Genomic DNA, 98,287 nt, shown 5'->3' with positions numbered 1-98,287 from the left:
GCGATGGGACGAACTCATGCCCTGGAACTGGTCCGCGCAAACCGCAGAGCGAGTGGCGCAAGCCGCGTAATCTGCGGCCTGCCGGCCACGCTTACCACTGCCGAGGCACTGACAATCTTGCATCTGCTACCGTCAAACTAATCGAGGAGCGGCGTTCCTTGCGACTAAGGCAGCAACAATCGCTAGGAAGTTGATTTACTAATAAATCAACGATAACACATGCGGCGGGGGGTCTATTCCTTACCAAAACAGCAACGTCGCGTCGCCTTCACAGCGCGAAACCGAACCTGACAAGGCTCATGATCATGACAGAATGCATATCGTGCTGGCGGCTGAAGGATTTCGTTCCAGGCGGTGGTAAAAGGGCATACGCTGCTTTAGGTGCTGGCGAGGGCTGGATTGCAGACGAAGCGCCGAGCGATACATATCTGGCGTTGGTCGCAGCCGGTCGCTTAGTCCACCCCTTTGTAGGGCGTCACGAGGCAGCAGCAGCCTGGGTGCGCGACCGTGAATGGTGGTGGTACGTCGAGATCGAATTGGCCGCGGCGGCCCCGCATGAGACTGTCGAGCTTGTCTTCGACGGTCTCGACACCTTCGCTGACATCTGGCTCGATGGCGAAGTGCTGGGTCGCGCGGACAACATGTTTCGCAGTTGGCGTTTCGACGTCGGAAGCGTCGCGACGGGGCGACATCACCTCGCGGTCTGTTTTCACCCGCCCTCGATCATGACGGGCAGCCAGCCGCTACCGAACTGGAGCGTCGCCACCGATCGGATCACCCGTTCGCGTCGCACAGCGATGCGCAAGGCGCAGTTCGGCTGGGGCTGGGACTGGGGTCCTGATCTTCCGACAGTCGGGATCTGGAAGCCGGTGCGGATCGAACGGCGGCGATCACCCGTCGTCCGTAGCATCAACTTCTCTACGCTCGCGGTCGACGACGGCGTGGCGCGTATTGCCATCGATATCGACCTGACCGAGGCTACCGACGTGGCGATTGATCTCGTTTCACCCAGCGGCGCCATGGTTGCTCGAACTTCGCGGCACGGATCTGGCGGTCTCGAGATGACCGTTCCCGACGCGCAGTTGTGGTGGACCAGCGACCTCGGCGACCAGCCGCTTTACACCCTCGTAGTTCGTATCGACGGTGCGGACGACTATCGTAGACGGGTCGGCATCCGGACCATCGTCATCGATCGGTCGCCCGACCCCGACGAACCCGGCACCACCTTCTTCCGCTTCGTTCTCAACGGCGTGTCGATCTTTGCCAAGGGCGTGAACTGGGTTCCAGCTGGTTCCTTCGTCGGAGCGGTCGCGGCAGGCACTTATCGCGATCTACTCGAGCGCGCGGTCGGCGCGAACATGAACATGGTCCGTATCTGGGGCGGCGGCATCTACGAGCCCGACGGCTTCTACGACGCGTGCGACCGGCTCGGCCTGCTCGTCTGGCAGGATTTCATGTTCGCGAACGGCCCCGATCCCGACGACGATCCGGCGTTTCTCGAGAACGTCCGTGCCGAGGTGCGTGAACAAGTGGCACGACTGCGGCACCATCCGTGCCTTGCGGTTTGGTGCGGAAATAACGAGAGCCATGGGATTCACTGGCTGCAGCAGGAGTTGACCGGGGTCTCGGAGCGACATGTCGGGCTCGTCATCTACGACGAAATCATTCCTGCGGCGTTGGGCGAGCTTGATCCGGTCACTCCATGGTGGCCGAGTAGCCCTTGGGGCGGTCCCAGTCCGAACAGCATGCGCGGAGGCGACGTGCACAACTGGACGGTCTGGCACGGCTTCCCGCCCGTCCCTGACGTCGAGCTCGAAGGCGGCTATGAGACAGTGTCAGAAGGCGTCGCGTTTACGCGTTATCAGGAGGACAAGGCCCGCTTCGTCAGCGAATTCGGTCTTCAGGCAGCGCCCGCCCTAGCCACGCTCAAGCGGTGGATGGCGCCCGAGGATCTGGCGCTTGGCTGCGCCGGCTTTCTCGAACGTATCAAGGACGAAGCCGATAAGGCCAAGGCCATGATGATCCCGGTCACCGGCCTGCCTCAAACAGTCGTCGACTATGTCGACTACACGATGCTTGCACAGTCCGAAGGCCTGAAGTTCGGCATCGAACATTATCGCCGCCGAAAGCCGCACTGCTCGGGTGCGTTGATCTGGCAGCACAACGACTGTTGGCCCTGCGTGAGTTGGAGCCTCATAGACTATGATGGCGTCGCGAAGGCGGGCTGGTATGCCGTGCGCCGCGCCTTTGCCCCCGTACTCGCCTCGTTTCGGCGCGACGGTGATGCTGTCGAGCTATGGATTACCAACGATACGCTTGCACCCGTGAATGACGTCGCGACGGTCACCTCGACACGATTCGACGGCGGCGAAAGCGAGTGGCGGCATCAGGTACAGATCCATCTCGCCGCGAATTGCAGCGTGTGCGTCTGGCGCGGTTTGGCAGCGGATGCCGTCGACCGCCTCATTACGGTACGTAGCCGTTATGACGTTTTTCCAGCCAATCGACTGCTGCTGTCTCCGGTGAAGGACTTGGCGCTCGCTAGCGATCCTGGTTTGGCTGCGACATGCTCGAGCAATGCGGTCGCACTGCATGTGACCCTGTCAACCGATCGTTATGCGCTTGCCGTGCAACTGACTGCCGAAGATCCGGCGCTGCGCTTCACGGACAATCATTTCGATCTTGCCACCGGTGAAGAGCAAATCGTGACGGTCACGAATGCTAACGGCGCGCCAATACACCCGAGCCATATCGCTTTCGCCTGTTGGAACCAGCGCGAGCCGAAACCACTCCCAGATGCGTAAGCAAGGATTCTATATCATGACCAGATGCCCCGTCCTCGTACGCCGGATATTCTTTCGGTCGCTTGTGGCGATCATGGCGACGATGCCCGTCATGGCCGCCCAGGCGGAGAAGCCGTCCGCGCCGCCACCGGTCGCACCAGACTATCAGGGCGACGATGCATGGCTGGCATTCCCAGGTCGCAATGGGCTTGAGCGCTCGACGCCGCCCGGTCACAAGGCGGTGGATGAGAAAAGTGCGTCGGCCGACGTATTCTTCATTCACCCCACCACCTATCGCGGGAACGATGTCGAGAACGCACCCTACACTCAGTCCGAAAAGGTGGAAGAGTTGAACGGTGCGGTGCTGCTGGGACAGGTCAGCGCATTCAACGGATGTTGTCGCCTCTACGCGCCTCGCTATCGCCAGACGTCCGTCGCCGCTCTCAATCGGCCCGCAGCGTCCGACCTTGCATATTCCGACGTCTCGGCAGCCTTCCGCTACTACCTAAAGCACCATAACAAAGGGCGACCTTTCATCATTGCGTCGCACAGTCAGGGCACGCAACACGCCGCGACCCTGCTTCAGCGCGAAGTTTTGGGCAGACCGGTGCAATCGCGATTGATCGCCGCCTATCTGATCGGCGGCTATGTGCCTGACAGCTTTGCCGAAATAGGTTTGCCGATCTGCGAAACCTCGCGTCAGACCGGATGCGTGATCTCTTACAATGCCGGCAAGCAAGGTTCGCGGCTCGCGCGTCTGGTGATTGAAAACAAGCGCTACTGGTGGCAGGGCAAGATGATTGACCACGACCAGGCCCCGGCGGTCTGCGTCGATCCGCTCGGCTCAGGTCCGGGAGGCTCTTCGCCGGCAACGGCCAACTTGGGCAGCCTACCCTTCCCCAAAATGCCATATCCCGAAAAGGCGGCTCCGCTACCTGCACTGGTGCCGAACCTGACCGGCGCGACGTGCCGGGCCGGCATGCTCGAGGTCAAGCTGCGATCGCCGCAACCCACCGGATTCAGCGACAAGCTGACCTTCTTGGCCGGGAGTTACCACCGTAACGATTACGGCTTGTTCTACGCCAACCTGCGCGGCGATGCGATCGGGCGGGTCGATGCGTGGAGAGCGACGCAGGGTCGTCGCTGACATGATCATCGCCAGAATCCTTGAAGAGGCTGGCGCGCATCGCCAAAAGGCGCTGCATATGCGAACATGTCGACGATGAGCGCCATCTTTGCGCGCGCTGGGAAAACATATGCCTACTAAGGTCAAGCCACGCCGCACGAAGGCCGAACAGCGGGAGGAAACGCTAGGTCATATCCTCGATGCCGCCGAGTATCTGTTCGGCCTTCGCGGTCTCTATGGCGTAACGCTCAAGGAGGTTGCGGCACAGGCGAATACCCATACGTCCCTGCTGCACTATTATTTCGCGGACAAGAAGGCGATGTTCGACGCGGTCTTCGCGCGACGTGCCGGCGTGACGGCAGATCGGCGATCGGTCGCGCTTGACGAGTACATGAAGGGCCGCGTCGATCCGCCTTCGGTGGAGGGCATCTTGCGCGCGTATCTCGACACCGATCTTGACCTCTACATGACTGGGGGTGAGGGGTGGCGCAATTATGCTGCGCTTGGTGCCCAAGTCGCAATGGCGCCGGAGTGGGGCGCCAAGCTGTTCGATACGCATTTTGACCCTGTAGTGCGCAAGATGATCGGCCTGCTTAAATTGGCGCTGCCGAATTGCCCGGAAGAGGACCTCTTCTGGGGATATCACTTCGTAAGCGGCGTTCTGGTGCATTCGCTTGCTAGAACGGGCCGCATCGACGTCCTGTCGGACGGGCTTTGCCAATCCTCGGATTTTGACGCTATCAAGGCACGCATGGCCCGCTTTCTTGCATTCGGCTTCGAGGGTATCTGTCGAGACCGTGCGGAGGAACGGTCCCAAAGATCGACCAAGTAATCAAGCAGCATCGACGTAGTTGGGCGGATGTTACAACCTAGTCCATCTTTTATCGTTGTGGATTGCTCTGGACGAACGTGTCTAGCTGTTGAATAGACGAAACTATTAAGCAACGCCACGATATTAGTGTAATGTAAATACTGAAAGCTTGGCTGGAGCCAGTTCGATGCTACGACGAAGTCTGTGACTTAGCGTTCTCTAAAATTACCATCATTCAAGAATAATATGTCGCGCTGCGCAATTATTGGGCCCATCGCGCGGATGGAGATTTGTATTTCCACAAAACCGTTTCATGTTTCAAAACCATAATTGGCAGACGGAGTTACGGAACGCTGGGACTGTTAAAAAAGCGTTTTCCCTGAGTTAGCATGCGCTTAGCAACACAAATCCCGTTCGAACAGGGTCGGTAACAGCGAGATTGAACACCTCGTCTAGGAGGTCAGACTCTGGTTGGACCCCATTAGTGATTGGTCTGGCTTACCCGCGTGGATCGCTGAGTGAACCTCTGCCTTTAGAGGGCAATCACGGTATTCGTGGTGAGGGTCCCCCGGTTTCTCATCCAGCCTAAAGGTGAGTTTCCGGCGTTCATTCGGCCGCTTTAATGGCCGCGGCAGCGGCATATTCGACTGGCGTCATCCAGCCAAGCGATGTGTGAGGACGCCTTCCGTTATAGTCCCGTTGCCAGGCCTCGATCTTGGCTCGGGCGTCGGCGATGGAGAGGAACCAATACGCGTTCAGGCATTCGTCGCGAAGGCGATCGTTGAACGACTCTACGAAGGCATTGTCCGTCGGTTTGCCCGGTCGGCTGTCAGCCTTTTCGACGAACTGGGTGACCACAAACTTACTCGTGCGGTCAATGCCGACGAAAAGGTAGAGTTTGCCTTTGGCTGTCTGAACCTCGGCGATATCCATTGAAAGAAGCCGATCGGGTAGCGCTTGAAGCGCTGTCGCTTTGGCTTGTCGCCCTCGATATCTGGCAGACGGGATATGCCGTGCCGCTGCAGGCAGCGGTGCAGCGCTGACCGTGTCAGATGCAGGATCGACGGCTGCAACGCATATAGGCAGTCATTCAGCGGCAGCAACGTATGACGTCGGAACGCGACGACGGCCGCCTCCTCGGCTTCTGTCAGGGTCGTGAAATGAGGGGCCTTCGGCCCGGTCTTCAAATCCTCGACCGTCGCCCGCTTCCGCCATTTCGCCACCGTCTTTGGGTTGATCCCAAGCTCCCGGCTCAGCGTCGAGAGCGAAGCTTGCGATCGCTGTATTGCTGCTCGGACGGCGTGCGTGGTCGTGGCGCACCCGTGACGTACTTGTCCCATACGGCTTCCTTCCATTCCGACGAAAGGATCGCACCATCAAACCGTGGGATCAAACAGTGACGAATAGCGCGCTCGCCTTCCCAATCAGCCTCCTCAGCGCAGAATGCCTAATCCGCCATATTCGTTAGTCCGATCGAAATTGATAAAAACTATCGATTTGCCGTATGATTAAAGCGCATTCATTGAGCATCGATAAACTAGCAACGCGTCAGATATCGCGTGCGGAGAGGTGTAGCGTGACGGCTTCGTCAATCGATCAGATTCTGTTCAAGCCGTGCTCGGGCGATTTTGGGCCTGCCGATGAGTCGAACAAGGCACCGCCTGCGATTGCAGTGAACAGACCGAATTTTACGATACTCCCACAGGACTTTGTATAAATGATAAAGCGCGGTGTCAGCCTGTACTCGTTTCAGGAGGAATTATTCCAGGGCCGGATGAGCGTGGAGGACTGTATCGCGTTCGCCGCCTCCATCGGCGCACGTGGCATAGAAATCCTGCCCGAGCAGAACATGCCCGGGTTTCCCCATATCTCCGATCGCGAGATCGGCGAGTGGAAGGACATTGCGGCGCGGCATGACTGCGAGTTCACATGCTACGACATGTTCCTAGATACCAAGCTTCGCTCAGACCGCTTTATGACTGATGACGAGCAAGTCGTGTCGATACGACGTGACCTTGATCTGTGTCATCGGCTGGGCATACGCAACATGCGCGTGCTGGTGTTCGTGCGCCCCGACATTCTGGAGCGTTGCGTGCCGTACGCCGAGGAGGCCGATGTCCATATGGGTGTGGAGGTCCACGCCCCTTGGCACATGGAGCATGCCTGGATCCTGCGTACCGTGGAAGTCGCCGATCGGCTCGGCACGCGGCACCTAGGCCTACTGCCGGACATGGGCATCTTTATGAAGCACTATCCGCCCGTCTGGCGCGCTCGGTTCGAGCGCGAGGGTGCGCGGCCGGAGGTCGCTCAGTTCATCGTTGATCAGCATGAAGCCAAGATCATGGCTGAATACACGATCTACGAAGTCGCTGTCCGCATGAAGGGTAATCCTGCCGAAGTCAGGATGGCTGAGACGCTGCGGCATTCGCCTTATTCGAACCCGAAACGCATCGCCGACTACATCCCCTACTTCCGGCACATTCAGGCGAAGTTCTACGAGATGACGCCGGACTGCAGCGATCCGTCCCTCGCGTACGACGAGGTGGTTTCCGAACTCGTAAAGGCAGGATGGGACGGCTACCTTTCCAGCGAATACGAAGGGAACCGCTGGGTTCAGGATTTCGAGGAGGTCGATAGCCGAGAGCAGGTCCGCCGTCAGCACTTGATGTTCAAGCGGCTACTCACCGATGCCGGACAGGAGGCAGCATAATGTTCGACAAGTATCTCATCAGTCCCGGCAGCCTTCGCAACACGGGACCGAACAATTCACCGGACGGCTTCGCGTTCAAGGCGAAGCTTGGCTACTACCGTGGTTTGGGGCTGTCCATGATCGAGGAGCTGAACGTCTCAATCGACGGGGAGGCCATAGCCCGGGAGGCCGTTCGCTTTGACGAGGGCGCTGGCGCCCTTACGCTCGACGAGATGACCAGCGCCTACGACCGCCGCTGGCCGTTCGGTGCCGAGGCGACGATCCTGGTCGCATTTCCGGGGGGCTTTCCAAGTGGCGAGCACGAGTTGTCGCTCCAGCAGAAGCTGCGCGTATCTTACCTCCCGTTCCCGTCATTCAACTCGGATCGCAAGACGGTAAGCCTGTGATCAAAGGTCGTTCGGGCCGGTTTCGCGCACGCGCTCAGAGTGTGGACGGTCGCCTACGATGAACCGCCGGATCCGTATGGGAATGGTCGGTGGTGGGCCAGGCTCCTTCATCGGTCCCATTCATCGCATCGCGGCCGAACTCGATCGCGAGATCGAATTGGTCGCGGGCGCGTTTGCCACCGACGTCGAACGTTCCGTCGCAGGCGGAGCATCTTATTCGATTCCCCGCGAACGGTCTTATGCCTCGCTTGATGACATGCTTGCGAGCGAGGCAAACCGGGCGGACGGCATCGAGATGCTTGCGATCGCGACGCCCAACCACAACCACTTCGCGTCCGCCTGCGCAGCGCTTAGCGCTGGCGTAGCCGTCATGTCGGACAAGCCGCTGACCGCTACTCTAGCCGAAGCTCGTGAATTGGCGGAGCTGGTCACTCAGGCCAGCGTGCCGTTTGGCGTGAGCTACACTTATTCAGGCTATCCGCTGGTACGGGAAGCCAAGGCGCTTATTGCCGCCGGAGGAATAGGGACGATCCGCAAGATCGTTGTCGAATATTCACAAGGCTGGTTGGCCGGTGTCGCCGAGGGCAAGCAGGCGGAATGGCGGGGGGACCCCTCGCGAGCGGGCGGCGGCGGCTGCATTGCGGACATCGGCGTTCATGCCTTCCATCTGGCCGAGTTCGTCTCGGGGCTTCAAGCAACGCACGTCCTCGCGGATCTCGGGACAGTTGTACCTGGCCGGTTGCTCGACGATGACTGCGCGTTGCTGCTTCGGTTCGGGCAGGGGGTACGAGGCGTGCTCATTGCCAGCCAGATCGCGATCGGCGAGCGCAATGGGCTTCGCCTACGCGTCTATGGCGATCAGGGCGGCATCGATTGGCGACAGGAAGACCCTAACCGGTTGTGGCTCAAACTTGCTAATGGCCGAACCGAACTGATCCAAGCCGGCGACGCCGCACTTGGTGCGGATGCGGCTGCAGCCAGCCGTACGCCGGGCGGGCACCCCGAGGGCTACCTCGAGGCTTTCGCCAACATCTATCGCGACTTTGCCCGCGCCATGCGCGGCGAACCCGCCCCGTTGCTACCTGGCGTGGCTGCCGGACTGCGCGGCATGATGCTGATCGACACCGCGGTCCGCGCCAGTCGTGACGGGTCGGGCTGGGTGGCATTGACCCTGTGAGGACGACGCTATGAAGACGATCAAAGGACCGGCTATCTTCCTCGCGCAATTTGCGAGCGATGCGGCACCGTTCCACAGCCTTGCAGACATCGCGCGTTGGGCAGCGGGTCTGGGCTACCGGGGCGTGCAGATTCCCACTTGGGACTCGCGCTTTCTCGATCTCGATCTCGCAGCCGAGAGCCAAGACTACTGCGATGAGGTCGCAGGAACGCTGGCGGCGCACGGTATCCAAATTACGGAGCTCTCAACCCATCTGCAGGGACAGCTGGTTGCCGTGCACCCGGCATACGACGCACAATTCGACGGCTTCGCTCCTACCCAGGTGCATGGCGACCCGGCAGCGAGGCAACGTTGGGCTGTAAGCCAGCTGGAGAAGGCCGCGATTGCCTCTAGGCACCTTGGCCTTTCGGCGCACGCGACCTTCTCCGGCGCGCTGGCGTGGCCCTACCTCTATCCGTGGCCGCAGCGTCCCGCCGGACTGGTAGACGATGCATTCGATGAACTTGCGCGACGTTGGCGACCCATTCTCGACAAATTCGAGGACAACGGCGTGGACGTGGCCTTCGAGATCCATCCCGGAGAGGATTTGCATGACGGGATCACGTTCGAGATGTTTCTGGAACGCGTTCATAATCATCCACGCGCGAACATCCTGTACGATCCGTCGCATCTTCTGCTGCAGCAGCTCGACTATCTGGCGTTCTTGGACATCTATCATCAGCGGGTGAAGTGCTTCCACGTCAAAGACGCGGAGTTCCGGCCGAGCGGCCGGTCCGGAGTATATGGTGGTTATCAGAACTGGATAGATCGTCCCGGGCGGTTTCGATCACTGGGCGATGGACAGGTGGATTTCGCGCAGATCTTCTCCAAGCTAGCGCAGTACGATTTTGATGGTTGGGCGGTGTTGGAATGGGAATGCGCCTTAAAGCATCCCGAACGTGGCGCGGCCGAAGGCGCGCCGTTCATTGATCGACACATCGTCCGCGTGACCGATCGGACCTTTGACGATTTTGCTGCGGGGGGTAGCGATCGTGCGCTCAACCGCCGCCTAATGGGGATTTGAGCATGGCGGGTATGGATACGGCGGGGCGTGGTACGACCGCGAAGGGCCTGACCCTCATCTACGCCCAGGTGCTGCCGGTGATGGCGATCGTCTCGCTGTTTCCGGCGATACCCAAGCTTTTCGCGCAGTTCGGCAACCTGCCCAACGCTGGTTTTCTCATTCCTGCAGTGGTCACGGTGCCGTCGCTGTGCGCTGCCCTGTTTGCGCCGCTCGCCGGGATCATCGCCGATCGCTGGGGGCGGCGACGCAGTTTCATAGGTGGAATGGCCCTGTACGTCCTTGCCGGACTCGTACCGTTGTTCGCCACCAATCTTGGGATCGTCATAGCGAGCCGGGCGGTACTCGGCATCGCTGAGGCGTTCGCGATTACCATATCTAGCGCCCTCATCGGCGACTACTTTGGTGAGAAGCGCTACCGGTGGGTGGCCTGGGTAGGGGTTGCGACCTCGCTTGCCGGGACCCTGCTGATCGCGGGCGGCGGCATTCTTGCGGACATCAGTTGGCGGGGGCCGTTCGCAATTTACCTGCTCGCTATCCCCGGTCTAATCATGGCGGTGCTGTTCATCGATGAACCCTTGAGGGATCACGCACTCTCGTCGTCGGCGAAACCGCGTCTGCGCTATCCGTGGCGCGAGGCGGGGATCATCGGTGCAGTCACCTTGATCGCCTCGGTCCTGTACTACGTCGAACCTCTCAACGTTGCGAGGGTCCTCGACGCACGCGGCGCCGGTTCGGCGACCCGCATCGGTCTGATCCAAGCAGCCACGAGCATCGCGTACATCGGCGGCGCGTTCTTTTATCGTCGCATTCACGATCGTCCGATCGGACAGCTGCTGGGTATTGCAGGGCTGCTGGTCGGAGCCGGACAATTGGTCATCGGTGCTGGTTCAACCTGGCAGATAGTCGCGCTCGGTGCGACCATCCAACAGGTCGGCGGCGGGATGATCATTCCCACGCTACTCGCTTGGGGGCAGTCGATACTGCCGCTTGAGCAGCGCGCCCGGGGCATGGGCATATGGGCGACCGCCTTCTTCAGCGGAACCTTCCTCTGCGGCCCCATTGTGACGCTCGTCGTCGGCGCATCCGGGGGGCTCGAGGCCGCGATGTCCGTACTCGGAGTCGTGACGCTGGTCCTGGCTGTTATCGCCATCCTAATCAAATCGGGCGGTTCGCGCCCGCAACTCACAGGTTCTCCCGTATGACCACGATCGCAGACAGTTTCGACTACATCATCGTGGGCGCCGGATCGTCGGGTTGCGTGCTGGCCGATCGCCTGAGCGCGGACGGAAGGTCCACCGTGCTGCTTATCGAAGCAGGTGGCGACAACGAGACCGAACTAGTCAATATGCCGCGCGCGTTCATGAAGATGTTCGGCAACCCTACGCACTTCTGGCACTTCCCCGTTACCGATCAGGAAGGACGCCCCGCCGGCGAAGTCTGGCCCTATGGCCGCGGTCTCGGGGGATCGAGCTCGACCAACGGCACCTGGTATCTGCGCGGAGCCCCGGCCGATTTCGACTCTTGGGCCGCGGCCGGCAACAAGGAATGGCGGTGGAGCGAAATCCAGCGCTGCTATCAGGCGATGGAGGACTACCGCGGTGAGGGTGCCGACCGGTCGCGCGGCCACGGTGGCCCTTTGCAGGTGACCCAGCTCCCGTATCGGTCGCCTGCCATCGCGGCGACCGTTGAGGCGGGCGTCGAGATGGGGCTCCCGAGATTGGCCGACATCAACACGCCCGGAACGACCGGCGTCGGTTACACCCAGGCCACCGTTACGCGCAGCGGACGCCGGGCCTCCAGCTATCAGGCGTTTCTGAAGCCCGCGATGAAGCGTCCCAATCTGACCGTCGCGACCGATACGTTGGTCGAACGGGTCGTGGTGGAAAATGGTCGTGTGACCGGTCTAGTCATCCGGGGGCCGGTTGGGAACCGTATGATCGGCGTCCGTGGCGAGGCGATCCTGTCGGCAGGAGCCCTGCAGAGTCCGCGGCTGCTGCAGTTGTCGGGCATCGGCCCGGCCGACGTGCTTGCACGCGCAGGCGTTCCGCTGATCCATGAGCTCCCTCAGGTCGGCCGGAATCTTGCCGACCACACGATGTTCTCGATGTCTTGGCGACTCAAGAACGAGGCCGGCTTCAATCGCGAGTTTTCGGGCTGGCGAATGATGACGCATGTGCTGCGTTACTATCTGACGCGTAAGGGGCTCATGGCCTACACCTCACCGGAGGTGACGATGCTGCATGCGATGGAGTCGAGTTCCGATTGGCCGGACGTGCAGTTCGGCGTCGGGCCCTTCTCGATGCGTTCGTCGGCGGACATCAAGGCCGACCCGGGCCGGGGCGCATTGGAGGACAAGCCCGGCATTACCGTAAACGCCATCTCGCTGAGGCCGAAGAGCCGCGGTGCAGTGGCGATACGTTCGGCGGAAGTGACAGACGCGCTTCAGCTCGACGCGAACTGGTGGGGGGATCCAGCCGACAAGGCTTTCATGGTGAAGATGGTACGCCTTGTCCGGAGGTACATGCGTCAGCCCGCGCTCAAGCGTTTCGTCGGCGAGGAGGTGTCCCCGGGCGCCAGCCACGAGTCCGATGCCGAGATCGGAACGGTGTTGGAATGGATGGCGAGTCCAGGCGTTCACGCGACGGGAACTTGCCGGATGGGAACGCCCGATACTGGCGTCGTCGATGGGCGGCTGCGTGTTCACGGGATCGCTGGCCTTCGCGTCGTGGACTGTTCGATCATGCCGCTCACGCCCGCTGGTAATACAAACGGCCCGGCCATGGTTATCGGTTGGCGGGCTGCGGAGTTGATCCTGGAGGACCGTTAACTCCATGCTAGCCGAACTGAGACTTGCATCCATCTGCTGATTGGGTAACCCCGGTTTTCAATCAGGAGACGGATCGATGCGCTACCGCGGGCTGGACCTTAATCTGCTCAGCGCGTTCGACGTGCTGATGCAGGAGCGCAGTGTTTCGCGCGCAGCGCGGCATCTGAACCTCAGCCAGCCCGCGATGAGTGCCGCGCTCGCGCGGCTACGAGAATTCTTCGGCGACGAACTGCTCGTGAACCAAGGCAAGCGTATGTATCCGACGGCTTTCGCGGAAGCGCTGGTGCCACAGGTTCGCGGATGCCTTCATGGCCTCGATGCGATGCTTACCACCAGCGCGCGGTTTGACCCCGCGACATCGCAGCGAACGTTCAGGTTGATCGCATCAGACTACATCATCGCGGCAGTGATCGTCCCCGTAGTAGAGCATCTGGCGCGTGACGCTCCCGGCGTCAGACTGGAACTTGCTGCGCCTTCCGAGACTGGCGAGGCCGAGATCGCTGAGGGGAGGGCCGACATCCTCATCTCCCCGGATGCGTATGTCCGTGGCGATCACCCTGCCGAACTGCTCTTTGAGGAGCCCCACGTCGTTGTCGGGTGGGCCGAGAACCCGCTAATGCGACAAAAGCTTAGCGAAGCCGATTTCATGGCGGCCGGACACGTTGGCGTCCGGATAGGTACGGACAGAGCTCCTGCGTTCGCCGATCGGCAGATGAGTACGATGGGCAAGGTCCGTCGGATCGAAGTCGAGACCTCCTCGTTCCTCACGATACCTCTGCTGCTTTGCGGAACCCCGCGGCTGGCCGTGATGCAGGCGAGACTGGCGCATCGGATGTGCAGGACGTACCCGCTGCGGAGTCAGGCTCCGCCGTTTGATTTTCCGCCAATGCGTGAGATGATCCAATACCACGCGAGCCGAAGCACTGATGAAGGTCTCAATTGGTTAAAATCCCTCATCCACTTCGAAGCCGATCACTCAAGTATCGACGGAATGGATCGATCGGCATCCAAACAATAAGCTTTTTAGTAGTGCCAATACTGCGTTAGGTCCAACTCAACAGCCAGCATAATGGCTGCGGAGGGGACCTTGAAGCAACAGCACATCCTTGTGATCGGTGGCGGTATCGGCGGGCTGACGGCCGCCATAGCGCTGCGTCGCGACGGTCATGCCGTCGACGTCATCGAGCGTGATCCGAGTTGGACAGTCTACGGCGTAGGCATCATCCAGCAGGGCAACGTCGTGCGTGCGATGAAGCAGCTCGATTTGCTCGACGACTATCTCGGAGCCGCGTTCGGCTACGATCACGTCGAGGTCTTCATACCGACAGGGCAGCGTGTCGCCCGGATCCCGACACCGACACTGGTCGAGGGATATCCGGCCAACGTGGGAATCGGTCGACCTGCATTGCACAAGGTGCTCGGCGACCGGACGATCGCGGCAGGTGCGACCGTGCGGCTCGGCGTCACCGCCGAAGTGCTCGATGACGACGGCGACGGTGTTACCGCAACGTTTAGTGACGGCACGACCGGCCGCTATGACATGGTGGTCGGCGCTGATGGCCTATACTCCGCAACCAGGGCGCAGATCCTGCCCGATGCGCCCGGCCCCGAATATACCGGTCAGGCGGTGTGGCGGCACAATTTTGCGCGGTCCGAGGACGTCACCGGTCTTTGCGCTTACGAAGGACCAATCGGTTTGGGGCTGGTCCCCTTGTCGGACGAGGCGATGTACATCTTCGTCACGACACCCGAGCCCGACAATCCTTGGCGAGAACGCAAAGGACTGGCGAAGGCAATGCGGGAAACTCTCGCGCGCGTACCGGCCCCGGCGATCCGCACGCTGGCCGAGCAGATCATCGACGACGAAGCGGTCGTGTACAAGCCGCTTGAGTGGCTCTTCCTGACCGGCGACTGGCATCGTGGGCGGATCGTCCTGATTGGAGATGCGGTTCACGCCACGACGCCCCACCTCGGGCAGGGTGCGGGTATGGCGATCGAGGATTCGATCGTGCTGGCCGAGGAGATTGCTGCCGCAGACACCCCGGAAGCCGCTTTCAACGCCTTCCGCGAGCGCCGTTACGATCGCTGCCGATACATCGTGGATTCCTCGCTCGCGATATGTCTGGGCCAGCTGGGCAAGGGGCCGATGATCGAGAACGCGACGGCCACGCGCGCGATGTTCACCAAAGTTGCCGAACCGATCTGATGGAGACGGACATGAGCAGAGTTACTGACATTCGTTATGTGGGCTACGGCGTTGCAGATCTTGCAGCCGAACGCGCGTTCTACCGCGACGACTGGAAGCTGGTCGATGCCGGTGAGAAGGACGGCATGTTCCACTTCGCCGCCGAAGGGCACGGCGAGGGATACGTCGTGCGGTTGCGGGAGGACTCCGCCAACCGGGTCGACGTGATCGCATTTGCGGCTGATACTCGCGCAGACGTCGATGCTCTGCACGGCAAGGTCGTCGCAGCGGGTTGCCGGGTAGTCTTCGAGCCAAAATCGCTGACAACGCTGGGCGGCGGGTACGGTTTTCGCTTCTTCTCGCCGGACGGTCTGCCGTTCGAAGTCTCGAGCGATGTCGAAGTCCGCACACCGCGGCAGTTGGATCGTTGGGAGGGCATTCCCCAAAACATCAGCCACATCGTGCTGCATTCGCCGGACCATCGTGCGATGGTGGCGTTCTTCGTCGATGTCCTGGGCTTCCGCGTGTCGGATTGGCTGGGCGACTTTATGTGCTTCCTGCGCTGCAACACCGCGCACCACCGGCTGGCTATCCTTCCTGGGCCTCCATGCCTGAACCACGTGGCCTACGACATGCTCACGGTTGATGACATGATGACCGGCATCCGCCGGCTGAAGCTGGCCGGCACGGATATCCGCTGGGGCCCGGGTCGCCATACTGCGGGCAACAACACCTTCAGCTACTTCACGACGCCAAATGGGTTCGCCGTCGAGTACACTTCCGAACTCGAACACGTCGACTTCGAAACGCATGTCGATCAGATACATCAGCCCGGGCCGACGACCATGGATCAATGGGGTACCGGCGTTGGCGGTCCGCAGACTATGCCGCATCCAAAACCCGATCCCTGCCTGTTCGTCGCGGCCGAGGCCTGACGCATGGCCTTGCTGGAAATCTTTCCCAACTACATCTGGAACCTCTCCGTCGCGATCGCGATGGAGAGCGGCGCGCAGCTTGGCGAGATCGTCGACATGTGTCAGCCGATCCGCGATGCCGCGGCGAACGGCGCCGATGCCGGGACGCCCCAGTTCATGGAGCAGTGGGTGGCGATGGCCGACAAGCTCATCGCGCTCGCGGATGAGGACGAGGCTCGCGGGCGCTCCATCTCCGCGTCGAACAAGCTGGAGCGCGCGTCGCTCTACCTCATCACGGCCGAACGCATGCAGGGTCGCGGACATCCAGGTCGACGCGAAACCTATGCCAAGGCGCTCGACGCCTTCGAACGCTCGACGAACCTCGGTGGACTGAACCGCGAACGCGTCGATATCGCGCTGTCGAGCGGCACTATGCCTGCTCTTTACACGCGAGCCGCCGGCGACGGGCCGCATCCGGTGGTCGTCTACTGCAACGGACTCGATAGCTGCAAGGAGCTGCTCTACTGGTCGCGACTTCCCGAGGCGCTCGCGCGACGAGGCATATCGACTCTATGCGTCGATCAGCCAGGGTCGGGTGAGACGCTGCGTTTGCAGGGTTTGCCGGTTGATCCTCACAGCGAGCATTGGGCGAGCGCCGCGGTGGACTGGCTCGAGACGCGAGCGGACGTAGATCGTACGCGGATCGGTATGACCGGCATCTCGCTCGGGGGCCATTTCGCGCCTCGTGCGGTCGCGTTCGAGCCGCGCTTCGCCAGCGGTGCGGTATGGGGCGCTAATCACGACTGGGCTGAGGTCCAGCAGAAGCGGTTGCGGCGCGAAGGCGAGAATCCCGTTCCGCATTACTGGGCGCACGTGATGTGGGCGTTCGGCGCGCAGGACATAGATGAGTTCCACCGGCGGTCGGAAGCGATGACGCTCGACGGTGTAATGCATCGAATCACCGTGCCGTTCCTGATTACCCACGGCGAAAAGGACCGCCAGATCGCGCTCGATTATGCGCATCGCAGCTTCGGCCAGTTGACAGCCAGCGCGCGGCCGGAACTGAAGATATTTACCTCACGCGAAGGCGGCATCGAGCATGTTGGCGCCGACAACATGGCGTTTGGCCGCGACTACATCGCCGACTGGTTCGCCGATACGCTCGGCGGTCGCGTCGCATGACGCGTCGCATCCTCGACCTCTCGATCGCGATCGATCCCGACGTGGTGACTGACCCGCCGTTCATGCGTCCGACGATAACTCGACAGACGCATCGCGAGACGGTCGCCGAAGCAGCGATGTTCTTTCCAGGCATCACCGCCGAGGCGATGGCCGGCGGCGAGGGTTTCGCCGCATCCGAGATGCTCACGCTCAGCACGCATAACGGCACACATCTCGATGCGCCGTGGCATTACCATCCGACGATGGACGGCGGAAAGCCGGCGCTTACAATCGACGAGGTCCCACTGGACTGGTGTCTGCAACCGGGTGTTAAGCTCGATTTCCGACACCTTTCCGACGGTCACGTGGTCACCGCAGCCGAGGTCGAGGAGGAACTGGCGCGGATCGGCCATACGCTGGCGCCGCTAGAGATCGTACTAGTTAACACAGCGGCCGGTGCCGCTTTGGGAGGACCGGACTTTCTCAGCCGTGGCTGCGGCATGGGCTACGACGCGACCATGTATTTGACGAGCCGTGGGATCCGGGTGACGGGCACCGATGCCTGGAGTTGGGACGCACCTTTCAGCCATACCGCGGCGCGGGTCGCCAAAACCGGCGACTATTCTCTTGTCTGGGAAGGTCACAAAGCGGGGCGCGAGATCGGCTTCTGCCACATGGAGAAGCTGACCAACCTCGACGCGCTGCCAGCGAACGGTTTCATGGTGAGCTGCTTTCCCGCCAAAGTTAAGGGCGGATCCGCCGGCTGGACGCGCGCCGTCGCGATCTTCGAGGAAGCGGCATGAGGCTCGCGACCTTCGTCAACGGAAGTCGCGACGGCGCGCTCGCAGTCGTCTCTGCTACCGGGCTGCGCGGCATGTCAGCCGTCGAGATCGCACCCACGCTGCAGGCGGCATTGGACGATTGGACCCGGGTCGAGCCCGCCTTGCGAGCGTTGACGGCCCGCGTCGATGCCGGCCAGGGCTTTGAGCTCGATCCGGAACGGGCCATGGCACCATTGCCGCGCGCATGGCAATGGCTCGACGGATCGGCATTCCCCACTCACGGCGAACTGATGCAGAAGGCGTTCGCCCTGCCGCCGATCGAGACCGATCGCCCCTTGATGTATCAGGGCATGTCACACCTGTTCCTCTCCGCGACCGACGACGTGATCCTTCCGTCGGAAGCCGACGGGATTGATTTCGAGGGCGAATTCGGAATCATCACGGGAGACGTTCCCATGGGATGCGCCGCAGCCGATGCGTTGGCGCACGTTCGGCTGATCGTCCTCATCAACGATTGGTCGTTGCGCGCGATTGCACCCATCGAGATGAAGACGGGCTTCGGTTGGGTGCAGGCGAAGCCAGCGTGCAGCATGGCGCCGTTTGCGGTGACTCCGGATGCGCTGGGAGAGTTCTGGCGTGAGGGAAGGGTCTGCCTTCCACTTCGTGTCGAGGTCAACGGCAGCTGGTTCGGCAGTCCCGTGGGCGATGCCATGGCGGTCGGTTTCCACGACCTCATCGCGCACGCCGCCCGAAGCCGGGTTCTGCCCGCTGGCACCATAATCGGATCCGGCACGGTATCGAACCCCGACCACGCCACCGTCGGTTCGACGTGCATCTCGGAGCGTCGCGCGATCGAGATGATCGAACATGGGGTGCCAAAGACCGATTTCCTGTCGTTCGACGACGAGGTGACGATGTCGGTCGACGGCCGTTCCGCTTACGACCTGTTCGGTCGCATCCGGCAGCACGTCAGACGGGCGAACGAGCCGCACTCAACCCATCAATGACCAATCCGGCGACGATAACAATCGTGTCGATAACAGAAACTTCGGAGAGGATATCATGAACCACAAGGCCCTGCTGTCGACGATGACGGCCCTCACTCTTGTCGCTGCCGCCCCCGCCTTCGCGCAGGTCGCCAATCCGGGCGGCCAGCCCGCGGTTGACACGACGGCGTCCGCTGCTGAGCAACCAGCGCCCCAGGGCGCGGACAGTGTTCCGGAAGGCGATATCGTCGTCACGGCGCAGCGGCGCTCCGAACGTCTTCAGGACGTTCCGGTCAGCGTACAGGCGGTGTCGGCCAACGATCTGCGCGCCGCCGGCGTGAACGATCTTCGCCAGCTGTCCATCATCGCGCCGAGTCTGCAGGTCCAGCAGGACAACAACTACGCAGTCCGCGGCATCGGCACGCAGACGTTCGCGAACACCATCGAGTCGAGCGTCGGCACTGCGGTTGATGACGTTGTACTGGGCAACCGAGTGCTCAACGGCAATCCGTTCTTGGACATCGCCCAGATCGAGGTGCTCAACGGTCCGCAGGGCTTGCTGTTCGGTAAGAACGCATCGGCCGGGCTCGTCAACATAACGAGCGCCCGTCCCGTGCTTGGAAGTTACACCGCAGCGTTTGACATGGAAGCCGTGGCTCGCGACCGGCCGGGATCCGATGGGAACGGTGCACTAGCTCGCACCACGCTGAACATCCCTATCGGCGAGAACTCGGCGCTGCGTCTGAACGGAATTTATCGCTTCGACGACGCGCTGGTTCTGAACGTCCGTCAGAACGCCTACGGTCGCTATGATCCGAACTACAAACAGTTCGGGGGTCGTGCAAAATACTTGTTTGAGCCGAACAGCAACCTGTCGATCTATCTCTTGGGTGAGTACTTCGAACAACATGGTGCCGGTACGGTTTTCGACGGCTCCTATCGTTCTTTGGGCGCGAACAGCGTGAACACGCCGTTTCTGAATGCCGCTGGCGTCAGTGTTGGGCCAACGAATCTGGTGCAGGCGACGGACGCGCCGATCTTTCGTGATCTGACGACGGGAGGCGCGCAGGCCAGCATGTCGTACACCTTCGACAATGGCTGGGGGCTCAGCAACATCTTCGGTTGGAAAACGTATTCGCTCGACCAGCAAGTCGACGGAGACGTGGTCCCTGCCAATGGCGCGAACGTCAATGCGCAGGTTGCCAAGTACGACCAGTACAGCAACGAGCTGCGGCTTTCGCTGCCAGCGGGCGATCGCCTGACGGGTCAGGTCGGAATATACTACTTCAGATCGACCCTGGATCAGCAGAGTCAGATCGCCGGCAACAACCTCTTCCCGTCGTTCCTGCTGCCATCGTTCCCGTTCTGCGTGGGTGCAGTCGTTTCGCGACCGTCGCCCCCGGGATGCCCTGTCAGCAACAGCTACTTCCTTGGTCAAGACAAGGACTACAAGCTGGACAACACGAGCTACGCGGCATTCGGTCAGTTCACTTGGAAGGTGGTCGACCGGCTCAAGCTGATCGCTGGCGCCCGCGTCACGCGGGATAAGGTCGGGATAAACCTCTTGCAGAACAGGGATGCGTACTTCGTCGTTCTCGGAGTTCCCAACTCGGCATACGACCAGGACTACAGCGCCACCACGCTCAGCTATCGCGGCGGGATCCAGTACAGCGTGAACCGCGACATCATGTTCTACGGAACCTATGGTCGCGGCTGGAAGGGCCCGGGAATGAACGACACAGGCGCCACAGCAGATGCGGTGCTGCGTGTTTTGCCTGAGCGAGCCGACACTGCGGAATTGGGCTTCAAGACGACTTTCTTCGACCGCCTCCTCACGTTCAACGCGTCGATCTTCCATACCAAGTTCAGCAATCTCCAAGCGCAGACGTTCGACACGGACCTCCGCGCGTTCGTGATCGGCAATGCCGCCAAGGCGACGAGCAAGGGCTTCGAGGCGAACGCCATCCTTCGGCCGCTCCGTCACCTGTCGATCAACGGCAACGTCGCCTATGTCGATGCGACGTACGACACGTTCACGTCTGCACAGTGCTACACTGGGCAGGCCCTCCCCAGCTGCATTGCGAACGGCACGTTCGACGCATCCGGCAATACGCTGACATTCGCTCCGAAGTTCACCTCAACGCTCGGCGCGTCCTACGAAATCCCGCTTGTCGCCGATACCTCGTTGGTGCTGGACGGCAGCTACTATCATCGTAGCCGCGTCCAGTCGCTGGTGAGTGCCGCGCCTGGATCGGCGATCGACGCCATCGACATCCTGAACGCCAGCATCGGCTTTCGTTCGGACCGGTTCTCGGCTGCCGTGTTCTGCAAAAACTGCACGAACAAGGTATATGCGCTGACCACCGGCATCGAGCCTGGAGACAGTAACGCCGGCGTGCTGAGCTATACGCAACGCATCGGGATCGATTCCGTCCGTTCGATCGGAATGCGGTTCGGCTTTAATTTCTGACCCCACAGATAATTGAGATCGAAAGCATACGCATGAGGAGCAGGCAATTGGCGTTCAGATCGCGTCGGTATCGACTGACCGGCATTTGTCTCTCCTTGGTGATCCCGTGGACCGCATGCGCCGGCGCGAATTCGGCTGCAGAGACCGGTTCTGGCCAGCAGGATCAGAATGATCGCTCCGCTCCGGTCCTGCATCGTAAGGTTCGGGCTTACCGCGACCTCAACCACAACGGGAAACTTGATCCCTACGAGGACGCCCGTTTGCCGGCACGTGTTCGTGCAATTGATCTCTTGAAGCGCATGACCCTTGCCGAAAAAGCCGGGATCATGGTGATCCCGGTGCTCACCGCCAACGCACCGTTCGGACAGACCGCGACGGGCTACGACATGACCGTCGTGCGAGACCTCGTCGAAACGAAACACGTCTCGGCGTTCAGTGCCATGACGGCGATGAGCGTTCGCAATCTCGCGCGGTCAGCCAATACCCTGCAACAGGAGACGAAGCGCACTCGACTGGGCATTCCCGCACTCATTGTCACCGATCCTCGTCACGGGTTCCAGAAGACCTTTGGTGCGAGTGTCGACACCGGCGGGTTCAGCCAGTGGCCGGACTTCACCGGTCTCGCAGCAATCGGCGACCCCTCGCTCGTGCGTCGCTATGGTGACATCGTCAGACACGACTACCGAGCGGTGGGCTTCTCGGTCGCACTGTCCCCACAGGCCGATCTGGCTACTGAACCGCGCTGGCCGCGCATCAACGGTACGTTCGGTGAAGATCCTGCAACGGTCTCCGCAATGGTGTCGGCCTATATCGAAGGCGTTCAGGGTGGAGCGTCCGGCGTGTCGCCGACAGGCGTGGCCAGCGTCGTGAAGCATTGGGTCGGGTACGGCGCAGCCGCGAACGGACTGGATTCGCACAATAGATACGGTCGCTATTCGTCACTGAAAGCAGCGCAGTTGCCGCTTCATCTCCGCCCCTTTGAGGCTGCGTTTAGAGCTCATGTCTCGGCGGTCATGCCCGCCTATTCGATCTTCTCCGATCTGCGCCTTCAGAACCGACCGCCGGAACAGGTCGGTGGGGGATACAACGGCGCATTGGTAAACGGTCTGCTGCGGGGAACGTTCGGCTTCAATGGCGTCGTACTTTCGGATTGGGCCATTACGGCGGACTGCAACGCGTTCTGCAGGAACGGCTATCCCGCCGGTCAGCGCCCTGGCATCGAAAGCATCTCCGCGGCATGGGGCGTCGAGACCCTTTCCCGGCCGGAACGCTTCGCCAAGACCATTCTAGCCGGCGTGGATCAGATCGGAGGCGAACCCGACCCAACACCGATAGTCGAGGCGGTGAAGCGCGGCCTCGTCAAGATCGACCGTATTGATCAAGCCGTTACCCGCATTCTCGTGCAGCGTTTCGAACTCGGATTGTTCGACCATCCGTTCGTCGACGTCGAGGCGGCACAACGGACCGTCGGGGCGGACGCGGACGTGGCGACCGGCAGATCGGCGCAGGCGCGGTCGATCGTCATGTTGCAGGATCCGAACGGCGTGCGACTGGTGCCGGGCCGGACACGTCTCTTCGTTCACGGACTGGCAGCACACGCTGCACAGACTGCGGGTTTCGTCGTCGTAGAACGCATCGAGGACGCCGACGTGGCTGTCTTCCGCCTCCAGGCGCCGTACCAGATGCTGCATCCGGGTTATTTCTTCGGCAGCATGCAGCGTGAGGGCAGCTTGGCGTTTCCGAAGGACTCTCCCGAACTCGCTGCAGTCCGGAATGCCGTCGCGAAGAAGCCGACTATCGTCGACGTCTATCTCGACCGGCCTGCGATCCTCACCCCTCTACGGGATGCCGGCGTCACGCTCATGGCCAGTTTCGGAACATCCGACGCCGCACTGCTCGACGTCATGAGTGGCCGCGTTCAGCCCGAAGGGCGGCTGCCGTTCGAACTCCCGTCGAGCATGACAGCCGTCGAGGCACAGGATTCCGGCGTCCCGGCAGACTCCAAGGCTCCCCTGTATCCGCTTCACTACAAGTTCGAAGGCTCGCGATGATCCGGCGTGTCTCGGCGTCCGATGCGGCAACTCAGGGGGCACATCGTGCGATCTCGCCGGCATTCGCTACGCGGCGAACCTCGAACGCTAGAATAGGCTAGAGTGCTCATGACGACCCGCCGTGAAATACTGGGAATAAGTTTGGCAGGAGCGGCAAGTCTCGCACCTACGAAAAAGATGCCGAACTTTTCGGCGCGAGGTGGTTTGGAGGGGCAACGTCAGGCCGATCTGGGTGACGGAAAATTCCTGAATCCGATCCTGTCGGGCGATCGTCCGGATCCTACCGTCCTGCGCGACGGCGACGACTACTACATGACGCATTCATCTTTCGATGCGTCTCCCGGACTGCTGATCTGGCATTCACGCGACCTGGTCAATTGGACGCCGATCGGGCCTGCGTTGGCGCGTCCGCTCGGCACCGTTTTCGCGGTCGACCTCGTCAAGCATGGCAACCAGTACATCATCTACATACCGTTCATGAAAGCACCATGGGCGAAGGAGCTTAGCGACTTCGCCAACATCTACGCGATCCATGCTCCGTCGATGAAAGGACCATGGAGCGAACCCGTCGATCTCAAGATTGGTGGTCTCATCGATCCTTGTCACGTCGTCGGCGAAGACGGGCAACGCTACCTGTTCCTTTCGGGCGTCAACCGCGTGCGATTGAGCGCCGATGGCTTGTCGGCCATTGGACCGATTGAGAAGGTGTATGACGGCTGGCACTATCCAGACGACTGGATCACCGAAGCGTATGCGCTTGAAGGACCGAAGCTGTTCCGTCGCGGCGAATATTTCTACCTCGTCTCGGCATTGGGCGGCACGGGCGGTCCGGCAACCGGCCATATGGTGATCGCGGCCCGGTCAAAGACGATCAACGGACCTTGGGAGAATTGTCCGCACAACCCGATCGTCCGGACCCGTGACGCTGGAGAAGCATGGTGGTCGCGCGGTCATGCGACGTGCTTCGAGGGTCCGGGCGGGGCGTGGTACATGGTCTATCATGGGTACGAGAACGGCTTTCGGACGCTCGGCCGGCAGACGTTGTTGGAACCGATCGTCTGGACCGCGGACGGATGGTTCCGGGCCACCGGGGGCGATCTGTCGCGCCCTCTGCCGATTCCGCGCGGACTTTCCGGTATCCACGGTCTTGCCAAATCGGACGATTTCGGCGCTCCGGCGTTCGGTACGCGCTGGTCGTTCTACGGCGAACCGCCGACCGAACTTGGTCGCGCAGCCGTGTCCGGCGGTACGCTACGCATCGCGGCGAAGGGCACGGGGCCGCAGGATAGTGCCCCTCTTACCCAGGTTGTGGGTGACCAAGCCTATGAGGTGACCGTCGAGTGCGAAGTCGAGGACGGAGCCCAAGGCGGCCTTCTATTATTCTTCAACAACGGACTGTTCCTCGGGATGGGCATCGATGGCAAGCGGATGGTGAGCTATCGCGGCGGTAAAGCGACCTATTGGCAGGAGCCCGCGCCAGCGGTTCGAAAGCTGCATCTGCGGATCGTCAACGATCGCCACATCGCCACCTTCTTCTACAGTGCCGATGGCCTAAAATGGACACGGCACGGCGTCCGGAGCGAGACGTCGGGCTACAACGCCAACACCGTCGACGAACTCGTATCCCTGCGGCCGGCACTCTTCGCCAGTGGCAACGGTGCGGTACGCTACCGCAGGTTTCGCTATCGGGCGCTTGCCTGATGCGCGTTATTGAAGAGGCCCTATAGTGATCGATAGACGTCAGATTCTCGCCGGATCCCTAGCAACGCTAACGATGCCCAAAGCGGCCGGGGCAGGGGGGCTAGCCACATCGCGAACTTTCCCGAACGGTTTTCTGTGGGGCAGCGCGACGGCGGGCCATCAGGTCGAAGGAAACAACGTCAACGCCGATCAATGGCTCCTGGAAACCGTGACGCCCGCTCTGCCGCTGTCGCCTTCCGGCGACGCGTGCAACAGTTTCGAGCTGTGGCGAACCGATCTCGATCTGGTCGCAGGACTGAACCTTAATTGCTATCGGTTCTCGATCGAATGGTCGCGGATCGAGCCAGAGGCCGGACTTTTCTCAATCGCAATGCTCGATCACTACAAAGCGATCATCGAGACATGCCGAAAAAGGGGCATTCGTCCGATCGTGACGCTGTGCCATTTCACCACACCGCGATGGTTTGCAGCTCGCGGCGGATGGACCCATGACGGATCGCCTGAACTGTTCGCCCGCTACTGCGATCACGTCATCCGTCATCTGGGTGCGGGCATCGATCACGTTGCTACTTTTAACGAACCAAACAACGCCAACTTGCTCCAGTCGGTGCTGCCGCCTCCGTTCTTCACCGCGCTGCGCGCCACGCTGGCGGCTTGCGCCAAGGCCAGCGGCAGCACCCGCTTCACGGTTGGCAACACCGTGCTTCCGGAGGACGCCGCCGCCATCACGCGCAACATGCTGGCTGCGCATCGGTTGGGAAAAGCGGCGATCAAAGCGGTGCGTGCGAACCTGCCGGTCGGCGTCACGCTTGCGATCGTCGATGATCAGGCGGTAGGTGCAGACAGCGTTCGGGATGCCCGTCGCGAGACCTACTATGGGGCATGGCTGCGCGTCGCCCGGAAGGACGATTACGTCGGTGTGCAGAATTACGAACGCGCGGTCTGGGACAGCAAGGGACGGCTGCCAACGCCGGCTGACGTGCCGACGAACTTCGCTGGAACGGAGATTTATCCCGCGTCGCTCGCGAATGCGGTGCGCTATGTTCATGCACAGACCAAGGTGCCTATCCTAGTCACCGAGCACGGCGTCGCGACGAACGACGATCGTCTTCGTGCCGAACTAATTCCGACAGCGCTTGGACATCTCAAGGCGGCCATCGACGACGGCATTCCAGTCAAGGGCTACATTCACTGGTCGCTACTAGACAATTACGAATGGGGTGGTGACGAAAAGGCTAAGTTCGGACTGTGTACCGTCGACCGAGCGACGTTCCGTCGCGCGCCCAAGCCCAGTGCGAACGTGCTTGCGGGCGTCGCCAAACGCAATCGAGTTTAGCGATGTTAGGCGTTCAAAGAAAACGAACGCCGTTTGTGTCGAACGAACTCGAAGCTCCAGTCGACTGCCTAAAAATATTGTCATAGTTTGATAAAGCGTATTGTTAAGGAAATGCTGTGATCTCTCGCCAATCATCCAGTCGTGTTCGCAAGCCGTTTGCCATCTATAATGTCATCGTATCGTGTGCGGCTATTGCTGGCGCGGTCATGTTGCCTACCGCTTCAGTCGCGGAACAATTGCCGGAGGTTCGCAAGCAGGGAAAGGCTGTGCAACTCATGGTAGACGGTAAGCCGTGGACGGCCTTGGCAGGAGAAGTGCACAATTCCGTCGCATCCAACGCCGCCTACATGACGCCCATCTGGGATCGACTGGCGTTGCTGAACCTAAATACGGTGATCACCCCGGCATATTGGGAATTGGTAGAACCGGAAGAAGGTCGGTTCGACTTTGCGCTGATCGACACTCAGCTACGTGAGGCTAGGCAGCGCAAGATGCGGATCGTCTTGCTTTGGTTCGGCTCGTTGAAGAACGCTAAATCGAGCTACGCGCCCGAATGGGTACTGGCCAACCGCGGGCGGTTTCCCCGTGCAGTGACTCGGCCGTCCTCGCTTCCCTTCGCCAAAGGGGAGCCTCAGATAAGTGTGTTCGACAATGCGGTGGTCAATGCGGACGCCAAAGCGTTTGCAGCAGTAATGGCCCATCTTGCGGAAGTGGATCCACAGCATACCGTGATCGCCGTGCAGGTCGAGAATGAGACTGGGATCCTCGGAGATAGCCGAGACCGTTCTAGGACTGCCAATCGTGCCTGGAATGCTCAAGTTCCTGCAGCATTGATGTCCCACCTGGAACGTCAAAAGGGACGCCTCGTACCATCGGTGGAGGCGCTATGGGCTAAAACGGGATATCGAAAGTCTGGAACTTGGGCGCAGGTGTTTGGCGAAAGCTGGGAGGCCGAAGAGCTGTTCATGGCGTGGGGTACGAGTCACTTGGTTGGGCGCGTTGCAGCGGCGGGCAAGGCCGCTCTCGCGCTTCCCATGTATGCAAATGCCTGGGTAGGGCCCCAGAGGCCGGGTGACTTTGCAGGTGCCTACCCCTCAGGTGGGCCCGTACCTCGGGTTTTCGATGTCTGGAAGGCCGGAGCGCCCAGTTTAGACTGGCTGTCGCCTGACATCTACGTCGACGACTTTTCTGGCTGGGTTAAGCAGTATGCAATGCCAGGCAACATGCTGTTCGTGCCAGAAGCCCGCTATGTCGTCGGCAACCTGTTTCTGGCGTTAGGCCAGTATCAGGCAACAGGCTTCTCTCCGTTTGGAATCGAAACCGGTGTGCCGGGCAACCAGATATCGGAGGCCTACGGCCTGCTGAACGGCCTCGGCGACATGATCGGCAGATCTCAAGCAGACGGTAAGTTGACTGGGTTCGCATTGGCAAAAGGGGAGACTCATAAGGCGACACTAGGCGACTACGTGGTGACTGTGCGGGGGCAACAGGAGGCGCTTAGTAAGATGCTGCTGGACATGGGCATCACCATTCCGACGGAAAAACCGGAACAGAAGGTTCAAAACATTGGTGATCAGGCGTCGGAACTAAGCGACACCCGGCCCATGGGGCTTGTCCTTCAGCTAGCCAGCGACGAATTTCTCGTAATCGGCAAGGACGTGAACGTCAGCTTCGCGCGTAAAACTGGAAGCGGCACAGAAGCAGAATTGGCTCGCGTCGAAGAGGGCAATTTTGTCGATGGTCGCTGGACTATGCGCCGAGTGATCAATGGTGATGAAAGGCTCAATATCACCCCGACCAACAACTTCGGCATGACAAGGATAAAGCTAATACGGCGGGATAAGTAAAGCTGACCGCGGTCGATGAGGCAGGACTAACGCGGATATAAGCTCACGCAGTCGCTCAAGGGATCGACGTTCGTGCAGACTGCACGAGCGTCGATCCCTTGGTGATGATCCGAACGCCGATGCACGGCCGCTCGCGACCAGAGCCGATATGCACCCCACATGGCAGCTAATTAAGTCGACCATAGCCTTGATAGGCCCGAGGTATGCGCAATCGCGAAGTCAAAGATGTGTCTTTTCGTGACCTCGGTCCTGTTAGTACCACCTTACTGCTACCGAGAACGGCATAGTTCGACAATCATGCGGTGCCCGTGAGCGCGACATTACGCGTTGGCGAGAGTGACGGGATCGCGGACGAGTTCTTGCGACCCGCCGGACACCGCACTTGTCTATATCAGGTGGCACTGGATGATCGTCAATTTGACGGGAGGCCTCCTCGATTTGGAATTGATGAAGCGCGTCGGCATCGACGGTGTCTAGGTATCTCAAGGCGATCTTTCGCTTCAAGATCTTCGACGTGCGGCTTGTCAGGCTTCGTTCAGTAACGCTATTCAGAATAGAGCACCCGAACTCAAGGTGAAACCACAGGCGCCGATTGAAATAATTTCGAAGTTTCATACTTCTCTTTCAAGCCATTTGCTATCCTGAAGCTTACGTTGACGACGATATATCGTCGGCGATTGCCTGCAATGGCGAGTGAAAAAGCGTGTGAAGTAGGCAGGGTCAGTGAAGCCAAGCGCGTAACCAATTTCCGCCACGGATAGATTAGAATAAAGCAATGATCGGCGCGCTTCCAGGATCGCGCGCTGATCCACCATGGCTGCCGGTGAAAGGCATGCAATACGAGCACAAGCCATCCGCAAACTAGATTCGCTTATGCCTAACTCGTTGGCATGGACAGAGATACTCTCTCGTAGGCGGAAACGGTCTTCAATGCGGGCGCGGAACCGGGCGACCAATGCAGCATATTGCCCGCGATCGGGCGTAGGAGCGATGTCACTTGCGGGCAAAAGCCTCAGACAAATCACAAGGATGGCAAGAAGCGCTGCCTCTACCGCAACGTAGTGCCCCTTGGTCGACCAAGCCAGTTCCTGTCGGAGCGTGGCCATGCCGTCAGACAGTCGTGCTACGGCTGTCATGTCCGGAGCAATAGCCAGCGGCTGGTCAAAGACGGGTTCGACGTCGGGGTGACGAGATACGAGATTTTCGAAATACGTCCGCGCTAGCGTAAGCACCGATCCGGACGAGTCCGTCGTCCATTGGAAGCCATGGATGACGCCGGCGGGGACAAGTAGCATCGCCGGTGCGTTAAAGTGCATGGAAACATCCTCAGCCTGCATTGCCCCACCGCCCGACGTGATCAGAAATATCTGAACCAGATCAGTGTGAGCGTGTGGTTGGATCGTCCATTCGCTGGGTCGCGATCGATCGTCCAAATGTTCGACGTGGATGAATCCGTCGGCGACTGCGCGGTGTGGTTCCCCGTACAGGTAGAAGCTCGGGACTGCCAAGGTGGACATGCGTGTACCCTATCGCCTTTGCTGGATAATCCAAAACATCGGTTGTCTGTGGCATGGCCGAATGCGTTGGACACGCGCATCTCCCAGACAAGAGCGGATCGAACCGCTGGCGAGAGGATGGATAACGGATGCGCACCCAGGTTGCGATAATCGGCGCAGGGCCAGCGGGCATGTTTCTCGCGCATTTGCTACGTCGCGACGGCATCGATGCCGTCGTCATCGAACGGCGCGACCGTGCCTATGTCGAAGGGCGGGTCAGGGCCGGCGTGCTTGAGCAGGTCACCGTCGACCTGATGCATCGGCTTGGGTTAGCCAAGCGTCTTGTTCGCGAAGGATTGGTGCATGGCGGCACGAACCTGTCACTCGACGGCCGGCTGTTCCGCATCGACATGGCTGCACTGACCGGCGGATCGACGGTCACGGTTTACGGCCAGCAAGAGGTGATGCGCGACCTGTTCGATGCTGCCGAGGTGAGCGATGTGTCGATCGTATGGAACGCCATGAACGTAACGCTCGATGGCCTGAATGGCGACCAGCCGACGGTGTCCTGGGAGGCGGACGGCGCCCGTCAGACTCTGAATTGTGACTTTGTCGTTGGGTGCGACGGCTATCACGGGATCAGCCGTGCAGCGATCCCCGCTGACGTGCTGAAAACATTCGAACGGGTCTATCCCTTCGGCTGGCTTGGCATCCTGGCAGACGTGCCACCGGCGGATCATGAACTCATCTATGCCAATCACGAGCGTGGGTTTGCACTGGCCTCGATGCGATCGGCCACGCGAAGCCGCTATTACATTCAGTGCGGCGTCGACGAGAATGTTGCGGACTGGTCCGACGATCGGTTCTGGGACGAGTTATGCCGACGCCTGGGCCCCGAAACTGCGGCGAAGGTCACGCGTGGGCCGTCGTTCGAAAAAGCGATCGCACCGCTTCGGTCCTTCGTATCGGAGCCGATGCGCTGGGGCCGGCTGTTCCTGGCGGGTGATGCCGCGCACATCGTCCCGCCGACCGGTGCCAAAGGCATGAACCTAGCCGTGTCTGACGTGACGATGCTGGGCGAAGCGTTCGCAGAGCATTACGGAGACCGCTACGATGCGGGGATCGATGGGTATTCCGCGCGGGCTCTGGCGCGAGTCTGGAAAGCCGAGCGCTTCTCGTGGTGGTTTACCTCCGTCACCCACCGTTTTCCGACGATGGATGGGTTCGACCGACGTATCCAGATGGCGGAACTCGATTACATTCGTGGATCTGAAGCGGCGCAGCGGACGCTCGCGGAGAACTACGTCGGTCTTCCCATGACAGCCGCGTGAAGGATCAGGCAGCATGAAGAACAAGGTGTACGAGAACCCCGCAGCCGCACTCGACGGGCTACTGTTCGACGGCATGACGATCATGTCGGGCGGGTTTGGTCTGTCGGGAAACCCCGAAAGCCTGATCCCGGAGGTCCGAGCGTCGGGCGTCAAGGACCTGACCGTCATTTCAAACAATGCGGGCGCTGATGGCTTCGGTCTTTGGATGCTCCTGGAGACGCGCCAGATTGCCAAGATGGTTTCGAGCTATGTCGGCGAGAACAAGCTGTTCGAGCAGCAATATCTCAGCGGAGAACTCGAATTGGAACTGACGCCGCAGGGAACGCTCGCGGAGCGGATCCGCGCCGGCGGTGCGGGCATCCCGGCCTTCTATACGAAGACCGGGGTCGGCACCGTCGTAGCGGAAGGCAAGCCGGTCGAGACGTTCGATGACGAGGAGTATGTCCGCGAGACGTGGCTGCGCGCCGATGTGTCGATCATCAAGGCGTGGCGCGCCGATCCGGCCGGGAACCTGATGTTCCGCAAGACCGCGCGCAACTTCAACCCGAACATGGCGACCGCGGGCAAGGTGACGGTGGTCGAGGTCGAGGAGATCGTACCCGCCGGCAGTTTCGATCCCGACTGCATTCATACGCCTGGCATCTTCGTCGATCGCATCGTGCTGTCGACGATCAACGAAAAGCGGATCGAGAAGCTGACGGTTCGCGAAACGGAGACCGTGTGATGGGTTGGACTCGCGAACAGATGGCGGCGCGTGCGGCGCAGGAACTGCAGGACGGGTTCTACGTCAACCTCGGCATCGGTATCCCGACGCTGGTAGCGAACTACGTTCCTGACGGCCTCGACGTGACGCTGCAGTCGGAAAACGGCATGCTCGGCATCGGGCCGTTCCCGACGCGCGATGCCGTTGATCCGGATCTCATCAACGCCGGCAAGCAGACGATCACCGCGTTGCCGACGTCCAGCTTCTTTTCCAGCGCGGACAGCTTTGCGATGATCCGTGGCGGCCATATCGACATGGCGGTCCTCGGCGCGATGGAAGTTGCCGCCAATGGCGACATCGCCAACTGGACGATCCCCGGCAAGATGGTGAAGGGGATGGGCGGCGCGATGGACCTGGTCGCCGGGGTGCGGAAAGTCGTGGTCGTGATGGATCACGCCAACACGGCGGGCGAGCCCAAGATCCTGGAGGCGTGTACGCTTCCGCTCACCGGCAAGGGCGTGGTCGACCTGATCATCACCGACCTCTGCGTGCTCGTCTGCGACAAGAAGGCGGGCGGTCTGAAGCTGGTCGAACTGGCGCCGGGCGTTACGTTGGACGAGGTGCGGACGAAGACCGGCGCGGCTTTCGACGCCGGCGCCTTTGAGCAGGAGGGTGCGGCATGACCGACGTGCTTGCCTATTTGCCGGAAGAAGCGGGGCTGTCGCCCTCGCTGCACCCCGACTATCGCTCGACCGTAGATCGCAGTCCGCGCGAGCGGCTGATCGCGATCCCACCGACCTTGACCGAAACGACCGGCCCCAACGCGTGGGATCGCCTGATGGTGGGGCCCTCGGGGATCGACCTTACCGCGCAACATGCGGGTGTGCCGCAGGGGCAGCGCATCATCGTCTCCGGCCGTGTACTTGACGATCGCGCACGCCCGGTGGCCAACACCGTCATCGAGATCTGGCAGGCTAATGCTGCGGGGCGCTATATTCATTCGGCAGATAACTGGGACGCACCGCTCGACCCGAACTTCACCGGGGCTGGGCGTGTCGTCACCGATAGTGAGGGGCGGTACAGCTACGTCACGGTACGGCCGGGCGCATACCCTTGGGGTAACCACAAGAACGCATGGCGGCCCGGCCATATCCACCTCTCGTTGCTCGGGCCCGCGTTCGCGACACGGCTCGTGACGCAGATGTACTTTCCGGACGATCCGCTGATCGAGATCGACCCGATCGCCAACGCCATACCGATGCCTGCCCGCCAGCGGATGGTCGGCCGCTTCGACATCAATAGCACGAAGCCTGCTTGGGCGCTCGGCTATCTGTTCGACATCGTCCTGAAGGGGCGCGACGAGACGCCGTTCGAGGATCACGACCATGACGAATGAGATCGCAGTCGAGAATCGCGAGACGGTCCCGCGCTTGGACAATCAGGATCCGGCGATTTTCGGCCAGACGCCGTGGCAGACAGTAGGGCCCTTCTTCCACTACGGCCTGCCGTGGAAAGGCGGCGCCGATCTTGTGGGTAAATCGGACATGGGCGCCCGCACCGACCTGTTCGGCGAGGAGCATTACCTCCTCAACCTGTCGTCGCCGACCGGCACGGCAGAGGGCGACGTGATCGAGATCGCGGGGCAGGTGCTCGACGCGAAGGGCGTGCCGATACTCGATGCGATGATCGAGATCTGGCAGGCCAACGCCGCCGGGCGCTATGCGAGCGTCGATGATCCGCGCGACGCGGTGCCGATCGACCCCCATTTCATCGGCTTCGGCCGCGCGTCGGTCGACCCGGACGGAATCTTCCGGTTCCGCACCATTCGGCCGGGGCGCGTACCTGGTCCCGGCAACACGCTGCAGGCCCCCCATCTGGCAGTGTCGGTGTTCGGGCGGGGTATCATCAAACGGCTCGCGACGCGGCTGTATTTCGCCGATGGCGAAGGCAATGACGATGATCCGGTGCTCACCGCAGTTCCGGCAGATCGTCGAAATACGCTGATAGCCCACCAGCGAGATGACGGTAGTTGGTGGTTTGACATCCGGTTGCAGGGCGAAGCCGAGACCGTCTTCTTCGCGGTATGATGTCGAATGACTGATCTTCTCCGCACCCGCCCGGCGACAACGCCCGCAGTGTTGGCCGTCTTTGACGACGACGCTACCATCGCTCACGCACTCGCATTCGAAGGTGCTTTGGCAAGAGCGCAGGCGACGGAAGGGGTGATCTCGGATGAGCTCGCGCACGCGATTGTGGACGCCTGCATAACGACGGCGATCAATTCTGCTGAACTGGCAGAGGAGTCAGCGCTGGCCGGTACGCTGGCAATCCCACTCGTCGTCCGTTTGCGTGCCGCCCTGAGTGGTGATGCCAGGAAGGCGGTACACAAGGGAGCGACCAGCCAGGACGTCGCCGACACCGTGTTGATGATGCAGACGCGGGCAGCGACCGAACTGGTACTCACGGACCTTGACCGCATCGTCGATGCCCTTGGTCTTTTGGCTCTGCGTCACGCTGAAACACCTGCGGTCGGCCGTACGTTGTTGCAGGATGCGTTGCCCGTCGCGTTCGGTCTTCGGATCGCGCACTGGATGGTCGGTATCGCCGATGCCGCGCAGCGACTGCGGCGGGATGTCGAGGACCATGCCCGGATCCAGCTTGGCGGTGCCGCAGGTACGCGGGCCGGGCTCGACGGCGCGGGGCCGGCGATCGCATCGCATATGGCAAAGGAGCTGGGCCTTGCCGTGAGCGAACCATGGCACGCGCGCCGGATGGGCATCGCCGCCATCGGCACCAGCCTGGCCATGGCGATTGGCGGCGTCGGCAAGATGGCGCGCGACATAGCGCTTTTGTCGCAGAACCCCGTTGGCGAGGCGCGTGAGGCGGCGGTTGCGGGCCGCGGTGGTTCATCGGCCATGTCGCACAAGCGCAACCCGACCGGTTGCCAGATCGCGCTCTCGGCAGCGCTGCGTGCGCCGGGTTTAGCTGCGACCCTGCTTGTTGGACTGCCGCAGGAAGAAGAGCGTGGGCTGGGCGGCTGGCAGGCGGAGGGGCCGGTACTCGCCGACCTGTTCCTGCTTGCGGCGGGCGCGGCAGAGGCAATGGCTAGCGTCGCAGAAGGGTTGGAGATCGACGACGACGCGATCGCGCGCAACCTGCGTGATGCCAATATTGGGACCGATATCGGCGAAAGCGCGACGATCGTCGCGGCGCTCGTCTCCAACCTTCAAGGATAACTTCATGCCATTCGCGATCCGTGAGGACGTGCGCCTCTACTGGAAGCTCGACGGCGCTCCCGATCTGCCGGTGCTCGTCCTACTCAATTCGATCGGCACGGACATGGCGTTGTGGGAGACCAGCGTCCCGCATTTGCTGCCGGCATTCCGGCTTTTGCGGATCGATACGCGTGGACACGGCGCGTCGGACGCACCTGATGGTGACTATAGCTTGGCAATGCTAGCCGACGATGTCGTCGCCGTTATGGACGCCGCAGGCGTACAGAGTGCCGCCGTTGCCGGTGTGTCGCTCGGCGGGATGATCGCAATGGAGCTGGCCCTGGCGTACCCGACGCGGACTACCGCGCTCGCGCTCATCTGCACGTCGGCGACGATGGACACGGGCGTGTGGCGTGACCGGATCGAGGTCGTACGCGCAAAGGGTACGGCAGCCATCGCGGATATGGCCATGGGCCGGTTCCTGTCGCCGCGCTTCGTGGCGACGCATGCCGGCGCGGCTGAAAGCGTGCGTCAGGGCCTGATCGCAATGGCCGATGCCGGCTATGCGGGTTGCGGTGCAGCGATCCGCGATATGGCGCTGATCCATCGATTGCCGGCGATCAGTATGCCTACGCTGGTTGTTGCTGGCGATCGCGACACCTCGACGCCGTTTGCGGGGCATGGCGAACGCATTGTGGCAGCGGTGCCCGACGCGCGGGTGGTGCATCTCGACGCCGCACATCTCGCGCCGATCGAGACGCCTGCCGCACTGGCGGCAACGCTTCGCGCGTTTCTGAAACCGGCCGATACCCAGGATGCCGCAAGCACCTTGTTCGAGGCGGGGCTGGTCAACCGGCGCCGCGTGCTTGGCGATGCATGGGTCGACGCGTCGCTCGCCAAGCGGACTGACTTCACCGCCGATTTCCAGGCGATGATCACGCGGATCGCGTGGAATGAAATCTGGGGCCGGCCGGGTCTCGACGACCGGAGCCGTCGGTTCATTGTGCTCGCGATTACCGTGGCACTCGGCCGCTGGGAGGAGTTCGCGCTCCACGTTCGCACCGGACTGATGCGCGATGGCTTTACCCGTGAGGAGCTCAAGGAAGTGCTGATGCAATCGGCGATCTACGCAGGTGTACCCGCGGCAAATACGGCCTTCGCCGAAGCGGGCAAGATCATCGCCGAGCTCGACTCTAGCGGCAATAAAGGTTGAACTTATGACCGATGCTTTTCTCTGCGACGCGATCCGTACTCCCATCGGCCGACTGAACGGGTCGCTCGCCAGCATCCGCGCCGACGACCTGGCCGCCATTCCGATCAAGGCGCTGATGGATCGCAATCCGGGCGTCGATTGGAGTGCGGTGGACGACACGATCCTCGGTTGTGCGAACCAAGCCGGAGAGGACAATCGCAATGTCGCGCGCATGGCCGTGTTGCTTGCCGGACTGCCAGACACGGTGTCGGGATCGACGATCAACCGTCTGTGCGGCTCGGGTCTCGACGCGATCGGGTCGGCAGCGCGCGCGATCCGCAGCGGTGATGCCGAGTTCATGATCGCGGGTGGTGTCGAGAGCATGACGCGCGCACCCTATGTGATGGGCAAGGCACAAAGCCCCTTTGATCGGGCGCAAAAGCTAGAAGACACGACCTTGGGTTGGCGGTTCGTCAACCCGGCTATGCGGCATGCCTATGGCGTCGATTCGATGCCGGAAACGGGCGAGAACGTTGCCGACCAGTGGCATGTTAGCCGGGAGGATCAGGATCGCTTCGGCCTCGCCAGTCAGAAAAAGGCCGCAGCCGCGCAGGCAAGCGGACGGTTCGCCGCCGAGATCGTGCCTGTCACGATTCCGCAGAAGAAGGGCGATCCGATCGTCTTTTCCGCAGACGAACATTTGCGGGCAACCAGCCTGGAGGCGCTCGCAAAGTTGAAGCCGGTCGTGCGGACGGACGGCACCGTGACGGCTGGCAATGCCTCCGGCCTTAACGACGGCGCGGCCGCGACGCTCGTTGCGTCGGAAGCCGCAGCCGCGCGACACGGGCTGACGCCGCGTGCGCGGATCGTGGCGATGGCGGCGGCGGGAGTCGCACCGCGGATCATGGGCGTCGGCCCGATCGAGGCCGCGCGCAAACTGATGACGCTGGGCGGTATTACGATAAACCAGCTCGACGTGATCGAATTGAACGAGGCGTTCGCCAGTCAGGCGGTCGCAACGCTACGTGATCTCGAGATCGATCCGCTTGATGACCCGCGCGTCAATCGTAACGGCGGCGCGATCGCGCTGGGCCATCCCCTAGGCATGTCGGGTGCGCGGATCACGATGAGTGCGGTCGAGGAACTCCACCGCACAGGCGGCCGCTATGCGATGGCGTTCATGTGCATTGGAGTCGGGCAGGGGATCGGCCTGCTGCTGGAACGAGTCTGATAAACGCCTCCCGGGCGTCTCGAAATCAGAAATTTGCCGGCCGATCCGGCTCAGTCGGGGTATATTAAGTTTAACAGAGGACAATCGAATGAACAGGACCTTCGAAGAACAAAAGCGTTTACATCACGATGTTACGAACGTCGGACTCCGCGCGCAAGCGACGGCAGTTGGTCTCATTCAGCTCTGTATCGAACTCAAGGCCGTCGACGTTTTAAGCGAGGAAGCTCTTGGGAGGATCAAGCAGGCAATCGGAGATGAGCTCACGGTCGGCCCATATCGACGATTGGCCTCGCGAGAAGAACGCGGTCAGATATTTGCGCGGCTTGATCGACTATTTGCCGGCAAACAGAAGCTCGGTCCGGCCGAGGATCTTACGTTCCAAGAGGATTGACAAGGTCTCTGTTTAACGTAGCGTACTGGCTGTTACCGAGGTAGCGAAGCGCTGGCCGTACAACGAGATCATCGTCACATATGATGGGGTTCGGCTTGGCTCGGCGACGTCCCCGTTCGGATGACATTCTTCCGGCACAGGAACCTAGGCGTTTCCGGACGTGATAAGCGTGGCAGAGATCACGGAGGTGGTCGCCGGCTTCGCGTCGGCCGCTGTTCTCGTGCGCGAAGCCGTGTTCGACGGTGTCGAGATCCACGGCGCCAATGGCTATCTTCTCGACCAGTTCCTGTCGGAGGGCGTCAACGTGCGCCCGACGGCTATGGCGGTGGTGTGCCAGATAGGCTCCGGCTTACGCTCGAAGTAGTGTATGCCGTGCGCAGCGCAGTCGGCGCGGACTTCACGGTCGGCGTGCGCAGTTCGCAGGGGAAGGTCAACGATTTTGCGCACAAGTGGCGCGGTATCAGCGAGGCGATCGAGGTGTACACGCTGCTCGGGCGGGCACCTGTCGACTAAATCCACACTACCGAGTCCAAGGCGTGGGAATCCACCTTTGGCGAGAGTGATAGCCTAGCTGCACTTGCCAAACGCCATAGCAGCAGGCCGGTTCTAGCGAACGGCTGGCTTCAGATCCGACGCGCGCGAAGGAGATGCTTTCAACGCACGGCGCGGACATTGTGACGCTCGGTCGTGGCGCGGTTGCCAATGGCGACTGGCCAAACCAGGTGGCAACATGCGAGGGCTGGCTCATCGATTTCGACGGTCGCATATTGTCGCCGCTCGCCGATCTTCAGAGCGACGATCGCACCGTCGCCAGATTAAAGGCGCTTCGGAATTTGCGCGACGACCTTGATCTCGAAATCGAAGCCGGCGAGCCAATTGACGCCTAGCGCGGTCCATGTCGGATACGGCGCTTGATCGAATATCTTGCATTTGACGGCCATGATCGTTTCGAACTGGTTCTCGGGGTCGGTGTGGAAGGTGGTCACGTCGACGATGTCGTCGAACCCACATCCCCCGGCGAGCAGCGTTGCCTCCAGATTGGCGAACGCCCGCCGGACCTGCACTTCGAAATTAGGTTCGGGCGAACCGTCGTCGCGGCTGCCGACCTGACCCGAGACGAACAGCAGATTGTCGGCGCGCACTGCCGCAGAATAACCGTGCTCCGCGTACAAAGCGTGTGGGTTGGCGGGGAACACTGCATCGCGCTGAGCCATATCATCGTCCTATCTTCGCTGGACATTTCGACGTGGCAGGAACAACTGCATACGTCGCGTATGTGAAAGCACGGATGCACGTTCATTGTCAATCTACATACGCTGCGTATGTTAAAAGGAATTGGTCCCGTGGCCCAACGTCGTGTCGAGAAAATGGCAGAGAATCGGGCCAAGCTTGTAGCTGCGGCACGCCAAGCGTTCGGGACAACAGGTTTCGCAAACGCGTCGATGGACGACCTGACTGCCAAAGTCGGTCTCACCCGCGGTGCCCTGTATCACAGCTTCGGGGACAAGACCGGCTTGTTGGCCGCGGTGGTAGCGCAGGTCGACAACGAGATGGCAGCCCGAGCGCAGCATGCCGGAACGAACGCTGCGAGCGACTGGGAAGGGCTGTTGGCTGAAGGGGCATCTTATATCGAGATGGCGCTCGATCCGGAGGTGCGACGGATCGTTCTGCTGGATGGTCCGGCGTTCTTGGGTGATCCGTCTAAATGGCCAAGCCAGAACGCGTGCTTGAATGTCACCATGCACCTAGTCGAGAAGTTGATAGCGGAGGGCGTTATGAAGCCGATCGACGTCGAAGCGGCATCACGCCTTCTAAGCGGCGCAGCGTTCAACGCCGCGCTCTGGGTCGCGGCGAATGACGAACCGCAGGTAGTGCTTCCCAAAGCCATCGCCGCCTTTCGCCTGATGGCTGAAGGCTTTCTAGCATGATTTTGCGACGTGACCCACTTTTGGGGGCGGTCGAGCATCCTCCGGCTCAATTAACCAGTGGATGAACCAAAGCGCGTTCGTCATGCGTAGGCTCGTCAGAATCAATGCCGAGTTCAGACCGATAGCGCTCGCCTATAAACTTTTACAATCACTCTGAAAACGTCGTCTTGGCCGCTTCCGCCCCAGTTTCTCGGGCGTTCTTGTACAAGCCTCCCTTCCCTGAACTATCATTAGACAATCGGCGGACGCCGAGCTTCTCAAGCGCGAACCATGTCTTTAAAGAAAGTCCTCGGCACTCTTATTCTATCACCAGACGGTGCAGCGAAAAAAGCGAACCGCGCCCTCTTGCGCATTGATGAATGCGTGGGTCTGGGCACTGTCGAACACATGGCTGGCCGCGGAGATATTGACCGCGCCGGTTTCGAGCTCGATCGTCAGCAGTCCTTCCACTACGAAGATCATCACATGCCAGCCGACGGGGTCGGCTGCCGCTTGATAGCGTTCACCGGACTCCAGTCGCCATTCCCACAGTTCGACCTCGCGGCGAGTGTCGATGCTCCTTCGCAAAACTCCCTCGCCACCTTTCTCACCACGCCAGCCGACCCGATCGATCTGCGCACTGCGCTGAATCACGGGGTCAGAGACCAGTTCGGCCAACGTGGCATGCAGCGCAATGCCGATCCGGTCGAGCGTGGCCGTGCTGACGCTGGTCGCGCCGTTCTCTATTCCCCCGACCATCCGCAGGCTGACCCCAGAAGCGTCTGCCAAGCCCTTCTGGCTAAGCCCCACAGCGGTGCGGAGCCTCCGTACATTAGCAGCGACATGAGTAAGGAAGGATGGTGTAACTTGACTAGGCAAAATATTGCCTCCATCGAATAAGCATTATTTTGCTTATCGAGATTCGAAAGGTTATGCCAATCTCCCGATCACGCGGCTGCTTAATTGCCTTGGCTGCTGTGCTCACCGCGGCACCAGCGGCCGCCGATACGCGGCTGCCTGGTACCACCACACTGAGTTCGGCCGGCGCGCGCGAGGATCTGGAACTCAGCATTGCCGCGGTGGAAGCGGCTATGCCAAACATATACTGGCATCAAAGCCGGCAAGCCTGGGCGGCTGCAAAAGCCACTGCACGCGCGGACGTAATTGCCGTTACCGACAGCGAAGCGCTTTGGCGCATATTGCGCCCACTTGTCGGTCGGATCGGCGAAGGCCATCTCGGGGTGCACCTTAGTGCCGCAATGAGCCAGCATTACCGTGACGCGCCGCGCTTTCCGCTGGACCTGTTGTGGAGCGACGAGGGAGCGTTCGTGCTGGCCGGCTATGGCGCCGCGGCGGACATTTCAAAAGGCACGCGGATGATATCGGTTGACGGGGTTAGCGATGCAGATTTGCTGAGCGAGATGGTCGCCGTCACTCCGCATGACGGGACGATCCGCACGGGCACTATGCGCTATATATCGGGACGCGGATTCGCCTCAATTCTGTATCGCCTGCGCGGTGCCCAATCGCACTTCCCTGTTGTGCTCGAAGGCCCAGCCGGGCGCACCGAGCGTGATCTGCCCGCAGTGCCGCGCGCCGCGCGCCCGGCGGAACCCGACGATCCGCTGCCCCGGCCGACGCTCGACTGGATCGATGGCCACACCGCCTATCTGAATGTGCCGACCTTCAGCAACAGGCGGCTACGCGCGGCGGGCGCGACATTTCCCGAAGTGATCCATTCCGTCTTCGTTGAACTCCGGCAGCGTGGCGCGACAGACTTGATCCTCGATCTGCGCGAAAACGGCGGTGGTTCGGAACCCAATGAGAGCATCCTGTTCTCTTATCTTGTCGAAAAGCCGCTACGGAAATATGCTGCGGTCGAGGCCCGTAGTCAGCACATTGCGGTCACCAGCCTAAGCGGCAGGCGGTTTGAAACTGACGTCTTCGAGGACGACGACAAGGATCAGCAGCGCCCGATCCGGGGCGGTCGCTGGAGGCGGCGTAATACGCCGCCACATGGGCTGATGTCGCGATGGACGACGTTTTCGCCGATATTCCACGGGCGTCTCGTCGTGCTGGCGGGCGGTGCGACCTTTTCCGGCGGAGCCGAACTGGCTTCGATGCTACAGCACACCGACCGGGGCGTGTTCGTCGGCGAGGAAGTTGGCGGCACCGACCAAGGTAATACCAGCGGCTATCGCTGGACACTTGAATTGCCCAACAGCGGGATGCAACTCACCATACCCCTTCTGCAGTTTCGTATGAGGTGGAAGAGCCGAATGGCCGGGCGCGGCGTCCTGCCCAACTGTCCAGCCCCGCCCGAGGTGATGCAGGCCGATGAGCGGCGCGATCATGCCTGGCGCTTGGCCGTCGCACTGCTCAAGCAGCCTTGGCGGACGCCAAGCAATGCGCATTGTTCGAAGGCCGATTGATCAACCTATGTTTGGTACGCGGCGCGGCTGTACGGCTGCTACTCGGTAGCGGAACGATCGTACATTCTTGCCGGTAAAGATTAGCCGCGGCTGTAATGTTGATTGCATTGCTATCAACGGGTACCGCAGCGCCGCCACGTCGGACCATAACAAGATCGTACGACGACCGGGCGCGATATAACGAACGGTAACGTCTACTGTATCAAATACTTTACCGACCTACCGCTCGCTATCCCTCAACCTGGACATTCAGAGACATATGCAAATGACGGACCGCTCGGGCTAAAGAGGAGCCCCGTGCACGGCGGGTTGGTCGATCCAAGCCGTTTTAGTAAAAGCTTAAAGCTGCAGATACCTATTTTGGGCTGCTGTATAAGAAGTTATTTTCGCAACCACGCTTTGCCTCCCGTTATTCATCACTCCAAACTTGCTCTGAGGTCCACGGTGCCGCACGATCGAAAGAATATCATGTGCGGCACAGCGGACCCGGAAGGGCCGGGGTGACGAGTGGGGGGAATAGATGAGAATGATAATCTTGGTCGGGGGGATGCTCGCAGCCACAATCCCCGCCATCACGCACGCCGCCACGCCCAGCTTCGACGTCGAGGCCGCCACTCGCGCCTATCTCGATCTGCTGCAGGGCCCGGCACGGACCAAGTCTGACGCCTATTTCGAGGGCGGTTATTGGCTGCCCTTGTGGAGCACGCTAGTTTCTAGTTTGATCTATCTACCACTGCTGTTCACAGGCGTGTCGCAGCGCCTGCGCACCTACGCGGAACGCAAGACCAAAAGGCGCTGGCTGGTGCCGGCAGTCTACGCACTACCGTTCGTGGCTCTGACCACGCTGCTGAACCTCCCATGGATGATTTACGAAGGGTTCGTGCGCGAGAAACAGTACGGACTGATGAACCAGACGTTCGCATCCTGGACGGTCGACGCGGCCAAGGCGTTTGGCATCGGGCTGATTATCAACGCGCTGCTATTTATGCTGGTATTCTGGGTGATCCGCCACTTCCGCCGCAGCTGGTGGCTGATCGGCACGGGGGTGGCGGCGGTCGTGGTCATGCTAGGTGCGCTGATCGCGCCGGTGTTCATCGCGCCGTTGTTCAACAAATATACCGAGTTGCCGGCGGGTGCGGTTCGTGACCGCATTGTGGCGATCGCCGTTGCCAACCATATCCCGGCGGGGCATATCTATGTCTCTGATGCGTCGCGCCAGACCAAGAGGATTTCCGCCAACGTCTCGGGCGTCGGACCGACGATCCACATCACGCTCAACGACAATCTGCTCGAGCGCACTGCGCCCGAGGAAGTCGTCGCAGTGATGGGACATGAAATGGGGCATTATGTGCTCAATCATATCTGGACGCTGATCCTGTCCTTTACTCTGGTGTTTCTGGCAATGTTCTTTGTCGTCAGCCGGCTCGCGCCTGCCCTGATCGTGCGCAATCCGCAGTGGGGGGTGCGCGACGTCGCTGATCCGGCGGCGACGCCCTTGTTGTTGCTGCTTGCCGGTCTGTGCGGGTTGGTGCTGACCCCCGTGCTGAACTCGATCACACGGCACAACGAAGTCGAGGCCGATGTCTTCGGGCTTGACGCGGCGCGCGAGCCAGATGGCTTCGCCAAAGTGGCGATGCGGCTGTCGGAATACCGGAAGATCTCGCCGGGCCCTGTGGAGGAGATGTTGTTCTTCGATCACCCCTCAGGCGAGAACCGTGTCCGTCGCTCGATGCAGTGGAAGAAGGATCACGTGACGGGCGCTACGGTGGTCATGCCGGGGCCAATCGCGGGAAAGTAGACCTAACCGACATTCCAACGAATGCTGGAAACTTAGGCGGATGAGGTGAACAGGATCCGTACTAGATCCCAGCTTTCGCTGGGTTATGCCTTGGCTATATCTGTCAAATGGGCCGAGCCGATACCTGTGTGGCACGGCGGTGCGCTGGCCAGCCTGGTGCGGCGCCTCAGAGCAATCATCATTGCGAACGGTTACATGTTAGGGTGCCGCCGCGAACGCGCGAGCCCAACGTGCCAGAGCGTCACGCTTGCAACTCTGAGCCACCCTGTTCGCAAGGAACAGCGTATCAATGGCTGTGCTGATCACGGGCTTTCGCGCAAGATCAGTATGTTCGCGGGCGTTTGCGACTATCGTAGACTCTGCCCCCGCCTTAATCGCACCAACATCGATCACCAGCGGTATCGTCCGCCCGTGCTACTACAGTTCCTGCAGTTTGCGTGCGCTTGGGCCCCGAAGAATTGAAGGCGGCAGTCGACTTAGGGCCCGTACAGCCGAGGCGGCATCGCCGACGTTCGCCGAAAGCGTAAAGAGTCCGCTCGTGAAAACGAAACAGAGATTGACCGTGCCGGGGCCCCTGCGGACCTCGACGGACTCGACCGTGCTAAAGGGGGCTACCCGCTTACTGATCACCCGGTATTCAAGCCCATCAGGCGAAATTGCCAGGTGAGGGTTCAGGCTGTTGGTCGCGACAGCTAGCCAGGGCGACAGCCCGCGCAAACCTGTGAAGGTCGCGAAAACGGGAATTGTGGCCAAGCCCAGTGTATCAACGCTGATTGTACCTGCAGATCCCATCGGCTTCTTCGACCGGAGGAAGCGACGCGCTAAAAGAAAGAGGCCACCAAGCACGAGGATTTGAACGAGAGCCACTAGGGCATAAAGCAAGTTATTCACGTTCATTGCCGGTCATAAGTTAAGGGTTTCTGTAGTTTAAGGGAAGATGAGTCCGACGCCCACGCGATAAGCTACAGAGCGTAGCCCGTTCATTGCAAAGGGCTAAGCCAGGTCCGCTGGCCCGTGTGATCGACGACAATAAGCATGTGTTTTAATACTGGCATGCCAACATTGGGATGTCCGTTCTCTTCAAAACTTACCATAGGCGATTGCAGGACGACGGAGCCAATCCGAACTTCACCGACGATTTGTGCCACGTAGGAGTCTTGTCGACCGCCTGCCGAGCGGGTTGTTCCATTACGCACCGGGGGTGCTTTTAGCGGAAGACTTGCTGCCATCGAGAGAGGGAGGCTCAGAGGCTGGTCGTTTCCGGTGTCTACCAACGCGGTGATGGTTTGCCCCGGCAGTTGCACGGTAACGGCAGGCAACTCGTCAAGGTGGCCGACCGCCGACCCAGTTGGCCGATTGCCGGCTGTATCCGGTAGGATCCGAACCCGCCCGTGAGCAAAGTCGATCTCAGTCAGACGGCCCGGAAAGCTATTAGGCCCGATGACTCCCACAGAATCCCGCGTCTTGAAATCGATCACGGTCGCCGGCCCATCGGCGACGGCGATTCTGCCAATAGTCAATCCAACAAGGCGCGTCGTGTATCCGGGTATCGGACGCCCCGTGGCGCCATCGACCGATTCCGACGGGCCGACATTGGGCAAGCCAACCTGTTTGGCATATGTACTATCGACAATGTTGCCATTCGTGCCGGTGTCGAAAACGAGCGGTACTGGTGTGGATCCATTGAACCGCGCGACTACGATCGTACGATTGTTGGAACTGAACAAGGGAAAGGTCTGAACGACCTGCTCCGAGGCCGGACTGGCCGTCTGCGCTGATGTCGGCACCGCGCACCCAAAGGCCAAGGCTATGGAGAGTGTGGCGGCGTGACGAGTTAACAGCATGGGGTGCATCCTCAGAAGGCGTATAGTACGATTAGCACTAATAGCTATGAAGGACCAAATGAACAGTCGCAAAGATTTTCTCACTGAGCTCGAGGGCGCAATCCTCTCGGAAATCCACCACCGTCAACGCACAACCGCGTTTCAAGTGCGCAAGGCGTTCCAAGTTTCACCATCTCTGGAGTGGAGCGGGAGCGCTGGCGCCGTCTATCCCGCGATCAGCAAGATGGTCACGGCGGGGTTGGTAACGTCCGAAGCGACCTCCTCCAAATTGAAGACACGGCTTCTGGCGCTCACCGAGGACGGAAAGACGCGCTTGAACGACTGGATATGCGACCCAGAGCGGGCAGCGAGCGTGGGTCTCGACCCCTTCCGTCTAAGGGCAGGAATGTGGGACAAGATCGCACCGGCAATCCGACGAAGGGCATTTGAAGCTCTACGTCAACGGATCGAATCCGAGATCAAAGCACTCGTAGCCCAGTTGCGCGAATTGGACGCGGTGGAAGGACAACGGATCGAACTGGCAATTGTCTTGCAGAGAAGTCGCCTCAGTTGGTTGGATCAGCGTCTGACAGAGGAATGAGGTCGTTATTATGATCGCCCGCCGCGCCGCAATGTTCGCGCAATAGACAGGAGAGAAGGCAGTCGCACGGCGTGACCAAGGTCAAATTACAACGTCTCTCGCTGATGGTGGTCGCTCGCGTTCCAGGTTTCTTGGTGCTGCTCCTACCGCCCCGTCTGCTCGGTTGCGTCACGCCAGCTAAGAAGTGACGCCAGTCAATTCGAAAACTGCCCAGTAATAAAGGAACTTATGGATGCGCCTTCGCCTCATTACGCTTACCGCTCTGGCCATGAAGACGCTTCTACCGGCCGCTGCGTCGGCCCAGGTCTCATCCCCCCCCATGCTCATCGACGGCACCATTCTGGAGGTGGTCGCTGAGGGCAAGACCACGCGCACGCCCGATCTGGTAACGATCAACACCGGCGTGGTGACCCAGGCCCCAACCGCTTCAACGGCGCTGACCGACAACGCTGTCCGTGTTAAGCGCGTGGTTTTAGCGCTCAAAACGGCAGGTGTTGCCGATCGCGACATTCGTTCGGCCAACATCTCGCTCCAGCCGCAAATTCGGTATGCCGACAACACGCCGCCGGTGTTCACTGGCTATCAGGCGTCGAACACGATCTCGGTCAGGTTTCGCGATATCACTCGCGCGGGCACGATCCTGGATGCGCTCGTACGCGAGGGGGCAAATCAAATCGACGGCCCGAATTTCCAAATCGAAAAGCCCGAAACGGCGTTCGACGAGGCACGCGCCGATGCTGTGGCAAAGGCCAATGTCCGCGCCGCGCTATACGCCCGCGTCGTCGGCCTCCGAGTTGATCGCATGCTGTCGATCTCGGAAAATTCGGCAGCGAACGTCCCGATTGCGCTCACTGCAATGCGCGAGAACATGGCTGGCGCGGCTTCTGCGTCCGACACAAAGGTGATCCCTGGCGAACAGGACGTCACCATTAATCTGTCAGTCCGCTTTCTGCTCAAAAAATGACTGCTCTTCCGTCCTGCGAGGCAGATCGCGGTGACGGTAGCGAGGTGCCAACGTTTGCGTTTGCAAAGTCAAAGCAGGCCAGGCCAGGCCATGACTCGGCGTGCCCTATGACGTGGAAGGCAGCGGCCTGTGACTTTGACGCGCCAGGGAGACTAATGATTTTCCTGGCGCGCGGAAGTTCTCAGGTGGAGCAATGTGCGACTAACGTATCGCTATTCTCGCCGGCCACGGGATCAGCCGACGAGACACCTGGCGCCGTTTGCCATCGGCACTATCATTCCTAATTTACCGATCTTGTGGAGAGGGGAACTGTTTTGACCCTCCTCCCATCCGGGCGGGGCAAGCCTTTCGATCACCGGTTTGCTAAGGAAATGTATCAGGCCGACAAACTGACAGACCGGGCGGACCAAGCTACTTTGCAAGGTGGAGCCGCCGGACCTGAGCGACGCCTCCGGCAGCGATGCGACAGGAAAATTTGGCCAGTGCCCGACAATCTCAACGCTTATTGGCGGCCGCATTACTCGCGCCGAACCACATTGCCAGTCAGTGCAGGCCCATGACGTTGAGCAGCACTATCGCACCTGGAAGACGGGGTGCATCGACGGTCTTTCCTCTAATCGTGTCTTCCCCGGCGCGATAATCGTGCGGCCCAATCGCCAGCGCGTGAGTGGCTCGCTAAGGGCGAACCGTTGCAAGGACCGCCTTCAATATCTTTTCCGATCGCCGCTGGCCGTACCCGCGGCCGTAAGCACTGGACGTGACGGCAACTACCATATGGCGGCTCGGGATCACATATATCTTGTTACCGCCGTTGCCCGACGCGAATGACACCGGAATCGATGTGCCGTTGATCTGCTGGGCCTTCGAGTACCAGAAATAGCCATAGCTCTCGGCATAGGGGTCGCTGTCGGCGATGCTGACTTTGGGAGCGAGTGCGTCTCGTATCCAGCGCGCGCTGACGACGCGTCGTCCCTGATAGAGACCTTCTCCACGTACCATTTCGCCGATTTTCGCGAGATCGCGTGCCGTCAGAGACAAGTTGCCCTGACCCTTGGTGTAGCCAGCGGCATCCGACGCCCACCTCCAGCGGCGGATACCGAGTGGCCGGAACAGCGAGGTCCGGGCGAAGTCAGCCATCGATTGCCCGGTTGCCTTCGCGACCACGACACCCGCGGTATAGGCGGTGACCGAATTATAGCGGTATCGCGACCCAGGCGGATCGGCGCGGGGGACGGAACGCAGGAATAGCAGGGGATCGGGCGCCGCATCGAGCTTGTCCTCGTTTCCCGGCGATGCTGGATCCTCGTCGAACGCTGCGAGGCCAGATCGCATCGTCAGGACATCCCGAATGGCAACATCGCCGATCGCGCTGCCCTTGGATTCGGGCCAGTAGGCGGAAACCGTGTCGTCCGGTCCGTGCAACTTGCCCTGGTCGATCGCGATGCCGACGACCAGCGCGGTGACGCTTTTTCCCGCCGACCGGATGTCATGAAGAGTGGCTTCCGTTTCGCCATTGAAATAGCGCTCCGCGACCACCCTGCCATCGCGGAGTACGACTACTCCCCGCAGATCGGGGTGCTCGTCATGGTCGAAGACCGCAAGAACCTTGTCGAGCGCGGGATCAATGCGCGGCGCAGGGGCCGCAGCGGACAACACGACGGCGTTGAGCGCGATGACGACAGTTTTGATTGATATCACGGGCCGGGTTCCTGAAGGGATATAGGCAGTGCCTGCCGCATAGTGGCAGTCGCGTCTTGTATCGGCGCAACATATCGCGATTTACGCCACTGAGCAGGAGTGATGCCGAGGCGGGACCGGAAGGTTCGGGTCAGATGGGACTGATCGACAAAGCCTGTCGATTGCGCGACGTCGGCGAGCGACGCGACACCTTGGCCGAGCATCGCTGCCGCTCGTTCCAATCGATGGCCGCGCAAATATTCTCCGGGCGAACACCTGAGAAAGCGCTGGAATACGCGCGCGAGGTGAACCGGGTGAACCCCGACATCCGATGCGACCTCCGCAACCGAAAGATCGGGATCGTCGCTAGCGAAGATCATTTCGACGGCTCGGTTCAGCCAGCCCGGCGGATGTTTGGCGTTGTGCGCTTCGTCGGACGAGAGCGGCAGAACGATACTGTGAAGTTGCAGGGCGCAGGCCTCTAGCCTGAACGACGTCGTCGCATCGACTTGATGCGCGATGTCTTGGGCAAGTCGATATGCATAGGGATCGCGCAGGCATAGCGCCGCGGCCTCTGGGCCCGTCCCCCCGGATATGGCGAGGAAGCGACCCCTGCCGTCGTGGAACCGATCCTGATGTGTCGTACCGGGCGGGTTGTAGATCAGAACCGGCGTATCGGACACCAGCGGGGCACCGCTTGCCGACGACATGTAGCCGCCAGCGAGCACCAGAACGAAATGCGCTTCATCATGACTGTGCCGCCGGACTTCCTCCTCGGGCGCGTTCGCGTTCAGCACATGGAAGCTGAAGTCTCCGGCCTGCCGACCCTCCGGACCGCTGCCCCAGAAATCCATTCTTCCGCGCCTGAGAACCATAAGACGCATTTGCAGGAACTTCGGCTGTTACGCCATGCGATTGGCTGGTTTCGGCTGCTCCTGTTCAGGCAGTCATCGGTCACCGGAGCGTGACATCCCGCATGCAACATCTTTGCGCTGCGGATATACCGCAATGTTCACGCAATCGAGATCGCGGAAAACGATCGTGCGGTCTGATCAAGGCCAGGATCGAAAGGTATTCCAATGAAGCTCGTTCCCCTCATCACTGGTCTGCTGGTGCTCACGCCAGTTACTGCATTCGCGCAGGCGCGCGATGTGCATGATGGGCCGACGTTCGAAGGCGTCAAGGTCGGCGCGGATATCGACTATCGGTGGACGACGGCCGATCATGCGCTTCCTCGAATTGCATCGAACATCGACAAAAAGAAGGGTGGTATCGGATATCGGGCACACGTCGGATACGATGCGCAGCTCGGCCAGACGTTGGTGATCGGTGCCGAGGGGGGGATCGGTCGCGGCGGCAAAAGGCTGTCTGCGGCAAGCCCTACGGGCGACTATACGCTTAAGCCGCGCTGGACTTGGGACGTTTCAGGTCGTGCCGGCGTACTCGCCGCGCCTTCTGTCCTGTTGTACGGCCGCGCCGGATATAGTTGGCTGCGGGTTCGGGAGCAGACGGACTTTCGCGCCATCACGTCGAGCGACCTTGGCACCGCGTCAACCAAAAAGGGCATACTTTTCGGCGGGGGAATCGAAGCAGCCGTTTCGCCGGGCCTGTTCGTCCGCGCCGAATACAACCGGATGAACTATGGCGAGGGCCAGAAGTCGTCGAAGGCCCTGTTGGGAGTATCGGCTGGATTCTGACGATACGATCAAACCGTTTTACGAACTGGCCGGGGGGCAATCCTCCGGCCAGGATCGCGTGCCGATCGCCAGGCTTAGGACAACGACATTGCGCATATTGCTGATCGAGGACGAGGCCGGAATGGCGACCGCACTCCGTACGGTCCTGGAGCGCGAGGGGTTCGTCGTGGATCATTTCGGCAACACGGCCGATGCCAGAGAAGCTGCCCGATCGGGAACCGCCGACATGGTTCTGCTGGATCGCACGCTGCCCGACGGGGATGGCCTGACGTTGATACCGGAGATACGTCGCGGCAATCCCGAGGTTTCGATTATTGTCATAAGCGCCCGAGGGGACCTTACCGACCGAGTGTCCGGCCTCGATACCGGCGCGGACGACTATCTGCCCAAACCCTTTGCCATGGAAGAGATGCTGGCCCGGGTCCGCGCCGTTCGACGACGCCCCTCCAGCGTCCCTGTCCGGCAGGTCCAACTTGGCAATCTCACCTATGACCTCGGGAATGACGAGGCGACAATCGACGATACACGCCTCGATCTTCCCCGGCGCGAGTTGCTCGTTTTGGCGGCGCTGATGCGACGGCGCGGCCGTACGGTCGCCCGCAATGCTCTGGAGGAAGCAGTATACGGGTTCGACGACGAAATTCAGTCGAATACGCTCGATTCCCACATCTCGCGGCTGCGGAAGCACCTGCTCGAAGCCGGTGGCACTGTCGAGATCCATGCGATCCGAGGTGTCGGCTATCTTGTTCGCCAAAGGTCATGACCGCGATGATGCCCAAGTCCCTGAAGCGGCAACTGATCGTCCGCTTCTTGTCGTTCCAAGTCGGCGTTCCGTTCGTCCTCAGCCTCATCTTCATCGTATGGCTGAACTATACTGCCGACGACGGTGTTGTGACGGCACCGAAGTTCGCCACTATTGCCGAGACGGCTATCCACCGTGACCTGGGAGGTAGGCTTCTTATCGAGGAAACGCCGGAACTGGCCGCATTGCGGCGTACCACCCCAGACTTCTGGTTTGTCGCTCGCAGCGGACGTGGCGAGATCGTTGGAACTGGCAGCGTCCCCTTAGGTTATCGTAAGCTTGCTCGTTATTTCAAAACCGGTCACTCGCTATCGGCCGACGGTGCGACGTCTGGCCAAATTCCGCTTGCAGTCATCTGGCGAATTTCAGGTCCCGCCGGTGAATTCAAGGTCTTGGGAAAGGGCGATTTGTTCAGCGCCACATTCGTGGTGCTGCTCATGTCCAACCTTTTGCTGCTCCCGGTTTTCGGGGTAATTGCGATCGTTACAATCGCCGCTACGCCGTGGATAGTTCGACGTGCCTTGGCGGGCGTCGCGGTGATCGCGCAGGCAGCACGAGGCATCGACATCGATCGCCGCGGCTCACGGCTGCCGCTGACCGACATTCCGTCCGAGGTCGTACCCCTGGTGGATGCCGTAAACGGCGCCCTCGAGCGGCTCGATCAAGGTTATGAACGGCACCAGCGCTTCATCGCTGACGCCGCGCATGAACTAAGAACACCGATCGCCATTCTTCAGGCCAAGATCGAAGCGTCCGAACCCTCCGCGATCGCGCACGGTCTAAGCCGTGACGTGGCCCGTCTGGCAACGTTGACCGAACAGTTGCTGGACATTCAACGCGCGGACCGGGGGGCGCCAATGGCATCTGTCGATCTGGCATCCTTGGCGCAACGGGTCGTCGGCGACCTCGCGCCGCTCGTCATAGCTAGCGGGGGCGAACTGGCGTTGGCGGTCACGCGAACCGGATGTGTACTCGCCGATGGGCCGGCCATCGAACGTGTTCTTGCCAATCTGGTCCAGAACGCAATCGAACACGGTGGCCAGATAGTTACGATCCATGTCGACAGTCCGGTGGTGGAAGTCGAGGATGATGGCCCCGGCATACCCGTTGAGGAGCGGAAACAGGTCTTCGAACCATTCTACCGCTTGCGAGCGCGTCAAACAGGGGCGGGGCTTGGCTTGAGCCTAGTCCGCCAGATCATGGACCGTCATGGCGGTCGTGTTGGAGTGCATGAGGCGCCGAATGGCGGGACGATCATGCGGCTGGAGTTGGCCGACGTGGGCAAAGGTTGACGATGTGTTTGAGGTTCAATCTCTAGACAAGATAAAGCCGCGCGTCAGAACGGCACCAAATACGCCATCGTGGCCCATCCCAATCATGGGTCAGCATCTTCAAGTATCGCTGAATAACTTGTTACTCGCCGCGTCCGCACTCTGGATTTCGCTCGCGGTGCCCGCCCGGGGTGCAGAAACTTGGGTGGTTCGAACGGACATTGGGGGCCATCCGGCGTTTTCCACAGTGACGATCGACCGGGAACGGGGTCGGTCTGCGGACGATCTCAACGGGGATCGCCTTGCCGATCGGCGTCCTGGAGGGCGGATTGTTTTCGGTACGACCGATACCGACGGCCGTGTCCTGCACTACGACGGGCGAATAAACGGCGCGCGCATCGATGGCGTTGTCCATGAACGCGACACCAACCACCCCGCAACGCATGTCTCGCATCCCTTCTCGGCGTGGGTCATACCGACGCGACCGGACGGGGGAGGGAGATCGATCGCTCTTCATCCCACCGACTATTCCATTGCCGGAGACGTAAGTCGGACGCCTGTGCTGACAATCTGGTCGGGCGATATCGTGCAAACAACAGAGATCGATCCAGGTGGCGTTGACGAACATGGTGGAGCTGGCGCGCTGCTCGGCAAATCCCAATCCAAGCCGCTCTTAGCCGCAGACGCGAAACGCGGCTATGCGGAGAGCCTCGACGCAACTGTCAGCCATGCGCTTGGTGTGACCCTCGTGCCGCAAGCCGGTAGCTTTGGTTTATCAATCCAGGTGATGTTTGATTTGGTTGCCAGTCAAGGCAGCCCGACGGACACCCCTTGTCCGACGGTCCCCGTCCCCGTCCCGGTCAAGTCGATCCTTAATGGCTTTGGAGCAGGACCCGAGTCCGAGATGCCCGTGTTATCGACCGGCGGCGACGGACAATCAGGGAGCCATATAAACTCCAAGGAAGTCCTGGCAGGCAATACGGTCTATCTGCCGGCTCAGCGGCGTGGTGCATTGCTATATTTTGGCGATGCCGATGTGCTTCCAGACGAAAGTGACATGAAACAATATGCTTTCGAGACTTTGGTCGACGGGACCGTCAAATTTGATGCCAACAAGGGCTGCGAAGTGCAGAAGTCGCACGTTGAAACACGGGCGAAATGATTGTGCAATGTGCGATAGCCATACATTCCGCATGAGATCTGCTAAAAAGCACATAGCCTCTCAACAGAACCGCCAAGACCTACCAGTTCAGGTCGTCACAATCGTCGTTGCCAATCGCGAGATTAGCTATTGCCGGGGGCGTGCTGTATCTTTGTGCCGGTCACTAATGAAAACACGTTCCTTGGCCCATGCTTGTCGACTGCGACACGTGATGCCCGGCCCCCCGGGGCGTGGGTCCGCAACCTGGCTGTCTGAATAGAATCTTATGCAGTATGTATCGCGGTCGGGAACGTACATGGCTCGGTATCGCGACGTTTGCGTAACGCGCTTGTCCGATGCCCAGGCAGGGGGGGCGGCCAAAAGAGCGGCTGCGGCGGTATATAGCATGACAAACTTCATATTCTGATCCTCAGGTCGTCATCAGGGTGCATCAGGTGCCCGTCATATCATGCGAGATGCGTGCCAGTTTCGTAACACACCTGCGGGCGGCAGCTGGAGCGTTGGCCACACCATTAAAATTCACTACGAACTTAAAAACGGCACCATTTTTTAGCGGAATGCACACTTCATGCGATCGTGGACGACGAATAGGAGACGGAGGGCTTCGTCTTCGGAACGATCAGTCTCGTTTCCGAAGGTGCCTAGATTCAGCGCGTTCCAACGCGTCGCCCGGATAGATGCTGATCCGGACATCATCGAGGTTGCGTTCGGTTCGGCCAGCATCAAGCTGCACCGAACTGCGCCACCAGGTGATGGCTTGGGCCGATGAGTCAGCGTCGCGGCAGGATGAGAGAAAGATGCATGCGCAGGCTCGTCTGGTCCGCTCTCGGTTTTATGTCGGCGCTGACGCTGACGCCATCTCCAGCCCATGCGTCCGAATGGTGGTATGCGAACAGCGGCGCTGGCCGCGTCGTGTTCGTCGATGCCAAATCGATCGAACGGAAGAAGGAGACCGTCACTTACTGGACGATGTATGTCATCCGCCCAGGCGACCCAGAAGTGCTGACCAAGTCCCATATGCGTGCGGAGTGCGGCAAGCGTCGGCTTCGGGTGCTGGAGATGCTGCGGTTCGACGCTGACGGCCACGCAATCGGTGGCGATGCTCCGCAGCGGCCTGGACCCGTCCTGCCGCTCGCACCGGACACGCTCGGCGATGCCGAGTTCCGCTTTGCGTGCGGCGACGAGTCGCACCGTGTCACTAACGACCTGTTTCAGCTCGCGGTCGACGAAGTGGCGTTTGCCGAAGCGTTGATCGCGCGGGGCGGCAAGCCCGTCGATGCGCATGATCTGCACCAAACGATGGTTGGCCGTGCGCATTCTGTCGCTCCTCCGCTCGATGCGAAGTCCGATAACGGTCAGGCGACACCGGACCCAACGCCGTCTCGCATCACGACGATCGCGCCCAACGCTGATGCCGACGATGACCCTGCCGAAATCGCGCAATTGGAGGCGTCCTGCGACGGTGGGACGATCGACGCGTGTTCGGACCTTGGCATGCGCTATTCCGAAGGCCGGAGTGTCGCTGAGGACGCCGTCAAGGCCGCGGTATTTCATGACAAGGCCTGCACGGGTGGCGTGTCCGACAACTGCAGCATGCTCGGCATCGCGTATAACGAAGGGAAAGGCGTTGTGCCCGACGCGACGCGCTCGGCCACCGCATTCGCCCACGCGTGCGAGTTCGGCGGGGCCATCGCCTGCGGCAATTTCGGACTGGCACTCATTAAGGGGAATGGGGTCGCCAAGGACCCTGAGCGGGCCGTCGCGTATTTCGACAAGGCCTGCGATGCCGGTGACGCCGCAGCCTGCACCAGCCTCGGCGCTGCCTACTCGTTGGGGGTTGGCGTAAAACCCGATGCGTGGCGCGCAAAACGATTGCTGGAGAAAGCCTGTAAAGGCGACGATGCGGGCGGATGTTATAATCTCGGTGTCGTCTATGATCAGGGGCTGGGCGTGAAGATCGATCCGGTCCGAGCCGTGTCGCTATATGTGAGCGCATGCGATCGGGACGATGCCGCCGCATGCGGCAATCTGGGCACGCTGGTCCAGAATGGCAGCGGAACCGACAAGGATGCCGTCCGGGCTGGAGCGCTGTTTCGCAAGTCCTGCGATCTCGGTGACGCCGATGGCTGCCTCAAGTTGGGCCGGGCCTACAACGCCGGATCGGGGATGACGCGCGATTTGAAACAGGCCGAGGTGTATTTTCGCCGCGCGCTGGCGATCGAGCCCGACAAGACCGATGCGCGCCGCGCCCTGTCTGATTTGCAAGGTGCGGGCGACACGGCATCACCAAGGACCGCAAAGTGACAAGAGATTTCACCTTGGCCCGGTTGCCTCGATCGCCATTGGGAGCCCGGTTCGAAGCCACGGCCCGGTCGCTCGTAACGCTTCTGCTTCTCACGGCTCTCGCAGGCGCAGCCGAACCCGCATCCGCATCCGAATGGTGGTACGTCGCACATGATGCGGGTCGCGCCCTGTTCGTCGATCGTCAGTCGATCAGCCGGGAAGGGGCGGTCGTCAGATATTCGGCGCTGCTGGCTTTGCATGATGCGGGCGGCCCGGCGGGGGAAACCAAATCCTTCATGCTGGCGAATTGCCGCGCGCAGACGATCGGCTGGCTGGGTATGGCGCAGTATGACCGCAAGGATATCCAGGGCGATGTCTCGACGCGCGGCGACGCCGATGCCGATATGACTAAGCCCGATCCCGCGACACTCGACGACGCGCAACTGCGCTTCGTCTGCAGTGCCGGCTCCGGTGCGTCGAGCGCAGCGTTCCCGATCGCGATCGACGAGATCGCCTTTGCCGATCGGCTCATCACAGGGGGTGAAGTGATGACTGATCCGCGCGCGCTGCACGACGCGATGGCAAAGGACCCGCGGGTGCCGATCCTCCGGTCGACCGCGCCCGATCCCCGTACGTTCGGCACGGTCCAGACCGTACGGCGTGGCGAACCGCTCGTACCGCCACGCGACTATAACAAGGGGACGCAGGTACCGCGCTCGGCCGAATACGATGCGGATACCGTCGGTACTATCTACGACGTCGCCTATCAGGGCATGGCCGATGGCGAGATCAGGTTTGAGGTCAGGGGGTATTCCGGCGATGACATGGTGCACCCGGGAAGCGGCCAGACCGAAAGCACGACGGTTGGGACGAAGACGGCCAACATCCGCGACCTCTCTATAACGATCTTGAAGGCGACATCGGAAGCGATCACCTACCGCGTCGCAATCGACAAGCCACCGTCGCGGGACGTCGAGATGTGCACGGGTCCAGATTGCGATGTGGTGTCCATCAAGGGGGGGGGCAGATGATCCGCCAGTTACCGCGCAAACGTCCAGAAAATGATGTCCACCTGCTACAGAGCGCTCGCCATGGCCGCTCTACGCACGGGATGCGTCTCTCCGTGGATCGGTAGCAATGCTCTTGCAATATGCCCGTTCGATATCGGAAGAAATCAAAGCAACCCCGCCTGACGGTCAGCCGAAAGCTATCGGCGCCAACAAGAGTAACTTTTGCGGTGTTCCGCATGATAGTTCGCTGTTTCGATGCCCAACCGTAACAGATCCCTTTGCTACGCCAGTCCGGTTTCGAGTGGCGCGGATCGCTAGTGGAATGGAGACGTTCGAGTGCAGCGGAGTAGCTAAAATGGAAGGAATGCGGTCCGACCGCTTCTAGGAACCGCTTTCTGGAAAACGTCCATACCGGACGCCCGCATGAAAACGCGCGATCAAAGCGCTGATCAGAAAGTCCAGCAAAACTGCTTAATATTAATGAGGTTAGCAATCTGGGAGAGTGGTTGATTAGTAGTTAATATTCTGTGTGTCGTTTATCATGACGCGTGAATGTTTGACATAATAATAACCTCCTGCAATTGATGCGCAATGGTGATTGGCGATTTATCAGCTGAGCATTATCTGTCCGCGTTACCTCAATATGTCGCTCGATCGAAATATAGCCATTTGCCGCAGGATCGGCCGTAAGCTTCGCTTGTGCCGCATACACGTCACCGATTGGCAGAGCATTTGTCGACAGGAGAACAATTTATGAAGCGTCTCGCGTTTATCTTACCCGTCGCGTCCCTGCTGTCGGCGTGTAATTCTACACCAACCGTTAAGGGAGAGAATGCCTCCCTCGCCGAAGTCGTCGCTGCAACCAAGGATGCGGTGAGGCTTGAGCCCGGTAAGTGGGAGACGACGGTTGCGATCCTGTCGGTCGAAGGTCCCGGCCTTCCCGCCGGCATGGCGGACGCGATGAAGCAGCAGTCGAAGTCTCAAAAGGTGCAGACTTGCCTGACGCCGGAACAGGCTGCAAAGCCCCCACAGGATATGCTGGGCGCGGCCAAGAACTGCACGTATGAGAAGTTCGAAATGGGCGGCGGCAAGATCGACGGCACCTTGGTGTGCAAGAACATGCCAGGTATGCCATCTGGCGAGATGCGCGCCACGACCTCGGGGAAATTCGCTAGCACGAGCTATGACGTTGTCAGTGAGGCGACGATGGAGATGCCGATGATGGGCGGCGCGCAGAAGGGTGGCAAGGTCATTACGAAAACTCAAGTTTCTGGCAAGCGTCTTGGCGAGTGCGACGCGCCAAAGGCGGGCTAGTGGTCTGGGGTCGATCAACGTTCATAATTTAAGGTCCAAGTGTTCGCTAGAGTGACGTCAGCACAGTTCGGAGTGCAGGTTGGCTTGAACAAACCTTGGATCCAATAGTGAACGTCGATCGGTCCCCCGCACCGTCAGCGGGCATCCGATACACATTGGTAATAACACTAGCCCGCCCGTCTCCTAAATGCTGTCTTGCCTTGATCGGTTATTACTGGACCCTGTAAGCCGTCATGTTCGAAAGGCTGATCTTTTAAGAATCTGCCTTTGACGCAGTCGACAAGAACGGGAACCTTCAATCAGCGGATTAATAGGTTTGATCTGTTACTTGCGGCGTTCTGTTTTGAGGCGAGCGGCCAGTGCACGCTGCGACGCGCGGACATAGGTACGGCAAGGGTCGGGGGTCGTGGCGAACCGACCGTTGCTACCGCTTTGCTCTACATGAGCCGTTATCAGGATGTCACACGGCAAAGTGTTCATGGTGGCGTAGGCGCGGCGAAAGCTCGCGACGACGGTCTGGCCCGCTGGCGATGAGTAGCGGTATCCCTTGGCCGCGACGGGGTTGAGGCTGGAGCCAAATACGATGCTGCGGCACTTCGCAGCCTCGCATGAGCGCCATGCCCAGCTCATGCTGCCGGCCGTATGTCCTGGCGTCGCGCGGGCGATGACGGTGGTATCACCAAGTCGCAGCTTCTCTGCGTTTGCGATAACGCGCACGTTTTGCAACGGAGGGAAACGCGAGTCGTAAGCAAGCTGGGGATCGTCGCTAGCCAACCGTCCAGTGCGCAGGGCTTGCGCGGCTCGGGGGCTCGCAATCACCGTCGCACCAGTGTCGCGGACCAGTGCCGCAAGTCCGCCAGCATGATCGAAATGTGGTTCGGTACTGAGAATGTATTTGATGTCTCGTGGACGAAAGCCGAGTTCGGCAACGTTAGCGAGAATCCTCGGTTCCGCCTGCGGCAACCCTGCGTCGACCAAGATCAGGCCGGCACCAGTATCGATCATCGCTATGTTGAGACCGCCAAAGCCGACCAGATAGGTTTTGCCGAAGACGCGCACCGGATTGACCGGCGCTAACCACTCGGCCTCGCGTTCTACCGCCAATGGCTTGGTCAGCGGGTCATCGGGTACTTGGCTCGATACCGGTCCAGAGAGGGCGGCTGCGGCCATCAGCATCGTTCTTGAAATCATCGTTCGTTCCCCTTTCCTCCCGATCATGAGGCCAGAGGACGATCCCGACAAAGGATCATATCTCGACAGAGTCATTAGTATAATTAATGGTTGGTAATGGATCGCGCGCAGCTTCCCCTCAACGCCCTTCGAGCCTTCGAGGCATCCGCCCGTCACCTGAACTTCACGCGCGCCGCCATCGAGTTGCGCGTTAGCCAGGGAGCGGTCAGCCATCAGGTTGCCCAGCTCGAACAGCGGCTTGGCACACGGCTATTCCACCGACTGCCACGGGGGTTGGCGCTGACGAACGACGGGCAAGGTTTGGTCCCCGTACTTGCGGAAGCGTTCGATCAGGTTGGGGCAACGCTTGATCGCTTCGCCGAGGGGCGCTTCCAATATACCCTGAATATCGGCGTTGTGGGCACGTTCGCAACCGGATGGCTGATCGAACGGCTCGAAGGCTTCACGACCAGCCATCCGCACATCGCCCTGTGCGTTTCGATCAACAACAACCGTGTCGATCTTGCCGGCGAGGCGCTCCACTACGCAATTCGCTTCGGCAAGGGCGCGTGGCACGGCACTTATGCCGAACCAATTTTGAAAGCGCCGCTAACACCGCTGTGCACCCCTTCGATAGCGAGACGTCTTCGAATACCACCGGACCTCCATCGCGAGACGTTGCTACGTTCGTATCGATCCGACGAATGGGCAGCATGGTTCGAGATCGCAGGTAGTCCTGCGCCGACCTCACGCGGTCCGATGTTCGATAGTTCTGTGTCGATGGCGAGCGCGGCGATGGCCGGGTTTGGCGTCGCGCTCGCACCTGCCACCATGTTTCAGCGGGAGATTGCCGCAGAGCGCCTAATCCAGCCTTTCGTTATAGAAGTCGATATCGGAAACTACTGGTTAACACGGCTGCATTCGCGAAAGGTTGACCCGGCGATGCAGTGCTTCCGCGATTGGTTAGTTAGTCAGACCTAGATCAATATCCATTCCATCGAATAGCTGCTGCAGAAGTTTTGCTACTTTGAATATCAGTGGGTGGCCGGTGTGTTTCGAAAAGGGAAAGGCAGGCGAGAAGGCCTCGTGTTCCTGGAATTGACCGAGTTTCAAACGCGACTGACCTTTTGATATCTGTCCAAGTCCAGTTTTGGAATGTTTGCCGGTGAGGCAACCTCCCGAGATTTAGATCACGCCGACTTTACCACCGCTTCGGTGATTGCCTGAAGCTTGGCCGCGTAGACCCGTCCGATCGGTAGAACGATGCCGCCCGAAAGTTCGGCAAGGCGGCCATTCCCCCCGGCCCGCGTCTCGAGCAGATGACGGATATTGATGGCATGGCTACGGTGAATTCGAACAAAATCAGCGGTGAGAAGAGCGAGTACCGCCTTTAGTGTCATCGTCACCACCACTTCCCGCCCATCGTCCGTATGCAGGATGCAGTAATCATCGTCCGCTTCGAGAAACACCATGCGCGAGGGTGAAATCACATGGTGGCGGGCACCGTCGCGCAGGGTCACGGTCGGCTCGACGGCAGGGACGGCGACCGGCACCTCTTCGACCGGCCCCGGTCGGAGGATTGCCGCTAGCCCGAGAGCGACCGAGGCACCGGCGGCCGCGACGTAATAGCCTGCATCGAGAAAGTCGGGGCCGACGATATGCGCACAAGCTGCCAACGACACTGCCACCGGTGCAAGAAGGATCGCCCGTCGATCACGTCGAGCCGCAGCCGGCAACGCGACTCCAGCGACTGCCAGCATGGCGACCTCGAAGACGGCGAGCGACTGCTGGTCCAGGCCACGCACGATCAGACATGCCACAATCATCGCCATGCCAGTGGCGACGACAACGATGGCACGCGCATTCATGAACACGCGGCTCGCAAATCCTACCAGTAGCAGGCCGACGATCGCCGTCAGGCCGATCAACGAGACCATACGACTGAGGTGCCAGGGATAGGTGTAGAGGATTACCAGCTTGCTGGTCTCGATCAATCCCTGCGCGATGACCGCGGCCAGGACCGCCAGCATTGGAAGCCCCGCCCGCCCGATCCTCCCGACGGACATGAACACCATCAGCGCCAATAGGACACAGGCTGGAAGCGCCAGCGTCGCCAGCGTCCATAGATAATGGCGAACCGTATAGGCATCGGCATCCTGTCGGGGCCCGATGGCAATCCGGTGGACGGGGCGTCCGACCGGGAGCCACAGATGGTGCGACGACAAGAGGATCGTTACCCGGTTGTCGCCAGGGCGGATCGAGGCGGGCGGCACGTCCAGGCTGACGCTGTAGCGACCCGGCACTTCGTCCGCCCGAACCGTGCCCGGCACGCCGTTCCGTCCAATAGCGACCCCGTTCCAGCGAACCTCCGAACTCGCCATCGCGTCGATCTCAACCGAAAGCGGATCGCCGAACTCGTTGGGCGGGACGTGGACAACCGTTGTGAGGATTGTGAGGGTAGAGCTTAGATCGATATACTCTGGAGTGACGGCTCGACACTGCACGGCCCGCCCGCCTTCGCACAGCTGCCAGCCCAATGTCGCGGTTGCCCATGAAGGGTAGCCGACGCACAGCGCGATCAACAGGGCAAGAGCGCGACAGGCTGTCATCGCAACGACACTAGCATGGCCGGGATCGTCGTTCACCGATCAGGTCGGGTGTTCACCGATCGGGTGTTTCATCTTGTCGCCGACGATGGAACGTGCCGGGCCAATAAACACAACAAAGAGTATGCCGCATGTCGCCTTCCCGCCTCGCTGCCCTACTTCTCTCCATCACTTCTCCAATCCTCACCATGCCTGCTGCGGCGGAAAGTTGGATCGTCCGCACTGACCTGTGGGGCAATCCGACCTTCTCCACCCTCACCATCGGTCATGCCGGCAACGACATAAGTGGCGATCTGGACGGCGATCGGATCGCCGGTAAAGGAGGACGCGACAGGATGACGCTGACGGCGACGGACGAAAAGGGCCGTGTATCGACCTACAACTTGCGCTTGCGGGGTTCTGAGCTGACGGGAATCGCCGACATGCCTGATACCAACGATCCCGCTGCCCGCGCTTCCCACGCGGTAACGGGATGGCGTGTCCCCGAGCAAGGCAGCGGTGGCCCCCGCACCGTCGAGTTCGTACCAAGTGACTACTCCAATAGCTGGAATGCTGATCGCCGCCCGGTCCTGGTGGTCTGGCCGGGCGATACGATCCACACCACGACGATCGACTCAGGCGGGGTGGACGAGCAGGGCAAGACACGTGCGCTGTTCGGAAACCCGCAGACCGGCCCCTTCTTCGTCGCCGGTGCGCAGCCCGGGGACACGCTGGCTGTCCACATTCGCAAGCTGAAGCTCAACCGCAACTGGGCCGACAGTCTCGATGCAGTCGTCGGGCGCGCGTTGGGCACGTCGCTGGTGCCGGAGGCGGGAAAGCTCGGTGCGCCGGTCAAGTGGCTTCTCGATCGTGAAGCTGGCCGTGCCCGCCCCGAAAAGGCCGACGGTGCGCTTGCCGGTTACTCGGTACCCGTCAGGCCGATGCTCGGCGGGCTCGCTGTCGCACCGGGGTTCGGGTTGCCTGCGATCTCAACGGGCGACACGGGGCGCTTCGGCGGCAACATGGACTTCCCTGAGGTGGCGGAGGGCAACATCGTCTACCTTCCCGTCCAGCAGCCCGGGGCCTTGCTCTACTTCGGCGATGCGCACGCCCTCCAAGGCGACGGCGAGACAACGCAATATGCGCTCGAAACCTCAATGGACGTGACCGTCACCGTCGAGGTCATAAAGGGCCGCGCCGTATCCATGCCCCGTGTCGAGTCCCCGACGCAGATCATGGTGCTGGGACAGGGGGGGGCAATCGACGAGGCCTTGAAGTCCGCCAGCACCGGCATGATCCAGTGGCTCCGCCAAGACTATGGCATGACGCTGTCGCAGGCGGCGCAGGTGCTGGGAACCGCGGTGCGATACAGCGTGCCCAACCTTGCGGGTCGCAGCGTTGGTGTCGCTGCCCGGATCGACAAAGCGTTTTTGCCCGCTGCCAAATAGCGGAACGGATTTGTTGCCGACTTATTACCGCCGGCCATCCCGAGCCCTGATGCGTGGTAGCCATATAGCGTGTCACTCGGCGTTTAGGCGGGCTGCGCAACAGGTTTTTGTGTTAAAAGCTATAACTGCCGCGCATGAATATAGATCGACCGTTAAATCCGAAGGGGGAAACAGCGTTGTAAGGCTGGGTGCCGGCATTGTCGGCGCCATTGGTCCCGGTCGCGACGCTGGAGACCGTTGAAGCAATGTTCTCGTCCGGATAAATGTCAAAGACGTTCTGCGCTCCCACGCTCAGCCTAAACGCACGGGTTGCCTGCCAGCCAACATCGATATCCGTCAGAATCTTGGCACCAAAGCGCTGGACGATGTCTGAGTTCGCCGCACTACCCGTCGAGGGAACCAAGCGAACGTCATAGCCCTGAACCAATGCTGCGACTTGGGCCGGCGTACGATTAAGCAACGCTACCGTCGCGACGCGCCCATACCGGGTGTTGGTGAGCGACAACGTGAACGGTCCCCGCGCATAGTTCAGATCCAGTGTGATCTTGTCGCGCGGTAGGCTGTCCGAAAAGCGAAGTTGCTGGGTGAGGTCAAAGAGCGGCGTGGTGATGCCCAGTGCCGCGATCGGCGCCGGGGTGCCCGCGATCCTGTCGAACGTCGTCTTGTTGTAATTGCCCGCAAGCGTGGCCGTGATCCGGCTTCCGTCTCCAAAGCGATGTCGGTAGTTCATGACCAGATCGATGCCCTTTGTCTCCGTGTCGACCGCGTTGGTCAGGAACGACAACGCAGCGAAGCCAGACTGGCCATTGGCGGCCAGATAGTTGGTCAGGCGGGCGTCCTGAAAGGTCGATGAAATGGCGATGCGGTCACGCACCTTGATACGGTAGGCATCGAGCGTCGCTGTAAATCCGCCGGCCTCGAAGACGGTACCGATAGATACGTTGCGTGACTGTTCAGGTTTCAGGTCAGTCGCGCCTGCAAGCCGCGCTGCAGGATTGTCGACTGCCGCCACTCGTACGATCGCCTGGGCGCCGTTGAGGATCAGCGTATTCGATGCGTTATAGCCGGACTGTGCCAGCGCAGGCGCGCGAAAGCCGGTGTTGTAAGAGCTTCGCAGCGCAAGCCCGCCGAACAGACCGAGCCGCCCGGCAGCCTTGAAATTCGTGGTACTGCCGAAGTCGGAATAACGTTCGTGCCTGGCCGCACCTGATAGCAGCAGCCGGCCGAAAAACTGCTTTTCCACTTCGCCATAGATCGCGACGCTATCGCGAGCGATCGACGCACGATCATCGGGTCCGTTGCTTGGTCCGGGTTGCGAACCTATCGGCCCCGGACGACCGGAGTTGGGCCCATCCGGGATCAATACCCCGCCATTGCGATAGCCATCGGGCGCCCCCGAGAAAAGACGGTAGGCTTCCTCGCGATACTCGGCGCCGAAAGCCAGTCTGAACGGCTGATCGTCACCGACCGGGATCTCTCGCGTGAAATCGAGGTTCGAGGTCCATTGATAAAAGTCGCTACCGCCACGGTAAAAGCGTGACGGGGAGGCAGCTCCCAAGGATACGTTGACGCTGTCGACGTAAGTCGTGCGGACGGTGCTGACGCCATACACGGTCGACAGGTCCCAACCGAACCCCGCCAGGTCGTCTCCACGCAGACCGATCGCGGTGGAGATATTCTCCAGCCTAGTGTCGAGGCCTGGGCTGTAACCGTCCGGGTAGAGCGCGCGTACCGTCTCGTCCTGTCCAGGACGGCGGAAGAAATACTGGATGTCGCCATCGAGGCGATTGTACCCACCAAAGCTGTAAAGTTCGGTCCCCCCTGGCAGGGGCGCGACGAGGTTGTAGAAGAGCTGGTAGTTTCGGTTTGGCTGATCGCCCTGCTGGAATACGTTCCGGTCGAACCCGGCTTCCCGCGGGTCGAGCGTCCCATTCGATGGTGTCAGTCCAACACCGGAGCCATAATTGCCAGAAGGCGCGACTGGCCGACCAGCGGCGTTCGTCCCGAAATACTGCTGCCGCGTATCCGCCCGCGCACGATTGGTGCCATCCCGATCTTGGTAAGCCGCGGTCAGGCGCAGGACGCCGTTCGCTCCGAGCGGGATGCCTGTGGAGGCACTTGCCTCGTAGGTGTCGCCGTCGCCTTTCGTAGTCTGCACATAGCCCGCCTGCGCGATGGTGCCGAGCGAGCGGTCGAGGATCATGTTGATCACCCCCGAGATCGCGTCCGAGCCGTATTGGGCGGCAGCACCATCGCGCAGCACTTCGATCCTCGACATGGCAAGGGTCGGGATGGCGTTGAAATCAACCGCGACATCGCCGCGACCGATGCCGTTGCTCGAATTGAGGTCGGCCGTTGTGTGGCGACGTTTGCCATTGACCAGCACGAGCAGTTCGCCGGCCCCTAGTCCGCGCAGGGAAGGTGGCTGGATGAAATCGCCGACACCTGATGCCAGCGGTCGCGGGGCGCTGAAGCTCGGCACCTGAACCTTCAGCATCTGGATGAGATCGACACGCCCGCTCTGTTGCAGAGCCTCACGCGATATGGCGTCCACTGGCGTCGACGATTGCGTTGCCGTGCGGCCACCAAAACGACTGCCGGTAACGATGATCTCGCCGGCCTCATCGTCGTCTTCGACTGCGTCGGCTTCCCGAACGACCTCCTGCGCCAACGCAGGCATCGGCATCGCAGCGGTGGCAGCAAGCGCTATCGCGAATGATCGCATGTAGATCCCTTAGGTGATGTTATCTTATTATGTTTGGCGGGTTGCCAATGGCCGCTTTTTTGAAGAGCGGAAGGCCTGGTAGCGCCGGGTTAGCGATTACCACCGTGGAGAAGTGGTATCGTCACTGGTCAGCGGCCTCGCCTGATCCACCCGCGGCATTTATTCGAGCGGTAAAGCTCGGTGCTCGGCCAAAGTCGGCTCTGCCAAACGGCCGGTCGCGAAACAGATACCCGTAGTAGAAATTGCGCAGCCTGGCGTGGAAGGCACGCACTCGGTCCTGATATGCCAGCTGTGCGCGAACGTCGGTGTCAGCCAGCCGGGTCAGTAAAGCCTGTACTCTCACCGAAGGCAGCACCCACCCAAGCATGCGCGCAGCGGCATCGCGGCGTTCCAACCCGCTTCGATAAGCACGGACCTTGGTCGCGACGCTTTCATCCCCGACCTGATGGAAGGCGAAATACCATTTGTAATGGAAGGCCGACCCAAGCGGGGCAGAGTCCGCCCATTCGGGATGACCGGCATAGAAGCGGCGCATCGTCGTTTCGCGAGGAATGTCCCAGGCGCGGTTGACCATCTCGCGCTGGGCAAGCGCGATCTCTGCGCCCTGACCGATCGGCACGGCGCGATTTATTGCGACGTGCGCCAGTGTCGGCAGGACGACCACCAGTACAAGCCAGCACGCTGCCAGCGTGGCAGCGTTTGCGACCGAGCTCCAGCGGAGACCCGCGACCAGTGCGGCGAGCGCCATCCAGAACAGGAGATAGGCGAGGATCACGGCGAGAACCGCCAGGATGGCTGCGCCCCCAACACCGGACGCTACCGCGGCAACGAGGAAGGGCACGGCAAGCGCCGCCCATAACAGCGCGATACGCAGCAGCATACGTCGCCGCAGCAGCGTTGCGCCGCCCCGCGGTAGAGCATCCAGCATCCGCAGCCGCCCCGCCTCGCGTTCTCCGGACGTCAGATCATGGAACAACGCGACCACGAATAACGGCGCGAGGAAGACGAGGACGAACGCAAAATCGAACCGGCCTGGCAAAGCGAGTTCAGGATTGAAGACGTCGCCATCATAGATCTGCGCTTCCAGCCCCAACGCCCGGACTCGCAGGATGTAAGGCGAGACGTCGCGCATCCCGAGTGCGGCGAAGGCCAGGGGGGACGGTGCGTCCCAGGTTGGGTGGAAGCTGTAATAGCCCGCACTGCCCGCGTCCTTGGTCCGATCGACATAGTCGGCAACGGCCGCAATATCTTCGGATTGCGCGGCCGGGATTGCGGCGATCGCGGTGCGCTGCCGGGAGATTTCCACCATGCCTGCGGTGACGGCAGCGGCGGTGAGTATCGCCAGCAGGATCAGTGCCACGACGCTTAGTCGCGCACGGAGCAACAGGCGTAGTTCATGCATCCATAAGGTCATTGACGGGCTCCCAGACGACGGGTCACCCGTGTGAGCAGCAGCGTGGCGACCGCCAGCCACAGTCCCAGAATAATGATCCCGGGCAGTGCTGAGGTTGCAAGCGACGCAGCGCTTGGCGCAACGAAGGCGAATTCAGGCATATGTTGCCAATTGTCCGCTGCGATCCGCTTGCGGCGATCGGCGCCCGCATCCTCCGCTATATCGTCGGCGTAGCTGACATTTCTCGCCTCCATCCGGTTGAGACGTTGCACAAGGGCGTAGCGATACGTCTCCGCCTGTTCGAGGAAACGGCGATGTCCGGCAAAGTCGGTGTTCGCCGCGGCCATCGACAGCGCGCGGATCGCGATCGTCGGGCTCAGCACACCGATCGCATCGACCAACCGGTTCTGAGCGGTCTGCGCTGCGAAGCTGGCACCTGCATAGCGATCGAACAGGCCGGAGGTCAGCCGCTCCCCCTCCATTGCCAGCAAGCCCTTGTAGTTCACGGGCAGATCCTCGACCCGGGTTACGCCGTAGCGTTGCAGGACCGACTGCTTGAAGGCCGCCAGATGCGGATCGTCGGGATTGTGACTGTCGCCCAGCTGGCGCAGGTCGCGCGCAATCGCGACATCTGTCTGAAGACGGTTCTGGAGAGGCACCGCGGCCCCCGCAATGTCGGGGGCGATGCGCGGCAGCAGCACGACCGCGACCGTCCATATTGCCAGCAGTGCAAGGAGGGCATCGCGCCCGCGTCGGGCAAAGCTCGACGCGAGCAGGATCAGGACGACCCACAGTGCGAGATACAGCGCATAGCCAAGCCCGATGGCCGCCATTGGTAACGCCAGCGTGCCGGGTTGCGCGACGACTGCGACAAAACCGACCATCGCCGGCAATTCGACGATTACGGCCACGATCCCGAGCGCGGCAAGCTTGCCACGCACCAGCTGTCCGCGCGACACGCCCTGTAACATCAGCAGCTGCAGCGTCCCTCGCTCGGTCTCGCGCGCCAACACGCCGAAGCCCAGAAAGATCAGCAGTAGCGGCGCTACGACCTGGAGCACGAAGGCTGGGGTCAGTTGCCCAAAACGCACCAGCAGCGAGCTTTGCCGGACGTCGCCGAAATTGGCGCTGTTCTGGCGGTGGCCTTCGAGAAACATGCTGTTGCCCGTGAAGGCATCGACACCGGGATCGAACGCGGCCAACGCCCCCAGCGGTCGATAGATGAAGGTGCCGTAATGGACCATGCGGTGCGGGTGGCGATCAGGTTGAGCCTTGAACGCCGCAGCGGCCACCTGCTGATGCCGCGTGCGCAGCTCGGCAATGGCCCGCTGGTGCGACCATGAACTGAGTACAGCCGCCAGGGTCAGCAGGACGAGCAGAACAAGCGCGATCACCGCGACGCGGTTGCGTGCCATCAACCGAAGTTCGTCACGCGCGATCAGGTGGATCGCACTCATGCCGCACGGGTCCCTATGCCGACCTGGAACCGGGCGTGCAGGGCCCGAATATCGAACCGTTCAGATCCGGTCGCCGTGACATCCTCGACGATCCGGCCCTGTTCAAGGAAGGCTATGCGGTCGGCGACATCGGCCGCGGATAAGAGGTCGTGCGTTACCATAAGCACCGCGGTGCCACGGTCGCGCACTTTCAAGAGCAGCGCGTTGAAGTCGGCGGTTGCGCGCGGGTCGAGACCAGAGGTCGGCTCGTCGAGCAGCAGCACCGGCACTTCGCGCAGCAGCGCCACCGCAATCGCAACCTTCTGCCGCATCCCCTTGGAGAAGCCGCCCAGCCGCTGGTCCCACGCCCGGTCCTGCAATCCGGCAGCAGCCAGCGCAGCGGTGATCGTTCCTCGGTCCTGACGTTGATCGGCAAGTGCCAACAGGTAATTGGCATTTTCAACCGCGCTCAGATGCTCGTACAGCGCGACGTTCTCGGGGAGATAGGCAATGCGTCGGCGTGCCGCGTCAGCGTCAGCCCCTGGATCGATGCCGCAGACTGCGATCTGTCCCGCATCGGCGCGCACAAAGCCAAGCAGAGCGGACAAGGTGGTGGACTTGCCCGCTCCGTTGCCGCCCAGCAACGCCGTGATGCTGCTGGCGGGAACGGTAAGCGAAAGACCGTCGAGAACGCGATGGTTGCCGTAGGCAAGTGCCAGTTCGTGAATGGCGATAGGGTTACCGTTGTTATCGGGCATAGGCCTCAATCTGCAAGCGACATGATATAGCGTATCATACGGCGTTGTTACTGCGTTGCAACATCGCATGGTGAGAAAGGGGGCTGGGAGCGCGCGACACGCGGGTCAGCGCTTCTGACGACTATCCCTTGTTGAACTATTCGTTCGACAGGTTCTTTATCGCTCTGGTGCCAGAACCAGTGGTTGTGGCCCTGGCAAGCCAGCAAGCGACTTCCGCACCTTTGGGAAGCGATACCGCGGTCACTCCTCACAGCGGACGGGATAGACGCGCACCTGACTGTTCGGTAGCCGCTCCGCGAACCAGGTCAGCCGCGCTTGCGGATCGGCGGCAAATTCCGGCTTGGCAGCGAGCTTCGATTCGAATGCCGTACGCAGCGTTGTGTCGGCCGCGAGCATCGCTTCGGCCAGCGGCGCCGACACGAACGCTTCCGCCACTTGCGCCCCTGCCACTACCTCGGGAAAGAAGCCCCAGGCGAGGAACGAGTCCTGGCTTTCCGGCTCCAGCAGCGACGCGGCGAGCAGCCCCAGCGGCTGGTCGGCTGGCACGCGCAGGCTGCCGGCTGGCATTGTCTCGCGGACGGAAGCGTGAACAAGCCGCGTTTCTACCGGCACGCGGCCTTCACTCGGCGCTTTCAACTTCGGGTCGAGCAAAGTGGTGCGATCGAGCGTCATCGCCCGCGGCGCGGGAAGCACCTCGAAGCCGATACCGTGCAGTCGCAGCCGGTCGATCACCTCCGTCTGTGCAGGCGGCACCCACCAGGCGGTGGGTAGCCGCAGCGTTTCAGTCGGCTCCTGCCCGATGATCGGCATGCGCCAGGTAACGGGCCGACCCAGCCAGCGCTGTTCCAGCCGCCCGGTCGCGGGCGATCGATACCATTCGAGCGCAACTCCCTTGAAATTCTCGACCCACCCGATCGGCGTTTCTCGCGGTTTCCACTTCGTCATCAGTGTCGCCGGGCGGCTTGCCCGGTCCGCAGCCTTGGCAGCCGCGATTTGCTTCGCGTCGCGTGCCGCGACCCTTAACGCCTCTTCCAGGAGCACATAGGTGCCGAGCACGCGCTGCCGATAGGGCTTAAGCATGTGGTTCTCGACCAGCACCGTCGGCATGCCGATGAAATCGCCATAGCCGGTGGAATAGCGCGGCCCTTCGGGGCTGTAGCGGATTCCGCGGGTCGGATTCCGCGTATCAATCGGGCTGGGGTATATGATCGGCGTGTGGCCGGACGCGGTCAGCGCGCTGGACACCGCCGGACCGAACCGCGTCTGAAGCCAGTCGGCGGTCGCGCGATGGCGCGCATACGTCCCCCACCCCGCATAGGTATAGGTCACGTCATACTGCATGTCGAAGCCTTCGCTGACATGGCAGTCAATGTAGAGGATCGGGTCAAGCGAGCGGATCAGCCCGATCATCGCGCGCGTTTCGGGCGCGTCCGCCTTGGCATAGTCGCGGTTCAGATCGATGTTGCGTGCGTTGGCATCGGTACCCTTTTGCACCGGCCCGCGCACATGCACGAAATTGTACGCGCTGCGCTGCTCGTGCCCATCGACGTTGTAGATCGGCACGAACACCAGATCGACGCGATCAAGGAGGCCGTCCTTGCCGCGCAATGCTATGTCCCGCAGCAACATCAGTCCGGCGTCCTTGCCGTCGATCTCGCCGGAATGAATGCCCCCTTGGACAAGCACGACCGGCTTGCGCGCGGCACCCTTGTGCGCTCGGACCATCAGGAGATCACGTCCTTCGCCGCTTCTACCAAACGTCTCCATTTTCAAAAGCGGCGATGCTTTGACGAGCCTTTTGAGCCAGGCTCGTGTCTCGGCATAGGTGGGAGTGGTTTGGAAACCGGCACGTTCGGCCGGCGTGATCCAGGGGTCGTCCGCGCCCACGATCAGTCGCTCGCTCGCTCCCGACCAAGGCAATACAGGGGGCAGAACGCTTTGAACATCAACTGCTTGCGTGTGCGCAGGCGACGAGAGCGGCAGCAACACTGTGGAGAGCAGGAGGGCGAAGCGGCAAGTTCCACGCGAGGATCCGAAGAGAACACGATGAGATAACATATCTTTCCTCTTGCATGATTTGCTGCGCAGCAGCAAGAGCTGCCGATTAGTTCCACGAAGGGGGATAACGTGGCGACGCAATGGAAGATGATGCTACTGACAGGGGCAGCGCTGCTGACGGCAGATCGCGCGGCAGCACAAGCCGCGAAGGCGATCCCCGACGATCAGGCCGGGGCGACCGAAGCGGCCGACGGCAATGCTGACATCACCGTGACTGGCCTGCGCCAGCAGTATCGCGGCGACGTGCCCTTGCGCGAACTGCCCCAGAGCGTGCAGGTTCTGTCCGCCGAGAAGCTCGCCGATGCCGGGATCACCCGGCTCGATGACGCTCTCGATTTCGCCAGCGGTGTTTCGCGTCAGAACAATTTCGGCGGGTTCTTCGACAGTTTCGCTATTCGCGGCTTTGCGGGCGATGATAATACCGCGAGCAGTTACCTGCTCAACGGCTTTCCCGCCTCGCGCGGCTATGGCGGCATCCGCGACACATCGAATGTCGAGCGGATCGAGATCCTGAAAGGCCCGTCTTCGGCGCTATTCGGCCGCGGCGAACCGGGCGGCGCGATCAACATCGTTACCAAGAAGCCGCAGTTCGATCGCTTCGCGGCGGGCGTGACCGCGGCCTATGGGAGCTTCGATCGGTTCCGGGGCGAGGCGGATATCAACGCGCCGATCGCTGGCAGTGTCGCGCTGCGTGTGACCGGCGCCTATGATGAGGGCGACAGCTTCCGCGATTTTGTGCATTTCAAGAAGTATACGGTGACGCCGTCCGTCCTGGCCGCGCTCGATCGCGACACTCGGCTGTCCTACGAACTGGAATATGTGCGCCAGGAAGCGCCGTTCGATCGCGGCATCGCGGCCGTTAACGGCGATCCGCAGGGCCTGCCACGCGGGCTCTTTCTTGGGGAGCCAGGCGACGGCGACATCGTCGTCGATGCATTGGGCCATCAGGTGCAGCTCCAGCATGACTTCAGCAAGCGCTGGTCGCTGCTGCTCGGTGGCTCCTATCGCAACACCAGCCTTGAGGGTTTCTCCAGCGATCCCGAGAATGTCGACGGGCGTCAGCCCTATTTTAGCAACGCTGCCGTTGCGACGACGCCGATCCTGTCGCGCCAGCGGCGGTTCCGAAACTATGACACCAAGAATCTAGTGTTCCGCGCTGAACTGAGCGGGCACCTCGACACTGGTAGCATCCGACATCACCTGCTGTTCGGTGCTGATTACGACGAGTTTGACCTGGCCACCCGTCAGGACCGGTTCCGTCCCGGCACCGGTGCGAACGCACTGAGTGCGTCGGCGACGCCTGCCCAGCTTGCCGGTGCGAACGCGATCAACGTCTTTGCACCCGTTTATGGCAATTTGCCCTCACTCGTGCCGTTCACCGATCAACGCGAGCGGCAGTGGAGTTGGGGACTGTATCTCCAGGACCAGATCGATGTTACCGACGCACTGAAGGTACGCCTCGGCGGTCGCTACGATCATCTGGAACAGCAAGTCGATTTCCGCATCCGCAGCGCGGCCGGCGTACCAGCGCTCGCCGCACGGCAGGTGCAGCAGCGTTTTAGCCCGCAGGTCGGTATCGCCTATGTCGTGGGTGTACCGTTGACCCTTTACGCCAGCTATGCCCGCGGCTTTCGGGCGAATGCCGGCACGGGCGCACCTGACACGCGCGGCGCCGCCACGTTGTTCCAGCCCGAATATACGCAAAGCTATGAAGTGGGCGCCAAGTTCGCCGCCTTTGGGGAGCGGCTGACTGGAACGATTGCACTGTTCCAGCTCGACAAGGAAAATGTGCTGACCGCCGATCCGACCAATCCCGGATTCTCCCGCGCACTGGGCAAGGCGCGCAGTCGGGGTATCGAGTTCGATGCGGACCTGTCGCTGCCTGCCGATCTGCGGCTAGCTGTAACCTTCGCCTATCTCGATGCGGAAGTTAGAGCCGCGGCATCGGATCCCAATTTCGGTTACCAACTGCGTATTGGCGATCCGCTCATAAACATTCCGAAAACCAGCGGCTCCGCGCTGCTGTTCAAGGACTTTACCTTGGGCGATCGCACGCTGACGATCGGTGGCGGCGTCAACTATGCGGGTCAGCGGCTTGGCGAGACCGGGTACCGTTTTCCGGACGGTTCGTTCTTCAAGCTGCCGACTTACACAACGGTAAGGCTCCACGCCGCCATCGACATGACCGACACTGTCCGGATCTCAGGCGAGGTTACTAACCTGTTCGATCGGGACTACTCGTCTAGCAGCTATTCGCGCGTGTGGATTCAGCCTGGTGCGCCGCGTCAGTTTCTCGTGCGCGCCGGCTTCAAGATCTGATGGCCCCCTGTATGGCTTGCGCGTGTAGGTGTTAACATATGGTGGCGTCAGAACCGAACGGCTTGACACTGCCTACGATACGCGGCTTTTGCGGGGTCACGGTGTCAGAACCTAGTGTCATAATGCCTGTTGCGGAATTGGCCTTCTATGGGCATCCATAACCGGATTTGGAGCCGTACTTGCCCAGCTTGAGGTGAACAAACGATCGCTTACGCCACTTACGGCTTTTTGTGGCCGCGCCGTAGCCATCTCCCTTATGCCCGTTCAGTGGTTTGAAGTGCGAAAAACTCAGTCGCAATCTTAACTAGGCGACAAAGAGGTGTTTCGCGTCATCTGAACCGCCTTACCGGCGGATCAACTACAAGGATGTGATCTTTGCCTCAATTCCTGACGGTTTGGGCTGGAAAGTGGTGCACCACGACTGGTGGAAGGCAGAATCGCCCGCCAAGCTTCGCTTTGGGCGGGATAAGGAGCGCGGGGGATCGCCGTTCCTCATTGCAGGCGGGGGCGACACGCTACGCGGCCTCGACGACGTTGATGCAACTGTTGAGGTGGGAGGCTTCGTCGAGGAACGGGCTGCGCCAAGCAGCACTTATTCTGTTCTAAGTGCGGAGGATAATACGCAATATACCAGCACCGGTACGCCAGCCAAAACGATTAAAAGTAAAAGGTGTGGCTCCATAAGTCGGCTTGGCCAGTTTTTGTCTTCATTCCGCCTGTCTTCGGCATTTGCCTTAGCATAGCTTTCTACGATTTCGAGATCGATTTTGTTCGAGAAAAGCTTGTAGCCTTATCCGCACGAAAGGCTGAGGTGCTGGATTGGCAACTTGATCTACTAAGGTCGGTGCAATTAATGTCGTGCTGGTGCATGGTGGGACCACGGACGGCTCAGGGTGAAAGAATGTCATTGATATTCTGCAAAAGAAGGGGTTGGCGGTGATGTGACCCCATTCTTTAATCCAGCGGCAATCAGAGACCGACCGTGGTCGTCGCGCAGGAGCGCGGGCGAAGCAACGGGCTGGTTTAAACCCACCCGTTGCTTTTCGAGATCAGCCGTGAACTCCGCCGTTATGGCGTAGCCCAGCGAGGAGTGTGGCCGCTCGGTGTTGTATTCATTGACCCAGCTCGCGAGGATCGAGCGCGCCTGGCGAACCGTAAAGAACGGCGTCTCGTCGAGCAGCTCGTCGCGCATGCGACGATTGAAGCTCACGACGAACCTGTTCTGCGTCGGCTTGTCGGCGCGATATAGTGCCACTCCACGCCAACATCCTCCGAACACGCCAGCACCGCATTCAAGGTCAGCTCGGTCCCGTTGTCTTTGACGATCATCTTGGGCACGCCGCGTTCGGCTATTAGATCGCTTAGCGCCCAAGAGCGGACGTGAATACTAAACGAAACAACAGATGGCATGTGGCGGATCAAATTTTAGAGCGGTCATTGGCTCACCACCGACGGGATTGCTGAGACGGCGTTCACAATCCATAGGCTCACGCTCGCGGTAGCCCCCCCAGTAGCGCCGAAGTGAAAGCGACCCGTAGCGCCTCATCCAGTTCCATATGGAGCACCTTGAGTTCGGGCTCCTCCGCATAGGCGGCAAGAAGACCGGGAGGCGGCGGCACGTGGGACGACAGCGCCCCCGCCGTGAGAAGACCGATCAGGCAAAACGACTGCGCGCCATCGCCAAGTTCGGGCAGATGGCACCGCACAAGCTCCGTCATGGACGCAAGCGCGATCAGCAAGGAGCGCTTGTGCCGCTTGACCACGTCGACCGAGACGTTGTGCTCCAAAACGCCCCCCTGTGCGCCGAAGAGATCGCAAAGTACCACCCGCGCTGATAGGGATCGGCTGAGAATATCGGCCAGCTGACCCGCTCGCACTTCTGGCGCCGCATGCGCCTCCAGGCCGCTCGCCAACGCGACAGCTAGCTCGTCCAGCCAACGCACCATGAAGTCTTCCAGTAACTCGAGCAGCACGGCCTCGCGGGATTCAAAATATCGCAAGACGTTCGACTTGGCCAAGCCCACACGCCTACTAAGCTCGTTAAGACTCACGGCTGCCAAAGGCATCTCGTCGAGCATTGCCGCTGCAGTGCTCAGGATCGCGCGGCGACGAATTTCCCGTTGTTCCTCGTTTCGCGCCCGTCGGAATGTCATGACTTCACCTCCATTAAAGACCGCCGGTCTATTGACATCAGACCGGCGGTTCTTTACATCGCAAATAACAGACCAGTGAATTTATAGGAGATCGTCATGGCCGACAACTGGACTGAACAGTGCATCCCCCAGCAAAACGGCCGGCTAGCAGTTGTGACCGGCGCCAATACGGGGCTGGGCTTCGAGACTGCGCGCATGCTCGCTGAGCACGGGGCAGAGGTGGTCCTGGCCGTCCGCGATGTCGAAAAAGGCAAGCGGGCAGCGGCCCGTATCAAAGGGAAAGTCAGCGTTCAGGCGCTCGACTTGGGATCGCTGGCTTCGATCCGGTCCGCGGCGGCCGAGTTGCGCACGTCCCATCAACGTATCGACCTTCTGATCAACAATGCCGGTGTGATGTACACGCCTAGGAAGACCACTATTGACGGCTTTGAGCTTCAGTTCGGGACAAACCATCTCGGCCACTTCGCCTTTACCGGCCTGTTGCTGGACCGGCTCCTCCCCGTGCCGGGCTCCCGCATCATTACGGTGAGCAGCATCGGTCACCGCATGCGGGCCGCCATCCACTTCGACGACTTGCAGTGGGAGCGGTCATACAACCGCGTTGCCGCCTACGGCCAGTCCAAGCTTGCCAATCTGCTCTTCACCTACGAACTGCAGCGCCGGCTCGCAACGACTGGCACCACGCTCGCGGTGGCTTCCCATCCTGGCCTGTCAAATACCGAACTTGTCCGCCACTTGCCCGCTCCGCTTCGGTCGCTCGCCACTCTTTTTGCGCCCCTGACCACCCAAACGGCCGAAATTGGAGCCTTACCCACCTTGCGCGCCGCCACTGATCCGGCCGCTAAGGGCGGCCAGTACTACGGCCCAGGCGGCTGGAGTGAGATTAGGGGATATCCCAAGCTGGTCGTCTCCAGTCGAGATTCTCACGACCAAGCCACTCAGCGGCGCCTCTGGAAGGTCTCCGAAGAACTTACCGGCGTAACATTTCCTCTGTAATAACCGGTGAGCTCGGCTTTTCGGCCCCAATTTTGCCGACAAACACCGTTCGCTTTCGGCGACCATCTGAAAGCGGACGGGCGACTTGCCACCCCAAATGCGACAAGGCGTTGCCCCAAATTCCTGACTTTTCACTGGAAATACTGCGAATTGAAGTCACGCTCAAATCGGTGTCGCAAATATCGACCACAAAAATCCGCCTGAAGCGGGTGACTTTTGCAACAGCATTCTGCCCAGAATGACTGTATGCATCCGGTGAAGGGCATCTGGCGGGTGACGGTCTGAGTTGAGATGTTAGCCACAGTGCAAGCACCGTGGTTTGAACCGTGGCTAAGTGTTTGATCCCACGGTTTGATGGTGCGATCCTTTCGTTGGAATGGAAGGAAGCCATATGGGACAGGTACGTCACGGGAGCGCCACGACCACGCACGCCGTCCGAGCAGCAAGACAGCGATCACAAGCTTCGCTCTCGACGCTGAGCCGGGAGCTTGGGATCAACCCCAAGACGGTGGCGAAATGGCGAAAGCGAGCGACGGTCGAGGATTTGAAGACCGGGCCGAAGGCCCCTCACTCCACGACCTTGACCCAAGCCGAGGAGGCAGCGGTCGTCGCATTCCGACGCCACACACTCCTGCCGCTCGACGATTGTCTCTATGCGTTGCAGCCGTCGATCCCGCATCTGACACGGTCAGCGCTGCACCGCTGCCTGCAGCGGCACTGCATATCCCGTCTGCCGGATATCGAGGGCGACAAGCCAAAGCGACAGCGCTTCAAGCGCTACCCGATCGGCTCCTTTCACATGGATATCGCCGAGGTTCAGACAGCCGAAGGCAAGGCTCTCCTGAGCTCGTCGAAGGGCTCTACCTGTTCGTCGGCATCGAGGCGGCTGGCGCGGCTATTTGTTGCCTCGCCTCCTGAAGCAGGGCAGCGAGGCGCGCGCCTCGCTTATCATCGGAATCATTTGGGCGCTGTGGCACCTGCCTATCATGGCCATGTTCGCTGACTGGCGAAGCGGGGTTCCCTTCCTGACCTATGTCCCGCTCTACACCGCGGGGATCATTGGCCTGTCGTTTGTCATGTCGCGGGTATGGCTCATAGGCGGAGGTAGCCTGATCCCGTGCATCTGGCTGCACGGGCTGGTGAATGCTGTTGGGGGCGTCGCGTTTGACCAGCGCTTGTGGACCAGCCGCTGGTCCGCCGAGGCGGGCACGGTGCATTTCGCTGTTGCCACCGCTGCAACGGCTGCACTGCTGGCCGTAGCACGCAGGCGTCGATCCACGAAACCGGCTCGTACGCAGTGAGATCATGGGGCGACATCGGAACCGACGAACATGTTGATCGGCTACGCCCGCGTATCGACCACCGACCAGGATCTGACTTTGCAGATCGAGGCGCTGACGAAGGCAGGCTGCGAAAGGCTGTTTACCGACAAGGCGAGCGGCGCGAGAACTGATCGGCCGGGTCTTACGGAAGCGTTGCACTTCGCGCGTGCGGGAGACACGCTCATAATCTGGAAGCTCGACCGGCTCGGTCGTTCCATTCGGGGCCTTATCGAACTGGCAGCGGGCCTCTCGGCACGAAAGGTAGATTTCCGATCCCTGACCGACGGCTTCGACACCGCCACCCCTTCCGGTCGGCTCCTGTTCCATATCCTCGCCTCGGTTGCCGAGATGGAGAGAGAGTTGATAAAAGAGCGCACGATTGCCGGTTTGGCAGCAGCTCGGGCGAGGGGCGGAACGGGTGGGGGCCGCAAACCAGCGATGACGGCCGAGAAGATCGACACCGCGCGCAAGTTGCTCGCCGCAGGGGACAAACCGGCTAAGATCGCAAAGCTGCTGCAAGTCGGCCTGTCGACGTTCTATCGCCATTGCCCGGCGAGCGAGCCATCCGACGACTGATCCAGCTCGATGCTATCGATCGCGAATTTTGTCGTTTGGGATGATGATTTGGGAAAGGTGGCCCGCCGCTACCCGTAGCTGATCCCTGACCCTTCGTTAGCAAAGCGTGGGGTTGGCAAGAGCGATGGCGACACCATTAGGCGAGAAGAAGGCGTCCGAGTATCCGCCTGAACCGGGCGACTGGCGCACCCGAACGTTCCACCTTCATGCGAAGCAGGGTTCCATGCCACGCAGCGAGCAGCACCGCGGCGAGGTCGTCGGCTTCATCCGGTTCCACGAGCTGCCGCAATACGGTGGTGAAGGCGGTAGTCTGTCGCTCGAGTACTCGGGCCAAGGCACCGCGAAGTAACTCGCTATAGGCCGGCACCTCGGTCGCCAGATCCGGGATCAAACAGCCAACGCCCCAGTCATGGTCGTCAAGCGCATGCTCAATGGCATCAAAATATGCCTCGATGCGCCGGACCGGCGGGCAAGACGGATCGTTCAACGTCGCCTGCATGATCTGGTCGAGCCGACGGACATAATGCTCCAGCACGGCGAAGGCGAACCCTTCCTTGGATCGGAAGTGGTTTGTGAAAGACCCCAGTGGAACATGCGCGGCCGCTGCGACCTGACGTACGCCGGTCGCGGTATAGCCGCGCTCGTGAAATATGCGGGCCCCGGTCGCCACCAGAAGTTCGCGCTGCGTGGGTGCGGAAGGAGATGTCATGCCGCCTTCTAGCTTAATACGATCGTATTGACCATCGGCATTGAGCGTGTGAGTAAGTGGATCATGAACACTCCCGATCACCATCTCATCGATGCCCGTGGTATCCGTATCCATGTCGTTGAGCAGGGAAGCGGCCCCGCCGTCATCTTCTGCCACGGCTTTCCGGCGACATGGGCGAGTTGGCGCCGGGCTATGCATGCGACCGCCGACGCCGGCTTCCGTGCCATCGCGCTCGATATGCGTGGCTATGGCGACAGCGATGCTCCGGATGACAGCGACCTGTATACGCCGTTCCACACGGTCGGCGACGTGATCGCGGTGCTCGATCACTTTCGGATCGGCCGCGCGATCCTGGTCGGGCATGATTTCGGCGCGAACGTCGCCTGGAACGCGGCGATGATGCGTCCTGACCGGATCGCAGCGGTATTCGGGGCCAGCGTGCCTTTCATCCAGCCTGGCGGTTTGAGCTTTCTCGACCAGCTGCGCGGCGCAGGTGCCGATGGCTTCTACATGTTCGACCAGATGACCGCCGGGGCAGATGCCAAATGGGCGGACGCAGCGCATAGCATCCCGGCGAGCCTCTACTGGCTGTCGGGAGAACCGCCGGCAGACGAACGATGGGATCCGTTCGATCCTGCGCGGCACATGCTCCGCCCCGCGCCAGGCGCTCCCACGACCATCGATCCCGCCTATGTCGATGAGATGGTGGAGGTGTTTGGCCGGACGGGCTTTCATGGACCGTTGAACTACTACCGAGCGATCGACACTTTCTACGCGGTCGCCAGCCGCGCTTTCGCGAACTGCGTGATCGCGCAGCCGAGCTTCTTTCTCACCGGTGAGGCGGACGGCCTGAACGCCGTGCGCAGTCCGACAGAGGATTCGCTTCGTGAAACGCTACCCGAACTGTGCGGCTTCGTCGCATTGCCCGGCGTGGGCCATTGGCCACAGCTTGAGGCGCCGGAGGCGTTCAATGCCGCACTGGTTGGGTTTCTTGGAACGGTGTCCCCGAACAACGCGTCACGTTAACCGGCCAGCCTCCGAGCCGGTAGCATGAGCTTCCCGATCAGGACCGCCAACGCGTTCTCCTAAGGGAAGGTTGAGTGAGAACGGCAGCGGCTTACCAAAAGCCGTTTTTGACAGGTGAATCGAGAAGGCCGGTGCCGATAGCCTATCCACCTCGATCACCCATTGACGTTGTCGGTGGGGCGGGGCTGATGGTCATGTGAGCATCGGTCACATGTCCCTCATCCTCGGTCTGTTCGAGGCACAAATGCTTGTGCTGGCGGCTGCCATCATCGGGCAGGGCGGGATGGCTCGACGCTCTCTCGGAGCGTTGCTGATCGTCCTGTGCGGCGTGCTGACGCCGTTCACTATCGGCTATGCAGGTTTCTACGATCGATGGCCGTGGCTTTCGTTCGCGCCGTTCGCCGTTCCTCTGGCGATGGGGCCATTGCTCTACGCGCACTTGAACGCCCTGATCTTCGACCGCCCGATACCCCGTTGGCACGCCGCGTTACCGGTGGCTCAGTTCGCTTATCAGGCTGTCGCTTTCTGCCTGCCGCTCGATCTGCGCGACGCGTTCGACCGACAGGTGCAACGCCCCTGGCTTGATCCAATCCTAGCGGCGCTGCTGCTCGCGTCGATGGTCGGATATGCCGTTGCAGCTCTGCGTGCGCTGCGCCGGCATCGAGGCTGGCTCGTGGCGCGCCGATCCGACCTCGCCGCGGCAAGGCGCGTGCGGGCCGTGCTGATCGCCTACGCCGCGATCGTGACGGTGCGGACGGGATACCTGATCGCTGATACGTTGATCGCGCCGCTCTCTTACTTCGATATGTTCGGTTTCTACGTCGTGCTGGCAGTCGTCGGCAATTACTTGGCGATCGAGGGCTGGCGGCAGGCGGACGTCCGACCGCAGCCGATCGTGGAACCGATCGAGCGCGACTGGCGGCCGATCGCAGCCGGGTGGATGGACCGGATCGAAGCGCATGGATGGTGGCGCGATCCGGACCTCGATCTTGCCGAGCTGGCCCGCAGGCTAGGGACCAACACCGCCTATCTGTCCCGCGGCCTCAACGAGGGGCTGGGGCTGGGGTTCGCCGAAGCGATCAACGGGCTGCGCGTCGAGCATGTCGCCGCCCGCCTGCGGGACGGCACCGATGGCGATATCCTGACGCTCGCGATCGATGCCGGCTTCGGATCGAAGGCGACCTTCAACCGCGTCTTTAAGGAGCGGTTCGGCGTCACGCCTTCGACCTATCGTCGCGTCCCAACCGTTAAAAATGACGCGGAACGCCCGGATTTGCAGCGCAACACCTGACCGGCATCGGCATCGGCTCGGGGCACATCCGCTCGGAGCAAGACCATGATACATCTCGATCGCCGGCACCTTCTGACGGGAGCGTCGGGCCTAGTCGCAACCGCCTTTCTGCCCACTCCCGCCAAGGCGAACGATACGCTGCTGTCACCCATGGCGATGCGATCAGATATCGCCATCCTGTGCGACGCCTATGCCAGCCTGCATCCCGGCCTCTATCGCTATCTGACCCCGGCGAACTTCCAGCGCCAGCGCCAGTGCCTCGATCGCTTCGCCGCGACGCCCCATACGCTGGGAGACTTCTACCTGGCGCTGTCGGCGTTTACCGCAAGCGTCCGGTGCGGTCACAGCTTTCCTAATCCTGCCAACCAGACTCCGGCCGTCGCGTCGGCACTGTTCGGCAAGCCCGATCGCTTACCGTTCGCCTTCAGATGGCTGGACCGGCGCATGATCGTCACCGCCGATCTCGGCAGCGGGCATCATCTGCCGATCGGCAGCGAGGTCGTCGCGATCGACGGTATCAGCGCACGCGACATGCTGGCGAAAATGCTCCCTTATGCCCGCACGGACGGCAGCAACGATGCGCGCAAGGTCGCCGACCTCGGCATACCCGGCGATGCCGATGAGCCGACATTCGACGTGCTACGGGCGCTGCTGTTCCCATCGTCCGGCCCCTCGGCCCGTGTCGTGGTGCGGATCTCCGGCAGAGGCGAAGCGATCGTTTGCCCCTTGATGACGGCCGCAGCGCGGAACAGGGCGTTGCGCCATTCCTCCAAGGATTCCCCCTATGGCTGGACGTTCGAGGTGCGCGGCCAGGTCGGCATCATGACCATGCCGACCTGGGCGGTTTTCCATGAAAAATGGGATTGGCGGGGCTTCATCGACACTAGTCTGGATACCGCGGTCGATCGCCAGCTATCGGGCATTGTCATCGACGTGCGCGACAACGGGGGCGGACTCGATTGCGGGGCGGCGATCATTGCTCGCCTGATCGAAGCGCCGCTACCCGCCGACAGCTATTCCCGCCATGTACGCTACCGCAAGATACCCGACCGGCTGGCTCCCTACCTCAAGACCTGGGACCGCAGTTTCAAGGATTGGGGAGCGTCGGCGATTGGTCCCGACGCGGCCGGCTTCTACACACTGACCCGTCCCGGCGACGCCACCGACACCGACACTATCCAGCCCAAGGGTCGCCGGTTCGCCGGCAGGGTCGCCGTTCTCGTCGGCCCGAAGAACGCTTCAGCCACCTTCGGCTTCGCAGGCCTCATGCAGCGTCAGCGGTTGGGAACGCTGGTTGGTGAGCAGACCGGCGGCAACCGCCGTGGCATTAACGGCGGTGCCTTTTTCTTCATCGGGTTGCCGGCATCAGGCGTCGAGGTCGATCTGCCGCTGATCGCCTATTGGCCTGAGACACCGCAGCCGGATGCTGGAATCATGCCCGATATCACCGTGTCGGCCCGGACTTCCGATATTCAAGCCGAACGGGATACCGCGCTGATGCGGGCCGTCGTCGTGGTAAGTTGAACGATCACCCTTCCCAATTGGGAACGGCGATCGCAAAGGCATCGACGTTCTCGGAATCGATGCTCAATTGGGAACCGCCGAAATTAGCCGAAGTCGGGTATTGCGCCAGCGAAAGTGATCAGCAGCGCACGAAGCTCGCCATTCTTAACGGCCTCGATCGCTGCGTTGATGGGCATCCAGCATCTCTCTCGTTGTCGCATTTCGGGCCAGCTGACGTTTTCCTGACAGACCAGCATTGGAAACGCCCGTACAGCTATCATTTCGGCCTGGCCGTCTTCGTGGGTCTTGACCTGACGGTAAGTTCCAACGGGTACGGCGCTGATCTTGCCTACGACGCCTGCTTCCTCGAAGGCCTCGCGGGCGGCAGATCGATGCGCTGGCATTCCGCGCTTTACCTTACCCTTGGGCAATACCCACCTGGATCGCTTGCGAGAGGTGACTAGCAGAACTTCGACGCCGCTCAGGTCGCTTTTGCGATAAGGTATGGCGGCGGACTGGAGGATGATGTCAGTACCTGCTTGATCGCAATTCGGTGGACGTCATCTATCGTGATTATGAGGAGCAGCGCAATCGAAACGGCTACCGATCCTGGCCCTGCGATTTTGCCAGAAAGTAATGCTCGGCTCTTTCGATCGCGTGCGCCAAATCTGCAGGACGTATCTCAGAACCTGCCCGAGCAGATTGGCGAGGGTCGTTTTGACAAGATGCTCCGGCTCGCCCTTTCCGATCCAGACGATGAAGTTTGGCGCTACTCCATCGAGGTGTTGGGGCATCTCGTTAGCCATGCGATCCCGGAATTTGGAGCTGCGATCCTGTATCGTCAGGTTTAAGCCAACGAACACGTTGCAGCTGACCCTCCGTCGTCTCGCACGATACTTAGCAACGCGGCCCCTAAACTAGACTACTTGCCCGAAAACTATCGAATTTCGGGAATGTCTGGAGTTGGCGGTGAGCGGTCATCCGCCGCTGTAGAAGTCGACGCCACCCCGTTCTCTACCGCCGCCCCGATGGCGACGATCAAATTCAATGTGCAGCAGCGTGCAGCCCGCGAATATTCCGAAAGCAACGAGCGCCTCCCAGCTCTCGTAGGCTCCGGTTAAAACGCAATATGGGGTCGGTATATAAAACGGGCACAGGTATACGCTAACGGTTTGCCGGCTTCGTCATTCCGATCGCGTTGAAGCGCGTCATGGTGTCAGGTGACGCAACTCGGGATTTAACACGCCCGCGATCTCAACGATGAATTCCTCGGGATTGGCACCGGCGAGGTTGGTCAGGACAACGATGGCGAGGTCATCCTTCGGATAGACGAAGAATGCGGAGCGGCGTCCGCCAATACCGGTCGCGGCAGGGTGCATGACGTCGGTGCGGAGGGGCCAGCCCATCCCCCATGTCGTGGGCTTGCCGTCCGCGAACCGGCCAGGCGTCCACATGATATCGAGCGTCCGCTTGTCAACCAGCGTTCCGTTTTCCAGCGCGATCAACCAGCGGGCGACATCGGTGGCACTGCCGTTGAGGCCGCCCGCCGTGCGCAGGAAGGGCGAAAATTCATCGAATGCGTGTTCCAGCGGCGCGCCCGTTTCCGATCCGTCCACGGTGCCATTGGCATAACGGTAGGTGCGCACGCGTCCCGGGACGACATCGCGGGCATCGCCGAAAACCAGGTGCGTCGCGCCCGCTGGTTCAAACTCGTGTGCTTTGATATATTGCGCGAAAGGGACGCCGGCGACCCTGTCGATGATCTTGCCGAGCAGCACATAATTGGTCTGGTTGTAGCTGTAGCTGACGCCGGGCCTGGCTTCGAGCGGTCGCAATTTGACCGTCGACCAGGCAGAGTCCTCGCCGCCACGACCGATCAACGTGCCGGTGCCCTGGCCGTTCGGCAGATCGAGTATCTCCGGCAGACCTGAAACATGCGTCAGCAACTGGCGAATGGTGATCGCTTTCCAGCTTGCGGGCAGATCGTCGACATAATCGGACGCCGGTGAATCGAGCGACAGCTTGCCTGCCTGTACCAGTTGCATGACCGCGACACCGGTGAAGGCCTTGGTCGCGGAGTTGAGCGTGAACAGACTGGCGGCGGTCGCCGGTGCGCCGGCCTCCTCGTCGGCGATGCCGTAGGCGCCTTGGAACACAATGCGGCCTCGTCGCACGATCGCGAGCTGGAGTCCGGGTATAGCGCGTCGTTTCATCTCAACGCGAACCACGACCTCCACGCCGGCCCGCCGTGCCGGCGACAGGGTTGCATCCTCGAGCGGCTGCGGCGATGTGACACGCGGTTGCACCTCTGGACCAGCGAGCGCGGGCGACACGATTGCGAGCAATGCCGCGGCGAGCAAGGACACGGCCATGTCAGTGTGTCGCCTTGTCGGGAGCAAGCCACGCCCGTCCAGCCTTGAGGTCCAGCGTGATGGTGCGATCACGCACCAGTTGCATGCCGATGTTGCCGTCCATAATCATGTCGGGAAATACCCGCGCCCGCGTCTTCAACTCGACCGTGCCGAGATGGGCGGTCACGTCCTGGGGGTCTCGGGTCGCCGGGTTCAGTCCGAACAATGGGGCCATAGCAGGTGACACGAAAATGGTCGGCCCCGCATTGCCGGTGTCCAATTCCATCCAGGCGAGGCCTCGCGGGGTGGTGACGCCGAGGTTGACGTCGAGGGCACCTGCATCGCTCGTCACCAAGCGTAGCGGCACCTCTATCGCACCGCGCAGGCGGCGTTTGAGCGATGCAGAGGTTTCCAAGATGATTTGCCGGCGAGCGAGATCGATCGTAATCGTGCGGGCCGAGAACAGATCAAGGCCCACCGCGCCATCAACCGGCGTCGCTTGCTTTCCGCCGATTTCGCCGAGATCGTAGACAATGACCGAAGGAGCGACATACCGGTTCCTGCCGATGCCGAATGAAACGCCGTCGCATCGCTTGGTATCGAGCCGTTCGCCGAGCATCCGGAAAGCGGTGATATTACCCCAGGGATCGCAGCCCACAGCTTGCGCGAGCGCAGGTGAAATCATGGTCAGCCCCTCGCCGGTATCGAACAGGAAGGTCCGTGGCTTGCCCGCGACGATGGCCTCGACCGTAAACTGTTTGCCCTGATACAGACTCAACGGTACGGCTTCGCCGTCCGTGATTGGCGCGGCCGCAGTCGTGCCCAACAGCCCAGCAAGCATCATCAATCGTTTCACTAGCGTTCCCTTTGATTACAAGATCGACCTCTGGACAGTTGTTTCGTCGTCATCATCGTTGAGGCGGTCTACGTATCCGCGATATCGTCATTCGCGAGCGTCAGCCATGGCGTGAACAAGCAGCAACCCGGCGAAAGACTTTCGTGCGACATTTGCCACATAGCCAGCGTGCAAACGAATTTCGCTCACCGTCATCAGCCAAAGTGCATACGTGTTCTTGCGAGATTAATTATGCACTCAGATAATTTACGTTATCAATTACATTGAGAAGAACGCCTCGATTTAGATAAACGCATAGGTTTAGGAAATTACATATAGGGCTAACTGAAAAGTCTATTTAATAATAGCTTGAGCAATTTTATTTCTAAGTCCGGTAACATCTAAGTCACTGGTGTTGGAAATAATTATGATTGTAGTATCCTGTTCGGGAAATACCGATAGCAAGATATTCATTCCTGAGCTCTTTCCATAGCGCTCGACCAAACGCGTTTTTTGTGGGCCAAACGTCCGAATCCAAATTCCATCTCCGTATTCACCTAGCCCCGGGGTGAGCATGAGTTTTAAAGTAGCGGAATTAAGTAGGCGTCCATTAAAAAGAGCCTTTGCGAATTTCATAATATCGCCAGCAGTTGAGTACATCGCCCCTGCAGCAGATAGATTTTCATTATACAGTGGCATGTCATTGAAAACCTGCCCGTTAGGTGCAAGCCTGTAATACGAATTTGCCAGATTCTTAACAATTTCCTTTTGATATTTGACGCCAGAGTCAGCCATACCCACCGGACTGAGAATTCTCTGATCAAGCGCTTCGTCGTATTTTAGTTGAGTTATCTTTTCTATAATTTGTCCAAGCACAATATAGTCACAGTTATTGTAATCAAATGTCTCACCTGGGGGGTGTACAGCCTTTCCTGTACAATATCGCTTCACGATTTGGTCTGAAGACTGAAGCCTTTCGTACATCGGCAGCCCCAAGCGGTTTCCATCCTCACGTGTTTTAGCAACATCGAACTGCGGAAGACCCGAGGTGTGGTTGAGAAGATTCTGCACTGTGATCTGGCGCGCACCCTCTCCGTGAAAATCGGGTAAATACGTAAGGATATTGTCGTTCAGTCTAATCTTACCTTCCTCAAAGAGCTGTAATATTATTGTCGATGTAAATGTTTTTGTCAGCGACATTATACGATAGCGCGTATCGTTCCGGGCTGGAATATCGAATGTTCGGTCGGAGAAGCCAAAGCTATTTTTGTAGATCACCGAACCTTTTTGCTCAACTAGTATCGTACCACTGAGATCATGATTTTTAGCGTAATCACGCAACAGGTATTTAACGCTCTTCGTTTTATAGTTACTCGCCTCGGCGGAGACTGGATGCGCATATAAGCAGATAGCAACCATACTATTTATCATCAACTTGATTTTCAACGAACGCGTGGCCATATCTTTGCTCTTTATTTATAAATGTTTATTTAGAGCGTCGCCGAATGCTGATCGTCGCTCGGTAGTTTTAACTGAAAAGCAAAAACGCCGAACTTGTTCGTCAAAGTGGATGGTTCGCGCGGCGGAAATCGATTTGAACGCTCTCGTTTTCCAGGCGGCCCGTGATTGGCATGTGGCCGTGGATGACCTGAGGAGAGGCCGTGAGGTTTCGGCGGTCTCATCGTTACAAGAGCGCCCGGCAACTATGCGGCCTTTGCGCAGCACAATGACGCCACGCAGATCGATGTGCGGGTCGGTATCGGACGTCGCGAGGACTTTGCCTTGTTCGGGATCGCTCCGCGGTGGAGTTGACGCTGCGCATAGACCGATGGATGGGATGCGATGGCTGGAAATCGTGACGGCATCATCACCTGAATTCCTGCAAAAAGGCATCCGCTTCATCACGGGCGCGCTGATTGGCATCCCGCGTCTGACAGTCCTCCTCCTCGAGGATCTCCTTCAACGCTACCAAGAGGGCCAGAGTCATAGTCGTTTGAGTACGGGTCAAGATGATAGCTTGATCTCGCGGTGTGTGGAGTAATTGCTCGAAACACTGAACCATAGATTTGGCTATCGCCGTGGCGCCGGGATTACTCATATCGGCCTCCGTTGCATATTCGGTTCAGTGCCACCCAAGCGGCCATGCGAGAAATCCACTCGTTGTTCATGGTTCTCACTTTTCAGTCCCATTTTCAGCGAGATTTTTCATGGCGCAGGGCGGTCCATCCGTGCGCAAATCGCACGCGCAGGATTGCCCGCCACGGTATGTTTTGACGGCACGTTGCGCGTAACGACGCTGCCCGCGCCCACGATCGCGTTGTCGCCGATCGCCACCCCGGGAAGGATGATCGCGCCACCGCCGATCCAGACATTCCGGCCGATCGTCACTGGCCTGCCAGATTCCAGCATCCTCGCCCTGACGATCGGATCTCTTGGATGATCGGCGGTGAGTATCTGAACGCCCGGGCCAATCAGCGTACCAGCGCCGATAGTGACCTTTGCGACATCGAGGATCACACAGCCGAAATTGAGAAAGACGCCGTCTTCAAGTGAGATGTTGTAGCCGTAGTCGCAGTAGAAGGGCGATCGAACGACCGCTCCCAACCCGACATGGCGCAAGCCTTCGATCAGGATTGCGCGGCGGTCTGCCGCAGACTCTGAAAATGTAGCATTGTACCGCGCTACCCAAACGGTTGCACGATCAGCATCGGCAACCAGTTCGGGATCGTCCGCGGTGTAGAGTTCCCCCGCCAGCATCCTGTCTTTCTGGGTCATCGGCTGTCAGCTCAGATCGTGCAGGTCTTGGCCGAGCGGAGCGGTGATGCGAAGATCCGTGAAATGGGTTTTAAGCCCTTGCCGCTCAGGTGTGCAGGTCATCGGTCCCACTTGGTAGGACGACGCGATTGGAAAGGGCGCAAGGCGTACCAGCGGCCATTCCTTGCCATCCGAAGACACCTGAAGTCGCAAGGCGCCTTTGGCGACGGTCACGCGCATCCAGAAATCTTCGGGATCGTGTTCGAAAGGGCTCGTCGCCCAATCGGATTTGCCATCGGTGAGGACGCTGCTCAACATTGCCCTGCCATCGGACAGTTCGATGCCAGCCTTTATCCAGCGCCGTTCGTCGAGCCGCACCATGATCCCGGCCTGATCGTAGAGCTTTTCGTACTTCCCCCTGATCCTCAACTGTGCGGTGAAGGCGGCCGGCGTTGCGAAGCCGAGAAAGTGACCGCTGTCTCGGGTGAAACCGTAATGCGTTTCCCGCCAAAAATCGGTGGCGTTATCGCTCTCGACCGACAGATCACCGGATGAATTGACCGTCCAGGTATTCGGCTCGTTGAGCCACTGACCGTCGCTGCGCCCGAGAATCGTTTTGCCGGTCTTTGCCGCCCCCATCACTTTTTCCGAGGGTATAGCGAGTGAGGCTGCTGCCCCCAGGATCGTTCGCCGTGATATTGGAGTTTCAATCATGTTTGACGGCCTGGAAGAAATGGTCCGGGAAATGTACAAACGTACACATGTTATGGGAAGACTGAATCGGTGGCGGGCAGCAGGTCAAAACGAAACGATCCGGAACGAAGGCAGCGGATCGTCGAAGCCACGCTCGACGTGATCGCGGAATACGGAGTTACGGGCACGACGCACCGTCGGATTGCAGCAGCAGCCGGGGTGCCTTTAGGTTCTGTGACCTATTATTTTGCGACGCTGGAAGTCTTGCTCACCACGGCGTTTCTTCAACTCGCGAACGACTCATCGGAGGCGTTCCGCGCCACACTAGCGGCTGCGAAAACGCGCGACGAGGCCAAGGAGGCAGTGATCGACATTATCGCAGAGTCGATCTGGGCGGCGCCTCGGACGCTGCTGCTTAGTTATGAACTCTATGCATTCGCTGCCCGCCATCCGCCGGTAACCGCTGTGATGCAGCAATGGATGGACAGCAGCCGAGCGGCACTTGGCCGCTTTTTCGATCCTCTGACCGCTCGCGCGTTGGACGCGCTGATCGAAGGCATCGGTATTCACAACTCTATCGACCGGGCGCCCCTGGACCGCGATGCGATACGAACCCTTGTCGAACAACTCGCTGGCCCGATGTCGGCGTCACGGTAATCAGCCGGTTCTCGACCTGACCTGCTCCCCGTTTTCCGGCTGCTGATAAGTTAGCTTCGGTGTCCATATGCCCTTGGCAGGGGTGGGACGAAGCCATCGTTCGCGACCACGGCCGTGAAGGTCGGGATTCGGGAGAACCCGACTTCTGCGACCGCGGGACGATTGATCGAGGAACGACCGAGGCTGGGACGTGACGTCGCTGGCAGGATTAAGAGGAACAGCCGGACAAGCAGCCTTTCGCTCGAGATCGCCCCACCTAAGATCATCTTTCGCGAAGCTTCGTCGTGCACACCGCTTGCCTCGGTGACCGCCAATCCTGGCGAAGCAGCGCAACCGCTTCCCGCCACGCGCGATCGCGATGCTCGCCGACGCTCGCCGCTTCGGGCGAGGCCGGACAATCGGGCCTGACGCCGCGGCCGTGCGGACGGCTTGACCAGGCCATCCGGAACTGCAGAAGCGGGATGCCGAGTTTCATGCCGCTGTTGGGGAGCTCGACCTTCCAGCTATAGCCGCTGGTATTGCCTTCGTCCGCGCCGCCGACTTCCTCGCCGACGAACACCGCGCGGTTGGTGTGGCGCAGCATCGACGCCAATTCGGCGCCACCGGAAAAGGTGTTCCCGCCCGCCAGCACGACAAGCCGCCCGTGGAAGATCGGCGCGAACGACGTCCAACGCGACATCAGCCCATGCGGCGGCGTGTTGCGCCGAGCGACCCGCCCGTTGGCAAGCGACCGCTGCTGGTCGACATCGTCGTCCTCGAACACGTCGGTCTCGAAGGTCCGGCCACTCAGGCTGGTGACGGCGATGTGCCGTTCCCGCGCGGTGACCGCGGCATATTTGTGCAGCGGCTTTTCGACCAAATACGAAAACAGGATGCTCTCATTGGGCTCCGATCCGCCACCATTCTCGCGCAGGTCGAGGATCACGTCGGTCGCTCCACGCTTGGCGATTTCGACGAACACATCGTGGATCGCTTGCGGGAAAGTAGCGCCTGCCTTGCGAAACCGCGCATTGCTAAACGTCGGTACGTTCAAATAGGCGGTGTGGTCGCCCAGCCATTCGAGCGTCGGCATTGGCGGCGGATCGTCGCCTTCGGGTGGGCGGGCGGCGCGCGGCACCGCACCGACGACACGGTCGATCCGTCCACCGGGCGTGTCGAGCACGACATGGAACCGCGCCCGCTCGCCCCACAGGCGATAGAGATACATCGCAAAGCCGCGCTCCGAGATCGTCCGCATGACTCCAGTCTCGATCACCCCGTCATGCGGGGTGACAGACACCATCGCGCGAAGCAGTTCTTCCTCGCCCACGCCATCGATTGAGACCAGCCTCGCACCCTTGGGAATGTCCGCCGCAGTCCCGTGGCCGGCAAGCACGAACGCGCCCTGCTGCGTCCACAAAAGATCGAGCGGAAAGCGCAGCGCTTCGCGATAGCGCGCGTTCATCGCATCGCTCAGCTGGACACCGAGATGTCCCTCGCCGATCTGGCTGACCAGCGGCCGCAGAATCCGCCAAAGCGCCTCACTATCGTGCACACCGGGCAGCTGTGCCCGTGCCACCGCCTTCGCCGCTTCCCACTGCGCGCGCGTCTGGTGCCAGTACAGGTTCGGAATCGCGGCCTCGACCGCCGATATCGCGAGTTCGAGGTCTTCGTGAGCGCCGTCGCACGGCAAAGCGGTGTCGGGCGTCTTCTGGGCATCTGCCTCGGCTGGCAGCGCGGCTAGGATGAAGGCAGCAGTCGTGAGCCTTATCACCCCCCAGGGATTTGGCATCGTGGCAAATTTCCGATAAGCAAAATATTGCTTGTTTCTCTGGAGGCAATATTTTGCCTAGTCAAGTCGTCCCGTCGTTTCTGACCCACGTCGCGGCCAACGTCCGCGCGCTGCGCCTTGCCGCTGGTCTCAGTCAGAAGGGGCTCGCCGATGCCGCGGGAGTCAGCCTGCGCATGGTCGGTGGCATCGAAAATGGCGCGACCAGCGTCAGCACCGCGACGCTCGATCGGATCGGAATGGCGCTCGACGCGACCCTCGCCGATCTCGTCACCGACCCGACCTCCGCACGCAGCGCGCAGATCGATCGCGTTGGCTGGTCAGGCGATAAAGGCGGCGAAGGCGTGCTGCGGTGGAGCATCGATACCCGCCGCGAAGTCGAATTATGGGAATGGCGTTTGGAACCAGGCGAGCGGTACCAGGCAGGCGAGGACCCAGTCGGCTGGCACGTGATGCTCTTCGTCGTGGAGGGGCGCCTAACGCTCGAACTGGCAGCCGAAACGATAGAAATCGCGGCGGCGAGCCACGTGTTCGATAGTGCGCAACCCCACGCCTTCGTCAATGCGGCAACGCGACCGGTTCGCTTCTTCCGGTGCACCGCATGGTAGCGTGCGCTTTCGGCTAGCCGGTCTGGTACGATCCCGCATTCTCGCGAGGGATGCTCAATCGGGAATCACTGCTTGGCGGCGGACGCCGCATCCGGTGATAGGGTGCTATCATGATCGTTGTCGTCGAAGGTATCAGCGCCAGTGGTAAAAGCACCTGGTGCGCCCGGCATGGCGGTTCGCATGTCGTTCCAGAGAACGGTAGAATTGCCGGAGCGCCCGATCGCGTCGCCGATCCAACAGGCGCAGCTGCATTTTGGGCGGAGCGCAACATCGATCGATGGCAGGCAGCCTTAGCCGTGGAGCGTGCGACAGGCCATGCCCTGTGCGACACCGACCCTCTCAAGCTGCATTATGTCTGGTGCCTATGGCGGATCGGCGAGACGTCCGAACGCGACTGGTCGCTTGAACTCGCCGCAACCCGCCAAACGATCGCCGATGACCGGATCGGCTTCGCTGACCGCTATCTTGTCGCAAACACCGATGTGGAGACGGCACGGCGACGGGCGATGACCGACACGAGGCGGAGCAGGCGCAATTTTGATCTTCATGCGCGGCTGCGTCCCGCACTACTCGAATGGTACACGGTGCTCGACGTGGTGCTGCCCGGCCGCGTCCAGTTCAGTCTGCCGGCTAATCTGCCTGTCGGGAGGGCGGCCGGGCAACGCCATGACCTCGCAGCCTTCGATGCGATGATCGCACGCCTGGCACAGTCAAAATAATCCACGCTGCCATATTTTGGTTCGGCTTTCCCGATTGGGGACGGCGGGAGCATTCTCGCGTGGATCGAATATTGGGAATGGCCGGGTTTGGTGGTCAGCTGCTGTTCTCGTGGAACGCCTCCCAGGCCGCTGCCTCAAGGCGGCCGTCCCCATTCGCAATCACATCCCCGCTATCGTCACTTACTATGAAATGTTGCTGCTTTCCCCCGAGTGAAGCCGAGCCGTCGAGCGCTAACAGGAGGGTGTAAAAAGCGTCAGTCAGCGCGGCGTCCATTGCGGCAAGAACCTCTTTCCTCTGCGAGGGTGATAGGCCCGCTGCGAGAAGGTGAGCCGCGACTACCGTCCCTCCGGATGGATTGGCAAACGACGAAAGCAGTGAGTCGCGCTCCTCTCGAACAGCTTGGGCGAACTCTTTTGATTCCATTGCATTTGCTCCCTTGGTGAGCACAGCTAACGGACGTGCGCCCCTTCGCCAATGTCGGCGTGTAGCGCCTCTGGCTGATCTGCCGGTTCCCGCAACGAGACGCGGCCGGGAGCCAAAAGCGTTCCCAGAAGGATCGAGTGTCGGGAATAGAGGGTTCGGGTCGAGAACTGCCGTTAAAGCGGCGTGCGATAAAGCCTAATCTGGTAGGGCTCCGCCAACACGAGAAGGTTGCCGTCGCGAGACAGCGACGCGCAGAACCAATCCCCTGACAGTGTAGGGAAGTCGAATAAATAGTGGTTTGCTCCGTATTCGTAGCGGACTTGAACGGCTGCGGCCTTCGGGTCGAAATTGTATGAGATGTTACTGTCGCCAATCTTCAAAACAGGCGCAGCGTCCTCTTTACCCCAGCCGACGAAATCGGGCTGTTCTGCAACTTTATAAGGGACGAAATCGGTTTCATCGACGCTGGTGGATACCCCTGTGATTAACTCCCAAACCTCATTGTGGTCGCAGACAAGGAACCGATTATCGGCGGGCACCGTAAAACCGATCAGCCGCTCTGACGGTATCGACAACGGGAGGTTTTCGAGCGTTCTATCCATGCCGCGCTATACTGGATGAATGCGTTGCCCGCTATTGGGTGCGAACTGTCGAACCGACGCTCTCAAAAGGTATCGAATTTCGGGAATACCTGGCTTTCGCAATTTATTCGTCGGTATGGTTCCGACCAGCGAACAACAATGGAACAGCCATGAGAAGAGCAGCGAGCCCAACGTAGGCTACCGCCTTTAACCATGTCAGCGTGCCATTGAGATGACTCGACAGCAATGCTGCTGGAAGGAAGAATGCCGTCAAGCATCCGAACGCACCATAAGTTCGGCTTGTGTCTCGGTCTTCCGTCGCCATGCAGCACAGCTACGCTGCCCAACAGATGCCCGCAATCGGGCAATTATACCCTTCCCGACCATTCTCGACCGGGATCTAATTTCGGGAATGAACATACTGATTGGGGTTTGGGCGTCACTAATCAACGCAGGATTGTGTCGGTAAGCCTTTATCCAGGATCGTCATGCAGCCCACTCGCGAGCGGGCTTGGCACGTGCCTACCGTTCGTGGCTTTTGCCCCCGCACCCAATGGTAGTCGTCCGGCAACGTGCATTCGCCGGCACAATCAGACTTGGCGGTGCAAATTTTACCGGCGTCCACGAACGGTTGATCACAGAACCAACGCCGTCCATCCGTTCCATATGAGCGGAGAACTCCGCCGCTGGTGCTGCAAGCCGCCTGACGATCAACATTGCCGATTTGCGGCTCCATCGCATAGCTAGCAACAGCGATACCGAAAGCCGCTCCGATAGCGCCACATACAATCCAGTTCATCGAATGATGATATCAGCAGCGATTGTCTGCAATCAGCGCGTTACCCCCTGACCTGCTCCCCGTTTTCAGGCCGCTGATAACTTAGCTTCGGTTTCCATATGCCCCTGGCGGGGGCGGTTCGTAAACTTGGCGGGAGCCATCCCGCCAAGACTGCTGTGCGGACGCACGGTGTTGTAGTCCGTCCGCCATGCCTCGATGATCCGTCTCGCCGCAGCCAGCGAGGGGAACAGGTGTTCGTTCAGACACTCGTCGCGCAAGCGACCATTGAACGATTCCACAAAGCCATTCTGCTGCGGCTTCCCCGGGGCGATGTAGTGCCACTCGACCCCGGTGTCCTGACACCAGGCGAGGACGGCATGACTGGTCAGCTCGGTGCCGTTGTCGCTGACCACCATGCACGGCAGCCCGCGACGCTCGGCGATGGCGCTCAGCTCGCGAACGACCCGCCGACCCGACAGCGAGGTGTCGACGATGCATCCCAGGCATTCCCGGCTGTAGTCGTCGATGACGTTGAGCATGCGGAACCGCCGGCCGCAGGCCAACGAGTCCGATACGAAGTCGAGCGACCAGCGCTGGTTGGGTTCTTGCGGGATCGCCATCGGCGCCCGCGTGCCCAGCGCGCGCTTGCGACCGCCACGTTTGCGCACCGTCAGTCGCTCCTCGCGATACAGCCGATACACCTTCTTCAGGTTCATGCCCTTGCCCTCTCGCTTGAGCAGGATCGCCAGCCGTCGATAGCCGAAGCGACGACGTTCGTTCGCGATCTCGCGCATCCGCTCGCGGACAGCATCGTCCTTCCCGCGAAGCGGCTCATATTGCCACGCCGACCGGTTGACCCCGATCAGCCTGCAGGCGCGACGCTCGGAGAAGCTGTGGTCGGCCATCAGCTTCTCCACCGCAGCGTAGCGATCTCCAGACCGGGTCAGTTTTTTCCCAGCAGATCCTTCAGCGCCGACACGTCGAGCATCGACTCCGCCAGCAGCTTCTTCAGCCGGCGGTTCTCGTCCTCGAGCGCTCGCAACCGCGCCGCCTCCGACACGGTCATCCCGCCGTACTTCGCCTTCCAGTTGTAGAACGTCGCGTCACTGATTCCATGCTTCCGGCACAGCTCGGCGGTCTTCACGCCGGCCTCATGCTCGCGCAGCACGCCAATGATCTGATCCTCGGTAAATCGGCCTCGCCGCATCACTCGTCTCCATCTGACGAGCTAACTTACCAATGGCATGATTTCTGGGGAGCAGGTCACCCCAATCCAGCCTGCTTGACGCCGATCGAGAAGGTCAGAGCTTCCCCAAAAGGATCCAATTTCGGGAATGTCCGGGATGCGAGGATGAGTGAACGTAAGCCGACACCTCGTCAGCCGAAGTAGTAGAAGCCTGCTAGTTTGCTTTGGGGAGCGATAATCGCGATGCCCTCGCCATGGTTGATTACCCTGTAGAAGGCACCGGGACGCATCAGCGAGCCCGGTAGATCGCCGAGAGGTTCGTCACCGCTATCATCGCACCCGCCGAACGCGCCCGTGTAGAACCTTCCTTTGTCACCTGAGGCGATAGGCGTGCTCTTCCAGCCAGCGGGCAACTCCAACTCGAACCCATTCTTCGACCTGTGTAGGGGGAACGTGCGTCTGGCAGCTGCGTCAGTGATCTCAACGACCATGGCATCGCAGCTTTCTCGAAATCCGCCACCGCCGCCTGCGAACAGCGTTCGCTTTACCTCCAAGCCAGCGGGGAAATAATTCGAGGGCCATTTGGGTGAGCAGCTTGGCAAAAGCGCGAAAGCGGCCGCGCCCGCAAGACTTCTTACCAAAAGGGTCACAGGACGCTCCTCAGTCAATTCGCTTCCTGTGAAGGGCGCCGCTTAATGTCGAGTTACGGGAGCAAGGAGAATGGCCGGAATGGGCAGGAAAGCGGACCGTCCTCTTATCGTGAGGCAGGCGGCGATAACGGACATTAAACCGCTTAACGCCGAACCTTGGGCGTTAGGGTATCTAGTGCCTGAACAATGTAGAGGGCGA

The 98,287-nt window shown here is 60.6% G+C and carries 84 protein-coding genes and 4 pseudogenes; 59 read left to right on the top strand and 29 right to left on the bottom strand.

What is annotated here, in order from left to right; translation table 11 throughout:
* Positions 1 to 299: 299 nt before the first annotated feature.
* From C8J42_RS17235 to C8J42_RS17225, 3 genes are all read left to right on the top strand, one after another.
* A complete protein-coding gene (locus tag C8J42_RS17235) occupies positions 300 to 2,804 on the top strand; it encodes a glycoside hydrolase family 2 protein (protein WP_133021063.1) in 2,505 nt (834 codons plus the stop codon).
* Between the two features lie 73 nt (positions 2,805 to 2,877).
* Positions 2,878 to 3,930: a DUF3089 domain-containing protein gene (locus C8J42_RS17230; protein WP_165895534.1), complete on the top strand. Its 1,053-nt coding sequence runs from the start codon at positions 2,878 to 2,880 to the stop codon at positions 3,928 to 3,930.
* Positions 3,931 to 4,039: 109 nt separating this feature from the next.
* Entirely contained in the window at positions 4,040 to 4,741 is a 702-nt protein-coding gene (locus C8J42_RS17225; protein ID WP_133021061.1) for a TetR/AcrR family transcriptional regulator, read from the top strand.
* A 585-nt stretch (positions 4,742 to 5,326) separates the two neighbouring features.
* Here the strand turns inward: C8J42_RS17225 and C8J42_RS17220 are convergent.
* Both C8J42_RS17220 and C8J42_RS17215 read right to left on the bottom strand, forming a co-directional pair.
* Positions 5,327 to 5,548, bottom strand: a pseudogene (locus tag C8J42_RS17220) (transposase); the annotation flags it as partial.
* Positions 5,549 to 5,578: 30 nt separating this feature from the next.
* Positions 5,579 to 6,060 (bottom strand): annotated as a pseudogene (locus tag C8J42_RS17215) (IS481 family transposase); the annotation flags it as partial.
* Between the two features lie 377 nt (positions 6,061 to 6,437).
* Between C8J42_RS17215 and C8J42_RS17210 the strand changes: the two are divergent.
* From C8J42_RS17210 to C8J42_RS17130, 17 genes are all read left to right on the top strand, one after another.
* Complete coding sequence (locus tag C8J42_RS17210; RefSeq protein ID WP_243644562.1) at positions 6,438 to 7,430, top strand: TIM barrel protein; 993 nt, start codon at positions 6,438 to 6,440, stop codon at positions 7,428 to 7,430.
* On the top strand, positions 7,430 to 7,816 hold the full coding sequence (locus C8J42_RS17205) for a DUF6379 domain-containing protein (protein WP_133021060.1): 387 nt from the start codon (positions 7,430 to 7,432) through the stop codon (positions 7,814 to 7,816). Before C8J42_RS17210 ends, C8J42_RS17205 begins: the two co-directional genes overlap by 1 nt.
* Before the next feature lie 58 nt (positions 7,817 to 7,874).
* Positions 7,875 to 8,993 (top strand): Gfo/Idh/MocA family oxidoreductase, encoded by a 1,119-nt coding sequence (locus C8J42_RS17200; protein WP_243644561.1) that lies wholly within the window; start codon positions 7,875 to 7,877, stop codon positions 8,991 to 8,993.
* Positions 8,994 to 9,003: 10 nt separating this feature from the next.
* Positions 9,004 to 10,056: a sugar phosphate isomerase/epimerase family protein gene (locus C8J42_RS17195; RefSeq protein ID WP_133021059.1), complete on the top strand. Its 1,053-nt coding sequence runs from the start codon at positions 9,004 to 9,006 to the stop codon at positions 10,054 to 10,056.
* Between the two features lie 2 nt (positions 10,057 to 10,058).
* Positions 10,059 to 11,258, top strand: coding sequence for an MFS transporter (locus C8J42_RS17190; protein ID WP_133021058.1), 1,200 nt, complete (start codon positions 10,059 to 10,061; stop codon positions 11,256 to 11,258).
* Entirely contained in the window at positions 11,255 to 12,883 is a 1,629-nt protein-coding gene (locus C8J42_RS17185; RefSeq protein WP_133021057.1) for a GMC family oxidoreductase N-terminal domain-containing protein, read from the top strand. The genes C8J42_RS17190 and C8J42_RS17185 overlap by 4 nt, the downstream gene beginning before the upstream one ends.
* 76 nt (positions 12,884 to 12,959) lie before the next feature.
* The gene (locus tag C8J42_RS17180; protein WP_133021056.1) at positions 12,960 to 13,901 is read left to right on the top strand and encodes a LysR family transcriptional regulator; all 942 of its coding nucleotides are present in this window, start codon (positions 12,960 to 12,962) and stop codon (positions 13,899 to 13,901) included.
* A gap of 69 nt (positions 13,902 to 13,970) precedes the next feature.
* On the top strand, positions 13,971 to 15,089 hold the full coding sequence (locus C8J42_RS17175) for an FAD-dependent oxidoreductase (RefSeq protein WP_133021055.1): 1,119 nt from the start codon (positions 13,971 to 13,973) through the stop codon (positions 15,087 to 15,089).
* 11 nt (positions 15,090 to 15,100) lie between these two features.
* Entirely contained in the window at positions 15,101 to 16,003 is a 903-nt protein-coding gene (locus tag C8J42_RS17170) for a VOC family protein (protein ID WP_133021071.1), read from the top strand.
* Between the two features lie 3 nt (positions 16,004 to 16,006).
* Complete coding sequence (locus C8J42_RS17165; RefSeq protein ID WP_133021054.1) at positions 16,007 to 17,164, top strand: prolyl oligopeptidase family serine peptidase; 1,158 nt, start codon at positions 16,007 to 16,009, stop codon at positions 17,162 to 17,164.
* Entirely contained in the window at positions 17,161 to 17,946 is a 786-nt protein-coding gene (locus C8J42_RS17160) for a cyclase family protein (protein ID WP_133021053.1), read from the top strand. The genes C8J42_RS17165 and C8J42_RS17160 overlap by 4 nt, the downstream gene beginning before the upstream one ends.
* Positions 17,943 to 18,932 (top strand): fumarylacetoacetate hydrolase family protein, encoded by a 990-nt coding sequence (locus C8J42_RS17155; protein ID WP_133021052.1) that lies wholly within the window; start codon positions 17,943 to 17,945, stop codon positions 18,930 to 18,932. The genes C8J42_RS17160 and C8J42_RS17155 overlap by 4 nt, the downstream gene beginning before the upstream one ends.
* Positions 18,933 to 18,987: 55 nt before the next feature.
* Positions 18,988 to 21,381, top strand: a complete 2,394-nt coding sequence (locus C8J42_RS17150) for a TonB-dependent receptor (RefSeq protein ID WP_133021051.1) — start codon at positions 18,988 to 18,990, stop codon at positions 21,379 to 21,381.
* 47 nt (positions 21,382 to 21,428) lie between these two features.
* The gene (locus tag C8J42_RS17145; RefSeq protein WP_165895533.1) at positions 21,429 to 23,432 is read left to right on the top strand and encodes a glycoside hydrolase family 3 N-terminal domain-containing protein; all 2,004 of its coding nucleotides are present in this window, start codon (positions 21,429 to 21,431) and stop codon (positions 23,430 to 23,432) included.
* A gap of 177 nt (positions 23,433 to 23,609) precedes the next feature.
* Positions 23,610 to 25,133, top strand: a complete 1,524-nt coding sequence (locus tag C8J42_RS17140; protein ID WP_243644560.1) for a family 43 glycosylhydrolase — start codon at positions 23,610 to 23,612, stop codon at positions 25,131 to 25,133.
* A gap of 73 nt (positions 25,134 to 25,206) precedes the next feature.
* Complete coding sequence (locus tag C8J42_RS17135; protein ID WP_243644559.1) at positions 25,207 to 26,469, top strand: family 1 glycosylhydrolase; 1,263 nt, start codon at positions 25,207 to 25,209, stop codon at positions 26,467 to 26,469.
* Positions 26,470 to 26,585: 116 nt separating this feature from the next.
* Entirely contained in the window at positions 26,586 to 28,316 is a 1,731-nt protein-coding gene (locus C8J42_RS17130; protein WP_133021047.1) for a DUF5597 domain-containing protein, read from the top strand.
* Positions 28,317 to 28,927: 611 nt separating this feature from the next.
* Here C8J42_RS17130 and C8J42_RS17125 read toward each other — a convergent pair.
* Complete coding sequence (locus C8J42_RS17125) at positions 28,928 to 29,833, bottom strand: helix-turn-helix domain-containing protein (RefSeq protein ID WP_133021046.1); 906 nt, start codon at positions 29,831 to 29,833, stop codon at positions 28,928 to 28,930.
* 128 nt (positions 29,834 to 29,961) lie between these two features.
* Between C8J42_RS17125 and pobA the strand changes: the two genes are divergently transcribed.
* The 11 genes from pobA to C8J42_RS20515 all read left to right on the top strand — a co-directional run bounded on the left by pobA (position 29,962) and on the right by C8J42_RS20515 (position 38,388).
* A complete protein-coding gene (gene pobA, locus C8J42_RS17120; RefSeq protein ID WP_133021045.1) occupies positions 29,962 to 31,143 on the top strand; it encodes a 4-hydroxybenzoate 3-monooxygenase in 1,182 nt (393 codons plus the stop codon).
* A 13-nt stretch (positions 31,144 to 31,156) separates the two neighbouring features.
* Positions 31,157 to 31,867 (top strand): CoA transferase subunit A, encoded by a 711-nt coding sequence (locus C8J42_RS17115; RefSeq protein ID WP_133021044.1) that lies wholly within the window; start codon positions 31,157 to 31,159, stop codon positions 31,865 to 31,867.
* On the top strand, positions 31,867 to 32,529 hold the full coding sequence (locus tag C8J42_RS17110) for a 3-oxoacid CoA-transferase subunit B (RefSeq protein WP_133021043.1): 663 nt from the start codon (positions 31,867 to 31,869) through the stop codon (positions 32,527 to 32,529). Before C8J42_RS17115 ends, C8J42_RS17110 begins: the two co-directional genes overlap by 1 nt.
* Positions 32,526 to 33,242: a protocatechuate 3,4-dioxygenase subunit beta gene (pcaH, locus tag C8J42_RS17105; protein ID WP_133021042.1), complete on the top strand. Its 717-nt coding sequence runs from the start codon at positions 32,526 to 32,528 to the stop codon at positions 33,240 to 33,242. The genes C8J42_RS17110 and pcaH overlap by 4 nt, the downstream gene beginning before the upstream one ends.
* Positions 33,232 to 33,933 carry a protocatechuate 3,4-dioxygenase subunit alpha gene (gene pcaG, locus C8J42_RS17100; RefSeq protein WP_133021041.1) on the top strand — a complete coding sequence of 234 codons (702 nt, stop codon included), beginning with the start codon at positions 33,232 to 33,234 and terminating at the stop codon, positions 33,931 to 33,933. The genes pcaH and pcaG overlap by 11 nt, the downstream gene beginning before the upstream one ends.
* Before the next feature lie 6 nt (positions 33,934 to 33,939).
* Complete coding sequence (locus C8J42_RS17095) at positions 33,940 to 35,082, top strand: lyase family protein (protein ID WP_133021040.1); 1,143 nt, start codon at positions 33,940 to 33,942, stop codon at positions 35,080 to 35,082.
* Between the two features lie 4 nt (positions 35,083 to 35,086).
* Positions 35,087 to 36,274 carry a 3-oxoadipate enol-lactonase gene (gene pcaD, locus C8J42_RS17090; protein ID WP_133021039.1) on the top strand — a complete coding sequence of 396 codons (1,188 nt, stop codon included), beginning with the start codon at positions 35,087 to 35,089 and terminating at the stop codon, positions 36,272 to 36,274.
* Between the two features lie 4 nt (positions 36,275 to 36,278).
* Positions 36,279 to 37,484, top strand: a complete 1,206-nt coding sequence (gene pcaF, locus C8J42_RS17085; RefSeq protein WP_133021038.1) for a 3-oxoadipyl-CoA thiolase — start codon at positions 36,279 to 36,281, stop codon at positions 37,482 to 37,484.
* Between the two features lie 88 nt (positions 37,485 to 37,572).
* Positions 37,573 to 37,875 carry a hypothetical protein gene (locus C8J42_RS17080; RefSeq protein WP_133021037.1) on the top strand — a complete coding sequence of 101 codons (303 nt, stop codon included), beginning with the start codon at positions 37,573 to 37,575 and terminating at the stop codon, positions 37,873 to 37,875.
* A gap of 169 nt (positions 37,876 to 38,044) precedes the next feature.
* Positions 38,045 to 38,239, top strand: coding sequence for a hypothetical protein (locus tag C8J42_RS20520; protein ID WP_165895532.1), 195 nt, complete (start codon positions 38,045 to 38,047; stop codon positions 38,237 to 38,239).
* A gap of 8 nt (positions 38,240 to 38,247) precedes the next feature.
* The gene (locus C8J42_RS20515; protein ID WP_243644565.1) at positions 38,248 to 38,388 is read left to right on the top strand and encodes a hypothetical protein; all 141 of its coding nucleotides are present in this window, start codon (positions 38,248 to 38,250) and stop codon (positions 38,386 to 38,388) included.
* Positions 38,389 to 38,690: 302 nt separating this feature from the next.
* Here C8J42_RS20515 and C8J42_RS17065 read toward each other — a convergent pair whose 3' ends face one another.
* Positions 38,691 to 39,089 (bottom strand): RidA family protein, encoded by a 399-nt coding sequence (locus C8J42_RS17065; protein ID WP_133021034.1) that lies wholly within the window; start codon positions 39,087 to 39,089, stop codon positions 38,691 to 38,693.
* A 108-nt stretch (positions 39,090 to 39,197) separates the two neighbouring features.
* Between C8J42_RS17065 and C8J42_RS17060 the strand changes: the two genes are divergently transcribed.
* Positions 39,198 to 39,803 carry a TetR/AcrR family transcriptional regulator gene (locus C8J42_RS17060; RefSeq protein ID WP_279388761.1) on the top strand — a complete coding sequence of 202 codons (606 nt, stop codon included), beginning with the start codon at positions 39,198 to 39,200 and terminating at the stop codon, positions 39,801 to 39,803.
* Between the two features lie 306 nt (positions 39,804 to 40,109).
* Here C8J42_RS17060 and C8J42_RS17055 read toward each other — a convergent pair whose 3' ends face one another.
* On the bottom strand, positions 40,110 to 40,661 hold the full coding sequence (locus C8J42_RS17055) for a helix-turn-helix transcriptional regulator (protein ID WP_279388760.1): 552 nt from the start codon (positions 40,659 to 40,661) through the stop codon (positions 40,110 to 40,112).
* A gap of 98 nt (positions 40,662 to 40,759) precedes the next feature.
* Here C8J42_RS17055 and C8J42_RS17050 point away from each other — a divergent pair, with 98 nt between their 5' ends.
* Together C8J42_RS17050 and C8J42_RS17045 are read left to right on the top strand one after the other, a co-directional pair.
* Entirely contained in the window at positions 40,760 to 42,214 is a 1,455-nt protein-coding gene (locus C8J42_RS17050; protein WP_243644564.1) for a S41 family peptidase, read from the top strand.
* Positions 42,215 to 42,740: 526 nt separating this feature from the next.
* A complete protein-coding gene (locus C8J42_RS17045) occupies positions 42,741 to 44,012 on the top strand; it encodes a M48 family metallopeptidase (RefSeq protein ID WP_133021030.1) in 1,272 nt (423 codons plus the stop codon).
* 980 nt (positions 44,013 to 44,992) lie between these two features.
* Here the strand turns inward: C8J42_RS17045 and C8J42_RS17040 are convergent.
* Positions 44,993 to 45,856 (bottom strand): aspartyl protease family protein, encoded by an 864-nt coding sequence (locus C8J42_RS17040; protein ID WP_165895529.1) that lies wholly within the window; start codon positions 45,854 to 45,856, stop codon positions 44,993 to 44,995.
* Between the two features lie 58 nt (positions 45,857 to 45,914).
* Between C8J42_RS17040 and C8J42_RS17035 the strand changes: the two genes are divergently transcribed.
* The gene (locus C8J42_RS17035; protein ID WP_165895528.1) at positions 45,915 to 46,436 is read left to right on the top strand and encodes a PadR family transcriptional regulator; all 522 of its coding nucleotides are present in this window, start codon (positions 45,915 to 45,917) and stop codon (positions 46,434 to 46,436) included.
* Between the two features lie 268 nt (positions 46,437 to 46,704).
* Positions 46,705 to 47,400 carry an SIMPL domain-containing protein gene (locus C8J42_RS17030; RefSeq protein ID WP_243644556.1) on the top strand — a complete coding sequence of 232 codons (696 nt, stop codon included), beginning with the start codon at positions 46,705 to 46,707 and terminating at the stop codon, positions 47,398 to 47,400.
* Positions 47,401 to 48,075: 675 nt separating this feature from the next.
* On the opposite strand, the gene C8J42_RS17025 is transcribed toward C8J42_RS17030, so the two are convergent.
* Both C8J42_RS17025 and C8J42_RS17020 read right to left on the bottom strand, forming a co-directional pair.
* On the bottom strand, positions 48,076 to 49,098 hold the full coding sequence (locus C8J42_RS17025) for a serine hydrolase (protein WP_207897164.1): 1,023 nt from the start codon (positions 49,096 to 49,098) through the stop codon (positions 48,076 to 48,078).
* On the bottom strand, positions 49,095 to 49,931 hold the full coding sequence (locus tag C8J42_RS17020) for an AraC family transcriptional regulator (RefSeq protein ID WP_165895527.1): 837 nt from the start codon (positions 49,929 to 49,931) through the stop codon (positions 49,095 to 49,097). Before C8J42_RS17020 ends, C8J42_RS17025 begins: the two co-directional genes overlap by 4 nt.
* Before the next feature lie 225 nt (positions 49,932 to 50,156).
* On the opposite strand from C8J42_RS17020, the gene C8J42_RS17015 reads away from it, so the two are divergent.
* The 7 genes from C8J42_RS17015 (at position 50,157) to C8J42_RS16985 (ending at position 58,616) form a co-directional block, all read left to right on the top strand.
* Positions 50,157 to 50,774 carry an outer membrane beta-barrel protein gene (locus C8J42_RS17015; protein WP_133021025.1) on the top strand — a complete coding sequence of 206 codons (618 nt, stop codon included), beginning with the start codon at positions 50,157 to 50,159 and terminating at the stop codon, positions 50,772 to 50,774.
* An 88-nt stretch (positions 50,775 to 50,862) separates the two neighbouring features.
* On the top strand, positions 50,863 to 51,537 hold the full coding sequence (locus C8J42_RS17010) for a response regulator transcription factor (RefSeq protein WP_133021024.1): 675 nt from the start codon (positions 50,863 to 50,865) through the stop codon (positions 51,535 to 51,537).
* The gene (locus C8J42_RS17005) at positions 51,534 to 52,868 is read left to right on the top strand and encodes a HAMP domain-containing sensor histidine kinase (protein ID WP_133021023.1); all 1,335 of its coding nucleotides are present in this window, start codon (positions 51,534 to 51,536) and stop codon (positions 52,866 to 52,868) included. The genes C8J42_RS17010 and C8J42_RS17005 overlap by 4 nt, the downstream gene beginning before the upstream one ends.
* A 4-nt stretch (positions 52,869 to 52,872) precedes the next feature.
* Positions 52,873 to 54,009, top strand: coding sequence for an acetamidase (locus C8J42_RS17000; protein ID WP_165895526.1), 1,137 nt, complete (start codon positions 52,873 to 52,875; stop codon positions 54,007 to 54,009).
* A gap of 801 nt (positions 54,010 to 54,810) precedes the next feature.
* On the top strand, positions 54,811 to 56,313 hold the full coding sequence (locus C8J42_RS16995) for a tetratricopeptide repeat protein (RefSeq protein WP_165895525.1): 1,503 nt from the start codon (positions 54,811 to 54,813) through the stop codon (positions 56,311 to 56,313).
* Positions 56,310 to 57,323 carry a surface-adhesin E family protein gene (locus tag C8J42_RS16990; protein WP_207897163.1) on the top strand — a complete coding sequence of 338 codons (1,014 nt, stop codon included), beginning with the start codon at positions 56,310 to 56,312 and terminating at the stop codon, positions 57,321 to 57,323. The genes C8J42_RS16995 and C8J42_RS16990 overlap by 4 nt, the downstream gene beginning before the upstream one ends.
* Before the next feature lie 732 nt (positions 57,324 to 58,055).
* Positions 58,056 to 58,616: a DUF3617 domain-containing protein gene (locus C8J42_RS16985; protein ID WP_133021019.1), complete on the top strand. Its 561-nt coding sequence runs from the start codon at positions 58,056 to 58,058 to the stop codon at positions 58,614 to 58,616.
* A gap of 324 nt (positions 58,617 to 58,940) precedes the next feature.
* On the opposite strand, the gene bla is transcribed toward C8J42_RS16985, so the two are convergent.
* Positions 58,941 to 59,792: a subclass B3 metallo-beta-lactamase gene (gene bla / locus C8J42_RS16980; protein ID WP_133021018.1), complete on the bottom strand. Its 852-nt coding sequence runs from the start codon at positions 59,790 to 59,792 to the stop codon at positions 58,941 to 58,943.
* A gap of 111 nt (positions 59,793 to 59,903) precedes the next feature.
* Between bla and C8J42_RS16975 the strand changes: the two genes are divergently transcribed.
* Positions 59,904 to 60,767 carry a LysR family transcriptional regulator gene (locus tag C8J42_RS16975; protein WP_133021017.1) on the top strand — a complete coding sequence of 288 codons (864 nt, stop codon included), beginning with the start codon at positions 59,904 to 59,906 and terminating at the stop codon, positions 60,765 to 60,767.
* A 209-nt stretch (positions 60,768 to 60,976) separates the two neighbouring features.
* Here C8J42_RS16975 and C8J42_RS16970 read toward each other — a convergent pair whose 3' ends face one another.
* Positions 60,977 to 62,431 carry a LytTR family DNA-binding domain-containing protein gene (locus C8J42_RS16970; protein ID WP_207897162.1) on the bottom strand — a complete coding sequence of 485 codons (1,455 nt, stop codon included), beginning with the start codon at positions 62,429 to 62,431 and terminating at the stop codon, positions 60,977 to 60,979.
* 92 nt (positions 62,432 to 62,523) lie between these two features.
* Here C8J42_RS16970 and C8J42_RS16965 point away from each other — a divergent pair, with 92 nt between their 5' ends.
* A complete protein-coding gene (locus C8J42_RS16965; protein WP_133021016.1) occupies positions 62,524 to 63,819 on the top strand; it encodes an acetamidase/formamidase family protein in 1,296 nt (431 codons plus the stop codon).
* 112 nt (positions 63,820 to 63,931) lie between these two features.
* On the opposite strand, the gene C8J42_RS16960 is transcribed toward C8J42_RS16965, so the two are convergent.
* From C8J42_RS16960 to C8J42_RS16940, 5 genes are all read right to left on the bottom strand, one after another.
* Positions 63,932 to 66,505, bottom strand: a complete 2,574-nt coding sequence (locus tag C8J42_RS16960) for a TonB-dependent receptor (protein ID WP_133021068.1) — start codon at positions 66,503 to 66,505, stop codon at positions 63,932 to 63,934.
* Between the two features lie 160 nt (positions 66,506 to 66,665).
* Positions 66,666 to 67,958, bottom strand: a complete 1,293-nt coding sequence (locus tag C8J42_RS16955) for a DUF3526 domain-containing protein (protein WP_133021015.1) — start codon at positions 67,956 to 67,958, stop codon at positions 66,666 to 66,668.
* The gene (locus C8J42_RS16950; protein ID WP_133021014.1) at positions 67,955 to 69,394 is read right to left on the bottom strand and encodes a DUF3526 domain-containing protein; all 1,440 of its coding nucleotides are present in this window, start codon (positions 69,392 to 69,394) and stop codon (positions 67,955 to 67,957) included. Before C8J42_RS16950 ends, C8J42_RS16955 begins: the two co-directional genes overlap by 4 nt.
* Positions 69,391 to 70,131 carry an ATP-binding cassette domain-containing protein gene (locus C8J42_RS16945; protein WP_133021013.1) on the bottom strand — a complete coding sequence of 247 codons (741 nt, stop codon included), beginning with the start codon at positions 70,129 to 70,131 and terminating at the stop codon, positions 69,391 to 69,393. Before C8J42_RS16945 ends, C8J42_RS16950 begins: the two co-directional genes overlap by 4 nt.
* Before the next feature lie 240 nt (positions 70,132 to 70,371).
* Positions 70,372 to 72,189, bottom strand: a complete 1,818-nt coding sequence (locus C8J42_RS16940) for a M14 family metallopeptidase (protein ID WP_133021067.1) — start codon at positions 72,187 to 72,189, stop codon at positions 70,372 to 70,374.
* A gap of 69 nt (positions 72,190 to 72,258) precedes the next feature.
* On the opposite strand from C8J42_RS16940, the gene C8J42_RS16935 reads away from it, so the two are divergent.
* Complete coding sequence (locus C8J42_RS16935) at positions 72,259 to 74,508, top strand: TonB-dependent receptor (protein WP_243644554.1); 2,250 nt, start codon at positions 72,259 to 72,261, stop codon at positions 74,506 to 74,508.
* A gap of 353 nt (positions 74,509 to 74,861) precedes the next feature.
* Positions 74,862 to 75,251: a MipA/OmpV family protein gene (locus C8J42_RS16930; protein ID WP_133021012.1), complete on the top strand. Its 390-nt coding sequence runs from the start codon at positions 74,862 to 74,864 to the stop codon at positions 75,249 to 75,251.
* A gap of 293 nt (positions 75,252 to 75,544) precedes the next feature.
* Here the strand turns inward: C8J42_RS16930 and C8J42_RS20510 are convergent.
* Positions 75,545 to 75,873 (bottom strand): annotated as a pseudogene (locus C8J42_RS20510) (integrase core domain-containing protein); the annotation flags it as partial.
* 122 nt (positions 75,874 to 75,995) lie between these two features.
* The gene (locus C8J42_RS16920) at positions 75,996 to 76,661 is read right to left on the bottom strand and encodes a TetR family transcriptional regulator (RefSeq protein ID WP_133021010.1); all 666 of its coding nucleotides are present in this window, start codon (positions 76,659 to 76,661) and stop codon (positions 75,996 to 75,998) included.
* Positions 76,662 to 76,757: 96 nt separating this feature from the next.
* On the opposite strand from C8J42_RS16920, the gene C8J42_RS16915 reads away from it, so the two are divergent.
* The 4 genes and pseudogenes from C8J42_RS16915 (at position 76,758) to C8J42_RS16895 (ending at position 79,555) form a co-directional block, all read left to right on the top strand.
* Entirely contained in the window at positions 76,758 to 77,657 is a 900-nt protein-coding gene (locus tag C8J42_RS16915; protein WP_133021009.1) for an SDR family NAD(P)-dependent oxidoreductase, read from the top strand.
* Positions 77,658 to 78,048: 391 nt separating this feature from the next.
* Positions 78,049 to 78,492, top strand: a pseudogene (locus tag C8J42_RS16905) (IS481 family transposase); the annotation flags it as partial.
* 64 nt (positions 78,493 to 78,556) lie between these two features.
* Positions 78,557 to 78,958 carry a CPBP family intramembrane glutamic endopeptidase gene (locus C8J42_RS16900; protein ID WP_133021008.1) on the top strand — a complete coding sequence of 134 codons (402 nt, stop codon included), beginning with the start codon at positions 78,557 to 78,559 and terminating at the stop codon, positions 78,956 to 78,958.
* 30 nt (positions 78,959 to 78,988) lie between these two features.
* Entirely contained in the window at positions 78,989 to 79,555 is a 567-nt protein-coding gene (locus C8J42_RS16895; RefSeq protein ID WP_133021007.1) for a recombinase family protein, read from the top strand.
* Between the two features lie 136 nt (positions 79,556 to 79,691).
* On the opposite strand, the gene C8J42_RS16890 is transcribed toward C8J42_RS16895, so the two are convergent.
* A complete protein-coding gene (locus tag C8J42_RS16890) occupies positions 79,692 to 80,420 on the bottom strand; it encodes a TetR/AcrR family transcriptional regulator (RefSeq protein WP_243644551.1) in 729 nt (242 codons plus the stop codon).
* Between the two features lie 36 nt (positions 80,421 to 80,456).
* Between C8J42_RS16890 and C8J42_RS16885 the strand changes: the two genes are divergently transcribed.
* The 5 genes from C8J42_RS16885 to C8J42_RS16865 all read left to right on the top strand — a co-directional run bounded on the left by C8J42_RS16885 (position 80,457) and on the right by C8J42_RS16865 (position 84,935).
* Positions 80,457 to 81,290, top strand: coding sequence for an alpha/beta hydrolase (locus C8J42_RS16885; RefSeq protein WP_243644550.1), 834 nt, complete (start codon positions 80,457 to 80,459; stop codon positions 81,288 to 81,290).
* A 211-nt stretch (positions 81,291 to 81,501) separates the two neighbouring features.
* Positions 81,502 to 82,581, top strand: coding sequence for a helix-turn-helix domain-containing protein (locus C8J42_RS16880; RefSeq protein ID WP_133021004.1), 1,080 nt, complete (start codon positions 81,502 to 81,504; stop codon positions 82,579 to 82,581).
* Positions 82,582 to 82,626: 45 nt separating this feature from the next.
* Entirely contained in the window at positions 82,627 to 84,105 is a 1,479-nt protein-coding gene (locus C8J42_RS16875; RefSeq protein WP_133021003.1) for a S41 family peptidase, read from the top strand.
* Positions 84,102 to 84,548, top strand: a complete 447-nt coding sequence (locus tag C8J42_RS20505) for a hypothetical protein (RefSeq protein WP_243644548.1) — start codon at positions 84,102 to 84,104, stop codon at positions 84,546 to 84,548. The genes C8J42_RS16875 and C8J42_RS20505 overlap by 4 nt, the downstream gene beginning before the upstream one ends.
* A 111-nt stretch (positions 84,549 to 84,659) precedes the next feature.
* Positions 84,660 to 84,935 carry a hypothetical protein gene (locus C8J42_RS16865; protein ID WP_133021002.1) on the top strand — a complete coding sequence of 92 codons (276 nt, stop codon included), beginning with the start codon at positions 84,660 to 84,662 and terminating at the stop codon, positions 84,933 to 84,935.
* A gap of 357 nt (positions 84,936 to 85,292) precedes the next feature.
* Here C8J42_RS16865 and C8J42_RS16860 read toward each other — a convergent pair whose 3' ends face one another.
* The 6 genes from C8J42_RS16860 to C8J42_RS16835 all read right to left on the bottom strand — a co-directional run bounded on the left by C8J42_RS16860 (position 85,293) and on the right by C8J42_RS16835 (position 90,663).
* Positions 85,293 to 86,456, bottom strand: a complete 1,164-nt coding sequence (locus C8J42_RS16860) for a serine hydrolase domain-containing protein (RefSeq protein WP_133021001.1) — start codon at positions 86,454 to 86,456, stop codon at positions 85,293 to 85,295.
* Position 86,457: 1 nt separating this feature from the next.
* Complete coding sequence (locus tag C8J42_RS16855; protein WP_133021000.1) at positions 86,458 to 87,291, bottom strand: aspartyl protease family protein; 834 nt, start codon at positions 87,289 to 87,291, stop codon at positions 86,458 to 86,460.
* Positions 87,292 to 87,624: 333 nt separating this feature from the next.
* Positions 87,625 to 88,731, bottom strand: a complete 1,107-nt coding sequence (locus C8J42_RS16850; protein ID WP_133020999.1) for a serine hydrolase domain-containing protein — start codon at positions 88,729 to 88,731, stop codon at positions 87,625 to 87,627.
* A 406-nt stretch (positions 88,732 to 89,137) separates the two neighbouring features.
* The gene (locus tag C8J42_RS16845) at positions 89,138 to 89,368 is read right to left on the bottom strand and encodes a hypothetical protein (protein ID WP_133020998.1); all 231 of its coding nucleotides are present in this window, start codon (positions 89,366 to 89,368) and stop codon (positions 89,138 to 89,140) included.
* 107 nt (positions 89,369 to 89,475) lie between these two features.
* Positions 89,476 to 90,045, bottom strand: a complete 570-nt coding sequence (locus tag C8J42_RS16840; protein ID WP_133020997.1) for a sugar O-acetyltransferase — start codon at positions 90,043 to 90,045, stop codon at positions 89,476 to 89,478.
* Between the two features lie 6 nt (positions 90,046 to 90,051).
* On the bottom strand, positions 90,052 to 90,663 hold the full coding sequence (locus tag C8J42_RS16835; RefSeq protein WP_207897160.1) for a DUF1349 domain-containing protein: 612 nt from the start codon (positions 90,661 to 90,663) through the stop codon (positions 90,052 to 90,054).
* A gap of 144 nt (positions 90,664 to 90,807) precedes the next feature.
* Between C8J42_RS16835 and C8J42_RS16830 the strand changes: the two genes are divergently transcribed.
* Positions 90,808 to 91,374 carry a TetR family transcriptional regulator gene (locus tag C8J42_RS16830; RefSeq protein ID WP_133020995.1) on the top strand — a complete coding sequence of 189 codons (567 nt, stop codon included), beginning with the start codon at positions 90,808 to 90,810 and terminating at the stop codon, positions 91,372 to 91,374.
* A 262-nt stretch (positions 91,375 to 91,636) separates the two neighbouring features.
* On the opposite strand, the gene C8J42_RS16825 is transcribed toward C8J42_RS16830, so the two are convergent.
* Complete coding sequence (locus tag C8J42_RS16825; RefSeq protein WP_133020994.1) at positions 91,637 to 93,145, bottom strand: S41 family peptidase; 1,509 nt, start codon at positions 93,143 to 93,145, stop codon at positions 91,637 to 91,639.
* Here C8J42_RS16825 and C8J42_RS16820 point away from each other — a divergent pair.
* Together C8J42_RS16820 and C8J42_RS16815 are read left to right on the top strand one after the other, a co-directional pair.
* Entirely contained in the window at positions 93,139 to 93,750 is a 612-nt protein-coding gene (locus tag C8J42_RS16820; RefSeq protein ID WP_207897159.1) for a helix-turn-helix domain-containing protein, read from the top strand. The two genes, C8J42_RS16825 and C8J42_RS16820, sit on opposite strands and share 7 nt — an antisense overlap.
* Positions 93,751 to 93,860: 110 nt before the next feature.
* Entirely contained in the window at positions 93,861 to 94,469 is a 609-nt protein-coding gene (locus C8J42_RS16815; protein WP_133020993.1) for a hypothetical protein, read from the top strand.
* A gap of 94 nt (positions 94,470 to 94,563) precedes the next feature.
* Here C8J42_RS16815 and C8J42_RS20360 read toward each other — a convergent pair whose 3' ends face one another.
* The 4 genes from C8J42_RS20360 to C8J42_RS16800 form a co-directional block, all read right to left on the bottom strand.
* Positions 94,564 to 94,893 (bottom strand): hypothetical protein, encoded by a 330-nt coding sequence (locus tag C8J42_RS20360; RefSeq protein ID WP_207897158.1) that lies wholly within the window; start codon positions 94,891 to 94,893, stop codon positions 94,564 to 94,566.
* A 173-nt stretch (positions 94,894 to 95,066) separates the two neighbouring features.
* On the bottom strand, positions 95,067 to 95,495 hold the full coding sequence (locus C8J42_RS16810; protein ID WP_133020992.1) for a hypothetical protein: 429 nt from the start codon (positions 95,493 to 95,495) through the stop codon (positions 95,067 to 95,069).
* 843 nt (positions 95,496 to 96,338) lie between these two features.
* Positions 96,339 to 97,459, bottom strand: a protein-coding gene (locus tag C8J42_RS16805) for an IS3 family transposase (RefSeq protein ID WP_133020991.1) whose coding sequence is annotated in 2 segments (ribosomal slippage) — positions 96,339 to 97,210 and positions 97,210 to 97,459 — 1,122 coding nt in all. Because the reading frame shifts where the segments join, the coding sequence is not laid out codon by codon here.
* A gap of 170 nt (positions 97,460 to 97,629) precedes the next feature.
* Positions 97,630 to 98,088 (bottom strand): hypothetical protein, encoded by a 459-nt coding sequence (locus C8J42_RS16800; RefSeq protein ID WP_133020990.1) that lies wholly within the window; start codon positions 98,086 to 98,088, stop codon positions 97,630 to 97,632.
* Between the last annotated feature and the right edge of the window lie 199 nt (positions 98,089 to 98,287).

This window comes from Sphingomonas sp. PP-CE-1A-559, from assembly GCF_004340965.1.
In the GTDB taxonomy this organism is placed as follows: Bacteria; Pseudomonadota; Alphaproteobacteria; order Sphingomonadales; family Sphingomonadaceae; genus Sphingomonas.
The sequence above is the reverse complement of the archived record's forward strand: the minus strand, read 5'-3'. Positions and strand labels throughout refer to the sequence as shown.

What these genes read in the sequence shown, in the direction of transcription:
- C8J42_RS16995 (WP_165895525.1), top strand. Translation starts at nt 54,811, where the DNA reads ATGCGCAGGCTCGTCTGGTCCGCTCTCGGTTTTATGTCGGCGCTGACG.
- C8J42_RS17045 (WP_133021030.1), top strand. Translation starts at nt 42,741, where the DNA reads ATGATAATCTTGGTCGGGGGGATGCTCGCAGCCACAATCCCCGCCATC.
- C8J42_RS17210 (WP_243644562.1), top strand. Translation starts at nt 6,438, where the DNA reads ATGATAAAGCGCGGTGTCAGCCTGTACTCGTTTCAGGAGGAATTATTC.
- C8J42_RS16950 (WP_133021014.1), bottom strand. Translation starts at nt 69,394, where the DNA reads ATGAGTGCGATCCACCTGATCGCGCGTGACGAACTTCGGTTGATGGCA.
- C8J42_RS17180 (WP_133021056.1), top strand. Translation starts at nt 12,960, where the DNA reads ATGCGCTACCGCGGGCTGGACCTTAATCTGCTCAGCGCGTTCGACGTG.
- C8J42_RS16895 (WP_133021007.1), top strand. Translation starts at nt 78,989, where the DNA reads ATGTTGATCGGCTACGCCCGCGTATCGACCACCGACCAGGATCTGACT.
- C8J42_RS16865 (WP_133021002.1), top strand. Translation starts at nt 84,660, where the DNA reads ATGAGGAGCAGCGCAATCGAAACGGCTACCGATCCTGGCCCTGCGATT.
- C8J42_RS17110 (WP_133021043.1), top strand. Translation starts at nt 31,867, where the DNA reads ATGGGTTGGACTCGCGAACAGATGGCGGCGCGTGCGGCGCAGGAACTG.
- C8J42_RS20360 (WP_207897158.1), bottom strand. Translation starts at nt 94,893, where the DNA reads ATGGAATCAAAAGAGTTCGCCCAAGCTGTTCGAGAGGAGCGCGACTCA.
- C8J42_RS16920 (WP_133021010.1), bottom strand. Translation starts at nt 76,661, where the DNA reads ATGACATTCCGACGGGCGCGAAACGAGGAACAACGGGAAATTCGTCGC.
- C8J42_RS16835 (WP_207897160.1), bottom strand. Translation starts at nt 90,663, where the DNA reads ATGGGGGCGGCAAAGACCGGCAAAACGATTCTCGGGCGCAGCGACGGT.
- C8J42_RS17200 (WP_243644561.1), top strand. Translation starts at nt 7,875, where the DNA reads ATGAACCGCCGGATCCGTATGGGAATGGTCGGTGGTGGGCCAGGCTCC.
- C8J42_RS16840 (WP_133020997.1), bottom strand. Translation starts at nt 90,045, where the DNA reads ATGACCCAGAAAGACAGGATGCTGGCGGGGGAACTCTACACCGCGGAC.
- C8J42_RS17080 (WP_133021037.1), top strand. Translation starts at nt 37,573, where the DNA reads ATGAACAGGACCTTCGAAGAACAAAAGCGTTTACATCACGATGTTACG.
- C8J42_RS16945 (WP_133021013.1), bottom strand. Translation starts at nt 70,131, where the DNA reads ATGCCCGATAACAACGGTAACCCTATCGCCATTCACGAACTGGCACTT.
- C8J42_RS17065 (WP_133021034.1), bottom strand. Translation starts at nt 39,089, where the DNA reads ATGGCTCAGCGCGATGCAGTGTTCCCCGCCAACCCACACGCTTTGTAC.
- bla (WP_133021018.1), bottom strand. Translation starts at nt 59,792, where the DNA reads ATGCTGATGGCCGCAGCCGCCCTCTCTGGACCGGTATCGAGCCAAGTA.
- C8J42_RS17195 (WP_133021059.1), top strand. Translation starts at nt 9,004, where the DNA reads ATGAAGACGATCAAAGGACCGGCTATCTTCCTCGCGCAATTTGCGAGC.
- C8J42_RS17140 (WP_243644560.1), top strand. Translation starts at nt 23,610, where the DNA reads ATGCCGAACTTTTCGGCGCGAGGTGGTTTGGAGGGGCAACGTCAGGCC.
- C8J42_RS16940 (WP_133021067.1), bottom strand. Translation starts at nt 72,189, where the DNA reads ATGTTATCTCATCGTGTTCTCTTCGGATCCTCGCGTGGAACTTGCCGC.
- C8J42_RS17095 (WP_133021040.1), top strand. Translation starts at nt 33,940, where the DNA reads ATGACTGATCTTCTCCGCACCCGCCCGGCGACAACGCCCGCAGTGTTG.
- C8J42_RS17225 (WP_133021061.1), top strand. Translation starts at nt 4,040, where the DNA reads ATGCCTACTAAGGTCAAGCCACGCCGCACGAAGGCCGAACAGCGGGAG.
- C8J42_RS17020 (WP_165895527.1), bottom strand. Translation starts at nt 49,931, where the DNA reads ATGGATTTCTGGGGCAGCGGTCCGGAGGGTCGGCAGGCCGGAGACTTC.
- C8J42_RS17205 (WP_133021060.1), top strand. Translation starts at nt 7,430, where the DNA reads ATGTTCGACAAGTATCTCATCAGTCCCGGCAGCCTTCGCAACACGGGA.
- C8J42_RS16955 (WP_133021015.1), bottom strand. Translation starts at nt 67,958, where the DNA reads ATGACCTTATGGATGCATGAACTACGCCTGTTGCTCCGTGCGCGACTA.
- C8J42_RS16975 (WP_133021017.1), top strand. Translation starts at nt 59,904, where the DNA reads ATGGATCGCGCGCAGCTTCCCCTCAACGCCCTTCGAGCCTTCGAGGCA.
- C8J42_RS17165 (WP_133021054.1), top strand. Translation starts at nt 16,007, where the DNA reads ATGGCCTTGCTGGAAATCTTTCCCAACTACATCTGGAACCTCTCCGTC.
- C8J42_RS17115 (WP_133021044.1), top strand. Translation starts at nt 31,157, where the DNA reads ATGAAGAACAAGGTGTACGAGAACCCCGCAGCCGCACTCGACGGGCTA.
- C8J42_RS17160 (WP_133021053.1), top strand. Translation starts at nt 17,161, where the DNA reads ATGACGCGTCGCATCCTCGACCTCTCGATCGCGATCGATCCCGACGTG.
- C8J42_RS16845 (WP_133020998.1), bottom strand. Translation starts at nt 89,368, where the DNA reads ATGAGTAATCCCGGCGCCACGGCGATAGCCAAATCTATGGTTCAGTGT.
- C8J42_RS16875 (WP_133021003.1), top strand. Translation starts at nt 82,627, where the DNA reads ATGATACATCTCGATCGCCGGCACCTTCTGACGGGAGCGTCGGGCCTA.
- pcaF (WP_133021038.1), top strand. Translation starts at nt 36,279, where the DNA reads ATGACCGATGCTTTTCTCTGCGACGCGATCCGTACTCCCATCGGCCGA.
- C8J42_RS17185 (WP_133021057.1), top strand. Translation starts at nt 11,255, where the DNA reads ATGACCACGATCGCAGACAGTTTCGACTACATCATCGTGGGCGCCGGA.
- C8J42_RS17035 (WP_165895528.1), top strand. Translation starts at nt 45,915, where the DNA reads ATGAACAGTCGCAAAGATTTTCTCACTGAGCTCGAGGGCGCAATCCTC.
- pcaG (WP_133021041.1), top strand. Translation starts at nt 33,232, where the DNA reads ATGACGAATGAGATCGCAGTCGAGAATCGCGAGACGGTCCCGCGCTTG.
- C8J42_RS17060 (WP_279388761.1), top strand. Translation starts at nt 39,198, where the DNA reads ATGTTAAAAGGAATTGGTCCCGTGGCCCAACGTCGTGTCGAGAAAATG.
- C8J42_RS17170 (WP_133021071.1), top strand. Translation starts at nt 15,101, where the DNA reads ATGAGCAGAGTTACTGACATTCGTTATGTGGGCTACGGCGTTGCAGAT.
- C8J42_RS16985 (WP_133021019.1), top strand. Translation starts at nt 58,056, where the DNA reads ATGAAGCGTCTCGCGTTTATCTTACCCGTCGCGTCCCTGCTGTCGGCG.
- C8J42_RS16965 (WP_133021016.1), top strand. Translation starts at nt 62,524, where the DNA reads ATGTCGCCTTCCCGCCTCGCTGCCCTACTTCTCTCCATCACTTCTCCA.
- C8J42_RS16810 (WP_133020992.1), bottom strand. Translation starts at nt 95,495, where the DNA reads ATGGATAGAACGCTCGAAAACCTCCCGTTGTCGATACCGTCAGAGCGG.
- pobA (WP_133021045.1), top strand. Translation starts at nt 29,962, where the DNA reads ATGCGCACCCAGGTTGCGATAATCGGCGCAGGGCCAGCGGGCATGTTT.
- C8J42_RS16885 (WP_243644550.1), top strand. Translation starts at nt 80,457, where the DNA reads ATGCATGCGACCGCCGACGCCGGCTTCCGTGCCATCGCGCTCGATATG.
- C8J42_RS16915 (WP_133021009.1), top strand. Translation starts at nt 76,758, where the DNA reads ATGGCCGACAACTGGACTGAACAGTGCATCCCCCAGCAAAACGGCCGG.
- C8J42_RS17155 (WP_133021052.1), top strand. Translation starts at nt 17,943, where the DNA reads ATGAGGCTCGCGACCTTCGTCAACGGAAGTCGCGACGGCGCGCTCGCA.
- C8J42_RS16850 (WP_133020999.1), bottom strand. Translation starts at nt 88,731, where the DNA reads ATGGCCACGCGTTCGTTGAAAATCAAGTTGATGATAAATAGTATGGTT.
- C8J42_RS17015 (WP_133021025.1), top strand. Translation starts at nt 50,157, where the DNA reads ATGAAGCTCGTTCCCCTCATCACTGGTCTGCTGGTGCTCACGCCAGTT.
- C8J42_RS17190 (WP_133021058.1), top strand. Translation starts at nt 10,059, where the DNA reads ATGGCGGGTATGGATACGGCGGGGCGTGGTACGACCGCGAAGGGCCTG.
- C8J42_RS17030 (WP_243644556.1), top strand. Translation starts at nt 46,705, where the DNA reads ATGAAGACGCTTCTACCGGCCGCTGCGTCGGCCCAGGTCTCATCCCCC.
- C8J42_RS16825 (WP_133020994.1), bottom strand. Translation starts at nt 93,145, where the DNA reads ATGCCAAATCCCTGGGGGGTGATAAGGCTCACGACTGCTGCCTTCATC.
- C8J42_RS17235 (WP_133021063.1), top strand. Translation starts at nt 300, where the DNA reads ATGATCATGACAGAATGCATATCGTGCTGGCGGCTGAAGGATTTCGTT.
- C8J42_RS17125 (WP_133021046.1), bottom strand. Translation starts at nt 29,833, where the DNA reads ATGTCCACCTTGGCAGTCCCGAGCTTCTACCTGTACGGGGAACCACAC.
- pcaD (WP_133021039.1), top strand. Translation starts at nt 35,087, where the DNA reads ATGCCATTCGCGATCCGTGAGGACGTGCGCCTCTACTGGAAGCTCGAC.
- C8J42_RS17150 (WP_133021051.1), top strand. Translation starts at nt 18,988, where the DNA reads ATGAACCACAAGGCCCTGCTGTCGACGATGACGGCCCTCACTCTTGTC.
- C8J42_RS17135 (WP_243644559.1), top strand. Translation starts at nt 25,207, where the DNA reads ATGCCCAAAGCGGCCGGGGCAGGGGGGCTAGCCACATCGCGAACTTTC.
- pcaH (WP_133021042.1), top strand. Translation starts at nt 32,526, where the DNA reads ATGACCGACGTGCTTGCCTATTTGCCGGAAGAAGCGGGGCTGTCGCCC.
- C8J42_RS16960 (WP_133021068.1), bottom strand. Translation starts at nt 66,505, where the DNA reads ATGCCGATGCCTGCGTTGGCGCAGGAGGTCGTTCGGGAAGCCGACGCA.
- C8J42_RS16860 (WP_133021001.1), bottom strand. Translation starts at nt 86,456, where the DNA reads ATGGCCGTGTCCTTGCTCGCCGCGGCATTGCTCGCAATCGTGTCGCCC.
- C8J42_RS17005 (WP_133021023.1), top strand. Translation starts at nt 51,534, where the DNA reads ATGACCGCGATGATGCCCAAGTCCCTGAAGCGGCAACTGATCGTCCGC.
- C8J42_RS16815 (WP_133020993.1), top strand. Translation starts at nt 93,861, where the DNA reads ATGATCGTTGTCGTCGAAGGTATCAGCGCCAGTGGTAAAAGCACCTGG.
- C8J42_RS17230 (WP_165895534.1), top strand. Translation starts at nt 2,878, where the DNA reads ATGGCGACGATGCCCGTCATGGCCGCCCAGGCGGAGAAGCCGTCCGCG.
- C8J42_RS17040 (WP_165895529.1), bottom strand. Translation starts at nt 45,856, where the DNA reads ATGCTGTTAACTCGTCACGCCGCCACACTCTCCATAGCCTTGGCCTTT.
- C8J42_RS16880 (WP_133021004.1), top strand. Translation starts at nt 81,502, where the DNA reads ATGTCCCTCATCCTCGGTCTGTTCGAGGCACAAATGCTTGTGCTGGCG.